The organism is Ferranicluibacter rubi (assembly GCF_011603255.1).
Lineage (GTDB): Bacteria > Pseudomonadota > Alphaproteobacteria > Rhizobiales > Rhizobiaceae > Ferranicluibacter > Ferranicluibacter rubi.
The window spans coordinates 106,610-221,687 of record NZ_JAANCM010000004.1; the positions used below are offsets into that span (position 1 = coordinate 106,610).

General features: G+C 64.0%; 104 protein-coding genes, 1 tRNA gene and 2 riboswitches (2 of these 107 cut by a window edge). Of the genes, 55 read left to right on the top strand and 50 right to left on the bottom strand.

Annotated features, from left to right (window positions below; genetic code table 11):
- A protein-coding gene (gene hemA / locus G8E10_RS09695; protein ID WP_132448658.1) for a 5-aminolevulinate synthase crosses the window boundary here: on the bottom strand, positions 1-197 show its start. It extends 1,018 nt beyond the left edge of the window; 197 of the gene's 1,215 nt are visible here — the first part of the coding sequence; the start codon lies at positions 195-197; its stop codon lies beyond the left edge, outside the window.
- A 418-nt stretch (positions 198-615) separates the two neighbouring features.
- Between hemA and G8E10_RS09700 the strand changes: the two genes are divergently transcribed.
- The 6 genes from G8E10_RS09700 (at position 616) to G8E10_RS09725 (ending at position 11,273) form a co-directional block, all read left to right on the top strand.
- The gene (locus G8E10_RS09700) at positions 616-873 is read left to right on the top strand and encodes a YMGG-like glycine zipper-containing protein (RefSeq protein WP_110729940.1); all 258 of its coding nucleotides are present in this window, start codon (positions 616-618) and stop codon (positions 871-873) included.
- 247 nt (positions 874-1,120) lie between these two features.
- Positions 1,121-3,040, top strand: coding sequence for an autotransporter assembly complex protein TamA (locus G8E10_RS09705; RefSeq protein ID WP_167128352.1), 1,920 nt, complete (start codon positions 1,121-1,123; stop codon positions 3,038-3,040).
- A 124-nt stretch (positions 3,041-3,164) separates the two neighbouring features.
- The gene (locus G8E10_RS09710) at positions 3,165-8,876 is read left to right on the top strand and encodes a translocation/assembly module TamB domain-containing protein (RefSeq protein WP_167128355.1); all 5,712 of its coding nucleotides are present in this window, start codon (positions 3,165-3,167) and stop codon (positions 8,874-8,876) included.
- Between the two features lie 188 nt (positions 8,877-9,064).
- Complete coding sequence (gene rocF / locus G8E10_RS09715; RefSeq protein WP_132448661.1) at positions 9,065-9,988, top strand: arginase; 924 nt, start codon at positions 9,065-9,067, stop codon at positions 9,986-9,988.
- Positions 9,989-10,083: 95 nt separating this feature from the next.
- Positions 10,084-10,563 (top strand): chemotaxis protein CheW, encoded by a 480-nt coding sequence (locus G8E10_RS09720; protein WP_062477976.1) that lies wholly within the window; start codon positions 10,084-10,086, stop codon positions 10,561-10,563.
- 134 nt (positions 10,564-10,697) lie between these two features.
- On the top strand, positions 10,698-11,273 hold the full coding sequence (locus G8E10_RS09725) for a dual specificity protein phosphatase family protein (RefSeq protein ID WP_167128358.1): 576 nt from the start codon (positions 10,698-10,700) through the stop codon (positions 11,271-11,273).
- Between the two features lie 17 nt (positions 11,274-11,290).
- Here the strand turns inward: G8E10_RS09725 and G8E10_RS09730 are convergent, their stop codons facing one another.
- Together G8E10_RS09730 and mprF are read right to left on the bottom strand one after the other, a co-directional pair.
- A complete protein-coding gene (locus G8E10_RS09730) occupies positions 11,291-12,661 on the bottom strand; it encodes a virulence factor family protein (protein WP_167128362.1) in 1,371 nt (456 codons plus the stop codon).
- Positions 12,658-15,294, bottom strand: a complete 2,637-nt coding sequence (mprF, locus tag G8E10_RS09735) for a bifunctional lysylphosphatidylglycerol flippase/synthetase MprF (RefSeq protein ID WP_167128365.1) — start codon at positions 15,292-15,294, stop codon at positions 12,658-12,660. Before mprF ends, G8E10_RS09730 begins: the two co-directional genes overlap by 4 nt.
- Before the next feature lie 236 nt (positions 15,295-15,530).
- Between mprF and G8E10_RS09740 the strand changes: the two genes are divergently transcribed.
- The 11 genes from G8E10_RS09740 to G8E10_RS09790 all read left to right on the top strand — a co-directional run bounded on the left by G8E10_RS09740 (position 15,531) and on the right by G8E10_RS09790 (position 28,313).
- On the top strand, positions 15,531-16,400 hold the full coding sequence (locus tag G8E10_RS09740) for a potassium channel family protein (protein WP_167128368.1): 870 nt from the start codon (positions 15,531-15,533) through the stop codon (positions 16,398-16,400).
- A 180-nt stretch (positions 16,401-16,580) separates the two neighbouring features.
- A complete protein-coding gene (locus G8E10_RS09745; protein WP_110729932.1) occupies positions 16,581-16,778 on the top strand; it encodes a hypothetical protein in 198 nt (65 codons plus the stop codon).
- Between the two features lie 132 nt (positions 16,779-16,910).
- Entirely contained in the window at positions 16,911-17,912 is a 1,002-nt protein-coding gene (locus G8E10_RS09750; RefSeq protein ID WP_167128370.1) for a DUF6030 family protein, read from the top strand.
- Positions 17,913-18,188: 276 nt separating this feature from the next.
- A complete protein-coding gene (locus G8E10_RS09755; protein WP_281517498.1) occupies positions 18,189-18,956 on the top strand; it encodes a sugar transferase in 768 nt (255 codons plus the stop codon).
- Between the two features lie 119 nt (positions 18,957-19,075).
- Entirely contained in the window at positions 19,076-19,969 is an 894-nt protein-coding gene (locus G8E10_RS09760; RefSeq protein WP_110729930.1) for a LysR family transcriptional regulator, read from the top strand.
- Between the two features lie 160 nt (positions 19,970-20,129).
- Positions 20,130-20,609 carry a formate dehydrogenase subunit gamma gene (locus G8E10_RS09765; RefSeq protein WP_167128373.1) on the top strand — a complete coding sequence of 160 codons (480 nt, stop codon included), beginning with the start codon at positions 20,130-20,132 and terminating at the stop codon, positions 20,607-20,609.
- Positions 20,606-22,174, top strand: a complete 1,569-nt coding sequence (locus G8E10_RS09770; protein WP_167128376.1) for a formate dehydrogenase beta subunit — start codon at positions 20,606-20,608, stop codon at positions 22,172-22,174. The genes G8E10_RS09765 and G8E10_RS09770 overlap by 4 nt, the downstream gene beginning before the upstream one ends.
- A gap of 222 nt (positions 22,175-22,396) precedes the next feature.
- Positions 22,397-25,276 carry a formate dehydrogenase subunit alpha gene (fdhF, locus tag G8E10_RS09775; RefSeq protein ID WP_167128379.1) on the top strand — a complete coding sequence of 960 codons (2,880 nt, stop codon included), beginning with the start codon at positions 22,397-22,399 and terminating at the stop codon, positions 25,274-25,276.
- Positions 25,277-25,334: 58 nt separating this feature from the next.
- Complete coding sequence (gene fdhD / locus G8E10_RS09780) at positions 25,335-26,177, top strand: formate dehydrogenase accessory sulfurtransferase FdhD (RefSeq protein WP_167128382.1); 843 nt, start codon at positions 25,335-25,337, stop codon at positions 26,175-26,177.
- Positions 26,167-26,550, top strand: coding sequence for a formate dehydrogenase subunit delta (locus tag G8E10_RS09785; protein WP_167128385.1), 384 nt, complete (start codon positions 26,167-26,169; stop codon positions 26,548-26,550). The genes fdhD and G8E10_RS09785 overlap by 11 nt, the downstream gene beginning before the upstream one ends.
- Positions 26,551-26,660: 110 nt before the next feature.
- Positions 26,661-28,313, top strand: a complete 1,653-nt coding sequence (locus G8E10_RS09790) for an OFA family MFS transporter (protein WP_167128387.1) — start codon at positions 26,661-26,663, stop codon at positions 28,311-28,313.
- Positions 28,314-28,378: 65 nt separating this feature from the next.
- Here the strand turns inward: G8E10_RS09790 and G8E10_RS09795 are convergent, their stop codons facing one another.
- Positions 28,379-28,681 carry a YggT family protein gene (locus G8E10_RS09795; protein WP_092930705.1) on the bottom strand — a complete coding sequence of 101 codons (303 nt, stop codon included), beginning with the start codon at positions 28,679-28,681 and terminating at the stop codon, positions 28,379-28,381.
- Between the two features lie 260 nt (positions 28,682-28,941).
- On the opposite strand from G8E10_RS09795, the gene G8E10_RS09800 reads away from it, so the two are divergent.
- Positions 28,942-30,183, top strand: coding sequence for an MFS transporter (locus G8E10_RS09800; RefSeq protein WP_167128390.1), 1,242 nt, complete (start codon positions 28,942-28,944; stop codon positions 30,181-30,183).
- 31 nt (positions 30,184-30,214) lie between these two features.
- Here the strand turns inward: G8E10_RS09800 and G8E10_RS09805 are convergent, their stop codons facing one another.
- The 5 genes from G8E10_RS09805 to hemC all read right to left on the bottom strand — a co-directional run bounded on the left by G8E10_RS09805 (position 30,215) and on the right by hemC (position 35,614).
- Positions 30,215-30,691 (bottom strand): tellurite resistance TerB family protein, encoded by a 477-nt coding sequence (locus tag G8E10_RS09805; protein WP_092989507.1) that lies wholly within the window; start codon positions 30,689-30,691, stop codon positions 30,215-30,217.
- A gap of 123 nt (positions 30,692-30,814) precedes the next feature.
- Entirely contained in the window at positions 30,815-32,545 is a 1,731-nt protein-coding gene (locus G8E10_RS09810) for a heme biosynthesis protein HemY (protein WP_167128393.1), read from the bottom strand.
- 11 nt (positions 32,546-32,556) lie between these two features.
- A complete protein-coding gene (locus G8E10_RS09815; protein ID WP_167128396.1) occupies positions 32,557-33,891 on the bottom strand; it encodes a COG4223 family protein in 1,335 nt (444 codons plus the stop codon).
- A gap of 87 nt (positions 33,892-33,978) precedes the next feature.
- Entirely contained in the window at positions 33,979-34,680 is a 702-nt protein-coding gene (locus tag G8E10_RS09820) for a uroporphyrinogen-III synthase (protein WP_167128399.1), read from the bottom strand.
- A gap of 4 nt (positions 34,681-34,684) precedes the next feature.
- Complete coding sequence (gene hemC / locus G8E10_RS09825) at positions 34,685-35,614, bottom strand: hydroxymethylbilane synthase (protein ID WP_110807781.1); 930 nt, start codon at positions 35,612-35,614, stop codon at positions 34,685-34,687.
- Between the two features lie 75 nt (positions 35,615-35,689).
- Between hemC and tsaD the strand changes: the two genes are divergently transcribed.
- The 5 genes from tsaD to G8E10_RS09850 are packed head-to-tail and all read left to right on the top strand — an operon-like array spanning position 35,690 to position 39,199.
- Entirely contained in the window at positions 35,690-36,784 is a 1,095-nt protein-coding gene (gene tsaD / locus G8E10_RS09830; RefSeq protein WP_167128402.1) for a tRNA (adenosine(37)-N6)-threonylcarbamoyltransferase complex transferase subunit TsaD, read from the top strand.
- Complete coding sequence (locus G8E10_RS09835) at positions 36,781-37,785, top strand: NAD(P)H-dependent glycerol-3-phosphate dehydrogenase (RefSeq protein WP_167128405.1); 1,005 nt, start codon at positions 36,781-36,783, stop codon at positions 37,783-37,785. The genes tsaD and G8E10_RS09835 overlap by 4 nt, the downstream gene beginning before the upstream one ends.
- Before the next feature lie 18 nt (positions 37,786-37,803).
- The gene (locus tag G8E10_RS09840) at positions 37,804-38,094 is read left to right on the top strand and encodes a YciI-like protein (protein ID WP_110800994.1); all 291 of its coding nucleotides are present in this window, start codon (positions 37,804-37,806) and stop codon (positions 38,092-38,094) included.
- A 6-nt stretch (positions 38,095-38,100) separates the two neighbouring features.
- On the top strand, positions 38,101-38,544 hold the full coding sequence (locus tag G8E10_RS09845; protein WP_167128408.1) for an EVE domain-containing protein: 444 nt from the start codon (positions 38,101-38,103) through the stop codon (positions 38,542-38,544).
- Positions 38,545-38,554: 10 nt separating this feature from the next.
- A complete protein-coding gene (locus G8E10_RS09850; protein ID WP_167128411.1) occupies positions 38,555-39,199 on the top strand; it encodes a 50S ribosomal protein L11 methyltransferase in 645 nt (214 codons plus the stop codon).
- A gap of 30 nt (positions 39,200-39,229) precedes the next feature.
- On the opposite strand, the gene G8E10_RS09855 is transcribed toward G8E10_RS09850, so the two are convergent.
- A complete protein-coding gene (locus G8E10_RS09855; protein ID WP_167128414.1) occupies positions 39,230-39,745 on the bottom strand; it encodes a hypothetical protein in 516 nt (171 codons plus the stop codon).
- Between the two features lie 301 nt (positions 39,746-40,046).
- Between G8E10_RS09855 and sdhC the strand changes: the two genes are divergently transcribed.
- The 15 genes from sdhC to lpdA all read left to right on the top strand — a co-directional run bounded on the left by sdhC (position 40,047) and on the right by lpdA (position 56,540).
- Positions 40,047-40,439 (top strand): succinate dehydrogenase, cytochrome b556 subunit, encoded by a 393-nt coding sequence (sdhC, locus tag G8E10_RS09860; RefSeq protein WP_110800998.1) that lies wholly within the window; start codon positions 40,047-40,049, stop codon positions 40,437-40,439.
- Between the two features lie 11 nt (positions 40,440-40,450).
- Positions 40,451-40,831: a succinate dehydrogenase, hydrophobic membrane anchor protein gene (gene sdhD, locus G8E10_RS09865; protein WP_110735417.1), complete on the top strand. Its 381-nt coding sequence runs from the start codon at positions 40,451-40,453 to the stop codon at positions 40,829-40,831.
- Positions 40,832-40,835: 4 nt separating this feature from the next.
- Complete coding sequence (sdhA, locus tag G8E10_RS09870) at positions 40,836-42,698, top strand: succinate dehydrogenase flavoprotein subunit (protein WP_167128416.1); 1,863 nt, start codon at positions 40,836-40,838, stop codon at positions 42,696-42,698.
- 26 nt (positions 42,699-42,724) lie between these two features.
- Complete coding sequence (locus tag G8E10_RS09875) at positions 42,725-43,504, top strand: succinate dehydrogenase iron-sulfur subunit (RefSeq protein WP_110729908.1); 780 nt, start codon at positions 42,725-42,727, stop codon at positions 43,502-43,504.
- A gap of 160 nt (positions 43,505-43,664) precedes the next feature.
- The gene (locus tag G8E10_RS09880; RefSeq protein ID WP_110801187.1) at positions 43,665-44,213 is read left to right on the top strand and encodes a protease inhibitor Inh/omp19 family protein; all 549 of its coding nucleotides are present in this window, start codon (positions 43,665-43,667) and stop codon (positions 44,211-44,213) included.
- A 79-nt stretch (positions 44,214-44,292) separates the two neighbouring features.
- Positions 44,293-45,447 (top strand): cell division protein ZapE, encoded by a 1,155-nt coding sequence (gene zapE / locus G8E10_RS09885; RefSeq protein ID WP_167128419.1) that lies wholly within the window; start codon positions 44,293-44,295, stop codon positions 45,445-45,447.
- A gap of 188 nt (positions 45,448-45,635) precedes the next feature.
- Positions 45,636-46,598, top strand: a complete 963-nt coding sequence (mdh, locus tag G8E10_RS09890) for a malate dehydrogenase (protein WP_132664739.1) — start codon at positions 45,636-45,638, stop codon at positions 46,596-46,598.
- A 31-nt stretch (positions 46,599-46,629) separates the two neighbouring features.
- A complete protein-coding gene (sucC, locus tag G8E10_RS09895) occupies positions 46,630-47,826 on the top strand; it encodes an ADP-forming succinate--CoA ligase subunit beta (protein ID WP_110729904.1) in 1,197 nt (398 codons plus the stop codon).
- A gap of 4 nt (positions 47,827-47,830) precedes the next feature.
- A complete protein-coding gene (locus tag G8E10_RS09900; protein ID WP_110729903.1) occupies positions 47,831-48,208 on the top strand; it encodes a hypothetical protein in 378 nt (125 codons plus the stop codon).
- 3 nt (positions 48,209-48,211) lie between these two features.
- Entirely contained in the window at positions 48,212-49,114 is a 903-nt protein-coding gene (gene sucD, locus G8E10_RS09905) for a succinate--CoA ligase subunit alpha (RefSeq protein WP_132448682.1), read from the top strand.
- Positions 49,115-49,335: 221 nt separating this feature from the next.
- Positions 49,336-52,332: a 2-oxoglutarate dehydrogenase E1 component gene (locus G8E10_RS09910; protein WP_110735427.1), complete on the top strand. Its 2,997-nt coding sequence runs from the start codon at positions 49,336-49,338 to the stop codon at positions 52,330-52,332.
- Between the two features lie 239 nt (positions 52,333-52,571).
- Positions 52,572-53,816, top strand: coding sequence for a 2-oxoglutarate dehydrogenase complex dihydrolipoyllysine-residue succinyltransferase (gene odhB, locus G8E10_RS09915; protein WP_167128422.1), 1,245 nt, complete (start codon positions 52,572-52,574; stop codon positions 53,814-53,816).
- Between the two features lie 61 nt (positions 53,817-53,877).
- On the top strand, positions 53,878-54,291 hold the full coding sequence (locus tag G8E10_RS09920; RefSeq protein ID WP_167128425.1) for an MAPEG family protein: 414 nt from the start codon (positions 53,878-53,880) through the stop codon (positions 54,289-54,291).
- Positions 54,292-54,384: 93 nt separating this feature from the next.
- Positions 54,385-55,035, top strand: a complete 651-nt coding sequence (locus tag G8E10_RS09925) for a LysE family transporter (protein WP_167128827.1) — start codon at positions 54,385-54,387, stop codon at positions 55,033-55,035.
- A gap of 101 nt (positions 55,036-55,136) precedes the next feature.
- Positions 55,137-56,540 carry a dihydrolipoyl dehydrogenase gene (gene lpdA, locus G8E10_RS09930; protein ID WP_167128428.1) on the top strand — a complete coding sequence of 468 codons (1,404 nt, stop codon included), beginning with the start codon at positions 55,137-55,139 and terminating at the stop codon, positions 56,538-56,540.
- A 96-nt stretch (positions 56,541-56,636) separates the two neighbouring features.
- On the opposite strand, the gene G8E10_RS09935 is transcribed toward lpdA, so the two are convergent.
- Both G8E10_RS09935 and G8E10_RS09940 read right to left on the bottom strand, forming a co-directional pair.
- Positions 56,637-58,118 carry an NAD-dependent succinate-semialdehyde dehydrogenase gene (locus G8E10_RS09935; RefSeq protein WP_167128431.1) on the bottom strand — a complete coding sequence of 494 codons (1,482 nt, stop codon included), beginning with the start codon at positions 58,116-58,118 and terminating at the stop codon, positions 56,637-56,639.
- Positions 58,119-58,120: 2 nt separating this feature from the next.
- On the bottom strand, positions 58,121-59,401 hold the full coding sequence (locus G8E10_RS09940) for a 4-aminobutyrate--2-oxoglutarate transaminase (RefSeq protein WP_167128434.1): 1,281 nt from the start codon (positions 59,399-59,401) through the stop codon (positions 58,121-58,123).
- A 125-nt stretch (positions 59,402-59,526) separates the two neighbouring features.
- Here G8E10_RS09940 and G8E10_RS09945 point away from each other — a divergent pair, with 125 nt between their 5' ends.
- On the top strand, positions 59,527-60,351 hold the full coding sequence (locus tag G8E10_RS09945; RefSeq protein ID WP_167128437.1) for a MerR family transcriptional regulator: 825 nt from the start codon (positions 59,527-59,529) through the stop codon (positions 60,349-60,351).
- Here G8E10_RS09945 and G8E10_RS09950 read toward each other — a convergent pair whose 3' ends face one another.
- Positions 60,352-60,903, bottom strand: coding sequence for a L,D-transpeptidase family protein (locus G8E10_RS09950; RefSeq protein ID WP_167128440.1), 552 nt, complete (start codon positions 60,901-60,903; stop codon positions 60,352-60,354). It lies immediately after the preceding gene.
- Positions 60,904-61,167: 264 nt separating this feature from the next.
- Between G8E10_RS09950 and G8E10_RS09955 the strand changes: the two genes are divergently transcribed.
- Both G8E10_RS09955 and G8E10_RS09960 read left to right on the top strand, forming a co-directional pair.
- Positions 61,168-61,851, top strand: coding sequence for a response regulator transcription factor (locus G8E10_RS09955; protein ID WP_110729894.1), 684 nt, complete (start codon positions 61,168-61,170; stop codon positions 61,849-61,851).
- Between the two features lie 54 nt (positions 61,852-61,905).
- Complete coding sequence (locus tag G8E10_RS09960) at positions 61,906-62,361, top strand: cyclic nucleotide-binding domain-containing protein (RefSeq protein ID WP_110729893.1); 456 nt, start codon at positions 61,906-61,908, stop codon at positions 62,359-62,361.
- A 13-nt stretch (positions 62,362-62,374) separates the two neighbouring features.
- On the opposite strand, the gene G8E10_RS09965 is transcribed toward G8E10_RS09960, so the two are convergent.
- The 7 genes from G8E10_RS09965 to tesB form a co-directional block, all read right to left on the bottom strand.
- The gene (locus G8E10_RS09965) at positions 62,375-63,181 is read right to left on the bottom strand and encodes an exodeoxyribonuclease III (protein ID WP_110801011.1); all 807 of its coding nucleotides are present in this window, start codon (positions 63,179-63,181) and stop codon (positions 62,375-62,377) included.
- Positions 63,182-63,293: 112 nt separating this feature from the next.
- Complete coding sequence (locus tag G8E10_RS09970) at positions 63,294-63,956, bottom strand: outer membrane lipoprotein carrier protein LolA (RefSeq protein WP_110729891.1); 663 nt, start codon at positions 63,954-63,956, stop codon at positions 63,294-63,296.
- 169 nt (positions 63,957-64,125) lie between these two features.
- On the bottom strand, positions 64,126-66,753 hold the full coding sequence (locus tag G8E10_RS09975) for an FtsK/SpoIIIE family DNA translocase (protein ID WP_167128443.1): 2,628 nt from the start codon (positions 66,751-66,753) through the stop codon (positions 64,126-64,128).
- Between the two features lie 175 nt (positions 66,754-66,928).
- The gene (locus G8E10_RS09980) at positions 66,929-67,261 is read right to left on the bottom strand and encodes a hypothetical protein (protein WP_110729889.1); all 333 of its coding nucleotides are present in this window, start codon (positions 67,259-67,261) and stop codon (positions 66,929-66,931) included.
- A gap of 228 nt (positions 67,262-67,489) precedes the next feature.
- Positions 67,490-68,857 carry an ammonium transporter gene (locus tag G8E10_RS09985; protein ID WP_167128446.1) on the bottom strand — a complete coding sequence of 456 codons (1,368 nt, stop codon included), beginning with the start codon at positions 68,855-68,857 and terminating at the stop codon, positions 67,490-67,492.
- 30 nt (positions 68,858-68,887) lie between these two features.
- Positions 68,888-69,238: a P-II family nitrogen regulator gene (locus G8E10_RS09990; protein WP_018328583.1), complete on the bottom strand. Its 351-nt coding sequence runs from the start codon at positions 69,236-69,238 to the stop codon at positions 68,888-68,890.
- Between the two features lie 225 nt (positions 69,239-69,463).
- A complete protein-coding gene (gene tesB, locus G8E10_RS09995) occupies positions 69,464-70,348 on the bottom strand; it encodes an acyl-CoA thioesterase II (protein WP_167128449.1) in 885 nt (294 codons plus the stop codon).
- A gap of 78 nt (positions 70,349-70,426) precedes the next feature.
- Between tesB and G8E10_RS10000 the strand changes: the two genes are divergently transcribed.
- The gene (locus G8E10_RS10000; protein ID WP_167128452.1) at positions 70,427-71,638 is read left to right on the top strand and encodes a ubiquinone biosynthesis hydroxylase; all 1,212 of its coding nucleotides are present in this window, start codon (positions 70,427-70,429) and stop codon (positions 71,636-71,638) included.
- Between the two features lie 40 nt (positions 71,639-71,678).
- On the opposite strand, the gene G8E10_RS10005 is transcribed toward G8E10_RS10000, so the two are convergent.
- The 4 genes from G8E10_RS10005 to G8E10_RS10020 all read right to left on the bottom strand — a co-directional run bounded on the left by G8E10_RS10005 (position 71,679) and on the right by G8E10_RS10020 (position 74,297).
- A complete protein-coding gene (locus G8E10_RS10005) occupies positions 71,679-71,867 on the bottom strand; it encodes a Trm112 family protein (RefSeq protein WP_110801016.1) in 189 nt (62 codons plus the stop codon).
- An 8-nt stretch (positions 71,868-71,875) separates the two neighbouring features.
- Complete coding sequence (locus tag G8E10_RS10010) at positions 71,876-72,541, bottom strand: LON peptidase substrate-binding domain-containing protein (protein ID WP_110729886.1); 666 nt, start codon at positions 72,539-72,541, stop codon at positions 71,876-71,878.
- A gap of 162 nt (positions 72,542-72,703) precedes the next feature.
- Positions 72,704-73,702 carry a thioredoxin gene (gene trxA / locus G8E10_RS10015; protein ID WP_167128455.1) on the bottom strand — a complete coding sequence of 333 codons (999 nt, stop codon included), beginning with the start codon at positions 73,700-73,702 and terminating at the stop codon, positions 72,704-72,706.
- An 85-nt stretch (positions 73,703-73,787) separates the two neighbouring features.
- A complete protein-coding gene (locus G8E10_RS10020) occupies positions 73,788-74,297 on the bottom strand; it encodes a prolyl-tRNA synthetase associated domain-containing protein (RefSeq protein ID WP_167128458.1) in 510 nt (169 codons plus the stop codon).
- A 301-nt stretch (positions 74,298-74,598) separates the two neighbouring features.
- Between G8E10_RS10020 and G8E10_RS10025 the strand changes: the two genes are divergently transcribed.
- Positions 74,599-74,673: transfer RNA gene (locus tag G8E10_RS10025), tRNA-Gly, on the top strand.
- 39 nt (positions 74,674-74,712) lie between these two features.
- Here the strand turns inward: G8E10_RS10025 and G8E10_RS10030 are convergent.
- The 6 genes from G8E10_RS10030 to G8E10_RS10055 all read right to left on the bottom strand — a co-directional run bounded on the left by G8E10_RS10030 (position 74,713) and on the right by G8E10_RS10055 (position 80,681).
- A complete protein-coding gene (locus tag G8E10_RS10030; protein ID WP_343289715.1) occupies positions 74,713-75,150 on the bottom strand; it encodes a PIN-like domain-containing protein in 438 nt (145 codons plus the stop codon).
- Positions 75,129-75,821, bottom strand: a complete 693-nt coding sequence (locus G8E10_RS10035; RefSeq protein ID WP_167128465.1) for a hypothetical protein — start codon at positions 75,819-75,821, stop codon at positions 75,129-75,131. The genes G8E10_RS10030 and G8E10_RS10035 overlap by 22 nt, the downstream gene beginning before the upstream one ends.
- A gap of 126 nt (positions 75,822-75,947) precedes the next feature.
- Positions 75,948-76,952 (bottom strand): aldose epimerase family protein, encoded by a 1,005-nt coding sequence (locus G8E10_RS10040; RefSeq protein WP_167128830.1) that lies wholly within the window; start codon positions 76,950-76,952, stop codon positions 75,948-75,950.
- A 131-nt stretch (positions 76,953-77,083) separates the two neighbouring features.
- Positions 77,084-78,007 (bottom strand): homoserine O-acetyltransferase MetA, encoded by a 924-nt coding sequence (metA, locus tag G8E10_RS10045; RefSeq protein WP_167128468.1) that lies wholly within the window; start codon positions 78,005-78,007, stop codon positions 77,084-77,086.
- Between the two features lie 49 nt (positions 78,008-78,056).
- Positions 78,057-78,134: riboswitch (SAM riboswitch) on the bottom strand.
- A gap of 58 nt (positions 78,135-78,192) precedes the next feature.
- A complete protein-coding gene (locus G8E10_RS10050; RefSeq protein WP_132664759.1) occupies positions 78,193-80,028 on the bottom strand; it encodes an ABC-F family ATP-binding cassette domain-containing protein in 1,836 nt (611 codons plus the stop codon).
- Positions 80,029-80,030: 2 nt separating this feature from the next.
- Entirely contained in the window at positions 80,031-80,681 is a 651-nt protein-coding gene (locus G8E10_RS10055) for a thiamine diphosphokinase (RefSeq protein WP_132448700.1), read from the bottom strand.
- Positions 80,682-80,827: 146 nt separating this feature from the next.
- Positions 80,828-80,957: riboswitch (TPP riboswitch) on the top strand.
- 94 nt (positions 80,958-81,051) lie between these two features.
- Here G8E10_RS10055 and thiB point away from each other — a divergent pair.
- The 4 genes from thiB to G8E10_RS10075 all read left to right on the top strand — a co-directional run bounded on the left by thiB (position 81,052) and on the right by G8E10_RS10075 (position 86,210).
- Positions 81,052-82,020 (top strand): thiamine ABC transporter substrate binding subunit, encoded by a 969-nt coding sequence (gene thiB / locus G8E10_RS10060; RefSeq protein WP_245507196.1) that lies wholly within the window; start codon positions 81,052-81,054, stop codon positions 82,018-82,020.
- A gap of 7 nt (positions 82,021-82,027) precedes the next feature.
- Positions 82,028-83,680, top strand: a complete 1,653-nt coding sequence (thiP, locus tag G8E10_RS10065; RefSeq protein ID WP_132664762.1) for a thiamine/thiamine pyrophosphate ABC transporter permease ThiP — start codon at positions 82,028-82,030, stop codon at positions 83,678-83,680.
- Positions 83,677-84,426 carry a thiamine ABC transporter ATP-binding protein gene (thiQ, locus tag G8E10_RS10070; RefSeq protein ID WP_132664763.1) on the top strand — a complete coding sequence of 250 codons (750 nt, stop codon included), beginning with the start codon at positions 83,677-83,679 and terminating at the stop codon, positions 84,424-84,426. Before thiP ends, thiQ begins: the two co-directional genes overlap by 4 nt.
- Before the next feature lie 263 nt (positions 84,427-84,689).
- Positions 84,690-86,210: a M48 family metalloprotease gene (locus G8E10_RS10075; protein WP_245292319.1), complete on the top strand. Its 1,521-nt coding sequence runs from the start codon at positions 84,690-84,692 to the stop codon at positions 86,208-86,210.
- Positions 86,211-86,286: 76 nt separating this feature from the next.
- Here the strand turns inward: G8E10_RS10075 and G8E10_RS10080 are convergent, their stop codons facing one another.
- Positions 86,287-87,153 (bottom strand): RNA polymerase factor sigma-32, encoded by an 867-nt coding sequence (locus G8E10_RS10080; protein WP_092930798.1) that lies wholly within the window; start codon positions 87,151-87,153, stop codon positions 86,287-86,289.
- 457 nt (positions 87,154-87,610) lie between these two features.
- Between G8E10_RS10080 and G8E10_RS10085 the strand changes: the two genes are divergently transcribed.
- Together G8E10_RS10085 and ppa are read left to right on the top strand one after the other, a co-directional pair.
- Positions 87,611-88,117: a GNAT family N-acetyltransferase gene (locus G8E10_RS10085; protein WP_110801023.1), complete on the top strand. Its 507-nt coding sequence runs from the start codon at positions 87,611-87,613 to the stop codon at positions 88,115-88,117.
- 152 nt (positions 88,118-88,269) lie between these two features.
- Complete coding sequence (gene ppa, locus G8E10_RS10090) at positions 88,270-88,803, top strand: inorganic diphosphatase (RefSeq protein ID WP_092930802.1); 534 nt, start codon at positions 88,270-88,272, stop codon at positions 88,801-88,803.
- 97 nt (positions 88,804-88,900) lie between these two features.
- Here the strand turns inward: ppa and G8E10_RS10095 are convergent, their stop codons facing one another.
- Positions 88,901-89,332: an Lrp/AsnC family transcriptional regulator gene (locus G8E10_RS10095; protein ID WP_167128471.1), complete on the bottom strand. Its 432-nt coding sequence runs from the start codon at positions 89,330-89,332 to the stop codon at positions 88,901-88,903.
- An 89-nt stretch (positions 89,333-89,421) separates the two neighbouring features.
- Here G8E10_RS10095 and G8E10_RS10100 point away from each other — a divergent pair, with 89 nt between their 5' ends.
- Positions 89,422-90,552, top strand: a complete 1,131-nt coding sequence (locus tag G8E10_RS10100) for a saccharopine dehydrogenase family protein (RefSeq protein WP_343289716.1) — start codon at positions 89,422-89,424, stop codon at positions 90,550-90,552.
- Positions 90,553-90,567: 15 nt separating this feature from the next.
- Here G8E10_RS10100 and G8E10_RS10105 read toward each other — a convergent pair whose 3' ends face one another.
- From G8E10_RS10105 to G8E10_RS10145, 9 genes are all read right to left on the bottom strand, one after another.
- Positions 90,568-91,995 carry a mannose-1-phosphate guanylyltransferase/mannose-6-phosphate isomerase gene (locus G8E10_RS10105; RefSeq protein WP_167128476.1) on the bottom strand — a complete coding sequence of 476 codons (1,428 nt, stop codon included), beginning with the start codon at positions 91,993-91,995 and terminating at the stop codon, positions 90,568-90,570.
- Positions 91,996-92,234: 239 nt separating this feature from the next.
- A complete protein-coding gene (locus G8E10_RS10110; protein ID WP_132664767.1) occupies positions 92,235-92,639 on the bottom strand; it encodes a F0F1 ATP synthase subunit epsilon in 405 nt (134 codons plus the stop codon).
- 100 nt (positions 92,640-92,739) lie between these two features.
- Positions 92,740-94,200 carry a F0F1 ATP synthase subunit beta gene (gene atpD, locus G8E10_RS10115; protein WP_110729873.1) on the bottom strand — a complete coding sequence of 487 codons (1,461 nt, stop codon included), beginning with the start codon at positions 94,198-94,200 and terminating at the stop codon, positions 92,740-92,742.
- Between the two features lie 23 nt (positions 94,201-94,223).
- Positions 94,224-95,105 carry a F0F1 ATP synthase subunit gamma gene (locus G8E10_RS10120; RefSeq protein ID WP_110729872.1) on the bottom strand — a complete coding sequence of 294 codons (882 nt, stop codon included), beginning with the start codon at positions 95,103-95,105 and terminating at the stop codon, positions 94,224-94,226.
- A 49-nt stretch (positions 95,106-95,154) separates the two neighbouring features.
- Entirely contained in the window at positions 95,155-96,684 is a 1,530-nt protein-coding gene (gene atpA / locus G8E10_RS10125; protein ID WP_110729871.1) for a F0F1 ATP synthase subunit alpha, read from the bottom strand.
- The gene (locus tag G8E10_RS10130) at positions 96,684-97,244 is read right to left on the bottom strand and encodes a F0F1 ATP synthase subunit delta (protein WP_110735712.1); all 561 of its coding nucleotides are present in this window, start codon (positions 97,242-97,244) and stop codon (positions 96,684-96,686) included. The genes atpA and G8E10_RS10130 overlap by 1 nt, the downstream gene beginning before the upstream one ends.
- 255 nt (positions 97,245-97,499) lie before the next feature.
- A complete protein-coding gene (locus tag G8E10_RS10135) occupies positions 97,500-97,886 on the bottom strand; it encodes an AGROH133_08824 family phage infection protein (protein ID WP_167128479.1) in 387 nt (128 codons plus the stop codon).
- A gap of 97 nt (positions 97,887-97,983) precedes the next feature.
- Positions 97,984-100,200 (bottom strand): primosomal protein N', encoded by a 2,217-nt coding sequence (locus tag G8E10_RS10140; RefSeq protein WP_167128482.1) that lies wholly within the window; start codon positions 100,198-100,200, stop codon positions 97,984-97,986.
- A gap of 61 nt (positions 100,201-100,261) precedes the next feature.
- Entirely contained in the window at positions 100,262-101,230 is a 969-nt protein-coding gene (locus G8E10_RS10145; RefSeq protein WP_167128484.1) for a GNAT family N-acetyltransferase, read from the bottom strand.
- 139 nt (positions 101,231-101,369) lie between these two features.
- On the opposite strand from G8E10_RS10145, the gene G8E10_RS10150 reads away from it, so the two are divergent.
- Positions 101,370-102,305: a tyrosine recombinase XerC gene (locus G8E10_RS10150; RefSeq protein ID WP_167128487.1), complete on the top strand. Its 936-nt coding sequence runs from the start codon at positions 101,370-101,372 to the stop codon at positions 102,303-102,305.
- Between the two features lie 93 nt (positions 102,306-102,398).
- A complete protein-coding gene (locus tag G8E10_RS10155) occupies positions 102,399-103,493 on the top strand; it encodes a TraB/GumN family protein (RefSeq protein WP_132448714.1) in 1,095 nt (364 codons plus the stop codon).
- 84 nt (positions 103,494-103,577) lie between these two features.
- On the opposite strand, the gene leuC is transcribed toward G8E10_RS10155, so the two are convergent.
- A complete protein-coding gene (gene leuC, locus G8E10_RS10160; RefSeq protein ID WP_167128490.1) occupies positions 103,578-104,987 on the bottom strand; it encodes a 3-isopropylmalate dehydratase large subunit in 1,410 nt (469 codons plus the stop codon).
- A 387-nt stretch (positions 104,988-105,374) separates the two neighbouring features.
- On the opposite strand from leuC, the gene G8E10_RS10165 reads away from it, so the two are divergent.
- Positions 105,375-107,276 (top strand): CASTOR/POLLUX-related putative ion channel, encoded by a 1,902-nt coding sequence (locus G8E10_RS10165; RefSeq protein ID WP_167128493.1) that lies wholly within the window; start codon positions 105,375-105,377, stop codon positions 107,274-107,276.
- Between the two features lie 37 nt (positions 107,277-107,313).
- On the opposite strand, the gene G8E10_RS10170 is transcribed toward G8E10_RS10165, so the two are convergent.
- Positions 107,314-108,195, bottom strand: a complete 882-nt coding sequence (locus G8E10_RS10170; protein WP_110801031.1) for an amino acid ABC transporter permease — start codon at positions 108,193-108,195, stop codon at positions 107,314-107,316.
- Positions 108,196-108,225: 30 nt separating this feature from the next.
- Positions 108,226-109,023, bottom strand: coding sequence for a transporter substrate-binding domain-containing protein (locus tag G8E10_RS10175; RefSeq protein WP_110801032.1), 798 nt, complete (start codon positions 109,021-109,023; stop codon positions 108,226-108,228).
- 307 nt (positions 109,024-109,330) lie between these two features.
- Here G8E10_RS10175 and G8E10_RS10180 point away from each other — a divergent pair, with 307 nt between their 5' ends.
- Positions 109,331-109,840, top strand: a complete 510-nt coding sequence (locus G8E10_RS10180; protein WP_167128496.1) for a nuclear transport factor 2 family protein — start codon at positions 109,331-109,333, stop codon at positions 109,838-109,840.
- Between the two features lie 82 nt (positions 109,841-109,922).
- On the opposite strand, the gene rplS is transcribed toward G8E10_RS10180, so the two are convergent.
- Positions 109,923-110,486, bottom strand: a complete 564-nt coding sequence (rplS, locus tag G8E10_RS10185; RefSeq protein WP_092930834.1) for a 50S ribosomal protein L19 — start codon at positions 110,484-110,486, stop codon at positions 109,923-109,925.
- Between the two features lie 359 nt (positions 110,487-110,845).
- Between rplS and G8E10_RS10190 the strand changes: the two genes are divergently transcribed.
- On the top strand, positions 110,846-111,592 hold the full coding sequence (locus tag G8E10_RS10190) for a sulfite exporter TauE/SafE family protein (protein ID WP_167128499.1): 747 nt from the start codon (positions 110,846-110,848) through the stop codon (positions 111,590-111,592).
- Here the strand turns inward: G8E10_RS10190 and trmD are convergent.
- The 5 genes from trmD to ffh all read right to left on the bottom strand — a co-directional run.
- Complete coding sequence (gene trmD, locus G8E10_RS10195; RefSeq protein WP_132712784.1) at positions 111,574-112,266, bottom strand: tRNA (guanosine(37)-N1)-methyltransferase TrmD; 693 nt, start codon at positions 112,264-112,266, stop codon at positions 111,574-111,576. The genes G8E10_RS10190 and trmD overlap by 19 nt on opposite strands.
- An 8-nt stretch (positions 112,267-112,274) precedes the next feature.
- Positions 112,275-112,841, bottom strand: coding sequence for a ribosome maturation factor RimM (rimM, locus tag G8E10_RS10200; protein ID WP_110729860.1), 567 nt, complete (start codon positions 112,839-112,841; stop codon positions 112,275-112,277).
- A gap of 107 nt (positions 112,842-112,948) precedes the next feature.
- A complete protein-coding gene (gene rpsP, locus G8E10_RS10205) occupies positions 112,949-113,311 on the bottom strand; it encodes a 30S ribosomal protein S16 (RefSeq protein ID WP_110729859.1) in 363 nt (120 codons plus the stop codon).
- A 62-nt stretch (positions 113,312-113,373) separates the two neighbouring features.
- Positions 113,374-113,679, bottom strand: coding sequence for a chorismate mutase (locus G8E10_RS10210; protein ID WP_110801034.1), 306 nt, complete (start codon positions 113,677-113,679; stop codon positions 113,374-113,376).
- Between the two features lie 7 nt (positions 113,680-113,686).
- On the bottom strand, positions 113,687-115,078 hold the 3' portion of the coding sequence (gene ffh / locus G8E10_RS10215) for a signal recognition particle protein (RefSeq protein WP_132664781.1). Its footprint extends 183 nt past the window's final position; only the last 1,392 of its 1,575 coding nucleotides appear in the window; its start codon lies beyond the right edge, outside the window — the gene reads right to left on this strand; its stop codon occupies positions 113,687-113,689.

The following is a 115,078-nucleotide window of genomic DNA, read 5'->3' on the forward strand; positions in this document are numbered from 1 at the left end:
TCGATCACCTTAGGGTGCTGGCCCATGCCCAGATAGTCGTTGGAGCACCAGACGGTGACGTCCTTGACGCCATCCGCCGTATGCCGGCGGGCCTTGGGAAACTGTCCACGCTGGCGTTCCAGATCGGCGAAGACGCGATAACGGCCTTCCTCGTGAAGACCGTCCAGTTCCGACCTGAAGAATTGCTCGAAGTTCATGCGTGTCTCCAGACCCTTGGCGTCTTTTTAAGTGAACCATCCCGGTGGCCGGCCGGCACGCGCCCTCATGGCTTGCGCGGCATCGGGCCCATTGTTTTGAATGGTTCCAGATTATCCTGAAGATTTCATTCCACCCTCCTCCGGATCAAGTCAAGACCGGGGCCGAAAACAGACCTGTGACACGATATCGCGACCCTCCAACGTTAAAACGCCGGCAGGGCTCAAAGTCGTCTTCAGCTTTTGTTCATCATAACTGTCGTCCATTCCGTTAGGGACGTTTTTTATGGCTCCGGATTGGACTTTCGGAAGGTCGCATTTAACTTCTCGCATTAAGGTTCGGGAAAAGGCAGGCGTCTGCTGTTTCAAGGCACAGCAGGGGCCTGACGGCTGACGTCAGGTCCCATCAGGAGAGATCACTATGAAGAAAGCCATTGTGCTGGCGGTTCTCGCCATGACGGTTGCGAGCTGCAGCCAGACGGAAAAGGGCGCCGGCATCGGCGCCGTCTCGGGCGCGGTCATCGGCGGCGCCGTCACCGGCAATGTTCGCGGCGCGGCCGTGGGTGCGGCCATCGGCGGCGTCTCCGGCGCGGTCATCGGCAATGTCTCGGAACAGCCGGGCCAGTGCTACTACCGCGATCGCAACGGCAGCCGTTATATCGACGATTGCCCGCGCTGATTGCGTCGGAAAGGCTCTTTTGCCGAAGGGCATGACATCGGGAAGCCCCGCTTCGGCGGGGCTTCTGTTTCTGTAACGTCACACTAACGACTGTTTCTGACGTCACGAGGCGCCGGAGACTTCATACGTCTCACGAGGATGTGTAGTGTCGCGGAACATCGCAAACGTGCAAACGTTGAAAGAGTCGGCATCGCTTTCCGTGGGCGATCGCTACAGGACTGTCAGTCGACACGGGATGCGGAATCGAATGCGTTTGCCGACTGTCAGTCCCGCGTATCGTAAAGCCGGCCTTGCCTTGAGCGTCGCCGCCCTGGCCCTTTGTGGCCCAGCCTCCGTGCAGGATGCCGCAGCGTTCAAGCTGTTCGGCATCAACTTTTTCGGTAAGGACAAAGACGAGGAGACCGCCGAGGTCATCGATCCCGTCACCTATACCGTGACCCTGAACGAGGGCACGGATGACGACGAGCTGAAGAGTGCGCTTTCCGGCAGTTCGCGCCTGGTTCAGGACAGGGACAAGCCCGTTTCCGGCAATCTCGGCCTCGCCATCAAGGCCCGCGACGACCGCGACAGGCTGCTGGCAGCGCTTTACGAAAAGGCCCGCTACGGCGGCACCGTGCAGGTCATGGTCGCCGGCAAGCCGATCGAAAGCCTGCCGCCGGACCCGGTCTTTCCGGCCGGAGCGCCTGTGCCGGTCACCATCACGGTCGATCCCGGTCCCGTTTTCACCTTTGGCAATATTCTTCTGGAAAGCGATGCAGGCGGGCGTGACGCGAAGGCCTACGATCTCCAGCCGGGCAACCGCGCCGACTCGACCCTGATCATCAAGGCCGGCGAGAAGATCGTCGAAGACCTGAAGAAGGACGGGCGGCCGCTCGCCACCCTGAAGGGACGCACCGCCGTCGCCGATCACAAGACCAACACTGTGGATGTCACGATCGGTGCCGAAGGCGGCCCGGTCGCGCCCTTCGGTCCTGTGGCCATCAAGGGTGCGCGCACGGTCAATCCCGATTTCGTCGCCAACTATTCGCGCCTCAACACCGGCCGGCAATATTCGCCGGAGGAAATGCGCAAGGCTTCCGAACGCCTGCGCCAGCTCGGCGTTTTCTCCAGCATCACCATCCGCGAGGCCGAGCAGCTGGCACCGGATGGCTCGCTGCCGCTGACCATCGAGGTGTCCGAAGGCAAGCACCGCTACTTCGGCGCGGGCGCCAAGTTCTCCTCGACGGATGGCTTCGGCGTTCAGGGGTATTGGGGACACCGCAACCTTTTCGGCGAGGCGGAATCGCTGCGCATCGAAGGCTCGATCGACCGGTTGGGCGAGACCAAGGAGATCACCGATCTCGACTATACCGCCGGTATCCTCTTCACCAAGCCCGGCGTCTTCGATCCCTACTCAACCCTGACCGCCAGCGTGAAAGCATCGCTGATGGATCCGGATGCCTACAAGGCGCAGGTGGTGACCGGCGCAGTCGGCCTCGCCTATGAGCTGACGGAGGCCGACACGGTGTCGATCGGCGCGGAACTCGCCTGGAACAACATCGAGGATGCGTTCGGCGAGCGCCGCTATCTCACGCCCTCGATCCCGCTCGATTACGTCCGCGATGCCCGCGACGACAAGCTCAACCCAACCGAAGGCTATCGTGCGACATTGAGCGTCAAGCCAAGCTACGACATTTACGGCGAGACGTTCTTCTCGACGTTCGAAGGCTCGGCCACCGGCTATCTCGGCTTTGGCGAAGACAACAAATATGTGCTGGCCGGGCGCCTCGGCGCGGGCGTCATCGCGGCCGATGGCGGGCTCGACGATATTCCCGCGACACGACGCTTCTTTCTGGGTGGCGGCGGCACAGTGCGCGGCTTCTCCTACCAGGAAATCAGCCCGCGCAATGCGGACGACGATCTTCTCGGCGGCCGCTCCTACGTCAATGCCAATGTCGAGGCCCGCATCGGCGTCACGAAGACGATCAGCGTCGTGCCCTTCATCGATGCCGCCACCGTCTCGGCAAAGACCGTCCCGGATTTCTCCGACGTCAAGATCGGCGCCGGCATCGGCGTGCGCTACCTGACGGCGGTCGGCCCCATACGCGTGGATTTTGCCGTGCCGCTGAGCCCCTATGACGGGGGAACGCGCTACGGCATCTATGCCGGGATCGGCCAGACGTTCTGAGCAGCCAGTGGCGGCTGTCTCACGGCAAACTGCCGTTTCAATGACATGATCGCAACCTACGGGTTGCCAATATGATGACGACCTATGGGTCAGGACGAGACGCCGGCCTGGCATGGAGCAGACGATGACACGGATTTTCTCGATCGCCTTGCGCGGCTTCGCCATTCTTCTCGGCCTTGTCGTCGTGCTTGCGCTGGCCTTCGTGCTGTTTGCAGGCTTCACGGCGCCCGGCGCCCGCATGGTTGCCAGCCTGATCGAGAAATATGCCTCGACGCCGGACCAGATCGTGCAGATCAACGATCCGAGCGCGCTTCTCACCGGCAGTTTCAAGGCCGGCTCCATCGCACTCTATGACAGCAAGGGCGCCTACGCCGAAATCCGCGAGCTGAAGCTCGACTGGACCCCTACGGCGCTGTTCTCCAAGCGATTCGACGCTGCCAACCTCTCCGCCGGCTATATCCGCATCGACCGCCTGCCCATTCCCTCGCAACAGACGGAAGAGGTTCGCTCCAGCTTCGCGCTGCCGCTCGACGTGAAGATCGACCGCTTCGATCTTAAGGAAGTGGTCATCGGCAAGGCGATCGCCGGCGAGGATCAGGTTCTGAACGCGGGTGGCACCGTTAACGCCACGAATTCCAGCATCGCCGCGACGATAGCCGTCGCCCAGCGCGACCGGCCCGATGCGAAAGCGCTTGCCGATATCGTCTACGACCCCGCCGCCAATGCACTGAAGCTCGAAGCCAGCGTGGACGAGCCGAAAGGTGGCATGCTCGCTCGCGCGCTGCGCTTGCCCAACGAGCCTGCGATCACCGTCCGTCTGACCGGCGACGGCCCGCTTTCGCGCTGGAACGGAACCGCAAGCGCGGCTCTAGACGGCCAGGAAGTCCTCAAGCTCGATGGTGCCCATACGCTGGCGCCGGACGGCTACCGGACGCTGTCGCTCAACGGCGGCGGCACCTTCGCCGCCCTGATGCCGGAAACCCTGCGCCCGCTGTTCGAGGGCACCACCGCGATCGACATTGCCGCGGCTCTGCAGGACGGCACCGCGATCCGCATCGATCGCGGTCGCATCTCCACGGCCGCAATCGATGTCAACGCGAGCGGTACGCTCAGCACGATCGGCAGCAACGACCTCAAGGTGACGCTTGCCGGCGTCGATGGTCCGGCTCCGGTGCGCCTGCCCCTCGCCGGCGGAACGGCGGAGTTCGCCGTCACCTCGGCGGATCTCGCCCTCGTCGGCGATGCCCGCTCCGCCGTGCTCGATCTGAATGCTGCGCTCGACCGGGCGGTGCTGCCGCAGGGCACCATCGAGAATGCCGCCCTGAAGGCCCATAGCGATGCCTTCAACATGACGGATCGCAGCGGCGCCGTCATTGTTTCGCTGACCGCCGGCGCGACCAGGCTCGCCAATGCCGATCTCGACCGGCTCATCCGCGGCCCCCTGACGATCGACGGCCGCCTCGACGTGACCCCGGACGCCATCGCCTTCAACCCGCTGACGATCGACACCGCAGCCATCGACGGCACGCTCACCGGCAGCTACGGCCTGACCACCGGCGTGCTCGCGACCGATCTTCGCCTGACCGCGCCCGCAGAAGCATTGCCGCCGGCTGTCGCCAGCCGTACCGGCGGTCCCGTCTCGCTCGATGGGCGCATCGAAACGGGGGCCGATGGTGCTCTGTCGCTCTCCGGCCTGTCGCTGAAGGCTCCGGCGCTCGACGCCACCGGCAATCTCGCCCTCCAGTCAGGAAGCCTCACCGGACGTATTGAGGCCGTGGTCCCGGATATCGGTGCCTTCGCCGCCAATGCGAGCGGCCGCGCCACCCTTACCGCCGACATCTCCGGCCCCTTGAGCGCGCTCGGCATCAAGGCGGAAGCCAGGACCGATCAGGCAACCATCGCCGGGAAAAGCGTCACCGGCCTCACGGTCGTTGCCGACACCACGCTGCGCGGCGGCCTGCCGGTCGGCAAGCTTACCGCCAATGGCGCGGTCGATGGTCAGGCCGTCACGGCAACGGCGGATCTGACATCCGAGAACGGTGCGCTCGCCATACCCGCGCTCGAAGCGACGGTCGCCGAGAACCGGATCACCGGCGCCCTCACCTTCACGCCCGATTTTCAGCCGAACGGAACGCTGAACTTCGCACTACCAAATGTCGGCGCGCTCGCATCCCTGGCTGGCCAGACGGCCGCGGGCGACCTCTCCGGCAAGGCAGATATCGTCAGCCGCGACGGCAAGACGTCCGTGGCGATCGATGCGACCGGCAGCGGCCTGTCGCGCGGCGACCTCTCGATCGTTCAGCCACGTGCGCAGGTCACTATCACCGATCTCAAGAACCTCACCGTCGAGGGCAAGATCACGGCGGATTCTCTCGGCCAGGGCACCAATCGCGCCACCGGCGCGACGATCACCCTGAACAAGCTGGGTGCGGACACAAACATCGCGCTCGACGGCACCTTCGACAATGCGCCGCTATCGCTGAAGGGCTCCGTGACCACGGAGAGTGGCACGCCATCCTTCACCATCCAGTCGCTGAACGCCGCACCCCGCGGCATCCCGCTCGAATTGTCCGATCCGAAGACACTGGCGCTCGACCAGGGCGGCGTCCGCCTCGACAATTTCGCCATCCAGCTTCCCGGCGGCACGGCAAGCGTCACCGGCCTCGTTGGACAAACACTGGATGTCACCGTTGCCGTTCGCGGCAACCCGGCCGTCGAATACGCCCAGCCGATCGAAGGGGGCGAGGCCCGCGTGGCCATTACGACAGCCGACATCGTCGCCCGCGGCCCTATGACCGGCGCCGTCATCGACGTAAAGGGCCAGCTGGCCTATGTCGCCGTGCCGCAGGGCCGGCTCGAAACGGTCGGCGTCGTCGCCCATAGTGACAGCTTCGACATCACCGGCCGGCAGGGAGCGATCCGCGCCACCGTCGATGCCGGTGCAACGCGCTTCGTCAATGCCGATCTCGGCCGCCTCCTGCCCGCGCCGCTGAAGCTCGATGCGACCATCAGCGTTGCCCCGGATGCCGTCGGCTTCGACCCGGTCACCATCGACAGCGCCGGTCTCGACGGTGCCGTCAACGGCCGGTTCCAGATGAGCGATAACAGCCTGCGCGCCGCACTCCGCCTCAGCGCGCCGCCGACCTCTCTCCCCGCCGCTCTCGCTTCAAGGTTCGACACCAACCTCGCGCTGTCGGCAAACGTCACCCGGGACACCGCCGGTGCCCTCAACGTCACCAACATCGCCGTGGATTCCGGCACCATCACCGCCAACGGCTCGCTGTCGCTGATCGACGGACAGCTGACGGCGGCGACCGCCGGTACGCTTCCCGACCTCGGCAAGGTGCTCGCCGACGCCAAGGGCAACGCCCGCTTCACGCTGGACGCCACCGGCGCCATCGAGCGTCCGCTGGTCAAGGCCGAGATCCGCTCCAGCGGCGCGACGCTTGCAGGGAGAACGCTGAGCGACCTCGTGGCCGCGGCCACGGTGACGGCCGATCCCGCAAACCCGCAGGCCGCGATCACCGCCACCGGCGCGCTCGGCGGCCAAGCCATCGACATCCGCACCCGACTTGAAACGACGAACGGCCGCATCCGCATTCCGGAACTTGCCGCCCGGATCGGCGACAACCGGCTCGACGGCAGCATCGACCTGACCGAAGCCTACGAGCCAAACGGCACCATCACCTTCAACCTGCCGGATGTCGGCCTGATTGCCGCCATGGCCGGCGAGCGCGCCTCGGGCGACCTTGCGGGCTCGGCCACCATTGCCAGCACAGGCGGCAAGACCTCGCTGGCGCTGAAGGCATCCGGCTCGGGTATCAAGCGCGGCGATCTCGTCATCACCCGCCCTGAGGCGGACATCACCGTGGACGATCTGAAGGCGCTCGCCATCCGCGGCACCGCCAAGGTAGAGACGATCGCCCAAGGGGCAAACCGCGTTTCCAACCTCGACCTCGCCTTCGACCAGAAACAGGCCGGTCTCACCGATGTCCGCCTCGACGCTGTTTACGACAATGCACCGCTCGTCTTCCGCGGCGCCATCGAAACGGCGGCGGCCCGCACGACCGTCAGGCTTTCAACGCTATCGGCCGCACCGCGCCAGATCGCGCTGAAGCTCGCCGCACCCTCCACCATCATCATCGAGAACGGCACGGTTCGCGTCTCCGACCTCCGCATCGGTGCATCCGGCGGCACGCTGGCCGTCACCGGTACGGCGGGTGATACGCTCGACCTCAGCGTGCGCCTCGACCGGCTGCCCGCCCGGCTGATCAATGCGGTCGCCCCGACGCTCGGCGCCGACGGCACGATCGATGGCTCGATCGTCGCCAAGGGCACCGCTGCCGCCCCCGATGTCACCTACGACCTGCGCTGGGCCAATGCCACGGTCGCGCAGGCAAAGTCGGCCGGCGTCGGCGCGCTCACCATCACGGCGAAGGGCGGCTTTGCCGACAACACCGTCACGCTCGACACCGACATTCGTGGCGGCGGCGGGCTTTCCTTCAACGGCGGCGGGAAGCTCGGCATTGCCGGCAACCGGCCGATCGACATGCGGTTCAACGGCGACCTTCCCTTCGCGCTGCTCGGCCCGATCCTCGCGCAGAACGGCTTCGTCCTGACCGGGACCGCAAAGGTCGATGCGGCAATTTCCGGTGCCGTCTCCGCCCCCATCGTCAACGGCTCGGTCACCACCTCCGGTGCCCGCCTGCTCGACGCCCGCCGCAACCTCGCCATTAACGGCCTGACCGCAAATGTGATTCTCGCCGGACAGCAGGCGCGGATCGAGCGGCTGACGGGCATGCTCTCCACCGGCGGCACGCTCGCCGTCACCGGCACGATCGGCATCGAGCCCGGCTCGGGCTTCCCGGCCAATCTCGACATCCGCCTGGCAAAGGCGACCTATGTCGATGGCAGCCTGCTGACGGCGAACCTCGACGGCACGCTGAAGCTGACCGGCCCCCTCACCGGCTCACCGATCCTCAGCGGGCGCGTCGCTATTCCCAAGGCGTCCATCACCATCCCCGAAAAGCTCCCGGCATCTCTGTCGGAGATCAACATCAAACACCGCAACGCCCCCGCCGACGTGCGCCGCATGCAGGCGCTGGTCCAGAAGGACGCAGGCGACGGCACGCGGGAGAAGAGCAGCGGCATCGGCTTCGACATGACGGTCGCGGCCTCCCGCATCTTCGTGCGCGGCCGCGGCGTCGATGCCGAGCTTGGCGGCGATCTCGTGATCCGCGGCACCGCGGCGAACCCGGCCGTCACCGGCGGCTTCCAGATGCGCCGCGGCCGGCTGGAGATCCTCGGCAAGCGGATCACCTTCACCGACGGCACCATCACCTTCGGCGGCAACCTCATTCCGGCGCTCGACCTCGATGCCACATCGACGGCAGGCTCGACCACCGTCACGGTCAATGTCGCGGGCCTTGCCAACAGCCCCAACGTCACCTTCAGCTCCTCCCCGGCCCTGCCGCAGGATGAAATCCTCGCCCAGCTGATCTTCAACCGGTCGCTCTCGAACCTCTCGGCCGTGCAGATCGCGCAGCTGGCAAGCGCCGTGGCGCAGCTGGCCGGCGGACCCGGCGGCTCGCTGTTCGATGGCTTGCGCAACAAGCTCGGCGTCGATGACCTCGACGTATCCACGGACGATGGGGGCGGCGCCATGTTCCGGGCCGGCCGCTACATCAACGACCGCACCTATCTCGAACTGCAGCAGAGTGCCGAAGACGGTGCCAAGGCTGTCATCAATCTCGATGTCGGCCGCGGCGTGAAGCTGCGCGGCGAAGCAGGCTCGGAGGGCGGCGGCGCCGGCGTCTTCTACGAGAAGGAATACTGACGCTTCGCCGTCATCGATGCGTCCGCAGCCCGTGCTCGGCGCTGCGGACGGTCGCCCTGCGCAATCTGATGGATGACCCTTTGCAATTTGCCGGAACGGACACGCAAATTTACCCATCTTGCATCTTCCGGCGAGATCGCTGCCGGTGCACAGTCCGCGCCGAGACGTTTGGCTGAGGGAAGACGCATATGGTTTCGATTGGGTTGATTGGCGTACCGCTGGAGGAAGGCTCCGGCCGCCGAGGCTGCAGCATGGGGCCGACCGCGCTCAGGATCGCCGGCATCGACCGCGTCATGGCCGATCTCGGCTTCGATGTCACCGACCACGGAGACCTTCGCCCCGAGCCGGTAGACAATCTTGGACGTCATTCCGGCGCCAAACATCTGCCGATCGTCGCCGGCTACACCCGCGCACTGGAGGCTGTGACCTACGACACCGCGTCGAAGGGCGCCGTGCCGGTCATTCTGGGCGGCGACCATGCGCTCTCCATGGGTAGCGTTTCGGGCATGGCCCGCTATGCCGCCGAGAGCAAGCGCCCGCTCTTCGTGCTGTGGCTCGATGCCCATGCCGATTTCAACACGCCGGAAACCTCGCCCTCGGGCAATATGCACGGCATGCCCGTCGCCTTCTTCTGCGGTCATGCCGAGTTTGCCGAGATCCTGCCGCCCGGACGTCCCCTCGTCGATCCGAAGCGCGTCTACCAGGTCGGCATCCGCTCCGTCGACGAGACCGAGCGGCAGGAGATCAACCGCCACGGCGTCAACGTCTACGACATGCGCGCGCTCGACGAAATGGGCGTCGCCGCCATCGTCAAGGAGATCCTGAAGGCCGTGGAGCGCGAGGACGGACTGCTGCATGTCAGCCTCGACGTCGATTTCCTCGAGCCCGATATCGCGCCCGGCGTCGGCACCACCGTTCCCGGGGGCGCGACCTTCCGCGAGGCGCATCTGGTCATGGAAATGCTCTGCGACAGCGGCCGCGTGTCCTCGCTCGATCTCGTGGAACTCAATCCCTTCCTCGACGACCGGGGCAAGAGCGCCCGCGTCATGGTGGAGCTCGCCGCAAGCCTTTTCGGCCGCCGCATTCTCGATCGACCGACCCGCAGCGGCTGAAACAGTCTCGCGAACATGAAAAGCTCTTTTAACCATTCATGCTGTATCCTGCAGTCTGAAAATCCGTCGTGATTTCGAATGCGGGGACAAGAGACATGAGCAACGCACTGACAATGGCCGGTTTTGGCGGCGAAACGCTGGAAATCATTGCATTCCGGCTTCATGACCAGGAATTCTGCGTCAAGACGACCACGATCCGCGAAATCCGCGGCTGGGCGCCCTCGACGCCGATCCCGCATTCTCCGCCGGAAGTCATCGGCGTAATGAACCTGCGCGGCACGGTCATCCCGATCATCGATCTGGCCCACAAGCTCGGTATGAAATCGACCGTCGCCAACGAGCGCAGCGCCATCGTGGTTGCCGAAGTGCATTCCATGGTCGTCGGCCTCGTGGTCGATCGTGTCTCCGACATCCTGACCGTCCAGGGCAGCCAGGTCCAGCCGGTTCCGGAAGTCACCACCTCCTTCGACAAGGCCTATGCCGAAGGCATCATCGCCAACGAAAACGGCATGATCTGCTTCCTCAACCTTGCCCGCATGTTCAAGGAACGCGACGTCGAGGAAATGGCAGCCTGACGCTGCCGGGGGAGGAAATGGCAGCCTGACGGTCATTCGACAGCAATATTAAATAAAGCTGTTACACGCCTCTGGGAAAACCGGACGGCGGCGCGAGACACCCTCGCGCCCACCCGATCCGGAGACCCTGGCGTATGTGGACCCGTAAGAAATCATCGCTGGCAGCCCTGCTATGGACCGCCTTTCTGCCCGCCACGCTGATGGCGGGCGTGCATTTCGGCAGCCTGCTGCTCACCGACAATTTCCATGAAGTCGTTCCCGGCCAGCTCTACCGCTCGGCCCAGCCGTCGGGCGCGGATCTCTCCGACTATAAGAGCCGCTACGGCATCCGCACCGTCATCAACCTGAGAGGCCGGAGCGACGGCGCCTGGTACCGTGACGAGGTCGAGGCGGCCGCGCGCGAAGGCCTCGTGCATATCGACTTCCCCATGTCCGCCTCCCGCGCTTTGACGACGGAGAAGAGCCGGAAGCTGATCGCGATCCTGCGCGACGCTCCCAAGCCCATTCTGGTCCACTGCAAGTCGGGTGCCGACCGCACCGGCCTTGCCAGCGTCATCTATTCGAGCCAGATCGCCGGCAGGGACGAGGAAACGGCGGAGCGGCAACTGTCCATCGCCTTTGGTCACATCGCCATCCCGTTCCTCTCCTCCGCGTTCGCCATGGACGAAAGCTGGGAAAGCCTCGAAGCGGCGCTTGGCATGCCGGGATAGGCCGGCCCACCGAGAGATTATGGCGCAGACTTGCCCAGACGCTTGTCGTAACCGTCGAGGATATGCTTGACCAAGGCCGGGTAGTCCTCGTCGAAATGATGGCCGCCCTCGATCGGGATCACCTCGACCCCGGTGCTCTTCAGCGTCGGGCAGACATCGTCCTCCTCGTCGGTGCCGTAGACGCATTGCACAAGAGCGGGATTGATGGACTTCAGGTCGTCGGCCGGATCGCCGTTGCCATCGGACGCGGCGGCTCCGAGCCAGCCGAGAACGGAAATCTTGTAGTCCACCTGATGCGACACGGCGAGAAGCGAGATCTGCGAGACGCGCGCGCGGTCGGCCGCCGGCAGGAGATTGTAGGTCCGCGGCAGCACGTCGGCACCGAAGGAATAGCCGATCAGCAGCACGCGCTTGACGTTCCAGCGCTTGGTATAGAGCCCGATGATGCGCGACAGATCGTTCGCGACCTCCTGCGGCGCGCGCTCGGCCCAGAAATAGCGCAGCGAATCGATACCCACGACCGGCATGCCCTGTTGCTGCAGGACATCGCCGACCTCCTTGTCGATATCGCGCCAGCCGCCATCGCCCGAGATCACGATGGCCATCGTATCGCGCGTCGGCTTGGCGTCGAGCACGGTCAGCGGCAGGCCGAGCGGGTTGTCGTCACCGCCGCCGTTTTCCACCAGACCGGACAGCGTGTCGGAAAAATCCTGCCAGATGTCGCCATCGCTGTTCTGAACGTCGATGTCGTCATGCTTGGCCTTCAGCGTTTCGACATGAGTCTTGCCATCGGCGGGCGCCGCCGGGCCGAGGAGAACCGTCACCGGGTCGGGCAGCGGCCCATCGGTCAGTCCGTATTCCATCCGGTCGCCCACGGTGCGCTTGTCGGCGGGCGTGCAAAGCTCGCGGGTCAGCGCGATACCGGCATCCGGATCGGCGGCGAGTGTATGGCCGAGGGTCGCCGCCGGCGTCTGTGCCGCGATCGCCAGAGCCATGGCACCGCCCGCGCCGACACCGGCGACGATCGGTAGGTTATAATCGGAATTGTCGAGGGAACGCTGGACCTGCTGGCTGAGCGCCTCGATATCGGAAACCGTATAGACGCAGTCGCCATCGTCCTTGGCAAGCGAAGCAAGGTAGGACGGCAGGTCGATCCCGATCACCAGCGCGCCCTCGCCCGTCATCCGCGATGCCACGCCATCTTCCTTCGCGCCCCAGCCAGCCGCGTCAGACAGCAGCACCACGGCGGCCTTCACCTCGCCCGAGGGCTTCAGGATGCGCGGAGCAGGGATCATGCCGGTGTCGAAACCGGATGCATCTTGGGCAAAGGCAGCGCAAGGCACCGTCGCCAGCAGGCTCAAAACCGTCAACGTCTTCAACAGTCTCATTTCTTCACGAGCCCTTTCACGCCGCCACCGATCAGGAACGTGGCGTCCATCAGCGCGAGGACCGGACTGATCCCCCCACCAGCTGCCATATAACGAGGCTCCCATCGGGGATGGAACTTCGTCTTGAAGGCCTTGAGGCCCTTGAAGTTGTAGAAGCGCTCGCCGTGCTCGAAAACGGTCCGGCCGACCTTGTCCCAGACCGGCGAGGACCGCCGCTCCGAAAGACCGGCGAGCGGCGCCATGCCGAGGTTGAAACGCTTGAAGCCACGATCGCGCAGATATTCCATGACCGAGACGAACAGGAAATCCATCGAGCCCTTGGGGGCCTCCGGCGAAAACCGCATCAGGTCCACGGAGCCCTCCTCGAGCGTATCGGTCACGAGAATGTTGGCGAAGGCGACGATCTTGCCCTCGACTTTCAGAACCGCGACCGGCTGGCGGCTGAGATAGTCGCGGGAAAAGGCGCCGAGCGAAAATCCCTTCTCCTTGGCTTCGTGATGCGCAAGCCACGTATCCGAGACCGCCTGGAGATCGTCGAGGATCGCAGGCACATCGGCAGCGTCGATCAATTCGAACTCCAACCCGTCGCGCTGCCCGCGGCTCACCGTTTGGCGCAGCGTCGCCCACTTTCCACCCTTCAGGGTGAAATTCGTGAGGTCCATCGTGGCGATTTCGCCGAGACGAAAGGCGCGCAGCCCGGCATCCGCATAGTAGGACAGCCCGGCCGGCGACACTTGGTAGAAGACCGGGCGGCACCCGACGGCCCGCGCGCTTTCGACGAACTGCCAGATCAGGTCGGCCCAGGCGTCGCGCGGCCCCACCGGATCGAACAGCGCGATCCAGGAGCGCGCCTGCCGGCCATACATGATGAAGGCCCTGTTATCGGGCGAGAACATCAGGCTCTTGTCGCCCATCAGCACGAGGTTGGCGTCGGACATGCCCTGCTGCGCGATGATCGCCATGGCCCTGTCGAGATCGTCGGGAGACGGCGTTTCGATCGTTCCGCGCGCCGGCCGCATCAGGCTCCAGAAGGCGACGGCGCCGGAAAAGAGCACGAGACCGAGCACGGCGCGCAGGCCACGCGGCGCTTCGGCCGAGAGTTCGAACTCCCACCAGAGCCGGTTGGAATATTCGACGTCGCGATAGACGAACAGGAGCACGGCCACGGCAAACAGGCAGAGCGCACCCATGGCCGTCAGCCACGGCACCGTCAGCGCGGTGCTGGTCATGGTCGCCGGCCGCGTGAACACACGGCGGCTGATGAGCAGGCTGATGATGAAGAAGGCGAGAAGCCCCGCCTCGAACAGGGCGACCGCCTTGACCAGCGAAAGGAGAAGGGCTGCGAGCGCCAGCCCGAGTGCTGCCCACCACGCCCCGTCGAGCCGCCGCGCAAGGCCGCGTGCCGCGATCAACAGAGCAAGCCCGAGCACGCTTGCAAGAAAATGCGCGCCCTCGATGACCGGCAGCGGCACGTAATCCGACAGGAAGGCAAGGTTTTCATCCGGCGTCGGGGTCACGCTCGAGAAGACCAGCATGGCCGCGAGCACGAGCGCGAGCGCCGAAAGCAGCAGTGGCGTCAGCCGCCCGGCAACCCGCCGCAGGCTGGAGCCGACGGGCTTGCGCGCCAGCGTGCGCACTTCGGCGATGACGACGAACAGCACGGCAAGGATCAGCGGCACGACATGATAGATCAGGCGGTAAAGAACCAGCGCGCCGAGAACCGTATCGACGCTTGCCGTCTGCCCGAGAGCTGCGACGATGACCGTCTCGAACACGCCGAGACCCGCTGGAACATGGCTGAGCACGCCCAGACCCACCGCCACCGAATAGATGGCCAGAAACGCCGGCCAGCCGATCGTCCCTTCCGGCAGAAGCACGTAGAGCACCGAGGCGGAGGCCGCGAGATCGAGAACGGTGACGAGGAACTGGCGCGATGCCGTCCGCGAATCCGGCAGGCGCACCGAGATGCGGCTGAAGACGAGCGGCTGCCCGTCGCGGCCCGCCACCATCAGCGCGACGATGGCCGTCAGCACGAGGATGGCGACGATCCGCAGGCCCGATGCCGACAGCCAGGTGAGCGGCGCGACTTCCGGCGCGATGGCGAGAAGGCTGAGCGAGCCAACGGCGGCAAGGCCGAGGCCGAAGGCGAGCGTGACGAAGGCGATGACCCCGCCGATCTCCTCCGGCTTCAGGCCGAGCCGCGAATAGGCGCGATAGCGGATCGCCCCGCCGCTCAACGGCCCGAAACCCGCTGTATTGCCGACCGCATAGGCCGCAAAGGCCGTCAGTGCGACATCGTTATACGGCAGGCGATGCTTGACGTAGGAGAGCGCGCTGACGTCGTAGAACGTCAGGGCGAAGAAGCTCAGGCCCGTGAACACCAGCGCCAGCGCGATCGCGGTCCAACTCGTGCTATCGAGCGCGCCCATCACGTCCTCATAGCGGACTTCCGACGTCAGGTGCACGATGGCGATGACGACGATGGCCGCGACGAGCAGAATGGCGCCGCCGGCCGCAAACCGGCTGATGCCGCCGAAGCGGGCAAGGATGTCGCGGGGTACGTCAGGCTCCACACCTGTCGCAGGTGCGTCGGCAGAAGCAGGGGTCGAAGGCGTCGTATCGGGAAGGGTCATGGAACCACAATGCGTCTGGTGAATGCCGGAAAGGCTCTATATCGCCGAGCCGGGCTGCTTGACAGTGAACTTCCTGTAACGTTCGGCCGATTGCAAACTGCGCGAGGAGAGGCCGAAGTCAAGGTCGTCTCTGGCTTTCATCAGCAATTCCGGCAATACGAGGGCAGACGCGGATACGAGCTCTCTTGAAGAGGGGCCGGACCCGGCTATCTCTCGACGCAGTTCAGGCGGGCAGAATGACGAACAGCACGAGCGGCAGCATAGACGGCAAGGCGGAGAAGACAGATTTCCTTCAGGACGTTGCGGGCGCGGCCGGGCTCCAGGGTGCAAAGGAGACGGACCAACCGCAGGGCCTGCGCGCCACGCTGAGGCGGCTCTACTACGGCACGGATGGTCAGGCCGTCGGTTTTCAGGTGACGATCGGCATCGTCGATCTCGCCGTCATCCTTTTCTTTCTGGCTGGCCCCTATCTTACGCGCCATGGCATCTATCTGGCCATCGACTATGCGATCGCAGCACTCATCGCCTTCGAGCTGACGGCACGGGCGCTGATCGCCAACAAGGCATGGCGCTTTCTCGTCCGGCCGATGACGCTGGTCGATATCGTCATTCTCGCCACGCTACTCTTTCCCGAAACGTTCTCGAACTTCGCCTTTCTCCGGGCCCTGCGCATCTGGTCCTTCAGCCAGAGCCGCGTCTTCGGCATTCTGGTCCACCGGGCCGGCTGCCGTGAATATCAGGAGGTTATCGGCGCCTGCATCAATTTCGTGACGTTCCTCTTCCTCGTCACGGGCTTCGTCTACACGGCGTTCTTCGCAACGGAATCCGGCATTACCGGCTTCGTCGATGCCCTCTACTTCACGGTGGCGACCATCACCACCACAGGCTTCGGCGACATCACTTTACCCGGCACGCTCGGCAAGCTGACCTCCATCGTAACGATGATCTTCGGCATTTCGCTGTTCGTGCGGCTGGCGCAGGCCATCGTCCGGCCGAACAAGGTGCGCTTCTCCTGCCCGCAATGCGGCCTGAACCGGCACGATGCCGATGCCGTCCACTGCAAGGCCTGCGGCCATATCCTGAATATTCCCGACGAAGGCCTCTGATCGCCTCGAAAAGACCAGCACTCTCCAGACCCGCACAAGCATCGACAGGCTTGATGGAGGCCGGATGTTTCCGGGTGTCGCAGACCTTTGCGCCGCCCGGACGCATTGTGCCGATCTGGCACACACTTGTCCTAGGCAAGCATGCCGGCTCCTGTTACATTTCGATATGCGGAAACACTCATGACGGAAACGATCCTGCTGGCACTCTACACGCTCGTGGCGCTGTTCTTTCTTGAGACGACGTTTCGCGAAGGCGAGATGGCGCAGGTCAAGGGCTGGGACATCCTGCGGGTCGCGGGCCTGCTCTATTGTATGATCTGGCCGCTGATGGTCCTGCACGTCACCATTCTAGCCTATCGCGACCGGCACGCCCGCTGACGGAGCTGTCGGGTTGCGCGACCGGCGCCGAGGTTCGAATCCGACGGTTCGCGCCATCGCCATACTGGACTCCCTGTCGAGACAGGCTCATAGGGCAGGCGAGCGACGATCAGACGGAGACGATGACCCGGCATGACGAGAGTGGAGAAAGGCCGTTCGGGACGTGTATTCTTTGCCATTGCCGTTCTCGTCGTCTTCACGGCGATCGTCGGTACGGTTCTGGGTGCAAACGACCTGCGCAACCTCAATCTGTTCCTGGTACATTTCGGCTATCCGCCCGTAAGGCTGGAGCAACTCTTCCCCTCTGACGCACCGGCCCTGCAGCCCGCCCCCGGTCTCGTCATACCGGCCGTGCGCATCGTCAAGGGTATCCGCCTGCCGGCACCCACCATTCAGGTTCCCCGCTATGCCCGCGCCAATCTGGATGGAATCCCGACCACGTTCGTTCGGGCTATCCGCATGGATCCGCGCAGGCTTTGCGACGCGCTGCGCACGAATGGCTTCCCCGAGATCACCTGGACGGCCGGCGCGGTGGACGGGCGCGGGTCCGAATGCTCGTCCTTCCTGTCGATCGGAAAAGGCGTGAAGGCGGGCACTACACCTGCCACGGCTCCACCGATCGAAACCCTTGAACTGCGGACAGGCGAAGACGTCGATCCGGACAACGAGCCCCTGGTCGAGGCCCCGCCAGACGAGCCCCCGCCACCACAGCAGTCCTCCGTCTTCGTGCTGCTGAAGGGCGATCTCAAGGGTCGCGTGCTCTCTTTCCGCGTGAAATTCAACATCGAGATCGAGGCGGACCGCGCGGCCGTGATCGCGGCCGGCAGCCGTGCGGTGGAGTCCTTTCTCGCGCAGGTACACTGGCAGGACGATGGCGACATGCTCCGCCAGATCGCCGCGTTGCAGGAGTTCGACAGGGACGACTTCGGCAGCCACATCCTGTTCAGGCGGGAAATGGGCGATCTGCCGCGATACAACTTCCTCGCCCGCCAGAGCGACAAGCCCCGTCGCAAGATCAGCGACGCGTTCTTCGATCCCTTTGCCTGGTTGCCGCTGAGCGATGCCGGTCTTTCGCTCTGGATGCCGAAAAACGCGCTCCACAGCTTCAAGCTCCCGCCATTTCCCGGCAAGTAACCGCATACGCGGGACAGGCACAGCGCATAACATTAGAATTTTAGGATTAACCAATAGACAAGGCTTTTGAGATGCCTGGTTGCCAAAAACCCGCGTCTTTAATAAATCGTTAAATGCAAATATTGATCGGCCGAATACTTCTAGGAGGCCGAGTTTAAAGGGCACATTGGTGTATCAATACGGCACAAATTTGTGTCGTTTCATCGAGACCGTGTGCTTCTTACCCATTCATCACGTCACATCGACGACATTGCTTTAGTTGCGGGGAAATAGCCGATGAGCATCCATCCCATACTGCAGATGATAGGCCGTCCTGAGGCAGACGTCGCTGGACAGAATGCCGGCACGCGTTCGCCCATGCTGGAGGCCCTGCTGGCCGATACCGTGCTGGCAAACGACAATGTCCCGACACTTGTCGCTCGCACACGTCCTCATGCACCGGTCCAGTTCGCCCTCAAGCGGGCGATGGACGTCGGGGGGGCTTTTGCCGGACTGATCGTTCTCGCCCCGATCCTTCTGCTGATCGCCATCATGATCCGCCTGGAGAGCAAGGGCCCCGTCTTCTTCCGCCAGCTGCGCACGGGCCGAAACGAAGTGCCTTTCGAGATCCTGAAATTCCGCTCGATGTATGTCGAGCAATGCGATCATGCCGGCGTGAGGCTGACGGTCGATGGCGACCCCCGTGTGACCCGCATGGGCCGGTTCCTGCGCAAGACCAGCCTCGACGAGATCCCGCAGCTCTGGAACGTCGTCGTCGGGCATATGTCGCTCGTCGGACCCCGCCCGCATGTGCCCGACATGGTCGCTGGCGGCATGAACTACGCAGACCTCGTACGTGGCTATGAGAACCGCCATCTGGTTCGGCCGGGATTGACGGGTCTTGCCCAGTCCCGCGGCCTTCGCGGCCCGACGACGGACAGCGACACGGCCATCCGCCGCATCCTGAGCGATGTCGAATACATCAGGACCTTCTCCATCCTTCTCGACATCCGCATCCTCGTTCGCACCATCATCAACGAACTCCGGGGCGGCACGGGCTCCTGATCTCGGAGCCCTGCCCATCGAACCGGACGGTTGGGGGACAGGATACCCGACCGGCCGTTGCCCAAACGATCGGGCCATCAGTTGCCCAGATGGCCGGGAAAGCGCATGATACCGCTTGCATGATCGACAAGCTCGAATTCTTCATAGCTCTCGCACAGGAGCGGCACTTCGGCCGCGCCGCCGAGCAATGCGGCATTACTCAGCCCACCCTGTCCGCCGCCATCCGCCAGCTTGAAGACAACCTCGGCGTCATGCTCGTCAATCGCGGCTCCCGGTTCCAGGGGCTGACGCCTGAAGGCCAGCGCGTGCTGGAATGGGCCCGCCGCATCGTCGGCGATGCCCGCACGATGCGACAGGAGATGCGGGCGGCGAAGAAGGGTCTCGTCGGCCATATCCGTCTCGCAGCCGTTCCGACCACGCTCGCGATGGTGCCGCGGCTGACCGCGCCCTTCCAGGAAAAACATCCCGACGTCACCTTCTCCGTCCTGTCGACCACGTCCTCGAAAATGCTGGGTCTTCTGGAAAATCTCGAGATCGACGCGGGCCTCACCTATCTCGACAACGAGCCGGTGGGACGCGTGACCAGCGTGCCCCTGTCGGTGGAGCGCTACCATCTCGTCACGGCCTCCGGCACGCCGCTGTCCGACCGGGCATCGGTAACCTGGGCGGAAGCCAGCAGCATTCGGCTTTGTCTATTGACCAACGACATGCAGAACCGCCGCATCATCAACCAACACTTCAGCGCGGCAGGCGTTCAGGCCCGCCCGACGCTCGAATCCAACTCGATGATCGTGCTTTTCTCCCACATCCGCACCGGCCAGTGGGCGAGCATCATGCCTTACAACGTCGCGAAATCCTTCGGCTTTCACGATGACATCCATGTGATCCCGATCGAAGAGCCGGATGCCGGCCACCTCGTCGGTCTTGTGGCGACGCACCGCGAACCCTATACGCCACTGGTCTCGGCCCTCCTGCACGAGGCGCGCAAGCTCGCAGAACAGCAAGGCGTTTGATAGAAATCTTCTATCGCTCCACGGTTCTTGCCCCTTGCCCGCAGAATTTATCTCTGAGACCTTCGATAGCCGACGCTAGGTTTCGTGTTTTCGGACACGCCCCGCTTGGAGGAGGCCGGTGCAACAGCCGGCGCGTCGCAGAGAGACTTGGAGGAACCCGGTGGATCGACACCTTGTCAGCAGCGACATCGCAACGAGCGTCGCCGAGATCATTTCCGATCTGAAGCATCTGGAAGGCCCGCTGCTGCCAATCCTGCATGCCGTTCAGGATACGTTCGGGCATATCCCGAATGAAGCCGTTCCGATGATCGCCTTGGGGCTCAACCTCTCGCGCGCCGAAGTTCACGGCGTCGTTACCTTCTATCACGACTACCGCAGCCATCCTGCCGGCCGGCATGTGCTCAAACTCTGTCGCGCCGAAGCGTGCCAGGCCATGGGCGGCGACCGTCTGGGTGACCGGGCAAAAAGGCGCCTCGGCATCGATTTCCACCAGACGTCCGCGGACGGCTCGGTGACGCTGGAGCCGGTCTTCTGTCTCGGGCTCTGTTCCACCGCACCCGCCGCCATGCTGGACGGCGCGGTGCACGGACGGTTGGATGCACACGGGCTCGACACGCTTCTGGCGGAGGTGGGCGCATGACCCGCATCTTCATCCCCCGCGATGCCGCAGCCCTTGCCGTCGGTGCCGACCGCGTTGCAGCGCGCCTCGCACAGGAAGCGGCAGCCCGCGGGCTCGATCTCACCATCGTCCGCACCGGCTCGCGCGGCCTGCACTGGCTGGAGCCGCTGGTGGAAGTGGAGACACCGTCAGGCCGCGTGGCCTACGGTCCCGTTACACCGGCCGATGTCGTCCCCCTGCTCGGCGCCGGCATCCTCGACGGCGATACATCTGAAAGCGACAACCATCCACTCTTCCTCGGACCGACCGAGGAGATCCCATTCCTCAAAAACCAGACCCGCCTCACCTTCGCGCGCTGCGGCGTCATCGATCCGCTGTCGCTCGACGACTACCGCGCCCATGGTGGGCTTGCCGGTCTCACCAAAGCGGTCGCGATGACCCCTGCGGCGATCGTCGAAGCCGTCACCCTCTCCGGCCTGCGCGGCCGCGGCGGCGCGGGCTTCCCGACCGGCATCAAGTGGAAGACCGTTCTCGACTGTCCGGACGCACGGAAATACATCGTCTGCAACGCCGACGAAGGCGACAGCGGCACCTTTGCCGACCGGATGATCATGGAAGGCGATCCCTTCGTCGTCATCGAGGGCATGGCGATCGCGGGGCTCGCGACGGGTGCCACCAAGGGCTTCGTCTACATCCGCTCGGAATATCCCCATGCCATCGACACGATGACGAGAGCCGTCGGCATCGCCCGGCGCGCCGGCATGCTCGGAACCTCGGTTCTCGGGCAGGGTAGCAGCTTCGATATCGAGATCCGCACCGGCGCCGGCGCCTATGTCTGCGGCGAGGAAACCGCGCTCCTGAATTCGCTGGAAGGCAAGCGCGGCGTTGTGCGCGCCAAGCCGCCGCTGCCGGCGCACAAAGGCCTGTTCGGCCAGCCGACCGTCATCAACAACGTCATCTCGCTCGCCTCGGTGCCGGTCATCCTCGACAAAGGCCCCGAACATTACCGCGACTTCGGCATGGGCCGCTCCCGCGGCACGATCCCCATCCAGATCGCGGGCAACGCCCGGCATACCGGCCTTTACGAGGTCGCCTTCGGCCTCACCCTCGGCGAGATCGTCGATACCGTGGCCGGCGGCACCGCCACGGGACGCCCCGTCAAGGCGGTGCAGGTGGGCGGCCCCCTCGGCGCCTATTTCCCGCGCGCTTTGTTCGACACGCCCTTCGACTACGAGGCCTTCGCGGCCGCCGGCGGCCTCATTGGCCACGCGGGCATCACCGTCTTCGACGACACCGCGGACATGCTGAAACAGGCCCGTTTCGCCATGGAATTCTGCGCCGTGGAAAGCTGCGGCAAATGCACCCCCTGCCGCATCGGCTCGACGCGCGGCGTGGAGGTCGTCGACCGCATCGGCCGCGGCATTGAGCCCGAGAAGAACCTCGCGCTGCTGACCGACCTCTGCAACACCATGAAGTTCGGCTCCCTCTGCGCGCTGGGCGGCTTCACGCCCTATCCGGTCATGAGCGCGGTCACGCATTTCCCGGACGATTTCGTTGCGGCACCGGTTGTGGAGGCTGCGGAATGACGAATGTGTTCAGCACGGCTGTGGCTCGTGGGCAGCCCCTCACCCTAACCCTCTCCCCGCATGCGGGGAGAGGGGACGCGACCTGCTCACCGTTTTCGAACAGGGCAACACCTCGCCACTCGTCCCTTCTCCCCGTCATAACGGGGAGAAGGTGCCGGCAGGCGGATGAGGGGCAACGCAACAGCACCATCAAACCGCACCCGCACCTTTCAGGAGACCCCCATGCTTCTCGTTCCTGAAACCGATTTTGGCACCCCCGCCTCTCATGCGGAAAAGATGATCACCCTCACCATCGACGGCCGTGAGATCACGGTGCCCGAGGGTACCTCCATCATGCGCGCCTCCATGGAGGCCGGCATTCAGGTGCCGAAACTCTGCGCCACCGACATGGTCGATGCCTTCGGCTCCTGCCGGCTCTGTCTGATCGAGATCGACGGGCGTAACGGCACGCCGGCCTCCTGCACCACCCCTGTTGCTCCGGGCCTCGTCGTTCACACCCAAACGGCGCGGCTGAAGGACATCCGCAAGGGCGTGATGGAACTCTATATCTCCGACCACCCGCTCGATTGCCTGACCTGCGCGGCCAATGGCGATTGCGAGTTGCAGGACATGGCAGGTGCCGTCGGCCTGCGCGACGTGCGCTACGGCTACGAGGGCGACAACCACGTGAAGGCCCGTGACAGCGACGGCACCAACGCCCGCTGGATGCCGAAGGACGAATCCAACCCGTACTTCACCTACGACCCGTCCAAATGCATCGTCTGTTCGCGCTGCGTGCGGGCCTGCGAGGAGGTGCAGGGCACGTTCGCGCTAACGATCGAGGGCCGAGGCTTCGACAGCCGCGTCTCGCCCGGCCAGCACGAAGATTTTCTCTCCTCCGAATGCGTCTCCTGTGGCGCCTGCGTCCAGGCCTGTCCCACGGCGACGCTGACCGAGAAGTCGGTGATCGCGATCGGCCAGCCGGAGCATTCGGTCGTCACCACCTGCGCCTATTGCGGCGTCGGCTGTTCGTTCAAGGCGGAGATGCGGGGCGAAGAGCTGGTGCGAATGGTCCCCTGGAAGGACGGACAGGCCAATCGTGGCCACTCCTGCGTCAAGGGCCGCTTCGCCTATGGCTACTCGACGCACAAGGAACGCATCCTCAACCCGATGATCCGCGAGAAGGTGACGGACCCCTGGCGGGAGGTCAGCTGGGAAGAGGCGTTCGCCCACACGGCCGCCGAGTTCCGCCGCATCCAGTACCAGTACGGCCGCGAATCGATCGGCGGCATCACCTCCTCGCGCTGCACCAACGAGGAGACCTACCTCGTCCAGAAGCTGATCCGCGCCGGCTTCGGCAATAACAATGTCGATACCTGCGCCCGCGTCTGCCATTCGCCGACCGGCTACGGCCTCGGCCAGGCCTTCGGCACCTCGGCCGGCACGCAGAATTTCGATTCGGTCGAAAAGACCGATGTCGTCATCGTCATCGGCGCGAACCCCACCGACGGCCATCCCGTCTTCGGCTCGCGGCTGAAGAAGCGGTTGAGGCAGGGCGCCAAGCTGATCGTCATCGATCCTCGCCGCATCGATCTTGTCCGCTCGCCGCATGTGGAGGCTGCCTATCACCTGCCGCTGCGGCCGGGCACCAATGTCGCCGTCGTCACGGCGCTGGCGCATGTCATCGTCACCGAAGGCCTCTGCGACGAGGACTTCATCCGCACCCGTTGCGACTGGTCGGAGTTCGAGGACTGGGCCGGGTTCGTCTCGGAAGAGCGGCATAGCCCGGAAGCGACCGAAGCGCTGACCGGCGTGCCCTCGGAAGCCCTGCGCGGCGCGGCACGCCTGTTTGCCACAGGTGGCAATGGCTCGATCTACTACGGCCTCGGCGTGACCGAGCACAGCCAGGGCTCGACCACCGTCATGGCGATCGCCAATCTGGCTATGGCGACCGGTAATATCGGCCGCCCCGGCGTCGGCGTGAACCCGCTGCGCGGGCAGAACAACGTGCAGGGCTCCTGCGACATGGGCTCTTTCCCGCACGAACTGCCCGGCTATCGCCACGTCTCGGACGATGCGACACGCGACATCTTCGAAAAGCTCTGGGGCGTGACGCTCTCCGACGAGCCGGGCCTGCGCATTCCCAATATGCTGGATGCCGCCGTCGATGGCTCCTTCAAGGGGCTCTACATTCAGGGCGAAGACATTCTCCAGTCCGATCCGGATACCAAACACGTCGCGGCCGGCCTTGCCGCCATGGAATGCGTCGTCGTGCAGGACCTGTTCCTGAACGAGACGGCGAACTACGCCCACGTCTTCCTGCCGGGCTCGACCTTCCTTGAGAAGGACGGAACCTTCACCAATGCCGAGCGCCGCATCAACCGCGTCCGCAAGGTGATGACCCCGCGCAACGGCTATGCCGACTGGGAGGTGACGCAGAATCTCGCCCGCGCCATGGGCCTGACGTGGGATTATACACACCCGTCACAGGTCATGGACGAAATCGCTGCGACCACGCCGAGCTTTGCCAAGGTTTCCTACGCCTATCTGGAGGAAAAGGGCTCGGTGCAGTGGCCCTGCAACGAAAAGGCGCCCGAGGGCTCGCCGATCATGCATGTCGATGGCTTTGTGCGCGGCAAGGGCAAGTTCATCCGCACGGAATATGTGGCGACCGACGAGAAGACCGGCCCGCGCTTCCCGCTGCTTTTGACCACCGGCCGCATTCTCAGCCAGTACAATGTCGGCGCGCAGACGCGGCGCACCGAAAACGTCGTCTGGCACGAGGAGGACCGCCTGGAGATCCACCCGCACGATGCCGAACTGCGCGGCATTCGCGATGGCGACTGGGTGCGATTGGCGAGCCGCTCTGGCGAGACGACGCTGCGTTCGCTGATCACCGACCGCGTTGCGACCGGCGTCGTCTACACCACATTCCACCACCCGACGACACAGGCAAACGTCATCACCACGGACTTCTCCGACTGGGCGACCAACTGCCCGGAATACAAGGTCACCGCCGTGCAGATCTCGCCCTCGAACGGCCCGTCGGAATGGCAGACCGAATATGAGGACCAAGCCCGCCAGTCGCGCCGCATCGCCGCCAAGCTGGAGGCTGCGGAATGAGACCCGCGACGAACTGCAGGGCGGTGGACAGAGCGGGGATCGCACTTAGATGATGCCCATGACCCAATCCACCGCCACGCCCCTCGCCCGCACCGTGCCGCAGCTTTCCCGCCGCAACGGTCGCATCCGCCCGTCCACCCGCATCGTTCCCGAAGAAACGCCCGTCGCCTTCAGCTATGGCGGCTCCACCCATGCGGTGATGATGGCGACGCCCGCCGATTTCGAGGATTTCGCCACCGGCTTCAGCCTGACCGAAGGCATCGTCTCCGATCCCGCCGACATCGAAAGCATCGAGGCCGTGGAGACGCCGGAAGGCTACGACCTGCAGATTACCCTGCGCGACGCGCAACACGAGGCGCTGGTCACCCGCCGCCGGCACATGGCCGGACCCGTCGGCTGCGGTCTCTGCGGCATCGAATCGCTGGAGCAGGCCGTGCGTGAAACACCGTCGGTCTCCGCCTCCAGCCTTAGTCTGACGCCCAACGAGATCGCGCAGGCCGTCGCCATGCTCAACACCCGACAGCCGCTGCATGCCGAGACGCGCGCCGTCCACGGCGCCGGCTTCTACACGCCCGGCGAAGGACTGGTCGCCGTGCGCGAGGATGTCGGCCGGCACAATGCGCTCGACAAACTGGCCGGTGCCGCCGCCCGGCAAGGCTACAAAGGCGCCGAAGGTGCGGTGGTGGTGACGAGCCGGGTTTCGGTCGAGATGGTCCAGAAGACGGCCATACTCGGCAGTCCCTTCATCATCGCCATATCGGCCCCGACGGCGCTGGCCATCCGCACCGCCGAAAAGGCCGGCATGACGCTGGTGGCGCTGGTGCGCGGCGAGGAGTTCGAGGTCTTCACGCACGCCGACCGCATCGTCTACGCCGAGGAGAGGACGAGCCATGTCGCCTGACGCCGCGCAGAACACCCATCCGTCTTCCGAAGACGGCCCGCCGCACGGCACGAACGCGAAGCTCGTGCGCATGGCGAACCAGATCGCCACATTCTTCCGCTCGCAACCGCACGAAGACGGCCCGGCCGGCATCGCCATCCATATCAACAAGTTCTGGGAGCCCCGCATGCGCGGCGCCTTCTTCGCACTCATCGAAAAGGGAGACGCGGGTTTCGATCCCATGGTGATAACAGCAGCCCCGCTGATCAAGCGTCCGCATTCCAAAGAAGACGCCATCGGGCTTGGAGCGGATGCCGAACGCGGCGCCCCCGGCGGCAAAGGCACAGCGGCCGGCGAATCGCTGTCCGAGCCCAACATGCCCGAGACGACATAGACCGCGCACGCGCTTCGGGATCTTGCAGTGTGGAGGCTGCAAATCCTTCGATGCGCGCGTGACGACGCAGACCAACCGCCCGAGGAGGGGCGAAGAGGAGGAGGACGACCATGTCGGCAACGACGGAACCACTCGGCATTCCCGTGTCAGCGGGACTACTCGACCGGGAGCGCATCATCGCCAAGCCCGGCTTCAACCGCTGGCTCGTGCCGCCGGCAGCGCTTGCCATCCATCTCTGCATCGGCATGGCCTATGGCTTCAGCGTCTTCTGGCTGCCGTTGTCGAAGGCGATCGGCATTTCCGCTCCCGCGGCCTGCGCCGATCTCACGCTCGGCTCCGCCCTCTTCACCACCACCTGCGACTGGCGCGTCAGCGATCTCGGCTGGATCTACACCCTCTTCTTCGTGCTTCTCGGCTCATCCGCCGCGATTTGGGGCGGCTGGCTGGAAAAGGTCGGCCCGCGCAAGGCTGCGACCGTTTCCGCTTTCTGCTGGAGCGGCGGCATTCTGATCGCCGCCCTCGGCGTCGCGACGCACCAACTCTGGCTGATGTGGCTCGGCGCCGGCGTCATCGGCGGTATCGGGCTTGGCCTCGGCTATATCTCGCCCGTCTCCACTCTCATCAAATGGTTTCCGGACCGGCGCGGCATGGCGACAGGCATGGCGATCATGGGCTTTGGCGGCGGCGCCATGATCGGCGCACCGCTCGCCAATATCCTGATGACGCATTTCCGCTCCGATACCTCGGTCGGTGTCTGGCAGACCTTCGTCGTCATGGCGCTCGGCTATCTCGTCTTCATGCTCGCCGGCGCCTTCGGCTACCGCATCCCGCCCGCCGGCTGGCGTCCGGAAGGGTGGAGCCCGCCGGCCGCCAAGAGCACGATGATCACGACGCGGCATGTGCATCTGCGCGATGCGCACAAGACGAAGCAGTTCTGGCTGATCTGGGCTGTCCTCTGCCTCAACGTCTCTGCCGGCATCGGCGTCATCGGCATGGCCTCGCCCATGCTGCAGGAAATCTTCGCAGGCTCGCTCATCGGCGCACCGGGTGTCGCCTTCACCGACATGTCAAGAGAGCAACTGGCGGGCGTTGCGGCGATCGCGGCCGGCTTCACCGGGCTTCTCTCGCTGTTCAACATCGGCGGGCGCTTCTTCTGGGCCTCTCTCTCCGACAGAATAGGGCGCAAGAACACCTATTACTGCTTCTTCCTGATCGGCATCGTGCTCTACGCGCTTGCCCCCTGGGCGGCAGGTATTCAGAGCAAGCTATTCTTCGTCGGCATGCTCTGCATCATCCTGTCGATGTATGGCGGCGGCTTCGCCACCATTCCCGCCTACCTCGCCGATATCTTCGGCACGCAGTTCGTGGGCGCCATCCACGGCCGGCTGTTGACGGCCTGGGCGACGGCCGGCATCATCGGCCCGGTCGTGGTCAACTACATCCGCGAGGCGCAGATCGCCGCCGGCCTACCGCGAGATCAGGTCTACAACACCACCATGTACATTCTCGCCGGAATGCTGGCGCTCGGCCTCGTTGCCAATGCCTTCGTGCGGCCGCTGGCCGACAAGTGGTTCATGAAGGATGCGGAGGTCGCAGCGCTTCAGGCAAAGTCCGCCGCCGTAAACGCTGGCCCGTCCGGCTCATTCGGTATCGATCGCGGCGGGCTCGATGCCAAGGCGCTCCTCGCCTGGGCCTGCGTCGGCTTGCCCCTCGCATGGGGCGTCTGGGTCACGGTGAAGGCGAGCCTCGCGCTCTTCGGCTGAACGCGAAAAGCCCTTCGCGCGGGTTTGCGCGAAGGGCTTTCATATCCGACATGACGAAACGTTGATCAGTAGCTCGGTGCGAGCAGGGCCGGAGCGATCGTCGTGTTCAAAAGCTGCTGCAGGAAGAACAGGATGACCAGCACCACCAGCGGCGACAGGTCGACGCCGCCCATGTTCGGCAGGATCCGGCGGATCGGGCGGTAGAGCGGCTCCGTCAGCTGGTAGAGCGAGCGGCCGATCATGCTGATCGCCTGATTGTTCGTATTGATGATGTTGAAGGCATACAGCCAGGAAAAGATCGCCGAGGCGATGATCAGAAACCAGGCGATATTGATGATGAAGTTCAGTGTTGCGATGACGGCGAGCATGCCGGGCCTCCGGTTCCTGGACCGCCGTGCGCCATCGGCGATGGGCGACCGTCGTTCCAACATTCATGGCTGCACAGCATTTTCCCCGCGACCCGATTCCGGGAGCGCGGCATTGTGCAGGTGTTGACTGACATGTAGACACTGGCAGCGAAAGCGGCAACCCTGCGTCGCGCGCGGTGTGGCAACATGTTTAAGACGGCGCAACGGCCGGCGCCCCCAGCGAACGGCCCGATGCAACCAAGGCCGGGAAAGACCAGTTCATGTCCATCGTCGAAACCGGAGACCGCTACGCCGCCTTTCGGCATGTCGGGTACCGCCGCTACTTCTTCGCCCGGTTCCTCGCCTATTTCGCCATCCAGATCGTCAGCGTCTCCGTCGGCTGGCAGATCTACGACCTGACGCGCGATCCGTTCGACCTCGGGCTCATCGGCCTTTTCCAGTTCCTGCCGTCACTGGTGCTGATCCTCGTCACCGGCTCGGTCGCCGACCGCTACAACAGGCGCATGATCATGGGCATCTGCATGGGCGTGAGCACGCTCTGCGCGGCGGCCCTTCTCGCCCTCACCCTCACCGGTACCTTCACCCTCTGGCCGGTCTACACCATCCTCGTCGTCTTCGGCATCGAGCGAGCCTTCCTAGCGCCAGCCTCGCAGTCGCTTGCGCCCAATCTCGTGCCCGAGCGGGATCTGGCCAACGCGATCGCCTGGAATTCCACCTCCTGGCAGACGGCGATGATCGTCGGCCCCGTCGTCGGCGGCCTTATCTATGCGCTGGGGCCGGCCGTTCCCTACAGCGTCGCCGTGCTGTTCTTCGCCGCCAGCGTCGTCATGGTCTATGCCATACCTAAGCCCGCGCAGAAAAACAGCCAGACAGCCCAAAGCTGGCAGGCCATCACCGCCGGTTTTCGCTATATCAAGGCGGAGAAAATCGTGCTCGGCGCGATCTCGCTCGATCTCTTCGCCGTTCTCCTCGGCGGCGCCATCGCGCTCATGCCGGTCTTCGCCCGCGATATCCTCGATCTCGGGCCTTGGGGTCTCGGCCTCCTGCGCGCGGCCCCGGGCGTCGGCGCGGTTGGCATGGCCATGTGGCTCGCCGCCCATCCGATCCGCCATCGCGCCGGCGTGCTGATGTTCGTGGGCGTCGCGCTCTTCGGCCTCGCCACCGTCGTCTTCGGCCTGTCCGCCACGCCGTGGATCTCGATCGTGGCGCTCGTCATCATGGGCGCCTCCGATATGATCTCGGTCTATGTGCGGGAAACGCTGATCACGCTCTGGACGCCGGACGAGCTGCGCGGCCGCGTCAACGCCGTCAACATGGTCTTCGTCGGCGCGTCGAACGAGCTGGGAGAATTCCGGGCCGGCATGATGGCATCCGCCTTCGGCGCGGTCCCGGCCGTCGTCATCGGCGGCGCCGGCACACTGGTCGTGGCTGTCCTCTGGTCCTTGGGCTTCTCGCAGCTCCGCCGGATCGACGCGCTGGATGCGCCCGAGACGAAGCGATAAGACGCTTTGCGGATGACGGAGGGCGAACCCGTCAGTGCTCCGCCGTCTCCACGATGTCGGATTTCGCCGCGGCTTCCTGACGCTTCATGATGCGGTCGCGGCCGGAAACGCCGAGCAGGTCTGCGATCCGCCAGATCACGTGATCTTCCATCTCGCTGCGCTCACCATCGACATAGACGATCTCCCACAGCATGCCGACGAGATCGATCCGCTGCTCTTCGCTGAAGTGCCGCTTGATATCGGAGGTGAAGCGGAAGAAATCGATCGCCTCGCTCTCGGCATCCTCGCCGGCAGCGATCAGCGCATCGAGCGCCGCATCGTCTAGCGTGTAGTGCTCCTTGATCATCGAGCGGACCTTGCGACGCTCGATATCGTCGGCGTGCCCGTCGGCCTCCATCACCTGGATGCAGAGCGCGACGATGGCGATACGCGGATCGCCAGCCTCGATCGGGTTCGGGTGCTCGGCACCGGTGAGACTGTCGATGAAAGTGCGGATACGATCAAACATGGGGTGCGCGGCGCTCACGGGAAGAGGGTCGTTGATGCCGACAGGAAAGACGAGGCTGAAAGCCGGGTCCAGCCCTATTCACGCCGCAAACGCGGAAAGGGGCCCCGCAGGGCCCCCGAACCATCAGAAAAGTTTGAATGTCGTCTTTTCTGCAACTCTATCCGTGCGCACGCCGGGATCATCCGGCGGCCGGCCGAAGAACGGCTCGACCGGCGCTTCCGCAGGCTTCGCCGCAGAGGTGGGACCAGAGACTGGCTGAGCCGGAACCTTGGCTGCCACCGCACCCTCGTCCTTCTTGACCGGCTCCTTGCGCGTCGCCTCTTCAGGTTGCGTGACAACGACGGAACGCGCCGGCTCAATGGGCTCGTGAACGATGACCGATTCGGTCGGAACGGGAACGGCAATCGCCGCCGTCCGCTCCACCGTCTCAACGGGCGCTTCCGGTACGGTCACGACGGCTTCCGGCTCGATCCGGTCCGGGGCGGCAACAGGTGTCGCAACCGGCGGCAGGCTGCGAATGGCGGCTTCGCCACGGCTGACGCCACCGTCCTCAAGTGGTCCGTCGATGGTATTGACGGGCATTTTCCACTCGAACGCATCCAGGCGTCCGCTGACCGGCGAAACCGGCAGCCACTCCTGCGACACGACGCCGTCGGCAATCCAGGCCGCATCGCGCGGGCTCTTCAGCGCCTGGTTCATCCAGTGACGGATACGTCCGTCGTCGCCGGTATCGGCTTCCTCGATATCGGCGAGCAGCAGGAAGACGCTTTCGGTCGGCGCGATACGGGCGGCCGCTTCCGCCATGGAGCGAGCCAGCGCCAGTTCGCGGGCTTCCAGCGCGCTTTCCGCAACCGCCATCAGCGAGATGGCATTGTTCGGCTTCCACGCCTCCAGCTTGCGGGCACGCTTCAGCCGATCGACGGCCGAATCGCCACTCCGCGCCCTAACATAGGCCTTGGCGACCTCGGGATGCGGCGCCTGCTTCCACAGCTTTTCAAGAACGGAGGCAGCTTTCCGCAGGTTGTCTTCGCGAAACAGCGCTTTAGCGGCGATCAGGCCGGCCGGCACGAGGGTAGCGTCGAGCTTGAGCGCCGCCAGCGCATCGTCGCGTGCGGCCTTCGGGTCTGCATCGAGCTTTTCGCGCGCACGGGCGGTCAAAAGTACCGCCTTCTTGCGGTCGGCTTCCTTGCGGTCGATGACATGGCTGGTGCGGCTCTGGTCGAGCAGATGTACGGCCTCGTCCCAGCGGCCCGCCTGGCTGCGCTCGTCGAGCGTTGCTAAGGTCGCCCAGGCGAGATGCGGCGCCTTGTCGGCGGCGCGCTCGGCATATTGACGGGCCGCTTCATTGGCGCCCAGGCGCTTGGCTTCGAGATAGAGCCCGCGCAGGCCGAGCTCGCGCGTTTCCGGGTCTTCGGCCATCCGCTCGAATTTCCGCCGGGCATCGTCATGCTTGCCCTCGATCAGCGCCGTCTGCGCTTCGAGAAGATGGATCAGTGGTTCCTGATCGGCCGACAACAGCCCGCGCGTGCGCGCCGTCATCTTGCGCGCGAGGATTGCATCGCCGGCACCGGCTGCAATCAGCCCGGTCGAGAGCGCCTGATAGCCGCGGTCGCGCTTGCGAACACGGAAATACCGGGCGATCGAGTGTGGCGAGAACCAGATGACGCGGACAAGCCAGACCACGAGCAGAATGGCCGCGATGAGCGCGACGAGAAGCGTGGCGCCGACCATCAGGCTGGTCTCGATGCGCTGGCCCATCCAGATCAGCGAGAGTTCGCCCGGCCGATCGGCAAGCCATGAGAAGCCTGCGCCGAGCGCAAGGACGATCAGGAAGAAGATGAGAATACGGATCAAATCGGCTCTCCTCAGCCCTGTTTGGCGGGTATGGAGCCTGAAGCGGCTCCGGCCACGGCGGCGTCGATCAGGCCTTCGACCTTGATGCGTTCATCGAGCTTCGTGCGGAATTCAGCTCCGGCATCCTTGGCAGGCTGCGGCAGGCCATCCCATTCGAGACTCGCGCCCTTCAGGTCGCCGTTCGTCAGACGATCTTCGATCCGGGCGACGACGGCTTCCGGGCCCGTGCCCTCGACGCTGCCGACGGGGCGAACGCGCACGGCGGAAGCGGCGCTATCCACCAAGCGCGAGAAGATGCCCTGATTCGGGTCGGCCCCACGAATGGCCGCGAGCATCGCATCGGCCGTATCGGGGAAGGTGCGCGTCAGGTCTGCGCGCGACGAGACGCCGCGCGGCGCGACGTCGGCCAGACCGGCGATGGCGGGATCATCCGGCGAAATGCTCTTGAGAGCGTCGAGCTCGGCCAGAAACGGCCCACCCCTGTCGATCGACGTCTTCAGCGCCGTCACAGCGATGGCGCGGGCAAGCTGGACATCGCTTGCCGGCTCCTCAAGCTTCTTCTCCGCTTCCTCGATGCGTGTCGAAAGCTCAGACGTCGCCGTCTCAGCCGCTCGGCTCTGGTCGGCGAGACCGGATTTCACGGTTGCAAGCTCTTGCGTCAGGCTCTCGATCTGCGCCTTCAGAGTGTCGGCACCGGACGCCTCGCCGGTCGCACCGACGCTCTGCTCGACTGCGGCGAGCCGCTGCTCCAGCCCCTCGCCACCGGATGAACCTGCTGCCGAAACCTGTGCCTTCAATGCATCGACCTCGGCGCCGAGATCGCGTCCCGAATCGGCAGTCCCGGACGATGAAGGGCCGATCGAGGGTACGATCCCGGCATATTGCAGCACGCCGGCACCGGCGAGGGCTATCAGGCCACCAAGAATGCCGGCCGCCAGTGCACCGGAGCGCGATGGGCTTGCAGCCTGCGAAGAATGGGTCGGCTGCGTCGGCGGAACGGAGGCCGCATCAGGGCGCGCTGAGGATGCAGGCTCCTCGGCAAAAACCGCAGCAGCCGCTTCGGCGCGCGCCTCATCTTCGGCTTCGGTCTGCCGGCTCTTTTCGTGAAACGTCTCGGTCGGGGCCTCGCCACCGGCGTGAATGCTCTCGGCAGGATCACGCGCGGCAAAGGCGATCTCTGCGTCTCTCACGACCGCGTCATCGGACGAGACCGGCTCCGCCGTATCTCGGCGAGCGTCCACGTCCTCCGGGCGCGTCGCATCCGACGCATCCGGCGTGGCATGCAGATCGATCGTTAGCGGCTCCTGATCGGGCTTGGTGCGGCGCGGCGGGTTCTCCGGATCCATGCTCTCTTCTCTATGCGTGAGGTCAACAGCATAAACCTAGACACCGACCCCGGCGAGGGAAAGGCCCCACCGGTCGATTTGCGCGATTCAGGCGTCGATGAGAGCGAGCAATGCATCCTCGTCCGGGCGCACCGCGATCTCCACATGGCGACATCCGGGCGGTACGGCGTCGGCAATCCGGGGGCCGAGACAGAGGATCCGCACGCTGTCGGCCAGCATCGCCGGGGCGATCTCGGAAAAGAACTGTCGGGCCGCTTCTCGCGAGTAGAACAGCACCGCTTCCGGGTGAAAAGCCTTTACGCGCGCGGAAAACTCGCCCGGCGCCCGCACGACCGGCCGCATGCGATAGACGAGACGAACCTGCAGCGGCACGCCGGCAACCGTCATGCGCGTTTCCAGCTCCGGCAACCGCGGCGTGCCTGCGAGATAGAGAAGAATGCCCGTTTGCGTGCCGCGATCACGCAGGATCAATTCCGCGAGGCCCGTCGCATCGCCGGGACCGACCCGCACGTGGGAAAAGCCCAGATCAACCGCCGCCTCCGCCGTCGCAGCCCCCACGCAGTAGACAGGCAGGGATGTAAGCGAAGACAGCGCGTCCGGGGAATGGCGCAATGCCCGAAACGCCTCGGCGCTGGTGGCGACAACGCCCGATGTGGCAAGCGCCGTCGCCCGGATCGGCAGATGCTCCGCTTCGCTCAGCGGCAGGAGCAGCGTTTCATGGCCGGCAAGCGCCAGCCGTCGGAGCGTGTTGTCCGCTGTGGTTTCCGGGCGCGTGACGAGGACGCGCACGCGCTCAAACCCAGCTTGAGAAGAAGCCGGGCGCTGCATCGGCCCGAATGTCTTCGCCCGCCTGCGTCCCGATCTTTACCGCATCGACCGCCCGCCCCTCGGCGAAAACCCGGTGATGCTGCGTCCCGTCCGGCGTCAGGATCATCCCGGAGAACGAGATCTGCTCCCCGTCGGAAATCGCATAGCCGGCTATAGGCGTGCGACAGGATCCGTCGAGCGTATTGAGAAAAGCCCGCTCGCAGGTCACGGCCTCGTGCGTTCTCGGATCGTCAATGGCTGAGAGGAGATCGTTGATGGCAGTGTCGCCGATGCGGCTTTCCACAGCGATGGCACCCTGCGCGGGTGCCGGCGGAAAATAGGTGGGATCGAGGATCTCGGTGGCGACGCCTTCCAGATTCAGCCGCTTCAGCCCGGCAAGCGCGAGCAGCGTGCCATCCACCTGGCCCTCGGCCAACTTGCGCAGCCGGGTCTCCACGAGACCGCGATAGACGATGACGTTGATATCGGGCCGCAGCCTGCGGATCAGCGCCTGCCGACGCAGCGAAGCCGAGCCGACCGTCGCCCCTTCCGGCAGGGCAAGGAGCGTCGGCGCGGTACCGCCGATGAAGGCATCGCGGGCATCCTCGCGTGGCAGGAAGGCGGAGAGGAACAGACCGTCCGGCAGGCGCGTCGCCATGTCCTTTGCCGAATGAACGGCGAAATCGAGCGTGCCCGCCAGAAGCTGGTCTTCCAGCTCCTGGGTGAAGAGGCCCTTGCCGCCGATTTCGGACAGTGCGCGATCGGTGATCCGGTCGCCCGCCGTCGACAGCGGGACGATCTCGAACATCTCCTCCGGCAGGCCATGCGCCAGCATCAGCCGGTCGCGCGTCTCATGGGCCTGAGCCAGCGCCAGCCGGCTGCCGCGCGTGCCGATCCGGAAAGGTTTCGTTTGCATCCGCTACGATCCGTTGTTACCGGAGGTCCGTGTATCCCCCTTTATTCCCGACCGCAATCTTCGAGTAACCCGCCCATGAACCGGCCCCTGCGTATTCTCGGCATCGAGACGAGCTGCGACGAAACCGCCGCTTCCGTCGTGCTGCGCGAAACGGACGGACGCGGTGAAATCCTTTCAGACGTAGTGCTGAGCCAACTCGAAGAGCACAGCGCCTACGGCGGCGTGGTGCCGGAAATTGCGGCCCGCGCGCATGTCGAGGCACTGGATACGCTGATTGCCGAAGCGCTCGCCCGCGCGCAAATGTCGCTGTCGCAGGTCGATGCGATCGCCGCAACGAGCGGTCCGGGCCTCATCGGCGGACTGATCGTCGGCCTCATGACCGGCAAGGCGATGGCGCGCGCCGCGGGCAAGCCGCTCTATGCCATCAACCATCTCGAAGGCCATGCGCTGACCGCGCGCCTGACGCACGGTCTCGCGTTCCCCTATCTGATGCTGCTGGTATCCGGCGGCCATACCCAGCTGGTGCTGGTGCGCGGCATCGGCGACTACGAGCGCTGGGGCACGACCATCGACGATGCGCTGGGCGAGGCCTTCGACAAGACGGCAAAGCTTCTGGGCCTGCCCTATCCCGGCGGCCCGGCAGTGGAACGCGCCGCCCGCAGCGGCAATCCCGAACGCTTCACCTTTCCCCGCCCGCTCGTCGGCGAAGCCCGGCTGGACTTCTCCTTTTCGGGCCTGAAGACCGCGGTGCGGCAAGCGGCGCAAGCAATCGCTCCGGTCGGCGAGCAGGATATCGCCGACATCTGCGCCTCCTTCCAGCATGCGGTGTCACGCACGCTGAAGGACCGGATCGGCCGCGGCCTCCAGCGCTTCCGCGAAACCTACCCGGATGTCGGCAGGCCCTCGCTCGTCGTTGCCGGCGGCGTTGCCGCCAACCAGGCCCTGCGCGTGACGCTCGACAGCCTCTGCGACAAGAACGGCTTCGATTTCGTCGCGCCGCCGCTCCACCTCTGCACCGACAATGCTGCCATGATCGCCTGGGCAGGCGCCGAACGCATCGCCGCAGGCCTGCCCGCCGACGATCTCTCCGTTTCGCCCCGCGCGCGCTGGCCACTCGACGGGAACGCCGAAACCCTGCTCGGCTTCGGCAAGCGGGGCGCCAAGGCATGAGCGAGGCGAACACTCCCGCGACCGACAAGGTTGCCGTCGTCGGCGCCGGCGCCTTCGGAACAGCGCTTGCTACCGTCATCGCCCGCACCGGCCGATCAGAGGTGACCCTCATCGCCCGCAAAAGGGACGTCGCCGACGCGATCCTCTCCCGCCGCCGGCACGAGGACGCACTGCCCGGCATCGATCTGGCCGAAAGCCTTCTCGCCACCGCAGACCCGGCCTCTGTTTCCACCGCCGGCATCGTTCTCTTCGCCATGCCGTCGCAGGCGCAGCGCGAGGCCGCGCAAGCGCTCCGGCCGTATCTCGCGCCCGGCGCCGACATCGTTATCTGTGCCAAGGGGCTGGAACGCGGCACCGGCCGGCTGCTGACGGACGTCGTCGCCGAGGAACTGCGCGACCTCGAGGTTTCCGTCCTCTCCGGCCCCGGCTTTGCCGCCGATATCGCCACCGGCCTGCCGACCGCCATGGTCATCGCATCCGCTTCTGCGGAGCGCGCCGCACGGCTCGCAACCGCCCTGTCCGGCCCCACCTTCCGCCTCTACCCCTCCGCAGATCGAACGGGTGTACAACTCGGCGGCGCACTGAAGAACGTGCTGGCCATCGCCTGCGGCATCGTCGAGGGCGCAGGCCTTGGCGAATCCGCCCGCGCCGCCATGATCGCCCGCGGCCTTGCCGAACTCTCGCGCTACGTCGCGGCCTGCGGCGGCCGGGGCGACACGGTTCGCGGCCTCTCCGGGCTCGGCGATCTCGTTCTCACCGCCACCAGCCACCAGTCGCGCAACCTGCGCTATGGCATCGCGCTTGGTCGCGAGCGCCGCGCGGCCCAGCCGACCGTCGATCTCGTCGAAGGCGCGCTTGCAGCTTCTGTCGCGGCCGCGGAGGCCCGACGCCTCGGCCTCGACATGCCGCTGACCTTCGCCGTCGCCGCCATGATCGACGGGACCATCGACGTGGAAACGGCACTCGAACAGCTCATGTCCCGCCCCATCACTCAAGAATAGCTTCGGAAAGGCACGACCATGCTCTTTGCAGCCCTTTGCACCGACAACCACGGCGCACTCCAGATCCGCCTCGACACGCGGCCGACCCACGTCGCCTATCTCGACGACCTGAATGCCCGCGGTATCCTGAAAGTCGCTGGCCCCTTCCTGGGCGACGACGGCAAGCCGAACGGCAGCCTCGTCATCATCGAGGCGGAAACGAAGGAAGCGGCGACCGCGATCTTCGCAGAAGACCCCTACGCCAAGGCCGGCCTTTTCGCCTCCGTCGAGGTCAAGGCCTGGAACTGGGTCTTCAACAAGCCGGAGTGACGTGCGATGGCCTACTGGCTCTGGAAATCCGAACCGTTCAAATGGTCCTGGGCCATGCAGAAGGATGCCGGCGAAGCCGGCACCGAATGGACCGGCGTGCGCAACTATCTCGCCCGCAACAACATGCGGGCCATGAAGATCGGCGACAAGGGCTTCTTCTACCACTCCAACGAAGGTCTTGAGATCGTGGGTATCGCCGAGGTCTGTGCCCTCTCGCATCCGGACTCGACGGCAGAGGGCGACGCCCGCTGGGACTGCGTCGACATCCGCGCCGTCAGCGACATGCCGAAGCCCGTTACGCTGAAAGACGTGAAGGCCAGCGAGCGGCTGAAGGACATGCAGCTCGTCACCTCCATGCGCCTGTCCGTTCAGGCCGTGACGGAAGAAGAATGGCGCGAAGTCTGCCGCATGGGCGGCCTCGACCATCCGCCGGAATCGCCCCCCGCGTGAAGACCCCCGCGTGAAGACGGACCCCGAACGCTTCATCCGCGAGAACACGAGCGTCCTCGCTCCCCCGCATGTTCCCGAGGTGCGGCTGTTTCTGGCGAGCGAGGCGCACGACCTCTGGCTGAAGACGGAAGACGAACTCGACGCCATCGGCCTGCCGCCGCCCTTCTGGGCCTTTGCCTGGGCCGGGGGACAGGGCCTTGCCCGCTATGTGCTCGATCACCCGGAGATCGTCGAGGGCCGCACAATCGTCGATTTTGCCTCCGGCTCCGGGCTGGTGGCGATCGCCGCCATAAAGGCCGGCGCGGCATCGGTCCTGGCATTGGATACCGATCCTTGGACGGGAACCGCGATCGCGCTCAATGCGCAGCTGAACGATGTTGTCATCATGCACGAGAACGCGGATCGGATCGGCCAGCCCATCGCATACGACGTCTTCCTTGCCGGTGACGTCTTCTACGACAAGGCCTTTACCGACAGGTTGATACCCTGGTTCGAGGATCTGGTTGCAAGCGGCATCGAGGTCATCGTCGGTGATCCCGGCCGCGCCTATTGTCCCCGCGACCGCATGGAGCCGCTTGCGACCTATGAAGTTCCGGTAACGCGGGCACTCGAAGACAGCGAGGTCAAGAAGACCACCGTCTGGCGGTTCCGCTAGATCGCCACGAACCGGCTCGGCATTGCCGCCTCAGCGCCCGCGAATGACGCAGACACCCGCCTCGAAGCTGCAGGCGGTGTCGTTGCGGCGAGCCGCACCGCGATCGACCGTGATGACCCGGCTGCGTGTTTCCGGCGCGACATACCGTTCGACGGCGCCGTAGCCGATATCCTCGTCGTAGTTCGTGATGCTAAAATAACTGCCGGCGCCGCTGCGATACCAGCCATTCGCATTGCCGGAATATCGCCCGGACCCGACGATGACGGCGGCTGGGGCGCGCCAGCTGCGGCGATATCCCGTCGCATCCTCCCGCACACGATATCGGCGCTCGCCATCGAAAGTGCCGCGCACGACGCGATAATCCGGCACCGCTTGCCGATCGCCCTGAAGGCGTACGCCGGATCTCTGTTCGCGCTGGTCCTGCTGCGCGGGATCGTACAGTCCGCGATATCCCTCGTCCCTCGCTTCGGCATGTCCGAACGCCGACAAGACAAGGGCAAACGCGACCGCGACCGCGACCGATCGCAGGGAAATGTCCCGAACCATGATGAACCTCCGACGGATCTTAACAAAACGTTAAGAGCAATCTGGAGCAGGTCGCCGTGAAAGTCAGGCGGTTGCATTGGATTTCGCTGGATATGCTTAATCGTTAAAATGCCGTTTAACGGTCGTTCCGATAAACCTCCGTCTCTAATCGATTAATTTTCTTTCGCACCGCAAACAGGCTTGTGAAGACCCCTGCCGAAGATTAAAGCTCGCCACAACTGAATGCTGCGCAATCCCTGCGCAAACCGGATATAAAAAGTCTAGTTTTTGGACGATTGACCGGTCGTTCCGTGAGGTTCAGATGACGAATGTCACCAAAAGCCGGCCGCTTTCGCCGCATCTTCAAATCTACAAACTCATTCCGACCATGCTCATGTCGATTGTGCACCGCATCACCGGCGCGGCACTCTACTTCGGCACGGTTCTGGTCGCATGGTGGTTGATCGCAGCGGCCAGCGGCCCGGCCTATTACGATTGGGCCAGCTGGTTCTTCGGCACCATCATCGGCCAGGTCATCCTGTTCGGCTACACCTGGGCATTGATCCACCACATGTTCGGCGGCCTGCGCCACTTCATGTGGGATATGGGCTATGGTTACGAGAAGGAATTCTCGACCAAGCTCGCCATCGCCAGTGCCATCGGCTCCATCACTGTGACGCTCCTTCTTTGGATCGTCGGCTTTATCGTTCGCTGAGGGCTCCGATCATGGATATGCGCACACCACTCGGCAAGGTCCGCGGTCTCGGTTCGGCCAAGGAAGGCACGGACCACTTCTGGCGCCAGCGCCTGACGGCCGTCGCCAACGTGCCCCTTCTGATCTTCTTCGTCGTCTTCATCATGACCTATGCCGGCGCGCCGCATGCAGACGTGGTCGCAGCGCTCGCCAATCCGTTCGTCGCGGTGGTCATGGCCCTTGTTGTCATCTCTGCCCTGACCCACATGCGGATCGGCATGCAGGTGATCGTCGAGGACTACGTTCACGCCGAAGGCATCAAGATCGTCCTTCTCATGCTCAATACATTCTTCGCGATCGCGGTTGGCGGGCTCTGTCTTTTCGCCATCCTGAAGCTCGCCTTTGCAGGATAAAACCATGGCATCGACCGAAGCACCGTCCGTCAACGGCCCGACTTCCATCAACGGTAAGGCCTACCAGTATGTCGACCATTCCTACGACGTCATCGTCGTAGGCGCTGGCGGCGCCGGATTGCGCGCCACGCTCGGCATGGCCGAGCAGGGTTTCAAGACGGCCTGCATCACCAAGGTCTTCCCGACACGTTCCCATACGGTCGCAGCCCAGGGCGGCATCGCCGCCTCGCTGCAGAACATGACGCCGGACAGCTGGCAGTGGCACCTGTATGACACCGTCAAGGGCTCCGACTGGCTCGGCGACGTCGATGCCATGCAGTATCTCGCCATGGAAGCGCCAAAGGCGGTCTATGAGCTCGAGCATTACGGCGTGCCCTTCTCGCGCAATGCCGAAGGCAAGATCTACCAGCGCCCGTTCGGCGGCCACATGCAGAATTACGGCGAAGGCCCACCGGTGCAGCGCACCTGTGCTGCGGCCGACCGGACCGGCCACGCCATTCTGCACACGCTCTACGGCCAGTCGCTGAAGCACAATGCCGAATTCTTCATCGAGTATTTCGCGCTCGACCTGATCATGTCGGACGACGGCAGCCGCTGCACCGGCGTCGTCGCCTGGTGCCTGGATGACGGCACGATCCACCGCTTCTCGGCCAAGATGGTCGTGCTGGCGACCGGCGGCTATGGTCGCGCCTATTTCTCCGCCACCTCGGCCCACACCTGCACGGGCGATGGCGGCGGCATGATCGCGCGCGCCGGCCTGCCGCTGCAGGACATGGAGTTCGTTCAGTTCCACCCGACCGGCATCTATGGTGCCGGCTGCCTGATCACCGAGGGTGCACGCGGCGAAGGCGGTTACCTCGTCAACTCTGAAGGCGAGCGCTTCATGGAGCGCTATGCACCGTCTGCCAAGGACCTTGCCTCGCGCGACGTCGTCTCGCGCTGCATGACGCTGGAAATTCGCGAAGGCCGCGGCGTCGGCAAGGCGAAGGACCACATCTTCCTGCATCTCGACCATCTCGATCCCGCCGTTCTCAACGAGCGCCTGCCGGGGATTTCCGAGAGCGCCAAGATCTTTGCCGGCGTCGATGTGACGCGCGAGCCGATCCCGGTCCTGCCGACCGTGCACTACAACATGGGCGGCATTCCCACCAATTACTGGGGCGAAGTGCTGAATGCCGACGGCAAAAATCCGGAACGCATCATCCCCGGCCTGATGGCCGTCGGTGAAGCCGGCTGCGCTTCGGTGCACGGCGCGAACCGCCTCGGCTCCAACTCGCTGATCGATCTCGTGGTCTTCGGCCGCGCCGCCGCCATTCGCGCCGGCGAGGTCATCGACCGCGCGAGCCCGATCCCGGCGCTGAACACCGCCGCCTGCGACAAGATCGTCGGCCGTCTCGACACGCTGCGCTATGCCAGCGGGGGAACACCGACGTCGGTTCTGCGCGAAAAGATGCAGCGCACGATGCAGGAAGACGCCGCCGTGTTCCGCACGCAGGAATCGCTCGAAAACGGCTGTAAGCGCATGAGCGCCATCTGGTCGGAAATGTCGGACATCAAGGTCACCGACCGCTCGATGATCTGGAACTCGGACCTGGTGGAAACGCTGGAACTCGAAAACCTGATGGCCAACGCCATCACCACGGTCGTCGGCGCGGAAGCCCGCAAGGAAAGCCGCGGCAGCCACGCACGCGAGGACTACACCTCCGGTCCGTTCGCCGGCCGCGACGACGTCAACTGGCGTAAGCACACGCTGGCCTGGGTCAATGAGGCCGGCGACGTCAAGCTCGACTATCGCCCGGTTCACACCGAATTGCTCGCGGAAGGCATCGATCCCTACAAGATCGAGCCCAAAGCGCGTGTCTACTGACGGAAGCCCGGTCAAGGAAAACAGATATGGTTGAACTTGCACTTCCCAAGAACTCGCAGATGACCGAGGGCAAGGTGTGGCCGAAGCCCGCCGGCGCGACGAACACCCGCGAATTCCGCGTCTATCGCTGGAGCCCCGACGACGGCAAGAACCCGTCGATCGACACCTTCTTCATCGATGTCGACGATTGCGGCCCGATGGTTCTCGATGCCCTGCTCTACATCAAGAACAAGATCGACCCGACGCTGACGCTGCGCCGCTCCTGTCGCGAGGGGATCTGCGGATCCTGCGCCATGAACATCGACGGCACCAACACGCTAGCTTGCACCAAGGGCATGGACGACGTGAAGGGCACGGTAAAGGTCTATCCCCTGCCGCATATGCCCGTGGTCAAAGACCTCGTGCCGGACCTCACCAACTTCTACGCCCAGCACCGCTCGATCGAGCCCTGGCTGAAGACGGTTTCGCCGGCTCCCGCCAAGGAGTGGAAGCAGAGCCATGACGATCGCGCCAAGCTCGACGGTCTCTACGAGTGCATTCTCTGCGCCTGCTGCTCGGCATCCTGCCCGAGCTACTGGTGGAACGGCGATCGCTATCTCGGCCCGGCCGTCCTGCTTCAGGCCTATCGCTGGCTGATCGACAGCCGCGACGAAGCCAAGGGCGAGCGTCTGGACAATCTGGAAGATCCCTTCCGCCTCTATCGCTGCCACACCATCATGAATTGCGCTCAGACCTGTCCCAAGGGCCTCAACCCGGCCAAGGCGATCGGCGAGATCAAGAAGATGATGGTCGAACGCCGCGTCTAGAAGGCGATTTTACGAGAGGAAACGCGGATCGGCGTTTCCTGTACGCCACAGGGCTGTAGGAAAGGACGTTTTTCAACAGCCTTAAAGGTCGATTAACCTTAATCCGGCCTATATCTGTCTCGAACGTTCATTTTTCATACGAGACGACCGGGAGTTCGAAATGCGGGCATATCATGTTGCGGCGGGTCTGGTGGCGGTGCTGGCCCTTTCGGGATGCCAGCGCACGTCGGTGGGCGCTTTCGATCAGCGTGACATGGGTGGGCCTGCCCCCCTGCAGGCGCAGCCCGTTCCCTCCGTTTCCGGCGGCGCCCTGCCGCCTCCGACGAGCGGCGACACCTCCCAATTTCCGGCAGCGCCCGTCAACCAGACGGCGGCCCTCGGCGGCGCGCAGGTTCCCCCCGGGGCTTCGGCAGCACCCGCAGCCTCGCTGGACGTCACCAAGGAATCCATGGTCGGCAACTGGCGCGTCGCCAATGGCGGCAGCTCCTGCGATATGTTCCTGACGCTGACCAATCTCGGCTCCGGCTCGCGCGGCGGAACCCGCGGTTGCGCCGGTGAGCTGACGCAGATGGGCTCCTGGGAAGTGGCCGGCAAGCAGGTCGTCCTCAAGGACCGCAGCGGCAACGCGCTCGCCCGTCTCTACAAGACGGCTGATTCCCGCTACGACGGCCAAACCAATGGCGGCCAGCCCGTCAGCCTGAGCCGCTGATCCCCGAGCGATCGAAGCCGAGATCTACAGCGCCGGGCCCTTGCCGGGCTTCTTCTTCTGATGGCCAGGAAGGCTGCGCGTGCCAAACGCCGAGAACACCATCTCCAGACGCCTCGAGGTCCGCATCGCCAGCGGCGACATGCGCCGCGATCCGGCCCAGCTTGCCATTGCCACCCGCCTCGACCGCCTGTCCACAGACCTGGCCGCCAGCCGCGCCAACCGCAAGTCGAATGCGCTCGGCTGGCTCTTCGCCTCGAAGCGAGACCAGCGCCCGCCGATCAAGGGTCTCTACCTCTATGGCGGCGTCGGGCGCGGCAAGACAATGCTCATGGATCTTTTCTTCGAGACCGTACCGATCAAGCGCAAGCGGCGGGCGCATTTCCATGAATTCATGGCCGAGGTACAGGACCGCATCTTCAAGCACCGCCAGAAGCTGAAGAACGGCGAGACGAAGGACGCGGACCCGATGCCGCCCGTCGCCGCCGATATCTATGCGGAAGCCCGCCTTCTCTGCTTCGACGAGTTTTCGGTGACCGACATCGCCGATGCGATGATCCTGTCGCGCCTGTTCGGGGAACTGTTCAAGCGCGGCTGCGTCCTCGTCGCCACCTCCAATGTCGAGCCGGGCGATCTCTATCGCGACGGCCTCAACCGCTCGCTCTTCCTGCCCTTCGTTGATCTCCTGCGTGCTCACGCCGACGTCGTGCCACTCGACACGCAGACGGATTATCGCCTGGAGAAGACCAGCGGCCTGCCCGTCTGGTCCTCTCCGCTCGACGATGCAGCCCGTCAGGCAATCGACACCTCTTGGGCGAAGGCAACGGCGGGCCTCACGCCCGCCCCCGCCGATCTCACCTTCAAGGGCCGCACGATCCACGTTCCATCCGCGGCCGGTGACTGCGCACGCTTCTCCTTTGCGGATCTTTGCGCCCGTCCGCTCGGTGCGACCGACTATCTCACCATCCTGTCGCATTACCGTGTCATCTTCATCGACAACATCCCGTTGCTCGACCCCGAGCGGCGAAACGAAACCAAGCGTTTCATCATGCTGGTAGATACGATCTATGACCAGGGCGCGCGCCTGTTCGCATCGGCCGCAGCGCGCCCGGAGAACCTCCTGACCGTCAAGCGCGGCACGGAAGGCTTCGAGTTCGACCGGACGGTTTCCCGCCTGATCGAACTGCAAAGCAGCGAATATGCCGGTGCGCATGCTGCAAATGCGAAGAATTCGTGACTGAATATCTTACGTTTACGTAAGAAAATATTGATCTAAACGATTGAAAAACCTCACTCCAAAAGTATCGGTTGATATTTTTGGAGGAGACGACTAGTGCTTTCGCCCGTGAGGTTGGGTGCCGCCCGGAAAAGCGGAGACGTGTCGCTGCAGACCTTGCCAGATTTGATCTCAAAGGAAGCACTTTCATGGCGCGCAACAAGATCGCACTTATCGGTTCCGGAATGATTGGCGGCACGCTGGCACATTTGGCCGGCCTCAAGGAACTGGGCGACATCGTTCTCTTCGACATCGCCGACGGCGTGCCCCAGGGCAAGGGCCTCGACATCGCGCAGTCCTCGCCCGTGGAAGGCTTCAATGCCAACCTGACCGGCGCCAGCGACTATGCAGCGATCGAAGGCGCCGACGTCTGCATCGTTACCGCCGGCGTTGCCCGCAAGCCCGGCATGAGCCGCGACGATCTGCTCGGCATCAACCTCAAGGTCATGGAACAGGTCGGCGCCGGCATCAAGAAATACGCCCCCAACGCCTTCGTCATCTGCATCACCAACCCGCTCGACGCAATGGTCTGGGCACTGCAGAAGTTCTCGGGCCTTCCCAGGAACATGGTCGTCGGCATGGCTGGTGTTCTCGATAGTTCGCGCTTCCGCCTGTTCCTCAGCCAGGAATTCAACGTGTCCGTCCAGGACGTCACCGCCTTCGTTCTCGGCGGCCATGGCGACACGATGGTTCCGCTCGCGCGCTACTCCACGGTCGGCGGCATTCCGCTGACGGACCTCGTCAAGATGGGCTGGGTGACCAAGGAGCGTCTCGAAGAGATCATCCAGCGCACCCGTGACGGCGGCGCCGAAATCGTCGGCTTGCTCAAGACCGGCTCGGCCTATTACGCTCCGGCTGCCTCCGCCATCGAGATGGCCGAATCCTTCCTCAAGGACAAGAAGCGCGTTCTGCCTTGCGCGGCCTATCTTTCCGGCCAGTACGGCGTCAACGACATGTATGTCGGCGTTCCCACCATCATCGGTGCCGGTGGCATCGAACGCATCATCGAAGTCGAGTTTACCAAGGCCGAACAGGAAGCCTTCGACAAGTCCGTGGCGGCCGTTGCCGGTCTTTGCGAAGCTTGCGTCGGCATCGCCCCGAGCCTGAAGTAATCTTTTCCGACATCAGACAGGAATATGTCCCATGAACATTCATGAATACCAGGCCAAGGCTCTCCTGAAGAGCTTTGGCGCACCGGTTGCCGAAGGTGTCGCGATCTTCTCGGCCGACGAGGCTGAAGCTGCGGCGAAGTCGCTTCCGGGCCCGCTTTACGTCGTCAAGAGCCAGATCCACGCTGGCGGCCGCGGCAAGGGCAAATTCAAGGAACTCGGCGCTGACGCCAAGGGCGGCGTGCGCCTGGCCAAGACCATCGAGGAAGCCGTTTCCCATTCGAAGGAAATGCTCGGCAACACGCTCGTCACCAAGCAGACCGGCGACGCCGGCAAGCAGGTGAACCGCCTCTACATCGAGGACGGCGCCGACATCGACCGCGAACTCTACCTCTCCATCCTCGTGGACCGCGCCGTCGGCCAGGTCTCCTTCGTGGTCTCCACGGAAGGCGGCATGGACATCGAAACCGTCGCGCACGACACGCCGGAAAAGATCATCAACGTCGCGATCGACCCGGTCGCCGGCGTGACGGCTGAGAACCTCGACGCCCTCACCTCCGCACTGAAGCTCGAAGGCGAAGCCAAGGCCGACGGCGAGCGTCTCTTCCCGATCCTCTACAAGGCCTTCGTCGAGAAGGACATGAGCCTGCTCGAGGTCAACCCGCTGATCGTCATGACCAACGGCCGCCTGCGCGTCCTCGACGCCAAGATGTCCTTCGACGGCAACGCACTGTTCCGCCACGAAGACGTCGTCGCGCTGCGTGACAAGACCGAGGAAGACGCCAAGGAAATCGAGGCGTCCAAGTACGACCTCGCTTATGTCGCCCTCGACGGCAACATCGGCTGCATGGTCAACGGTGCCGGCCTTGCCATGGCCACCATGGACATCATCAAGCTCTACGGCGCCGAGCCCGCGAACTTCCTCGACGTCGGTGGCGGTGCCACCAAGGAGAAGGTCACCGCGGCCTTCAAGATCATCACCGCCGATCCGGCCGTGAAGGGGATCCTGGTCAACATCTTCGGCGGCATCATGAAGTGCGACGTCATTGCCGAAGGCGTGATTGCAGCCGTGAAGGATGTCGGCCTCACCGTGCCGCTCGTCGTGCGCCTCGAAGGCACGAACGTCGACCTCGGCAAGAAGATCATCAACGAGAGTGGCCTCAACGTCATCTCGGCCGACGATCTCGACGACGCCGCCCAGAAGATCGTTGCTGCCGTGAAGGGTGCCTGAACAGATGAGTGATGCAAAAAAGACGGTCAATCGCCAGTCCTTCGGACCGAACGAAACCGACATCAACCTGTGCTACTTCGTCTGCTGGGACACCACACCGGACCTCGACGACGAGGCTGCCGATCGCTGGGCGCATTTCACGCATGACGAAGATGCCGTCGAGTTCTTCAAGCTGAAGTCGAAGGACGATACGCTGTACGTCTGGAAGGGCGAACTGGGCATTTCGGCGGCCGACAAGCAGTTCGACTGGTTCCACACCCACTGGTCGAAGAACCTCAACAGCCATCTTGGTGAGAAGTCGATAGCCGGCAAGGGTTACCGCTGGTCCAACGACGCCTTCGAAGAATTTGATTCCCTCGAATTCGAGGAAGAGGAAAACTGATCCATGTCCATTCTCATCAATAAAGATACCAAGATCCTCGTCCAGGGTCTGACGGGCAAGACCGGCACGTTCCACACCGAACAGGCGCTCGCCTATCACGGTACGCAGATGGTCGGCGGCATCAACCCGAAGAAGGGTGGCGAGACCTGGGAAGGCTCCAAGGGCGAAAAGCTGCCGATCTTCGCCACGGTTGCCGAAGGCAAGGAACAGACCGGCGCCGACGCGTCCGTCATCTACGTTCCCCCGGCCGGCGCTGCTGCCGCCATCATCGAGGCGATCGAAGCGGAAATCCCGCTGATCGTCTGCATCACCGAAGGCATTCCGGTTGCCGACATGGTCAAGGTCAAGGCGCGTCTCGATGCGTCGAAGTCCCGTCTGATCGGCCCGAACTGCCCCGGCGTCATGACGCCGAACGAGTGCAAGATCGGCATCATGCCGGGCAACATCTTCAAGAAGGGCTCCGTCGGCGTCCTCTCGCGTTCGGGCACGCTCACCTATGAAGCCGTGTTCCAGACGACCAACGAAGGCCTCGGCCAGACCACGGCCGTCGGCATCGGCGGCGACCCGGTCAAGGGCACCGAATTCATCGACGTGCTCGAAATGTTCCTGGCCGACGACGAGACCAAGTCGATCATCATGATCGGTGAAATCGGCGGCTCCGCCGAAGAAGAAGCCGCGCAGTTCCTGATGGACGAAGCCAAGCGTGGCCGCAAGAAGCCGATGGTCGGCTTCATCGCCGGCCGCACGGCACCTCCCGGCCGCACCATGGGCCATGCAGGCGCCGTGATCTCCGGCGGCAAGGGTGGCGCAGAAGACAAGATCGCCGCCATGGAACAGGCCGGCATCCGCGTTTCGCCCTCCCCGGCCCGCCTCGGCAAGACGCTGGTGGACGTCCTCAAGGGCTGATGCAACGTTTAAGGGACGGCCGGCCATTGGCGCCGGCCGTCCCTTGCCCCATCTAAGATGAAAGGCAGTCAAAGCCTCGCGCTGTGGTCCTGCCAAACAAATGACACGCATACGGCCGTATTGGATGGCCGTCGCAAAGTCGGCCCGGGATGGCGCATCGCATGTCCCCAAGGCCGCATCCAACAAGTCAGGAGGCGGACGGACAGGTCCGCGATAAAACCATGGCAAGGCAAGAGGCCAACGAGCAATTTCAACTGACGTCCTTTCTGGACGGCGCCAATGCGAGCTACATCGAGCAGCTCCACGCGCGCTATGAGGCGGACCCGTCGTCCGTCTCGGGCGAGTGGCAGTCCTTTTTCAAGGCGCTGGCCGACAATCCCGAAGACGTCGTGAAGGCCGCCAAGGGCGCCTCGTGGAAGAAGCCGAACTGGCCGCTGACGCCGCGCGACGACCTGACGTCGGCGCTCGACGGCGACTGGGGCACAGTCGAGAAGGTCATCGAGAAGAAGGTGCAGGCGAAGGCCGAAGCCAAGGCGGAAGCGACCGGCGTTGCCGCCACCCCCGCCGACATTCACCAGGCGACCCGCGACAGCATCCGCGCCATCATGCTCATCCGCGCCTATCGCATGCGCGGCCACCTGCATGCCAAGCTTGATCCGCTGCAGATCGCAGCCCCGGTCGAGGACTATCACGAACTGTCCCCGTCCAATTACGGCTTCGAAGCCGCCGACATGGACCGCAAGATCTTCCTCGATAACGTGCTGGGGCTCGAATATGCCTCGATGCGCGAAATCGTCGACATTCTGGAGCGGACCTACTGCTCGACGCTCGGCGTCGAGTTCATGCACATTTCCGATCCCGAGATCAAAGGCTGGATCCAGGAGCGCATCGAAGGCCCCGCAAAGGGCGTGGAGTTCACGCCGGAAGGCAAGAAGGCGATCCTTTCCAAGCTGATCGAGGCCGAAGGCTTCGAGCAGTTCATCGACGTGAAGTACAAGGGCACCAAGCGCTTCGGCCTCGACGGCGGCGAATCGCTCATTCCGGCGCTCGAACAGATCATCAAGCGCGGCGGCCAGGACGGGATGAAGGAAATCATCCTCGGCATGGCCCACCGTGGCCGCCTCAACGTTCTGACCAACGTCATGGGCAAGCCGCACCGCGCCGTGTTCCACGAGTTCAAGGGCGGCTCGGCCGCGCCTGACGACGTGGAAGGCTCCGGCGACGTGAAGTACCACCTCGGCGCCTCGTCGGACCGTGAGTTCGACGGCAACAAGGTTCACCTGTCGCTGACGGCCAACCCCTCGCACCTCGAAATCGTCAACCCCGTGGTCATGGGCAAGGCGCGCGCCAAGCAGGACCAGATGGCGACCACCTTCGAAGGCGACGTGATCCCGCTGAAGGAACGCTCCAAGGTCCTGCCGCTGCTGCTGCATGGCGATGCGGCCTTTGCAGGTCAGGGCGTCACCGCCGAAATCCTCGGTCTCTCCGGCCTGCGCGGCCACCGCGTCGGCGGCACGCTGCACTTCATCATCAACAACCAGATCGGCTTCACCACCAATCCGGCCTTCTCGCGCTCGTCGCCCTATCCGTCCGACGTCGCCAAGATGATCGAAGCGCCGATCTTCCACGTCAACGGCGACGATCCGGAAGCGGTGACCTATGCCGCCAAGATCGCCATCGAATTCCGGATGAAGTTCCACAAGCCGGTCGTGATCGACATGTTCTGCTACCGCCGCTTCGGCCATAACGAAGGCGACGAACCGTCCTTCACGCAGCCGAAGATGTACAAGGTCATCCGCGGCCACAAGACGGTCGTGCAGATCTATGGCGAACGCCTGATCGCCGAAGGCCTGATCACCGAAGGCGAACTGGAGAAGATGAAGGCCGACTGGCGCGCCCGTCTCGAACAGGAGTTCGAAGCCGGCCAGTCCTACAAGCCCAACAAGGCCGACTGGCTGGATGGTGCATGGTCGGGCCTGCGCACCGCCGACAATCAGGACGAACAGCGCCGCGGCAAGACCTCGGTGCCGATGAAGTCGCTGAAGGAAATCGGCCGCAAGCTCTCGGAAGTTCCGGAAGGCTTCAACGTCCATAAGACGATCCAGCGCTTCATGGACAACCGCGGCAACATGATCCAGACGGGCGAAGGCATCGACTGGGCGATGGCGGAGGCGCTGGCCTTCGGATCGCTCGTCGTCGAAGGCACGAAGATCCGCCTGTCGGGCCAGGATTGCGAGCGCGGCACGTTTTCGCAGCGCCACACCGTGCTCTACGATCAGCAGACCGAAGAGCGCTATATCCCGCTCGCCAATCTTGCGCCTACCCAGGCGCGCTACGAGGTCATCAACTCGATGCTGTCGGAAGAAGCCGTCCTCGGCTTCGAATACGGCTATTCGCTCGCTCGTCCGAATGCGCTGACGCTGTGGGAAGCCCAGTTCGGCGACTTCGCCAACGGTGCGCAGGTCGTCTTCGACCAGTTCATCTCCTCGGGCGAACGCAAGTGGCTGCGCATGTCGGGCCTCGTCTGCCTGCTGCCGCACGGCTATGAGGGCCAGGGTCCGGAGCACTCCTCCGCCCGCCTCGAGCGCTGGCTGCAGATGTGCGCGGAAGACAACATGCAGGTCGTCAACGTCACGACGCCGGCAAACTACTTCCACGTGCTGCGCCGCCAGATGAAGCGCGACTTCCGCAAGCCGCTGATCATCATGACGCCGAAGTCTCTGCTGCGTCACAAGCGCGCCATTTCCAGCCTGTCGGAAATGGCCGGGGAGACCTCGTTCCACCGCCTGCTGTGGGACGATGCGGAGGTCATCAAGGACGGCCCGATCAAGCTCCAGAAGGATGCGAAGATCCGCCGTGTCGTGCTCTGCTCGGGCAAGGTCTATTACGACCTGCTGGAAGAGCGCGAAAAGCGCGGCATCGACGACATCTACCTTCTGCGCCTGGAACAGCTCTATCCGTTCCCGGCCAAGGCGCTGATCAACGAGCTCAGCCGCTTCCGCAATGCGGAGATGGTCTGGTGCCAGGAAGAGCCCAAGAACATGGGGTCGTGGTCGTTCATCGATCCCTATCTCGAATGGGTTCTGGCGCACATCGATGCCAAGTACCAGCGGGTGCGCTACACCGGCCGCCCGGCCGCAGCCTCGCCGGCAACAGGCCTGATGTCGAAGCATCTGGCCCAGCTTGCCGCCTTCCTCGAAGACGCGCTCGGAGGCTGACGCGTCGATATGGGCATCCTCTCCACCACGCCAGTCTGGATCGGACGGACCGCTGCATCGGCAGCGGTTCTCACCCGTCTGGCGGCGTGGCTGGACTGTCAGCCCGATACCGGTCTGCCTCATGGCCGGTCCCGTGGGCGGAACGCCGTTCCGCCGCGGTCTGCTTCCCCCCTTCTTCCCTTTTCAGGCGCGACTGACCGGTCCGGCAGCAACGCCCGCAACATCAGGACGTTTTAACAATGGCAACCGAAATCCGCGTGCCCACCCTGGGTGAATCCGTCAGCGAAGCCACGATCGGCACCTGGTTCAAGAAGGTCGGCGATACTGTGAACGCCGACGAGCCGCTGCTCGAACTCGAAACCGACAAGGTCACCATCGAAGTCCCCGCGCCGTCTTCCGGCACGCTGTCGGAAATCGTTGCCAAGGAAGGCGAAACCGTCGGCCTCGGCGCGCTCCTCGGCCAGATCGCAGAAGGTGCGGGCGCGAGCGCCCCCGCTGCCAAGCCTGCCGAAGCCGCGGCTCCTGCACCGGCCGCGGAAAAGCCTGCCGCCGAAGCGCCGGCTGCGTCGTCCGCCCCCTCCTCCTCCATGCCGCCCGCTCCCGCTGCCGCCAAGATGCTGGCCGAGAACAATGTACAGGCTGCCGACGTCGATGGCTCCGGCAAGCGTGGCCAGGTCCTGAAGGGCGACGTGATCGCCGCCGTCAACCGCGGCCTTCAGGCACCGGCAGCGCCTGCCGAACAGGCGAAGGCCCCGGCACGCGGCCCCTCGAACGCGGCCGACGCACCACGCGAAGAGCGTGTGAAGATGACGCGTCTGCGCCAGACCATCGCCAAGCGCCTCAAGGACGCCCAGAATACCGCCGCCATGCTGACCACCTACAACGAGGTGGACATGAAGGCTGTCATGGACCTGCGCACCAAGTACAAGGACGTCTTCGAGAAGAAGCACGGCGTGAAGCTCGGCTTCATGGGCTTCTTCACCAAGGCCGTGACGCACGCACTGAAGGAACTGCCGGCCGTCAACGCCGAGATCGACGGCACGGATCTGGTCTACAAGAACTTCTGCCACGTCGGCATGGCCGTCGGCACGGACAAGGGCCTCGTCGTGCCCGTTATCCGCGATGCGGACCAGATGTCGATCGCCCAGATCGAGAAGGAACTCGGCCGCCTCGCCAAGGCTGCCCGTGACGGCTCGCTCTCGATGGCCGACATGCAGGGCGGCACCTTCACCATCACCAATGGCGGCGTCTACGGCTCGCTGATGTCCTCGCCGATCCTCAATGCCCCGCAGTCCGGCATTCTCGGCATGCACAAGATCCAGGATCGTCCGGTCGTCGTCGGCGGCCAGATCGTCATCCGCCCGATGATGTATCTCGCGCTCTCTTACGATCACCGCATCGTCGACGGCAAGGAAGCCGTGACCTTCCTCGTCCGCGTCAAGGAAAGCCTCGAAGATCCGGAACGCCTCGTTCTCGATCTCTAAGACTCGGATCATGAGGCCTGCCCGCAAGGGCGGGCCTTTCGCCTGACCGAAAGATGCCTGCATGGAACCGACCGTGATTGCCACCTCGCCCTTTCCAGCGCTCGTCGCCTGGAGCGCGGTGCTGCTCGTCTTCCAGATCTGCCTGCATAGCACGCTGGTGACCCGCGAACTCGGGTCCGGCTGGAATGCAGGCCCGCGCGACGACAACGAGCAGCCGAGAGACGTGCTTGCGGGCCGGGCTGGCCGGGCGTCGAAGAACCTTCGGGAAACCTATCCGGCCTTCGTCGGCCTAGCTCTCGGTCTCGCCATCGCCGGCGACCCCTCGGGCTGGGGTCTCATCGGTGCCTGGATCTGGTTTGCCTGCCGCATCGTCTACATCCCGCTCTACCTCGCGGGCATCCCCTATATCAGGTCCCTCGTCTGGCTCGGCGCTCTTTCCGGCCTCGGCCTGATGGGCCTCGCTCTGGTCTTCTGAGGACGCTATCGTTCCGGGCGGCCTGGGTTGCCCGAACCTTTTTCCCTGCCCGAAGCTGCAGGCACCGACCGGAGACGCATGATGGAACTGTCCGTGCATCCCTATCTCTTCGAACTCGCCTCGTTGATGGCGATCTTCGCCTTCGCGATCGTCTCGCCCGGCGCCGATCTCGCCATGGTCATGCGGCAATCCATCCTGCACGGACGCCGCTCGGCGATCCTCACCTCCTTCGGCGTCGGCACATCGCTGATGGTCCACGTCACCTATACGATCCTCGGTCTCGGTCTCGTCATCTCGCAGTCGATCACCCTGTTCAACATCGTCAAATGGTGCGGCGTCGCCTACCTGCTCTACATTGGCATCAAGGCTCTGAAGGCAAAGCCGGCGGACACGCCCGATGCGGCTGCAATGGCAGCGCCGGAGCCTGCCGCCCGCGGCCCGCAATCCGCCTTCAAGGCCTTCGGTCTCGGCTTTGCCGCCAATGCGCTGAACCCGAAGCCCGTCTTCTTTTTCCTGTCGATCTTCTCGACGGTGGTCAGCACGCAGACGCCGGTCGCGGTCAAGTTCGGTTATGGCCTCGTCATGGCGAGTTGCCTCATCCTGTGGTTCGTGGCCGTCAGCCTGTTCATGACGACACCCGCCATGCGCGCCCGCTTCGCCCGCATCAGCCACTGGATCGACCGCGCCAGCGGCATGGTTTTCATCGCGCTCGGCCTGAAACTCGCAACCGAGAAGGCAGCCTGAACCCATCGGCTCCTCTCGACACGTACATCCGGTAGCCGCTGAGCGGCCGCCACGGTCAACATCGGCAGCCGGGACAGGCTGCGCACGGAAGGACAGTATCCATGGCTTATGACGTCGTTATCATCGGAACCGGCCCCGGCGGCTACGTCGCCGCCGTCAAGGCAGCCCAGCTCGGCCTGAAGGTCGCCGTCGTCGAAAAGCGTGCCACCTATGGGGGCACCTGCCTCAACATCGGCTGCATTCCCTCCAAGGCGCTGCTGCACGCCTCCGAGATGTTCCACGCCGCCGGGCACCTGGACAGCCTCGGCATCGAGGTCGAAGCCCCGCGCCTCAACCTGCCGAAGATGATGGAACACAAGGACGCGACGGTAAAGTCGAACGTCGAAGGCGTCGCCTTCCTGTTCAAGAAGAACAAGATCGACGCCATCCAGGGCACCGGCCGCATCGCCGGTGCTGGCAAGGTCGTCGTCACCAATGACGCCGGCGAAGAGCAGACGATCGAGACCAAGAACATCGTCATCGCCACCGGCTCCGACGTCGCCGGCATTCCCGGCGTTCCCGTCGAGATCGACGAAACGGTCATCGTCTCCTCCACCGGCGGCATCGCGCTCGAAAAAATGCCCGGCACCATGGTCGTGGTCGGCGGCGGCGTGATCGGGCTTGAGCTCGGCTCGGTCTGGGCACGCCTCGGCGCACAGGTCACCGTGGTCGAATATCTCGATAACATCCTCGGCGGCATGGATGGCGAAGTCTCCAAGCAGTTCCACCGCATCCTCGCCAAGCAGGGCATCACCTTCAACCTTGGCGCCAAGGTCACCGGCGTCGCGCGCGAGGGCGACGGCGCGACCGTGACCTTCGAACCCGTCAAGGGTGGCGAGGCGCAGACGATTTCGGCCGACGTGGTTCTCGTGGCAACCGGCCGCAAGCCCTACACGGCCGGTCTCGGCCTCGAGGAAGCGGGCGTCGCGCTCGACAATCGCGGCCGCGTCGAGATCGACGGCCACTTCAAGACGAATGTCGAAGGCATCTACGCCATCGGCGACGTCGTGCGCGGCCCGATGCTCGCCCACAAGGCGGAAGACGAAGGCGTGGCGCTGGCCGAAATTCTTGCGGGCCAGGCGGGCCACGTGAATTACGATGTCATCCCCGGCGTCGTCTACACCCAGCCGGAAGTCGCCTCCGTCGGCAAGACCGAGGAAGAGCTGAAGAGCGCTGGCATCGCCTACAAGGTCGGCAAGTTCCCCTTCACCGCCAACGGCCGCGCGCGCGCCATGCAGGCCGTCGATGGCTTCGTGAAGATCCTCGCCGACAAGGAAACCGACCGCGTTCTCGGCGGCCACATCATCGGCTTCGGCGCCGGCGAGATGATCCACGAGATCGCCGTCCTCATGGAATTCGGCGGCTCCTCCGAAGACCTCGGCCGCACCTGCCACGCCCACCCCACCATGTCGGAAGCCGTCAAGGAAGCAGCGCTGGCGACCTTCTTCAAGCCGATCCACATGTAAGGAATGTGCGACCGGTCTCGGCCGGAAGTGTCCTTTCCAAATGCAAAAAGCGGGCGTCGTCAGGCGCCCGCTTTTTGCATTCAAGGTCCGATACGCTCAGACGCTCAGGCAGAGATACTTCACCTCGATATAGTCCTCGATCCCGTATTTCGAGCCTTCCCGGCCTTGGCCGGACTGCTTGATACCGCCGAAGGGGGCGACTTCGGTGGAAATCAGGCCGGTGTTGATGCCGACCATGCCGTATTCCAGTTCTTCCGCCACGCGGAAGATCCGGGATATATCGCGGGCATAAAAGTAAGCGGCCAGCCCGAATTCCGTGTCGTTGGCCATGGCGATGACATCCTCTTCCGTCTCGAACCGGAAGAGCGGCGCGACGGGGCCAAAGGTCTCCTCGCGGGCGAGTTTCATGTCCGGTGTGACGTCGGTGAGGATCGTTGGCTGGAAGAACAACGCGCCCTTGTCCGTGTCCCGCGCACCGCCGACGGCGATGAAGGCTCCCTTGGAGACCGCGTCGGCGATGTGATCCTCGACCTTGGCCAGCGCCTTTTCCGAGATCAGCGGGCCGGCACTGACATCCGGCTCGAACCCGCCACCAACCTTGATGGCCCGCACCTTGGCGGCAAGCTTTTCGGCAAAGGCGTCGTAGACGCTGGCCTGCACATAGAGCCGGTTGGCGCAGACGCAGGTCTGCCCGTTGTTCCGGTATTTCGACACCATCGCGCCTTCGACCGCCGCATCGAGATCGGCATCCTCGAAGACGATGAAGGGCGCGTTGCCCCCCAGCTCCAGCCCGAGCTTCATCACCTGCCCCGCCGACTGCCGGAACAGGATCTTGCCGACATTCGTCGATCCGGTGAACGTCAGCTTGCGCACCTTGTCGCTCTCGCACATCTCCAGCCCGACGGATGCCGAATCGGTCGACAGGATGACGCTGAAGAGCCCTGAGGGAAGGCCCGCCCGCTCGGCAAGGATCGCGAGTGCCAAGGCCGACAGCGGCGTCTCGGCGGCAGGCTTCGACACGATAGCGCAGCCAGCGGCCAGCGCCGGCGCGACTTTTCGGGCAAGCATCGCGTTCGGGAAATTCCAAGGCGTGATGGCCGCGACGACACCGATCGGATGCTTGACGACGATGATACGCTTGTCCGGCTGGTGGCCGGGGATCGTGTCGCCATAAACGCGCTTGGCCTCTTCACCGAACCACTCGACATAGGACGCGCCGTAGAGCACCTCGCCCTTCGCCTCGGCCAGCGGCTTGCCCATCTCGGTCGTGAGGATGATGGCGAGGTCGTCAGCATTGGCGACCAGAAGATCGTATAGCCGGCGCAGGATCTGCGCGCGGTCCTTGCCGGTCTTCCGGGCCCAGGCCTTCTGCGCCTTGTGAGCGGCGGCAATGGCCTGCGCCGTCTCGGTGCGCCCCATGTCGGGAAGCGTGGCGACATGGACGCCGGTTGCCGGGTCGCGCACGTCGAACGTCTTGCCGTCGGCAGAAGCCACCACCCAATCGGCGCCGATCAGCGCCTTGTCGGTCGCAAGGCTCGGGTCTTTCAGCTTGGCGAGAAGGTCCGGTGATAGGCTCATTGTCAGTCTCCCTTGACGCAATCGCGCAGCGTATCTTCGAGGATATCGAGCGCTTCGGTGAAGATATGATCCTGGATGGTGATCGGCGAGAGAAAACGGATGACATTTCCATAAACACCGCAGGTGAGCAGGATCAGCCCCTTCTCCAGCGCCCGCAGCCGGACCCTGTTCGTGAAATCGGCATCCGGCGTCGCGGTGCCCGGCACGTTGAACTCCACGGCATTCATGAAGCCCGGTCCCCGGATATCGACAATCTGCGGCACGAAATCCTTGAACGACTGCAGCCGCTGCTTCAGCCGCGCACCCAACTGTTCGGCGCGGGCGCAAAGATCCTCGTCGGCGATGACGTCAAGCACGGCGAGGCCCGCCGCGATGCCGATCGGGTTACCGCCATAGGTGCCGCCGAGGCCACCCGGACCCGGTGCGTCCATGATGTCGGCGCGCCCGGTGACGGCCGCGATCGGAAATCCGCCGCCCAGCCCCTTGGCCATGGTCGTAATATCGGCAACGACCGGATAATGCTCCATGGCAAACATGCGCCCGGTGCGGGCAAAGCCGGTCTGCACCTCGTCGGCGATCAGCAGGATACCATGCCGGTCGGCAATCTCGCGCAGTGCGATCATCAGCGCCTTCGGCACCTCGTAGAAGCCGCCTTCGCCCTGCACCGGCTCGATGATGAAGGCCGCGACCCGTGCCGGGTCCACATCCGCCTTGAACAGCCGGTCGAGCACGGCCAGCGACGCCTCCACCGTCATACCATGCAGCTCGGCGGGAAAGGGAACGTGGAACACGTCCGGCATCATGGCGCCGAAGCCCGCCTTGTAGGGCGCCACCTTGCCGGTCAGCGCCATACCCATGAACGTCCGGCCGTGAAAGCCGCCGGAGAACGCGATGACGGCGGAACGCTTCGTTGCCGCCCGGGCGATCTTCACGGCATTCTCGACAGCTTCGGCACCTGTGGTCGCGAAAACCGTCTTCTTCTCGAAATCGCCGGGCACCAGCGCATTCAGCCGTTCGGCGAGACGCACATAATTCTCGTAGGGCACGACCTGATGGCAGGTGTGGGTAAAGCGATCGAGCTGGTCCTTGACCGCGGCGATGACGCGCGGGTGCCGGTGACCGGTGTTGACGACGGCGATACCGGCCGCGAAATCGATGTAGCGCTTCCCCTCGATGTCCCAGATCTCCGCATTCTCCGCCCGCTCGGCATAGACCTGCGTGGTCACACCCACGCCGCGCGATATGGCAGCGCCGCGACGTTCGGCGACTTCGAGATTCAACATGGCATCATCCCCTCTGGCAACAGGCGCCCGCGCGCCTAAAGAAATTACCTATATTTTTTCTGTAGAGTTTGCAATCCCGTTTCCACGGGCTATGAGAGGCCTCACGCGCACTTAGGCCTACGGATATGGACGACATTCGCTTCAAGATCACGGAAGCCGCCCGCATGGCCGGCGTGTCCGCCTCGACGCTGCGTCTCTGGGAAAGTCAGGGGCTGATCGAGCCCCTGCGATCCGCGACAGGCCAGCGCCTCTTCGACCAGACGCTCATGGACCGGCTGAAGACCATCGGCTGGCTGCGCACGGAGAAGGGCCTCAACCCGGCCGCCATCCGCGAGGTCCTGAAGGATGAGGGCGAGACGGCCGCTCCGATGGAGACACAGACCGCACCGGACGAGGGCGACGCAGCGCTCGCCATCGGCCCGAAGATCCGCCATCTCCGCCGCCAGGCCGGGCGAACGCTGCAGAGCGTCGCGGACGAGACCGGCATTGCCCTGTCCCTCCTCTCCTCCTTCGAGCGGATCTCCCAAGGACTATCCCTGCCGGCGCTCCACGCGCTGGCGGCCTGCTTCGGGACGACGCTGGCGGTCCTCTCCGGCCAGGAAGGTGGCGATCACCGACAATCACTCGTGCGCGCCGGTCAATGGACCGCCTGGCCCGCGACCGCCTCCGGCGTCAGCATCCAGCCTTTGGCGGAAGGTCGGCACCAGATGGAGTGCCACCGCTTCGTCCTCGCCCCCGGTGCCTCCAGCGAGGGCGCCTACCTGCATGACGGCGAGGAATTTCTCCATGTCCTCCAGGGGAGAATGCAGATCGTACTCGACGGCGACCAGTTCTTCGATCTGACGGCCGGCGACAGCTTCTACTTCGAGAGCACCCGCTTCCACGCCTGGCGCAACCTGCACGAGGCCGAGACCGTGCTGATCTGGATCAACACGCCCGCAACCTTCTGATCAGCCGAGCACCTTCACGAGGGTACCCTTGCGCGCGAAGGCGAGGATGCGCCGCATGGCGGGCAGGCTGACGGCGATGCAGCCTTCCGTCGGCTGGTAGCCGGGGCGGATGAGATGGAAGAAGATCGCCGATCCCCCATTGCGGCGGCGAACGCGCATGTTCCAGTCCATCACCAGACAGACATCGTAGAGCCCATCGCTCCGCATCATCGTCTCGTGACGACCGGCAAAGGGGGCAGAGACCGGCCGGTTGTAGCACGCGTGATCCGGCGCATCGCACCAGAGCATGTCGCCCCGCGTTCGCTTCAGGAAAAGGCGTGTGGCCGGCGGCACGGTGCGGTCGGCCCTGACATAGCCATCGATCAGCGGCATGGCCGCAATCGGCGTCGCACCATCGCCCTCGCGCTTGCGCGCTGTCATGCCACCACGCCCGATCGCCGCCTGCTCCGTCCGTCCGGCAAACGATACCAGCGCCCGGCAGCGGTTCCCCGGTGCCGCTCTCACCGTGATCGTGCCAGGGGATGGACGCGGTTTCGGGGGAATCTTGCGCATGAGGCTCACAGGAAAGTGCATGGGTCGTGATGGTGCAGTGCCATCATGCCATGTTAGCAAGGTTTCGTCAGCGAAGGGACGCCATGCTTGCCATAGAATATGGTTTTCGCTGATAGCCCTCTCGCGAAGGGAACGCCGGGATGACCGATTTCCGGCGTGAAGCGGGCCTCCTCGGCCTGCAGAGTGCCGGCTTGGCTTGCCCGAGTGCTTGCCAAGTCCGATGCGAGAGCTAATTTACGTCAGACGCCTAGGAGGAAGTCCAACATGTCATCCCGCACCATTCTGCTCGTCGACGATGATGACGTGTTGCGCCAGACGCTGGTCGAGCAGCTGTCGCTCTACGAGGAATTCGTCATTCTGCAGGAGGCGACGGCCAGCAAGGGCGTACAGGCGGCGCGAACCGCAACGGTTTCGCTGCTGATCATGGATGTCGGCCTGCCGGACATGGATGGCCGCGAGGCCGTGAAGCTCCTGCGCAAGGGCGGCTTCAAGGCGCCGATCATCATGCTCACCGGCCACGACACCGATTCCGACACGATCCTCGGGCTGGAAGCCGGCGCCAACGACTATGTCACCAAGCCGTTCCGCTTCGCCGTCCTGCTGGCCCGCATCCGCGCCCAGCTGCGCCAGCACGAGCAGAGCGAGGACGCGACCTTCACCGTCGGCCCCTATACGTTCAAGCCCAGCCAGAAGCTGCTGACGCTCGAAAACGGGCAGAAGATCCGCCTGACGGAAAAGGAAGCGGCCATCATCCGCTATCTCTACCGCGCCGACCAGAAGGTGGTGACGCGCGATGTGTTGCTGGAGGAAGTCTGGGGCTACAATTCCGGCGTCACCACGCACACGCTGGAGACCCACGTCTATCGTCTCCGCCAGAAAATCGAGCGCGACCCTTCCAATGCCGAGATTTTGGTGACAGAAAATGGCGGCTACAAGATCGTCCCATAAGGCCGGCTGACGATCGGCCGTCCGCGTGCGGACGGCAACGGATCGGAGAGCCCCTTGGCGCTGAACGACGATATCGCCCTTCTCTCCATCGTGCCGCTGTTTGCGGATATCGATGACGAAAAGCTTCGCCTCGTCGCATTCGGCGCCGAACGCCGCCGGCTGGTGCGTGGCCAGCAGCTGTTTCGCGAAGGTGCGCCTGCCGATTGCGCCTATGCGGTCGCCGCCGGACGCCTGGCGCTGACCCGGGCGACGGCGAGCGGCGGCATCGAGACCATCGCCAATGTCGGCCGCGGCACGCTCCTTTCCGAACTCGCAATGATCTCACTGGTGGAGCGCAAGTTCACCGCGACGGCCGAGGTCGAGACCGAGGTCATCCGCATCACCCGGCCGCTCTTCCACCGCATGCTGGAGGAGTATCCCGACGTCGCCGCCCTCGTCGACAAGCGCATCCGCGACAATCTCAACGCCATGATCCGCCGCGTCGGCAAGCTCGCTCCGCGCTTTCTCTGATCCGCCGTTTCCCTCAGAGGTCGAAGGTCGCAATCACAGGCACGTGGTCGGACGGACGCTCCCAGCCGCGGGCTTCCTTGATGATATCGACCTGCCGCAGATGCGCGGAGAGATCGGCGGACGACCAGATATGGTCGAGGCGACGGCCGCGGTCGGCAGCTTCCCAGTCCTTGGCGCGATAGCTCCACCAAGTATAGAGCTTTTCCGGCGAGGGCGTGTGCTGGCGCATCAGGTCCACCCAGGCGCCGCCCGTCATGATGGCGGTCAGCCCTTCGGTCTCGATCGGCGTATGGCTGACGATCTTCAGAAGCTGCTTGTGAGACCAGACATCGTGTTCGAGCGGCGCGACGTTGAGATCGCCGACGAGGATCGAGGACACGCCGGCGTCCGCCTCCGCATGCAGCAGCTTCATCTCCTCGAGGAAATCGAGCTTGTGGCCGAACTTCTTGTTGATGGTCCGGTCCGGCTCGTCACCCCCGGCCGGCACATAGAAATTGTGCAGGCGGATGCGCTTGAGCCCATGCGTGAAGACCACAGAGAGATGCCGCGCATCGCCGACGCCGCAATAGTCCCGCCGGTCCACGAGTTCCGTCAGCGGCAGCCGCGAGAGCGTGGCGACGCCGTGATAGCCCTTCTGCCCGTGCATCGCCATGTGTCCATAGCCCAGCGCCTCGAAAGCCTTCACCGGGAAGAGATCGTTCGGGCACTTGGTCTCCTGCAGGCAGAGAATGTCGGGCTGAAACCGCACGAGGAAATCCGACACCAGCGGCATACGCAGACGAACGGAATTGATGTTCCAGGTTGCGATCGACAAAGTCATGATGTGCCTTCCGGAATGCGAAAAAGGTCCCGCGGGAACGGGACCTTCAACCAGTCCCATCCGGGACCTTTAATCCATTTTAAGCGCGCGCGACAAGCACGACGGCAGATGCCTACTTGCGGATCTCGTCGTAAGGGATCCGGAAGACGGCATCGTCCATCGGCATGCCGGTCTTCACGTTGAAGATCATCACGGACGTATCCTTCTTCTGCGGATCGGTGATCGTCCACTGGCGAAGGTCGTAGGTCTTCGGATCGAACATCATGGTGATGGTGCTGTCGCCGAAGATCGAGCGGTCGCCGAGCACGATCGTGATCAGGTCCGTCTCTTCCTTCACGTCGCGCACGGTCTTGCCCGAGAGGTCGATGGAATTGGACAGAAGCAGGTTCAGCGGCGTCTTCGACAAGGGATAGAGATCCCAGGTCTTGAGCTTCTGGTTGCCGATGACGACCGACTTGCCGTCGGCAATGACGCGCATCGGCGACGGCGCCTCATAGTTAAAGCGGATGCGCCCCGGACGGCTGATGAAAAACTTGCCGCCCGTCTGCTCGCCGCGCGGGCCGAACTGGACGAACTCGCCGCTCATCGTCTTCACCGATGCGAAGTGATCGGCGATCTTCTGCGCCGTACCGGTCGACTGCGCCGCGGCCGGGTCGAGCGGAAGCCCGATGGTCGCCAGCACGCCGAAAACCGCCACGCCTGCCACGAAGGTGCGCCGCGACAGGAGCGACCGATCCGCCTGTCCAGTCCTGTCGGTCGTTCGTGTCTCTGTCATGGGAAACTCCTGTTGAATCACTGCGTGATGTGGCGCGCAACTGCGGCACCTTCAAGACCTCGCGGGACAAGACCTAACCGAGACAAGACGTGCAGGCCAGCCGCGAGCCTCGTCACCACCGCATGGGGCGGAGATGTCGGCCTCGCCCAAAGGCCAGGACCGGTCGCCGTCAGCGTCCGGTGATCTCGTCTTCCGTCGGCACGAGGATCTCGCGCTTGCCGGCATGGTTGGCCGCGCCGATGATGCCTTCCTTTTCCATGCGCTCGATCAGCGAGGCCGCCCGGTTGTAGCCGATGCCGAGACGGCGCTGGACATAGGAGGTCGAGGCCTTGCCGTCCCGCAGGACGATCGCCACGGCCTGGTCGTAAGGATCGTCGGACTCCGCCAGGTTGCCGGTGCCGGCCGGTCCGCCCCCACTGCCGCCCTCGTCGTCCTCGCCATCGTCCTCAGTGATCGCATCGAGATAGTCCGGCGATCCTTGCGTCTTCAGGTAGGAGACGATCTGCTCGACCTCGTTGTCCGAAACGAAGGGCCCATGGACACGCTGGATGCGCCCGCCGCCGGCCATGTAGAGCATGTCGCCCTGCCCCAGCAGCTGTTCGGCGCCCTGCTCGCCGAGAATGGTGCGGCTGTCGATCTTCGACGTCACCTGGAAGGAAATGCGGGTCGGGAAGTTCGCCTTGATCGTGCCGGTGATGACATCGACGGACGGACGCTGCGTTGCCATGATCACATGGATGCCGGCGGCACGCGCCATCTGGGCCAGCCGCTGCACGGCCCCTTCGATGTCCTTGCCGGCCACCATCATGAGGTCGGCCATCTCGTCGATGATCACGACGATATAGGGCATCGGCTGCAGATCGAACTCTTCCGTCTCGTAGGTCGCCTCGCCGGTCTGGCGATCGAAGCCGGTCTGCACCGTGCGGCTGATCGCCTCGCCCTTCTCCAGCGCCTGCTCGACGCGGGAGTTGAAGCCGTCGATATTGCGAACGCCGATCTTCGACATCTTCTTGTAGCGCTCTTCCATCTCGCGCACCGTCCATTTCAGCGCCACGACGGCCTTCTTCGGATCGGTTACCACGGGCGAGAGCAGGTGCGGGATGCCGTCATAGACGGAGAGTTCGAGCATCTTCGGGTCGATCATGATCAGCCGGCACTGGTCCGGCGTCATGCGGTAGAGAATGGACAGGATCATCGTGTTGATCGCAACCGACTTGCCCGAGCCGGTGGTACCGGCGACGAGCAGATGCGGCATCTTGGCGATATCGGTGATGACAGGCTCGCCGCCGATCGTCTTGCCGAGCGCCATGGCGAGCTTCGCCTTGCTGCCTTCGAAGTCTCTGGAACCAATCAATTCGCGCAGGTAGACCGTCTCGCGGCGCTGGTTCGGCAGCTCGATACCGATAGCGTTGCGTCCCGGCACGACGGCGACGCGGGCGGCGATTGCACTCATCGAGCGGGCGATATCGTCGGCAAGGCCGATGACGCGGGAGGACTTGATGCCCGGTGCCGGCTCCAGTTCGTAGAGCGTGACGACGGGTCCCGGACGGACATGGATGATCTCACCCTTGACGCCGAAGTCTTCGAGCACGCCTTCCAGCATACGGGCGTTCTGCTCCAGCGCATCCGCCGAGAGCGTCGCATCGCGCACGACGTTCTTCGGCTCGCTCAGGAACTCGAGCGGCGGCAGGGTAAAGGTACCGTCCCCATTGCCGCGCCGCTCGAACGCCGTTTCCGGAGCGCGCGGCCGCGGCTGTGCGGCAACGACGCGGCTGGGAACGGGCGCGCGCCGGGGAGCGGGAGCCGAATGCATGTCGTCATCGCCGGAGAGAAGGCCCGACGGCAGCATATCCGCGTCGTCCGCATCGTCCTCGTCTTCCGAATCATCCGTATCGAAGCCGGGATCGCGGCGCGGCGTGGCAGGACCATCGAGCGAAGGCTCGACCCGCACGGCGGACTTGCGCCGCACCGGCTCGTTCAGCGTGCCGAACTCGTCGTCGTTGAAATCATAAGGCTCGTCGAAATCCCGCTCTGCTGCCGGCGCGCGGCGGGCAAGACCGAAGAGGCGGCGGAAACGGGCCTGTGTCGTATAGCGCATATGCGTGAAGGCGCCGGCGAGGAACATGACGAACCCGCCGCCCGTCTCGTCGTCCTCGATCTCCTCGCGCACGGTCTTCGCCTTGCTGGGCGTGACGACCGGCACTTCCTCCTCGTCGGGATCGGCAACGCCGAAAAGGCCGGCGGCATAAACGAGGAAGACGGTTGCGGGAATGGCGATGATCGAGCCGAGCACGGTGGCGAAGGTGCCGGTCGGATACTCCCCGGTAATCAGCGCCGGCAGGCGCAGGATCATGTCGCCGAACACGCCGCCGAGACCGTTCGGCAAAGGCCAGGTGACGGGTGCCGGCACGCAAGACAGCGCCGCAGCGGCGAGAACCGAGCCGACGAACCAGCAGGCGCCGCGCTTGATGATCTTGTCGAACGGCTTGTTGCCGATGAGAACCAGCGCCCAGGCCAGCACGGGCAGCAGCGCCACGACGCTGCCGATCCCGAAGAACTGCATCATCCCGTCGGCAAAGGCCGCGCCGCCCGTGCCGAGGATGTTGGTCGGCGGGTTGGCCGTGGCATAGGAAAAGCTGGGGTCAGCGACGTTCCAGGTGGAAAGGGCGGCAACCGCCGCCATCAGCAGCGCAAACAGCGTGTAACCGGCAAGCGCCACCGACTGGCGCCACACGAATGCCGACAGCACGAACCTGCCGGACCGGGTGTCGAATGCCGCCTGATTGCTTCTTGCCATGGAAAAATCTGCCTGTCCTGATCGCCGAAGCGCCCCGATCGTCCGAAACGCCCCGATCGTCTGAAAGAAAAGGCGCCCCAGCCCGCAGGGTAGGCAGAGAGGGTTAAAGGTCCATTAACCATGCCCGCCTGAATGGCACGGGCCGGCCAAAATCGACGTGTGACCCGTCCTGACCCTACAGGACCGCCTGATCGCCGATGCCGAGCGCCCGCTGCGCATCCCGCACCCGCTCCGGCGCATCCGCCAGCTTGTAGCCAGCCTCAACGAGCCGCGTCGTGTGGATCTTGTTGTAGATGAACGCCCAGATGATGCCGACGATGAACCAGCCGAGACCGACGCCGATGAAGCCGGCGATCATGCCCACGACGATCATGCCGAGCCCGAGCCCCACATCGCCTCGCAGCAGCGCCGGAATGCCGCCGAAGAAGAGACTGGTCCAGCTGAAGCCGTAATATCCGATCTTCGTGATGCCGGTGGCGGGATGTTGCAGGCGGATCGCAGTGGCCATGATGCCCTCTTTTAGAAAAACCGGAAGTTGAAAATATTTCCCCGCGAAGTCAATCGGCAACGCGCATGCCGTGGGGAAAATCGCGGACGCCGAAAGCCTGCCGGAGAACAGAGGACCCGCCAAGGAACCGCCAGAACGGGAAAAGCCCGGCAGATGACTGCCGGGCTTGACGAACCTGCGCCTGAGGCGGGTTGGAGACCGGCTTTCGGCCGATCTCCCGCGAAGCGCTTACGAGTGGTAGGCAGCTTCGCCATGGCTTGCGAGGTCGAGACCTTCGCGCTCGGCTTCCACCGGTACGCGCAGGCCGACGATGACGTCCACGAGCTTGTAGAGGATCGCCGAACCGATGCCGCACCAGATGATGGTGATGCCGACGGCCTTGATCTGCGTGACGACCTGAGCACCCATGGTGATGCCTTCGGCATAGCCGATGCCGCCCAGCGAGGCGCTGGCGAAGACGCCGGTTGCGATGGCGCCGAAGATGCCGCCGACGCAGTGAACGCCGAAGACGTCAGCCGTGTCGTCGTAACCGAACTTGTTCTTCACGACCGAGACGAAGAAGTAGCAAAGCGGCGAGACCACGAGGCCGAGAACGATGGCACCCATGGGGCCGACGATGCCGGCAGCCGGGGTGACGGCAACGAGGCCGGCAACCATGCCCGAAGCGCCGCCGAGCATGGAGGCCTTGCCGCGGGTGAAGGTTTCCACGATCGACCAGGAAACGATGGCAGCTGCCGTCGCGACGAAGGTGTTGACCGTTGCGAGCATTGCGCCGCCGGACGCTTCGAGGTTGGAACCGGCGTTGAAGCCGAACCAGCCGACCCAGAGCATGGATGCACCGACCATCGTCAGAGTCATCGAATGCGGGGCCATCATGTCCTTGCCGAAGCCGGTGCGCTTGCCGACCATAATGGCGCCGAGGAGACCGGCAACACCAGCATTGATGTGCACGACCGTGCCGCCTGCGAAGTCAAGCGCGCCCATCTTGAAGAGGAGGCCGTTGGCATCCCAGACCATATGTGCGACCGGGAAGTACACGAACGTGACCCAGAGGGCGCAGAACAGGACGGCAGCCGAGAACTTGATGCGTTCGGCAAACGCGCCGACGATGAGGGCGGGCGTGATGGCCGCGAACGTCATCTGGAAGACCACGAAGATGTATTCGGGAATGACGACGCCGGCGGAGAAGGTCGCCGCCGTGGAGTCCTTGGTTACGCCCGAAAGGAACATCTTGGCGGTGCCGCCCCAGTAGGCGCTCTCGGATCCGCCGAAGGCGAAGGAGTAGCCATAGGTGACCCAGATGAGCATGACGGTGGCGCCGATGACGGTGCACTGCATGAGAACCGACAGCATGTTCTTGGTGCGCACCAGGCCGCCGTAGAACAGGGCGAGGCCGGGGATGAGCATGAAGAGGACCAGGATGGTCGAGACGAACATGAAGGCGGTGTCGCCCTTGTCCGGAACGGGCAGAGCAGCTGCCGTTTCGGCAACGGCCGGCACCGCGGTGTCCTGGGCAAATGCGACAACCGGCGCCAGGAAGGCGGCCGTTGCGGCACCGAAGCGCCCGAGGGTTGTCGAGAATGTGTGAGATGTCATGTGAAGAAAGCTCCCTCTAACAGCCGTTGCTTACAGCGCTTCTGAATCGGTTTCGCCGGTACGAATGCGCACCGCATGGTCAATGGAGTAGACGAAGATCTTGCCGTCGCCGATCTGGCCGGTCTTGGCGGAAGACGCGATCGCTTCGACGGCCTTGTCCACGATCTCGGAGGCGACGGCGATTTCGATCTTGAGCTTCGGCAGGAAGCTGACGGCGTATTCGGTGCCGCGGTAGATTTCAGTATGCCCCTTCTGGCGGCCGTAGCCCTTCACTTCCGTAACGGTCAGGCCCTGGATTCCGACGGCGGTGAGCGCTTCACGAACCTCATCGAGCTTGAACGGCTTGATAATGGCCATCACAATTTTCATCTGGTTTCCCATCCTTGTTCATCTGCGGCTCACGTGCCGTCTTTGCATGCCGATGAGCCTTGTTTCCCCAACGACCGCTCAGTTCTATTCAAAGCGCGTGCCAGTTCCGCGTCAGTGCGAAAAATAGATGAAAAGTCACCAAATCACCGCATTCGCCGACGAGACGCCGATGAAACGTTAAATATTCGCCAGATTTTCAGGCTAAAAATTGCGCAAATTTAAAAATTTGCTGAATAATTAGTCATTTGCCTTTTTCCGAATCAGTCCTTCCTGAGCGACGGATGCGATCAGGTTTCCGGAGCGATCGAACAGGCTGCCGCGGTTCATGCCGCGCGCGCCACTCGTGCTGGGGCTGTCCTGCGTATAGAGCAGCCAGTCGTCGAGCTTCACCGGACGGTGGAACCACATGGCGTGGTCGAGGCTCGCTACCTGCAGGCTGCGGTCGAAGATCGAGGTGCCGTGGGCGCGCAGCGATGTGTCGAGCAACGTCATGTCGGAGAGATAGGCGAGCACCGCCGCCTGCAGCGGCCGGTCGTCCGGCACGGCCCCGGTCGCCTTGACCCAGACATGCTGGACCGGCTCCTGCCGCTCGCGCGAGAAATAGTGCTTCAGCGATACCGGGCGGATTTCGATCGGCCGCGGCTGCTCCCAGTATCGCCGGATCGCCTCCGGCGCGTTCGCCAGAAACATCGCCTTCATCTCGGCTTCGCCCATCAGCTCTTCCGGCTGCGCGACCGTTGGCGGCGACACCTGATGGTCGAGCCCCTCTTCCTCCACCTGAAAGGAAGCCGACAGCGCGAAGATCGCCGCGCCATGCTGGATCGCCACCACGCGCCGCGTGGTGAAGCTGCCGCCATCGCGGATCCGGTCGACCTCGTAGATGATCGGCACGGCGGGATCGCCCGGCCGCATGAAATAGGCGTGAAGCGAATGCACGAAGCGATCCGCAGTCACCGTGCGCTGCGCGGCTACCAGCGCCTGCCCGATCACCTGCCCGCCGAACACCCTCTGCCAGCCGACCTGCGGCGACACGCCGCGGAAGAGATTTTCCTCCAGCTTCTCCAAGTCAAGCGTCTGGAGGAGCACATCCATGGCAGTTTCGGTTGGGGCATCATTGGACATTGCGCGGTCTCCGGCGGTAGGAAGCATGAGGTCGATGATCTATATAGTGCGCAAGCACAAGAGCGAAGGACGAGACGGATGATCGATCTATTGGTGGCAGGCGGCGGATATGTCGGGCTTTCGCTGGCGGTCGCCGTCAAGACGGCAGCGCCGCACCTCTCGGTGACGCTGATCGACGGCGCACCGGACGGCGCCTGGCGCGGCGACGAGCGGGCGTCCGCTATTGCAGCCGCCGCTTCCTCCATGCTCGACGTCCTGAGGATCTGGCAGACGATCGCGCCGGAAGCCGAGCCGATCCGCCGCATGGTCATCACGGATTCCAAGACTGCCGATCCCGTCCGCCCTGTCTTCCTCACCTTCGAGGGCGACCCGGATGCGGATCGCCCCTTCGCCCATATGGTCCCGAACGTCGCGCTCGTCGGCGCGCTGCGCGACAAGGCGGCAAGCCTCGGCATCGACATCCGCCCCTCGACGACCGCAAGCGGCTTCACCGCAGACGAACACGCCGTTCGGCTGAAGCTTGCCGATGGCGGCGAAATCGAGGCCCGCCTGCTCGTCGCCTGCGACGGCGTGCGCTCGAAGCTGCGCGATGCTGCCGGCATCAAGACCGTGAATTTCGATTATGGGCAGTCCGGCATCGTCACCACGGTCGAGCACGAGCGGCCGCATGACGGCACCGCCGAGGAGCACTTCCTGCCGGCCGGCCCGTTCGCCACCTTGCCTCTGCGCGGCAACCGCTCGTCGCTCGTCTGGACCGAGCGGACGGAGGACGCGAACCGCCTCATCGACAGCGACGACCTCGTCTTCGAGGCCGAACTGGAACGCCGCTTCGGCTACAAGCTCGGCGCCTTGAAGGTGGTCGGCGGACGCCGCGCCTTTCCGCTCGGGCTGACGCTCGCGCGCGCCTTCGTCGCCAATCGCTTCGCGCTGGCCGGCGATTCGGCCCATGGCATCCACCCCATTTCCGGGCAGGGCCTCAATCTCGGGTTCAAGGATGTGGCGGCATTGGCCGAAACCATCGTCGATGCCGATCGGCTCGGGCTCGACATCGGCTCGCTCGCCGTCCTCGAGCGCTACCAGACCTGGCGCCGCTTCGACACGGTCCGCATGGGGGTGACGACGGATGTGCTGAACCGCCTGTTTTCCAACGACATTATGCCCGTGCGCATGCTGCGCGACCTCGGCCTCGGCATCGTGGATCGCCTGACCCCGCTCAAATCCTTCTTCATCCGCCAAGCGGGAGCCGCCGCAAGCAGCGATCCAAAGCTCCTGACGGGCAAGGCTATCTGAAAGACCGGCCGGGCATGTTTGATTTGCCGCACCGGGACCATCAGTCCTCGATCTTGCGGGCCTCGGAAATCAGCATGATGGGAATGCCGTCGCGGATGGGATAGGCGAGCCGCGCCTTCTCCGAGACGAGTTCGTTTTCCGCAGCGCTATAGCTCAGCCGCCCTTTGGTCAGCGGGCAGACGAGAAGCTCGAGCAGCTTCGGGTCGACGCGGCGGGTTCTCTCGTCCACAGCAGGGCCTATTGCAGCATGGTTTCGATGTCGCCGAAGGTCTTCGCCAGCACGATCTCGGTGATCGCGATCAGCGTGTCGGCCCGCGTCTTCAGGTCCGGCGCTTCCAGCAGCGCCTGCTTTTCGGCCGGGCCGTAGGGCAGCATCATCGCCATGGAGTTGACCAGCGTCGTGTTGCCGGCGCGCTCCACGCTCTCCCAGTCGGCTTCCAGCTTGTTGGTGTCGAGATAGGCCTTGAAGGCGGCCAGCAGCGCTTCGCGATCCACCTGCGCTTCGTCTTCGGATTCCGTGAGATCGCCGGCAAACGGCGTTATCTTGAAAGTCCGATACCCCTTGACCGGGTGCATCTCGTCGAACAGGCGGAAACGGCAGATGCCGGTCAGCGAGGTAATGTAGCGCCCGTCCTCCATCTCGGCAAACGACGTGATGCGGCCGACGCAGCCAACCTGACACAGCGCCTGGCTATTCTCGCTGTGATCGGTCAGCGAGGGCTGCACCATGCCGATCAGGCGGTTGCCGCAGAGCGCGTCGTCGAACATGGCGAGGTAGCGCGGCTCGAAGATGTTGAGCGGCAGCTGCGAGCCCGGCAGCAGCAGAACGCCGGTCAGCGGAAACACCGGAATGACGTCCGGAATATCCCTCGGCTTCAGGTAACGTGCATTTCCGACCTGCATCTCAGGCAAACTCCGCCGTATCTCGGGCAACGGACCGATCATCGGCCCGTCCGCCTCGCATTATGGGATGACATGGTGCGCTTGCCGGAAATCTCAAGCGGGAAACATGGCTGGGAGATGCGGCATGTCGAACCGGAGGAAACGGCTCCGGCGCGAAAAAGTTCACGAGAACAGGATGGCCGACATCTTGCGGCGTGCCGACAGCGTTGCCGGATCGGCAGGTCCCCAAACCTCGAAGAAGGCAACCAGCGCCCGGCGGGCGCCATCGTCGTCAAACGCGCGGTCGCGCCGCATGATCGTCAGCAGATGCTCGGCCGCCGTCTGTCGGTCGCCCTCCACATTGCGGATCTTGGCAAGGTTCAGCCGGGCGGCATGATCGTCGGGATCGGCAAGAAGGGCAGCTTCCAGCGCCTTAGGGTCGCCCAGCTTGCGCGCTTCGTCGATCTGATCGAGCCGCTTGAGAAGGGCGGAGACCTGCGGATCGGCCTTCTGCTCGTCGGAAAGCTCCGACAGGATCTCGCGCGCCTGATCGAGCGCGTCCGATGCAATCATCACCTCGACAAGCCCGGCGCGCGCCGGCAGGCTTTCCGGCTCGACCTGAAGCACGGAGGCGAAGATGCCGCCGGCATTCTGCAGGTCGCCGGCGTCCAGCAGCTGCTTCGCTTCGGCAAGCGCCGCTTCGATCTCTGCTGCCTGATCGTCGATCATGGGACCTGCGATTTTCTCGATAAAGGCCCGGATCTGGCTTTCCGGAACGGCACCCATGAAACCATCCGCCGGACGACCGTCAACGAAGGCGACAACGGCGGGAATGGACTGGATGCCGAGCTGGCCGGCGATCGAAGGGTGATCGTCGATGTTCATCTTGACGAGCTTCACGCGCCCGCCCGCTTCCGTCACCACCTTCTCGATGATCGGCGTCAGCTGCTTGCACGGGCCGCACCAGGGCGCCCAGAAATCGACCAGCACCGGCAGGCCACGGGAGGCCTCCAGCACGTCGCGGGCAAAGGTGGCCGTCGTCGTGTCGGAGATCAATGGACCGCTCGTTGCGGGCGCAACGGCGGCAGGCGATGGCGACGCCGTTGCGGGCGCGCCGCCATAGGTGGCCGTCGCGCTCATCTGGCTGCCGTAGGAACCGGAATAGGGATTGTTGCCGCTCATCGAATGCTCCTTGCAGGGACCATGCGCAGCCCCGATCCTCGTCCTTACCGGATGTGCTCCGGCCATTGCCCTCAAAGATCGTATGTCAGGCCGTGACTTTCAAGACAAGCGGCACATGCCCCATCGCCTCGGCAAAGCGGATCAGGTCCTTCGACGCCAGCGATGTCGTGGCGTCGTTCGTCAGCGGATGGCAGTTGACGATCTCCTCGCGCATCAGGTCCGCATCCAGCACCAGCGTGACGGCTTGGGCATGGTCATTGATGACGCCGAGCGCGGTCACGGCACCGGGAATGACGCCTAGATATTCCATCAGCTTCTCCGGCTTGCCGAAGGAGACCTTGCTCGCGGCACCGATCAGCGTGTGCACGGTCTTCAGATCGACCGTCGCATGCTCCTCCACCGTCAAGAGGAAGTAATTGTCCTTCTTATCCTTCACGAACAGGTTCTTCGTATGCCCGCCGGGAATCTCGTCGCGGAGCGATACCGATTCGGCCACGGTGAACACCGGTGCATGCCGCTTCGTCTGGTGGGCGATCCCGAGATCGTCGAGAAAGCGGAAAAGATCCTCTGCCGTCTTCGGCTGCACGTCCGTCATGTCTTGGGCTCCTGTCTCTGCTCCTCCATGTGATTACGAAGCGCAGACACGAGACGCAATCGCTGAGACACGTCTGCAAGGTCTTCCGTCGCAATACCGCGACGCCCGGCGCATCCGGCCGGTAAAAAATCATCAGGAAAAATCATGTAAATTCAATTATTTAGAAGAACTTTCGGCAAATTTTTTCCACGCCCGTCATTTCCCTGTTGCATTTCCAAATCGGCTGAGCGATATAGCGCCCGTCGCCAACGAAAACGGCGACGCCACGGTCCACCGACTACCCCCGGACCTTGGTTGATGAGCGGGTGTAGCTCAGGGGTAGAGCACAACCTTGCCAAGGTTGGGGTCGAGCGTTCGAATCGCTTCACCCGCTCCATTTTCTCTCTTGAGAGTATTCTGCTATGCTAGAGCGAAGCTAAAGAGGCAGTGCCCTAAGCTTTGTACTTTTTCCTATCGGAATTTCATGCATTGACGGAGCCGATAGGATCTGGGTGATCTGCTCGATGTCAGGCCATCGACTGATGAGCAGAGCTGCATTCATGTGCATTGGGTTTTTTTGGTAGGCTGGCGCCAGTATGAAGCCATGGAGGCCCGAGGAACGAAGCGCCACACGTTCCGGCGGATTCCTCAAGATACGCCCGTCTCCGGAAATAAAAATCCAAGTATCTTGTGCTGAGCGTAATAACTCAATCCAGTCAACGTCGGGTGCACTTCTGCCTCTAGCGAGTCCGGGAACATCTTTGATGTGGAAGGCCGAGTGACCGTAGTGACTTATAAAGCCATGCAGAGTTGATGCGAGAACTGGCGCGGTGCAGTTATCGAAAAAGACCTTCACGCCGCGTCCCGCTGCCACAACGCGCTTTCGAACTCTATAGCGCGCTTAACTGAACTCCGCTCTACCGCATAAGACAATGCCGCAACGGCAGTACCTTCCTGTCTGCCCGCCGCTGCAAGAACAGCAGTTGGAACGCTTGATACTGAATCGATCGGTTGACCAAAAGATCGCGCTGGATCGACAACGACCTTTGATTTTCGGCCTGATGGCCACCAGAGCTTAGGGTCTCCATTCTCCGTGAAATCAACTGTTTTCAGAATTGGATCAATCACGCTCTGAAATTCATACTGCTTTCGGAAGAGATTTAGCAGCCGCTCACTTTTCTGCCCCTCCTCATCCGTTGAAATGATGCTCAGGAATATCTCTCGGCCATCGGTGCGAAAGCGATTGCTTGATAAAGGATGGTCTTTTCCAAGTTCCTCTTTAGCGATCTTAATAGCTGAACGAACCTTGATCGCGGAAACACCTTCACGAATAAGCACGTCGGCGACACGAGCCTCCATAAGATCCTTGAAACCGAGATAAAGCCGTTCGTCTCCAAAGTGGACCGATGGATCCCATAATGGGCGATACACGACGCCTTTGACGACGTGCCCCAGAAGCCATCGAGAGATTTTTGTCGGGGAGACGCGAAGAAGTCTTCCCGCCTCTGCAGGAGTATACAAACCAACGCCGATGAGATTTTCCATGAGCGGCTCCCAGAGACATTAGAGTCAGTTTATGAGATCAGTGTCAACGGAGACTAAGCAGATGGTCTTGTACCGCTCAGCCTTCGCTGCCCCGAGGCACAGTATGCTTGCCACCAATATGACGTTTCAGCTCTTCGAGAAGATATAGTCCGTTTCCTGGCGCAGCGTCTCGCCGGGGCGCAGGATGGCGTTCGGGAAGCCCGCGTGGTTGACGGCGTCGGGCCAGATCTGGGTTTCCAGGCAGAAGCCTGCAAACGGCCCGTAGGTGCGGCCTTCGAGACCGGGAACGGGCGTGTTCAGCTTGAAGCCGGAATAGAACTGAACGCCGGGCTCCGTCGTGCGGACCTCGAGCGCGACACCCGAATCGATGCTGCGGACAAGGGCCGCGGACCGCTTGGGGCCGCGCTCCGGCGAGAGGCAGAAATTATGGTCGTAGAGCACCTTCTCGCCCTCCGTCTGCCGGCGCATAGACGACATTTGGCGCAGATCGAACACCGTGCCCTCGACCGGGGCGATCTCGCCGGTCGGTATCTGCTGCTCGTTCGTCGGCAGGTAGTGATCGGCGGCGATCATGATGTCGTGGCCGAGCGTGTCGGCACGCCCATCGAGGTTGAAATAGGTGTGCTGGCAGAGATTGGCGATCGTCGGGGTGTCCGTCGTCGCCGTATAGGTGACGCTGAGGCAGCCATGGCCGGAAAGCCGGTAGGTTGCATTGATCTCGCAGGTGCCGGGATAGCCGGCGCGACCTGCGGGATCGACGATCTTCAGCGAAACAGAATCCTCGGTGACATCCACGATGGTCCAGAGACGCTTGGCAATACCGTCGCTGCCGCCATGGAGATGCGTCACGCCCTTCTCGTTGAGTTCGAGCTGGAAGTCCTCTCCGTCGATCGTGAAGCGCCCGTTGCCGATCCGGTTGGCCGAACGACCGGGCGTCGCACCGAAATAGGAGGAGTGGGCCGGATAATCGTCGAACGCCTCGAAGCCCAGCACCAGCGGTGCCGCATGGCCCTCCAGGCGTAGATCCTGAATGACCGCGCCCCAGGATATGACCTTCGCCGTCAGACCGCCACCGCGGATCGTCACGCGGTGCACGGGCTCGCCCGTCTTCAGGTGGCCGAAAATTTCCATGGCTGTGCTGCTGGTCAAAATATGGTCCTCGCTCTTGTCCGGTCGCAGCGCCACAGGCACCGCCGACCTCATCGTCTCCCCGCGTCGATCGCGGAATCTTCAGCGCGCGCCTTTACCCGCGCGCGCAAACCTCAGCGCCCCTTGCCGATCTCCGCCAGCTCATAGGGCGTCGTCTGGTAGATATCGTTGATCCAGTTGCCGAACAGCAGATGCGCATGGCTGCGCCAGCGGTTCTGCGGCGGCAGGTCCGGATCGTTGTGGGGGAAATAATTGTACGGCATCTTGATCGGCACGCCGGCATTCACGTCGCGGAAATACTCGTCCGACAAGGACGTCGAATCATATTCCACATGGTTGAAGACATAGAGACGGTTGCCGGCCTTCTCGTGAACGAAGCAGACGCCCATCTCGTCGGATTCCATCAGGATCTCCAGCCCCGACACCGTCTCGATGTCGCCGCGCCGCACCTCGGTCCAGCGGGATACGGGGATCTGGAAATCGTCGGAGAAGCCGCTGAGATAGACCGAGGACGGATTGAGATTGTGGTGTGTGTAGACGCCGAACGCCTTCTCCCGCAGCGCATGCTTCGGCACGCCATGGAAATGATAGATCGCCGCCATCGCGCCCCAGCAGATATTGAGCGTGGAATGAACATGGGTATGCGTCCACTCGAAGACCTGCTGCATCTCTTCCCAATAGGTCACCTCCTCGAAGGGCAACAGCTCCACCGGCGCACCGGTGATGATCAGCCCGTCGAAATGCCGCTCGCGAACATCCTCGAACGTCTCGTAGAAGGCGAGCAGGTGATCCTCGGACGTGTTCTTCGCCTTGTGGCTGCCAAGGCGGATCAGCGTGAACTCCACCTGCAGGGGGGAAGCGCCGACGAGGCGCGCCATCTGCACCTCGGTCTTGATCTTGTTCGGCATGAGGTTGAGAAGCCCGATCTGCAGCGGCCGGATATCCTGACGGATGGCAGCCGTTTCGGTCATCACCCGCACACCCTCGGAGACGAGGGTTTCAAAGGCGGGCAGCGTATCGGGTATCTTGATGGGCATCGGCTTCACTCGGAATAACGACACCGGCCGAAATGGAGGGTAGCGGGCGAAACATCGTCCCACGGCCCTTTAGCGACTTGTTTAACGTGGCTGCAAGCCGGCCGGCCAAATCACCACGCCGCAAGTCATAGACCCGATGCCCCCACGAATCAAGGATGACGCGAATCAGGGACGCTGTGGGGTCTTTACCCCTCCAGCTCCTCGCGCAGCATTTCCAGCTCCAGCCATTCGCCCTCCATCGTTTCGATGGAGGCGCGCAGCTTTTCGAGTTCCGCGGCAAGCGCTGCAAAACGGGCCGGGTTCTTGGTGAAGAGCTTGGGGTCGGCCATCTCGGCCTCGCGCTTCGCGATCTCGCTTTGCGCCTTCTCCATCTCCTTCGGCAGGTTCTCCAGCGCGAACTTCTGCTTGAAGGAGAGCTTTCCCTTGGCCGCTTTCCCGGTGCCACCGGCACCGGAGGTCGAAGCAGCGCCGGTCTGGCGGGCCTTCTCCGCCTTCTCGGCGCGCTTGCGCTCGTCGGCCACGCCCTTGCGCTGCACCATCATGTCGGAATAGCCACCGGCATATTCGATCCAGCGCCCATCCGGGGCTTCCGGATCGGCCGGTGCGATGGTGGAGGTCACCGTGCGGTCGAGGAAGTCGCGGTCGTGGCTGACGAGGATGACGGTGCCGGCAAAGCCTGCGACGATCTCCTGCAAGAGGTCGAGCGTCTCGATGTCGAGGTCGTTCGTCGGTTCGTCGAGGATCAGCAGGTTCGTCGGGCGCGACAGGATGCGCGCCAGCATCAGCCGAGCCCGCTCGCCACCGGAGAGGTTCTTGATCGGCGTGCGCGCCTGCTCCGGCTGGAACAGAAACTCCTTCATGTAGCCGGTCACATGCCGCTGCTCGCCATTGACGAGCAGGGTCTCGCCGCGGCCGTCGGTCAGGTAGTTGGCCAGCGTATCCTCAAGGTTCAGATCCTCGCGCTTCTGGTCGAGCGTGGCGATCTCCAGATTGGTGCCGAGCTTCACCTTGCCCTCGTCAGGCTTCATCTGGCCGGTCAGCATTTTCAAAAGCGTCGTCTTGCCGGCGCCATTCGGGCCGACGAGACCGATGCAGTCGCCCCGGTGCACCCGGATGGAAAAGGGTGCAACGATGATGCGCTCGCCATAGGCCTTGGTGATCTTCTCCGCCTCGATCACCAGCTTGCCGGATTCCTGCGCATCGGACACGTTGGCCTGTACCGAACCCTGCGGCCCCTTGTGGCCGCGATAGTTGGAGCGCAGATCCTGCAGCGCGCCGAGGCGGCGCATGTTGCGCTTGCGCCGGGCGGTCACGCCATAGCGCAGCCAGTGCTCTTCCCGCTCGATCTGCTTGCCGAGCTTGTGCTGTTCCAGCTCTTCCTGCTCCAGCACCTGGTCCCGCCACGCTTCGAACTGGCCAAAGCCCCGGTCGAGCCGTCGCGATGTGCCGCGATCGAGCCAGACGGTCGCGGTCGAGACCTTCTCCAGAAAGCGACGGTCGTGCGAGATGAGGATGAGGGCGCTGCGCGTCTTCTGCAGCTCGCCTTCCAGCCATTCTATGGTCGGAAGATCGAGATGGTTGGTTGGCTCGTCGAGCATCAGGATGTCGGGCTCGGGCGCCAGTACCCGGGCAAGGGCCGCGCGCCGCGCCTCGCCGCCGGAGAGATCGTTCGGGTTCTCCTCGCCGCTCAAGCCCAGATGCGACAGGAGATAGGTCACACGATAGGGATCGTCGCCCGGCCCGAGGCCCGCCTCGGCATAGGCCTGCACGGTGGTGTAGGCCCCGAAATCCGGCGCCTGCTCCAGGTAGCGCACGGTCGATGACGGATGCCGAAACACCTCGCCCGACTGCGGCTCGATCAGCCCGGCGGCGATCTTCAGCAGCGTCGATTTGCCGGAGCCGTTGCGGCCGACGAGGCAGATCCGGTCGCCCGGCTCCACCTGCAGCGCCGCACCGTTCAAAAGCGGCGTGCCACCGAAGGTCAGCACGATATCGTCGAGTTTCAGAATGGGCGGCGCCATGGTCAGGCTCCTGTCATGTCGAGGGGGCGGGCGAGAAGCATCGCGCGGCCCGTGCCAAGCGTCAGCTGCACGGGTCCTTCCGCCACATTGGAAAGGGTGCGCGACGACCCGAAGGGCACCGCGAAACGGGCGAGCGAATAGCGCGCACCCGCAATGGAGAGATCGCTCAGCGCATCGAAACCGAGCACGGAAAAGAGGCAGCCTTTCGGCAGGTCGATCTGCGTGACGCCGGGAAGCAGCGGCACCGCCTCTTCCTCGCCCGAGGTCAGGAGCACGTCGAGCCCGGTCTCGGCAAGGTGCAGGCCGTGCAGCAGGTGCTGAAAGGCATGGTCGCTGCGCTCGCCGCCGAGCGCCCCAGCGAGAATGAGCCGCGTTGCGCCGCGCATCCGCGCCGCAGCGACCGCAATCTCGCCATCGGTCTCGTTCTTGGCCGGCGGATAGGGCTCGCGCCGCACGTCCGGCCAAGCCGCGATCAGTGCATCCGGTGTCGAGTCGAAATCGCCGACCCAGAGCTCCGGCGTCAGCCCGATGGCGCTCGCATGCCGCATGCCGCCATCGGCCGCGATGACGCGCGTGCCGGCCAGCTGCGACGCCAGCCGGTCGGTCATCGTCAGCGGCCCGCCGAGCAGGATGGTGAATGCGGTTGCGGTCATCGCGCTGCCATAGCGCGAAGCCGTCCCGGAGGCAAAGGTCAAAGGACGCAAAAGCCCTAAAGATGCGGGAGGGCACGGGCGTTGGCACGCCGCGCATCCTGCAACCTTGGATCTTGCCAACAGGCGGGACCGCGTCTAGATCTTTGCGTGCTCTAACGGGGTGCCTTTCTAACGCGACGATCCTTCGTCGCGGGAAGATGGGCTGAGAGGCTGAAAAGCCAACCCGCGGAACCTGATCCGGCTAGCACCGGCGGAGGGATTAGACGGCTCGCAAGCGCTACTCCCCTTGAAACACGTATTTTTAAAGGAGGCGCGCATGCGCGGCACATGGCTTTTCACCACCACGACCACTCTGCTTTTCACCGCCGGCATGATGTTCACCGGGGTACAAGCCGCCGAGAAGAAGGTGCTGACCGTCTACACCTATGAGAGCTTCACCAGCGAATGGGGCCCCGGCCCGAAGGTCGCCGAAAGCTTCGAGAAGACCTGCGACTGCACGCTGACCTATGTCAGCGTCGCCGATGGCGTGGAGTTGCTTACGCGGCTGAAGCTCGAAGGCCCGGCCTCCAAGGCGGATGTCGTCGTCGGCCTCGACACAAACCTCGTCACTGAGGCCAAGGCCACCGGCTTCTTTGCCCCGCATGGCCTCGACACCTCGGCGCTGAAGGTTCCCGGCGGCTTTTCGGACGATAGCTTCGTACCCTATGATTACGGCCATTTCGCCTTCGTCTACGACACGCAGACGCTGAAGACCCCGCCGAAAAGCCTCAAGGAACTGGTCGAGGGCGGGGGTAAGGAAAAGATCGTTATCGAGGATCCCCGCACATCGACGCCGGGCCTCGGCCTGCTTCTGTGGGTAAAGTCGGTCTATGGCGACCAGTCCAGCGAAGCCTGGAGCAAGCTGAAGGATCGCATCCTCACCGTCACGCCCGGCTGGTCGGAAGCCTATGGCCTCTTTACCAAGGGCGAAGCGCCCATGGTTCTGTCCTACACGACCTCGCCCGCCTATCACATGGTCGCCGAAAGCAGCGATCGCTATCAGGCGGCAGAATTTGCCGAGGGGCACTATATCCAGATCGAGGTGGCCGGCATGACGAAGGCTGCACGCGACCCCGATCTCGCCAAGGCCTTCCTCGCCTTCCTCAACGGCCCGGAAGCGCAGACGATCCTGCCCACGACCAACTGGATGATGCCGGTGGCGACCACCAGCGAACCGCTGCCGGAGGCTTTCGGAAAGCTGGTCCAGCCAAAGACGACCTTCCTGATGAACCCCGAGGAGGTCGCCAAGAACCGCAAGGCCTGGATCGACGAATGGCTGGCCGCCATGAGCCGGAACTGATCGTCCCATGCCCGCCGGTCGCGATCGCCGCCTGACGCGGACACTCGGCGTAGCGGGCATCGTCGGCATCGCGCTGTTCGTCGGCGCCGCCATCCTCGCTCTCGCGCTGGCCGCGACCGGCGAGGCGGCGGGCACGAGGGATACCAGCGGTGTCTTCGACGCCCCTGTCTTTGACGCCTATGTCTGGCGCGTCGCCCGCTTCACTTTGATCCAGGCGGGCCTCTCCACGCTCCTGTCGGTCGCCTTTGCCATCCCCGTGGCCTTGGCGCTCGCCCGGCGCCGAAGCTTTATCGGCCGGATCTGGATCATCAGGCTGATGGCGCTGCCGCTCGGCCTGCCCGCGCTGGTCGCAGCCCTCGGCATCGTCGGCATCTGGGGGCGGCAGGGCGTCGTCAACGATCTGTTCGCCCTGCTCGATCTTGACCGTCCTGTCGCGATCTACGGTCTCGCCGGCATTCTCGTCGCGCATGTCTTCTTCAACATGCCGCTCGCCGTCAGACTGCTGCTGTCGGGGCTCGACCGCATTCCCGGCGAATACTGGCTTGTCTCCGCCAATCTCGGAATATCCAGTTTTTCGCTCTTCCGCTTCATCGAGTGGCCGGTCATCCGCGGCCTGCTGTCGGGCATTGCCGGCCTTATCTTCATGCTGTGCGCCACCAGTTTCACGCTGGTGCTGACGCTCGGCGGCGGCCCGGCGGCGAGCACGCTGGAAGTCGCGATCTATCAGGCCCTGCGGTTCGACTTCGATCCCCCACGTGCCATCGCGCTCTCGGCGCTGCAGATCATGGTGACGGCCGTGCTCCTTCTGGCCCTTCGCTGGCTGACCCCGCCCGCAACCGAGGGCTTCACGACCGGCCGGCCGGTGCGCCGCTTCGATGGCCGGTCTCGCACCGCCATCCTCGCCGATATCCTTGTCATCGCGCTCGCCGCCCTCTTCGTCGCAACGCCGCTCGCCTCCGTCCTCGTCTCGGGCCTTGCCTCCGACCTCGCCAAATTGGCATTGGACGCCCAGGTCCACCGGGCGCTCGCGACCAGCCTCGGCATCGCCGCGGCGTCGGCGGCTCTTTCGGTTGCGCTGGCCACCGCCATGCTGACCACGCGCCAGATCCTGCTGTCGCCACGCCGGCCGGGCCGTTTCGCGCATGTCTTTTCCGGCAGCGTCGCCGCCGGTACGTCGCTGGTCCTCCTCGTCCCGCCGGTCGTCATCGGGGCGGGATGGTTTCTGCTGCTTCGCCCGCTCGGCGATGTCGCCCGCTTCGCGCCGGTCGTCATCACCCTTATCAACACGCTGATGGCACTGCCCTTCGTCACCCGCGTGCTGGCACCGGCCATCGCAACACACGCCGCCCGCACCGGACGCCTGACGACGAGCCTCGGCATTTCCGGCTGGTCCCGCATCGTGCTCGTCGACGGGCCGGGCCTGCGCCGCCCCTTGTTGATGGCCCTGTCCTTCGCCGCCGCCCTGTCGCTGGGCGATCTCGGCGCGGTCGCATTGTTCGGATCGCAGGACATGGTCACCCTGCCCTACCTGCTCTACAGCCGCGTGGGCAGCTACCGTACCACGGATGCCGCCGGCCTCGCTCTGCTTCTCGGCATCGTCTGCGTCGCCCTCACCATCCTCGGAACCGCACGCGAAAGCCTGAGGGAGCGCACATCATGACTACGACAGACCCGACGATCGCCGTCCGTCTTGAAAACGTCGCGGTCCGCTTCCCCGGTCATCCCGCCCCGCGAACGCTCCTCTTCGATGCCGCGATCGAAAGCGGCAGGATCACCGCGATCACCGGCGCTTCCGGCTCCGGCAAATCCACCCTGCTCAACCTCGTCGCCGGTTTCGAGACACCGGACGCAGGCCGCGTCAGCATTCTGGGCGAGGACGCGACCCCGATCCCGCCGGCGCTCCGTCCGGTCTCGGTCATCTTCCAAGAGCACAATCTCTTCGCCCATCTCAACGTCGCAACCAATGTCGGCCTCGGCATCAGCCCCGCCCTGAAGCTTGACGGGGAGGATCGGGAGCGGATCGAGCGGGCGCTGCGGGATGTCGGGCTTGCGGGCTTTGCTCGGCGCCTGCCGCCGACGCTGTCGGGCGGCGAACGGCAGCGGGTGGCGCTTGCCCGCGCTCTCGTGCGGCATCGCCCGATCCTTCTGCTCGACGAGCCCTTTGCCGCGCTGGACCCCGGACTGCGACAGGAAATGGGGGATCTGCTGGCGGCATTGCAGGAGAAGGAAGCCAGCACGATCCTTCTCGTCACGCACCACGCCGATGACGTGCGCCGCCTCGCCGATCGCGTGCTGTTCCTCGACGACGGCAAGGTCGCCCTCCACGAAGAGGCCGACGCGTTCCTTCGCCGGACCGAACCGGCAGCGGTCGCCCGCTTCCTCGGAGCACGCTCACCCGCCCCGTGAACCGCCTTGATACCGCATGCCACAATTTGACCGTCCGCCTGTGGCACCCGCGGTGGGGCGGACCGGTACGGAAGAGAGCGGCAGCTTTTTTCCGCAAACTGCCAGGCTTTGCGGAATTATGCAGTAGGCATGAGCGGCACGAATAGGCTAGATCGGGCTCTGGGAAACGGGGCGATTGCACGTATCTCAGGATGTGGGGTGGCTCTGCCGGAACTGCCGTAAGAGCGTTCGGCACGCCGCCGGACGCGAACATGGGCTGAGGCATGACGGTGAACGAGCGGAACGAGCGGAACGGCGGGCATCTGTCGGCCCGTGGCATTGCAAGCACCCTGCGCGCGTCCGTCGCCGGCCTCGCTCTGCTGGCGCTCGCCGGTTGTCAGAGCGCCATCGAGCAGAGCTACGAGCCGAGCGTCTCCCCCTCCGCCACGCCGCAGATCGTCGACGAAGTCCAGAAGAACGATCCCCGCGCGCAGATGGGCGCCCGCGAACATCCGCGAATCGTCGCGAGCTACGGCGGCGAATACAAGGACGAGAAGACGGAACGGCTGGTCGCCCGCATCACCGGCGCGCTGACGGCCGTATCCGAGAACCCCAACCAGTCCTATCGCATCACGCTGCTGAACTCGCCCGCGATCAACGCCTTCGCTTTGCCCGGCGGCTATCTCTACGTCACGCGCGGCCTGCTGGCGCTCGCCGACGATGCCTCCGAGGTCGCCGCCGTGCTCTCGCACGAAATGGCGCATGTCACCGCCAATCACGGCATCCAGCGCCAGCAGCGCGAGGAAGCTGAAGTCATTGCCAGCCGCGTCGTCTCGGAGGTTCTCTCGAGCGACCTCGCCGGCAAGCAGGCGCTCGCCCGCGGCAAGCTGCGGCTCGCCGCCTTCTCGCGAAATCAGGAACTTCAGGCCGACGTGATCGGCGTGCGCATGCTGGGCGAAGCGGGCTACGACCCCTATGCCGCGGCACGCTTTCTCGATGCCATGGCCGCCTATAGCCGGTTCTCCTCCGTCGATCCGGACACCGACCAGAGCATGGACTTCCTGTCGAGCCACCCGAACGCGCCGCAGCGCGTTGAACTCGCCCGTCGCCATGCGCGCGCCTTCGGCCCCGAGGGCACGACGGGCGACCGTGGCCGCGACTATTTTCTCGATGGCATCGACGGCCTGCTCTATGGCGACAGCCCGCAGGAGGGCTATGTCCGCGGACAAACGTTCCTGCATGGCAAGCTCGGCATTCGCTTCGACGTGCCGGCAGGCTTCCAGATCGACAACAAGGCGGAAGCGGTGCTCGCCACCGGCCCCGGCGAGATCGCTATCCGCTTCGATGGCGTGGCCGACACCCAGCGTCGCAGCCTGACCGACTATATCGCGAGCGGCTGGGTGACCGGCCTGCAGCCCGAAACGATCCACGCCATCACCATCAACGGTCTGGAAGCCGCGACCGCGCGCGCCTCCGCCGAGCGCTGGGATTTCGACGTGACGGTGCTGCGCATCGATACCCAGATCTACCGGTTCCTCACAGCCGTGCCCAAGGGCATGCCGTCGCTGGAGCCGACGGCCGACGTTCTGCGCAAATCCTTCCGTCGCATGAGCCCGCAGGAGGCCGCAGCCCTGAAGCCGCTCCGCATCCGCGTGATCACAGTCGGTCCCGGAGATACGCTCGCGACCTTGTCCGCCCGCATGATGGGCACCGACCGCAAGCTCGATCTCTTTCGCCTGATCAACGCCCTGCAGATCACCTCGACCATCAAGCCCGGCGACCGCATCAAGATCATCTCGGAGTAGACCAATCTCCAAGGCAGACACGAAAAAGCCCGCCGGTGTGGCGGGCTTTTTCGTGTGCGTCTGTCGTTGACCGACCTCAGTGCGCCGTCAGCGCCAGCTCGGGAGCCTGTGCAACGAGAGCCACCTTCAGCTTTTCCAGAGCACGCGTCTCGATCTGGCGGACGCGTTCCTTGGAAATTCCGAGATCGGCGCCGAGTTCTTCGAGCGTCGCGCTGTCTTCCGAGAGGCGGCGGGCGCGGATGATCTTCATTTCGCGATCATTCAGCTGCTCCAGCGCGTGGCCGAGCCAGTTCTTGCGACGTTCCTGATCGATCATGTCGGTGACCTGCTCGTCCGGAAGGGGGGCAGCACAGGCCAGAAGGTCAAGGCGTTCGCCGCTGTCGGCATCACCCGAAGAGATGGGAGCCTGCAACGAGGAGTCGCTGCCGGAGAGGCGGGCATCCATCGTCTGCACGTCCGCAAGGCTGACACCGAGGGCCGAGGCGATTTCTTCATGCACCGCACGAGCCGTCAGCTGGCTGTTGCCCTGGGCAAGCTTGGCACGCAGGCGCCGCAGATTGAAGAAGAGCGCCTTCTGGGCCGAAGAGGTCCCGCCGCGGACGATCGACCAGTTGCGCAGGACGTAATCCTGCATGGAGGCGCGGATCCACCATGTCGCGTAGGTCGAGAAGCGAACATCGCGGCTGGGCTCGAAACGGGCGGCCGCTTCCAGAAGACCGATATGGCCCTCCTGGACCAGATCGCTCATCGGCAGGCCGAAGTGCCGGAACTTCGCGGCCATGGAGATGACGAGACGCATATGCGCCATGGCGATCTTGTTGCGCGCGTCCTGATCCTGATTGTCCTTCCAGGCCTGCGCCAGAAGCTGCTCCTCGCCCCGCTCCAGATACGGAGCCGCCATGGCAATCTTGATCATGCGCCTGTCTGCAGAAAGATTTTTCATCGGCTACTCCATGACGGGCACGCGACCGTGCCTCCGGGCTTGAGCTTCGGGAGACGGTATTGCGAGGGTGAAAGACTTGACCTGCAATCGAGACGCCCTAATTCTGTTGTATGAGACGACGCCAAGCGGATGGACATCGGTTCGATCTGGGCCCAACCGGGCGCTTGGCCAGTCGATCGGACGTTTCATAACGCCTGCTTTTCACAAAAGTTCCGCCCGCCAACGCTGATGTGCCGCGTCGAAGCTAATTTGTGAGCGCGCACCGGAAATCGGGGCAACGGACACCCCTCGTGAACTGCTCCTCTCGCCTTTGACAGGTCATCATCCTAAGCAATGCTTCTGTGTGCGGCGCGAATTCGCGCTTGCCGATCTCGTTAAAATACCGTTAATTTCGTCTCTGCCGGGCATGATGCCACGGTGTGACGAAGATGGGACGGACAGGGTCGACACGCGCAATATGAAGACATTGTCCATCGAAGTGCGCCCCGGCCTGCCGAGAGACGCCGCCGAAATCTCGCAGGTTCACCGTCTTTCCTGGCTGCACACCTATTCCGGCCTGATCCCCCATCGCCCGCTGAACGAGATGGTCGATCGCCGCAATGCGAACTGGTGGCGCAAGGCAACCGGCGGACCCTCCACGCTTCTCATCATCGAAGTCGCCGGCGTCATTGCCGGCTATGCAACGCTCGGTCTGTCCCGTTCCCGCGCTTTGCCGCAGGAAGGCGAGGTCTACGAGATCTATTTCCGCCCGGAATATCAGGGCATCGGCCTTGGCCGCATCCTCTTCGGCGAGGCGAGCAGCCTCTTGAAATCGCTCGGCTGCCGCGGCCTCGTCGTCTGGTGCCTGGAGGACAGCGCGCAGGCCGATCGCTTCTTCCGCAATGCCGGCGGCCGCGACGCCTGCGAAGGCATGGAGGATTTCGGCGGAAAGAGCTTGAAGAAGATCGGCTACGTCTGGAGCTGACGCGCACTGCCGACAAAGCTCTAAAATCGATAAAAGGGTCGCTCTTTAACCTCTTTGCCTACAAATGAACGCTTCAGACCGCCGCTGATATTGCACAACGGCAGGTTTGGCTTTATCGGACGTCAGTCCCACTTCAGGAGCATGGAGGCTTCATGCGTATTGACGCAATCTCGATCGGAAAGAACCCCCCGGAAGACATCAATGTCATCGTGGAGGTTCCCGTTGGCGGCCATCCGATCAAGTACGAGATGGACAAGGAAGCCGGCACGCTCGTCGTCGACCGCTTTCTCTACACGCCCATGACCTATCCGGGCAATTACGGCTTCGTACCGCATACGCTGTCCGACGATGGCGACCCGATCGACGTCCTGATCGCCAGCACGCGACCGCTCGTCCCCGGCTGTGTCATCAACGTCCGCCCGATCGGCGTGATGATGATGGAAGACAATTCCGGCAAGGATGAAAAGATCATCGCCGTGCCGAGCGCGCACCTGACCAAGCGTTACGACAAGGTCAAGGAATATACCGACCTGCCGGAAATCACGCTGCAGCAGATCGAGCACTTCTTCGAACACTACAAGGATCTGGAGCCCGGCAAGTGGGTCAAGATCTTCGGCTGGAAGGACGCGACCGTCGCCCGCCAACTGATCGTCGAAGCGATCGAGCGCGCAAAGACCGTCAAGTAAGGTCTGCCGTATCGACATTTCGAAAGCCGCGTCCTGCACGGGACGCGGCTTTTTTCATGCGGGATTTCAGGCTGCAGCCGGAAGCCACGATATCGTGTCAGCGACTGATCCGCGTCGAGAGCACGATCGACGACAAGGTCTTCTCCACCCCCTCGATCGTCCCGATCCGGTCGATCACGAGGTCGAGCGCGCTGATCGACGCCGCCTCGACGATGGCGATCAGGTCGAAGCTGCCGCTGACAGAATAGACGATGCGCACCGCCTGCATCGCTTCCAGATCGCGCGTCACCCGTGGCAACGCCCTAGCCGCAAGCGTGATGAGGATATGCGCCCGCACCAGCCCGCGCTCGTAGTCGCTGGAGAGGCGCACACCATAGCCGGTGATCACCCCGTCCCGCTCCAGCCGCTCCAGCCGTGCCTGCACGGTGGTCCGCGAGAGCCCGAGCTTTCGCGCCAGCACGGCCGTCGGCATGCGCGCATTCTCGCTGAGCAGCGCGAGAAGGCTGCGGTCGCTGTCGGTGATGCTCATATCGACCAATCCCCTCGGCGAAATGCCGAATGTGATGCGTTCTTTTGCACGGATCGGCGCTTCTGGACAACACCGCCCCGGTGCATGCTGTGCGGAAATTCGAGAAGGGGAACAGCATGAAGACCATCATCGTCATCGGAGCCGGCAAGATCGGCGCCACCATCGCACATCTGCTCGCGACCTCCGGCGACTATGCCGTCATCGTGGCCGACCGGAGCGAGGAGCAGTTGACGCGGCTCGGAACGCATCCCGCGCTGTCGGTCAGAACCGTCGATATCGCCGACGCCACCGCGATGGACGCCTTGCTGACGGGCGCCTTCGCCGTCCTCAGTGCCGCACCCTTCCACCTCACGGTCGAAATCGCCGCGTCCGCAGCACGCTGCGGTGTCCACTATCTGGATCTCACGGAAGACGTCGAATCCACGCGCCAGGTCAAGAGGCTGGCGGAGGAGGCGACGAGTGCCTTCATTCCGCAATGCGGCCTTGCACCGGGCTTCATCTCTATCGTTGCGCAGGATCTCGCCGCCCGCTTCGACACGCTCGACAGCGTGCGCATGCGCGTCGGCGCCCTGCCGCAATACCCATCCAACGCGCTCAACTACAACCTGACCTGGAGCACGGACGGTGTCATCAACGAATATATCGAGCCCTGCGAAGCCATCGTCGAGGGGCGCCTGACGGCGGTGCCGGCGCTGGAGGAGCGCGAGGAATTCTCGCTCGATGGCGTCACCTACGAGGCGTTCAACACCTCGGGCGGTCTCGGCACGCTCTGCGAGACCCTCGCCGGGCGCGTGCGGACGCTGAACTACCGCACAATCCGCTATCCCGGCCATGCCGCGATCATGAAGGCGCTTCTCAACGATCTCGGTCTGCGCCACCGCCGGGAGGTACTGAAGGACATTCTGGAGAACGCGCTGCCGGCAACCACCCAGGATGTGGTCATCGTCTTCGTCACCGTGTCCGGCCATCGCGACGGGCGGCTCGTTCAAGAGACCTATGCGAACAAGATTTATAGTGGCGTCGTTGCCGGCCGCATGATGAGCGCGATCCAGATCACGACGGCCGCCAGCATCTGCGCCGTGCTCGACATGCTCGCAGCCGGCGACCTGCCCGCCTCGGGGTTTATCCGCCAGGAAGACATCGCCCTCGACGCCTTCCTCGCAAACCGCTTCGGCCGCCACTATGCCGACAGCCGCTTCACCGAGAAGCTTGCAGGCTAAATTGCCAGGCCGGCCTCAGAGCCGGCCGAACTCGTCGTCCAGGCGAACCGTATCGTCGTCGGAGAGATAGGACCCCGTCTGGACCTCGATGAGCTCCAGCGGGATCTTGCCCGGGTTGGCAAGCCGATGGGTGACGCCCTGCGGTACATAGATGGACTCGTTTTCGTTGAGAAGCCGCGTCTCGTCGCCCAGCGTCACCTCCGCCGTCCCTTTCACCACCACCCAGTGCTCCGAGCGGTGGAAGTGCTTCTGCAGCGAGATCTTGCGCCCGGGTGCGATCGACAACCGCTTGACCTCGAATCTCTCGCCGCTGAGCACCGAGGAGACCGAGCCCCATGGCTTGTAAGAGGTCGGATGAACCTCCGTCAGGCTGCGGGTCGCCTCCGAGCGTGCGAGTGCCTTGACGATCTGGCCAACGTTCTGGCTGTCGGCAAGACGGCCGACATATACCGCATCCTCGCTGGCAATGACGGCGATATCGTCAAGGCCATGGACGGACACATGAATGTCGCGCGAGAGAACCAGCGAATTGCGGGTATCCGAAACACTGGCCTTCTGGCCAACGACGTTGCCAGCCGCATCCTTCTCGCCAACGGCCCAGACCGAGTCCCAGCTGCCGAGATCCGACCAGGGGAAAGACGAGGGAACGACGGCCGCATGGGCCGTGCGTTCGAACACCGCGTAATCGACCGAAATATCCGGCGCCTGCGAAAAGGCCTCCGCATCCAGCCGCTCGAAATCCAGATCGCGTCGCGAAGCATCGACGGCCGCGCGCGCGCTGGCGTGCACCTCTGGTGCGAACTTTGCGAGATCGGCGAGGAAAAGGCGGATCGGCAGCATGAACATGCCGGAATTCCAGAGATAGCGGCCCGTTGCCAGCAGCGCCTCGGCCTTCTCCCGGTCCGGCTTCTCGACAAATCGCGCAACCGTCCGGGCACCCCCGGCAAGCTCCTCACCCGTCTCGATATAGCCATAGCCCGTTGCCGGCTCGGTCGGTGTAATGCCGAAGGTAACCAGCATGCCAGCCGCCGCCGTATTGCGCGCAAGCCGGATGCAATCGTTATAGGTCTCGTTCGCATCGATTTCGTGGTCGGAAGCCAGCACCTGAATGATGGCTTCGTCGCCATGGTCGCGGGCCACGACGAAGGCTGCAGCCGCCAGTGCCGGCGCCGTGTTGCGCGCAACCGGCTCCAAGAGGATCGAGGACAGACGCGCGCCGACGGCCTGCGCCTGTTCCGCGACGATGAAGCGGAACTCGGCATTGGTCACGATAACGGCGGGCTCGTAAATCTCCGGATCCGAGACGCGCTGCAACGTCTTCTGGAACAGCGAGTGCTCGCTGAGGAACTGCAGGAACTGCTTCGGGGCGGTCGAGCGGGACAGCGGCCACAGCCGCGTTCCCTTGCCGCCGGCCATGATCACCGGGACGATCTTTGCAGCCATTACCATGTCCTTCCCTGCCTCCGCGGCATTGAGCTTGCGTGCAAGCATTGTCGCAACCCGTTGGATGCCTGCTCGCTCGAGCGCGTTCGACAAGCGCTAACGGAGGTATAAATTGCTGTTAAAACGGATGTCCATCGTCCGTCTGCCTAAGGTGACAGACAGGCGTAACATATGCCCATTCCCGATGGCCGGAATAGGGACATAAAAAAACCGGCCGAAGCCGGTTTTCGTCGTCTCGGTCAGCCCGAGACCGTCTCGTTGAGCTGCGTGAGCTCGGAGAGGAAGTTTTCGATCTTCGTGCGGTGCTCGTCGCCGTGATGCGGCTGGTCGAGTTCGGCACGGGCCGCCTCGATCCGGCGCTCTACGAGCGCGACATCGAATTCGCTGACCGGCACGGCCGACTCGGCAAGAACGGTGCAGCCGGTCGGCAGGATGTCGGCGAAGCCGCCGAACACGACATAGCGGTTCGTCTCGCCGCTCGCCGTTTTCACGGTGATGACGCCCGGCTTGATCGTCGTCATGGTCGGTGCGTGATTGGCCATGATGGTCATCTCGCCTTCCGTTGCCGGAATGACGACTTCGCTGACCTGCTCGGAAAGCAGCAGACGCTCCGGGGAAACGAGCTCGAGTTTGAAATCAGCCATATCAATTCAGCGAATAGCGAATAGCGAACAGGTTGAGAAAACCATCCCGCAAATATTCACCTATCCCTATTCGCTACTCCCTATTCGCTATTCGCTTCGATTAAGCGGCTTCAGCAGCCAGGCGCTTGGCCTTTTCAACGGCTTCGTCCATCGAGCCGACCATGTAGAAGGCGGCTTCCGGGAGATGGTCATATTCGCCGTTGACGAGGCCCTTGAAGCCCTTGATCGTGTCTTCGAGAGCGACCAGCTTGCCCGGCGCACCGGTGAAGACTTCGGCCACGAAGAACGGCTGCGACAGGAAGCGCTCGATCTTGCGGGCGCGGGCGACCGACAGCTTGTCGTCTTCCGACAGTTCGTCCATGCCCAGGATGGCGATGATGTCCTGAAGCGACTTGTAGCGCTGCAAAGTCGTCTGCACCTTACGGGCAACTTCATAATGCTCTTCGCCGACAACCATCGGGTCGAGCATGCGCGAGGTCGAGTCGAGCGGATCCACGGCCGGGTAGATGCCCTTTTCGGCGATCGAGCGCGACAGAACCGTCGTTGCGTCCAGGTGGGCGAACGAGGTTGCAGGCGCCGGGTCGGTCAAGTCGTCGGCGGGAACGTAGATGGCCTGAACCGAGGTGATCGAACCCTTGGTCGTGGTCGTGATGCGTTCCTGCATCTGGCCCATGTCCGTTGCGAGCGTCGGCTGATAGCCAACGGCCGACGGGATACGGCCAAGCAGAGCGGACACTTCGGAACCGGCCTGCGTGAAGCGGAAGATGTTGTCCACGAAGAACAGAACGTCCTGACCTTCGTCGCGGAACTGTTCGGCGATGGTCAGACCCGTCAGAGCCACGCGAGCGCGTGCGCCCGGCGGTTCGTTCATCTGGCCGTAGACGAGCGCGGCCTTCGAGCCTTCGCCGCCGCCATGCTTGTTCACGCCCGACTCGATCATTTCGTGATAGAGGTCGTTACCTTCGCGCGTGCGCTCGCCGACACCGGCAAACACCGAGTAACCGCCATGCGCCTTGGCGACGTTGTTGATCAATTCCATGATCAGAACCGTCTTCCCCACGCCGGCGCCGCCGAACAGGCCGATCTTGCCGCCACGAGCGTAAGGCGCGAGCAGATCGACGACCTTGATGCCGGTGACGAGGATCTGTGCTTCCGTCGACTGCTCGACATAGGACGGCGCTTCCTGGTGAATGGAGCGCTTGCCCGACGTGATCAGCGGACCGGCTTCGTCGACCGGCTCGCCGATGACGTTCATGATGCGGCCGAGCGTTTCCAGACCGACGGGAACCGTGATCGGGGCGCCGGTGTCCGACACCTTCTGGCCACGGACGAGACCTTCGGTCGAGTCCATCGCGATGGTGCGAACGGCGTTTTCGCCGAGGTGCTGGGCCACTTCGAGAACCAGGCGCGAACCGTTATTATCGGTTTCGAGCGCGTTCAGGATCGAAGGCAGCTGGCCTTCTTCGAAAGCAACGTCGACGACAGCGCCGATAACCTGCGTGACGCGGCCGACGGCAGCGGTCGTCGCTGCGATGTAGTTCGGGGTCGCTGTATCAGCCATGTTCTTACCCTCTTGTCCTAACCTTAGAGCGCTTCCGCGCCCGAAATGATCTCGATGAGTTCCTTGGTGATCTGAGCCTGGCGCTGGCGGTTGTAGCTCAGCGTCAGCTTGTTGATCATCTCACCGGCATTGCGCGTGGCATTGTCCATCGCGCTCATCTTCGCGCCCATTTCGCCCGCGACGTTCTCGAGCAGTGCCCGGAACACCTGGACCGAAATATTGCGCGGAATGAGGTCGCTCAGGATCTCGCCCGCATCCGGCTCGTATTCGTAGATAGCAGCAGAACCGGTATCAGCCGATGCTGCTGCGGGCACGGCGGCAGGGATGAGCTGCAGCGCCGTCGGAACCTGGCTGATCACCGACTTGAATTCGGAGTAGAACAGGGTGCAGACGTCGAACTCGCCCTTTTCAAACAGGCCGATGACCTTCTTGCCGATCTGATCGGCATTCTCGAAGCCGATCTTCTTGACCTCGCGCAGATCGACGCGGTCGATGATCAGCGACGCGAATTCGCGGCGAAGGATGTCGTAGCCCTTCTTGCCGACGCAGATGATCTTGACCGTCTTGCCGTCGGCCAGCAGCTTGCGGATGTGATCGCGCGCAAAACGCGCGATCTGGCTGTTGAAGCCCCCGCAAAGACCACGTTCCGCCGTGCAGACGACCAGGAGATGCGTCTTGTCGCGACCGGTGCCCGTCATCAGCAGGGGCGCGCTATCGTCCGTGCCGACCGCCTGAGCGATGTTCGACAGGACGATGCTCATCCGCTGCGAGTACGGCCGGGCGGCCTCGGCCGCCTCCTGCGCACGCCGAAGCTTCGCCGCGGCGACCATTTTCATCGCCCTGGTGATCTTCTGCGTCGCCTTGACGGAGGCGATCCGGTTCTTCAGATCCTTAAGAGAAGGCATCCAGTATCCGTCCTAGGTAGCGTCTGCGGGTGCGTCTTTGAGCAGACGATCAGGAAAAGGTCTTCGCGAAAGCGTCGATAGCCGCCTTCAGCTTCGCCTTGGTGTCGTCCGAAATCGCCTTTTCGGTGCGGATCGTGTCGAGCACGCCCTTACCTTCGGAGCGCATGTAGGATAGCAGACCCTGCTCGAAAGGACCGACCTTGTTGACGGCGATCTTGTCGAGGTAGCCGTTAACGCCGGCAAAGATCACCGCAACCTGTTCTTCCGTCTTCAGCGGCGAGAACTGCGGCTGCTTCAGAAGTTCGGTCAGGCGCGCACCGCGGTTCAGCAGGCGCTGCGTCGAGGCATCGAGGTCCGAGCCGAACTGTGCGAAGGCCGCCATTTCGCGGTACTGCGCAAGCTCACCCTTGATCGAACCGGCAACCTGCTTCATCGCCTTGACCTGCGCGGCGGAGCCGACGCGCGAGACCGAGAGGCCGACATTCACGGCCGGGCGGATGCCCTGGTAGAACAGGTCGGTTTCGAGGAAGATCTGGCCGTCGGTGATCGAGATCACGTTGGTCGGAATGAACGCCGAAACGTCGTTGCCCTGCGTTTCGATGACGGGGAGAGCGGTCAGCGAACCGGCGCCCTTTTCGTCCGAAAGCTTGGCAGCGCGCTCGAGAAGGCGCGAATGCAGATAGAACACGTCGCCCGGATAGGCTTCGCGGCCCGGCGGACGGCGCAGCAGCAGCGACATCTGGCGGTAGGAAACGGCCTGCTTGGACAGATCGTCATAGCCGATCAGCGCGTGCATGCCGTTGTCGCGGAAGTATTCGCCCATCGCGCAGCCGGCGAACGGTGCGAGATACTGCATCGGAGCCGGGTCGGAGGCCGTAGCGGCAACGATGATCGAGTACTGCAGGGCGCCGCGCTCTTCGAGCACCTTGACGAACTGCGCAACGGTCGAGCGCTTCTGGCCGATGGCGACGTAGACGCAGAAAAGCTTTTCGCTTTCCGGGCCGCTGTCGTGAATGGCCTTCTGGTTCAGGATCGCGTCGAGAATGATCGCGGTCTTGCCGGTCTGGCGGTCGCCGATGACGAGCTCGCGCTGGCCGCGGCCGACGGGGATGAGGGCATCGATGGCCTTGAGGCCGGTCGACATCGGCTCATGCACCGACTTGCGCGGAATGATGCCAGGAGCCTTCACGTCGACGCGCGAGCGGCGCGTTGCGTTGATCGGGCCCTTGCCGTCGATCGGGTTGCCGAGAGCATCGACCACGCGGCCGAGCAGCTCGGGACCGACCGGAACGTCCACGATGGCGCCGGTCCGCTTGACGGTGTCGCCTTCCTTGATGGCCCGGTCCGAGCCGAAGATGACGACGCCGACATTGTCGGCTTCGAGGTTGAGCGCCATGCCGCGCACGCCGCCGGGAAACTCGACCATTTCGCCCGCCTGGACGTTGTCGAGACCGTAAACGCGGGCGATGCCGTCACCGACGGACAGAACCTGGCCGACTTCGGAGACCTCAGCCTCTTGGCCGAAGTTTTTGATCTGATCTTTGAGAATTGCGGAAATTTCCGCGGCGCGGATATCCATCAGCCGACCTCTTTCAGTGCAAGCTTAAGGCTCGAGAGCTTTGTGCGAAGGGAAGTGTCAATTTGGCGGGACCCGACCTTGACGATCAAACCACCGAGAATAGACGGATCGACGGTGACGTTGATCGCCACCTCTTTGCCGGTGACGCCCTTGAGCGCCGCCTTCAATTCAGTCTGCTGCTGATCGCTCAGCGCATGAGCCGAGGTGACCTCGGCAGAAACTTCGCCACGATGGCGGGCGGCCGTCTCGCGGTACGACCGGACGATGCCCGGGACGGCGAAGAGACGGCGGTTGCGGGCGACGACCTTGAGGAAGTTGCCCACGAGACCGGTGAGACCGGCTTTTTCGGCAATCGCGGAGATCGCCTTGAACTGGTCTTCAGCCGAAAAGACCGGGCTGAGGATGAGGCGCTTGAGATCGGCGCTGTCGTCGATCATCGCCTGAAAACGATCGAGATCGGCCTGCACGTTTTCGACCGAGCCGGCTTCCTGCGCCAGATCGAAAAGCGACGACGCGTATCTTTCTGCAACACCGGAAATATGGTCGGACGTTTTTGCCACGAGCGCGCTTCTCTTGCTATGATCCAAGAGCGATCTTCGGACGAACCGAAAACCGAACACATTGAATTTGTTGCTATATCCTCAAGGACATCCTGGCCTGACAGGCCCGGCTCCCCCACGAAGTCGCGGTTCGTCTAGCATAGGAAAATTGGACTCGCAACACGCGAGGGGAGCGATTGCACGAACCTTGGGCCAAATTCTGCCCAAAAGCGGGAGTGTGATGGCCTCGGCGAGGTGTAAAGCGGGGTCTCGACCTTACAGGAAGCCGAAAACATAGGCCAATGGCAGGATGGCCAGCACCATTTGCACGAGAACAAAGAGCCAGTTCACGAGCGTGTTACCTTGATCCGACAGCATCGACAGGATGCGCCCGAAAGCGGCGAGTGCGAAGGCCGAGCCGAGCGCGAGATAGACCATGGGCTGGGCGAGCACGATCGCGGCGAGGCCGAGACCGAGCGGAAAGCCGCCGAGCGTCGAGCGCGCCTCGGCATAGCCGCCGCGCCGGCCTTCCCGCAGCGAAAGCCCCACGGCCCGGAACGAGAGGCCCGGTGCGAAGAGGAAGAACAGCCCCATGACGCAGGTCGCCACGGCGCTGAGGAAGGCGAGGAACTCGCCGGTCTCGGTCGGTATATACAGATCCATCGCCGCGATCCCATGCGCCTGTCATCGTCCGGCATAGTGCCGACTTTGCGAAGATTTAGAGCAAGTGGGCGCGGAAGGGAATCGCTCTCGACCAGCCTCAGAGGAAACTTTGCGGATCGATATCGAGCTGGACCGATACCGAACCGCGCACTTTGGGTCCGGCCGCGATCATGGCCCGCATGAAGGCCTGCATGTCGCTGTTGCGCCGGCCGTGGACGAGAAGCCGGAACCGATGGCGTCCGCGAACGACTGCCAGCGCCGCTTCGGCAGGTCCGAGCACGGTGATGCCGGAAACCTGGGGTGCGGCCTGACGAAGGCCGCGCGCATGCGTCTCCGCGTCAGTCCGCGTGTCGGCGGAGACAATGACGGAGGCAAGCCGCCCGAACGGCGGCAGCACCGCCCGCTCGCGTTCGCCGATCTCGCGCTCGTAAAACGCCTCGGCATCGCCGGAGACGATCGCCTGCATCACCGGATGCTGCGGCTGGTAGGTCTGCAACAGCCCGCGGCTCTTCAGCCCCGTTCGCCCGGCGCGCCCCGTCACCTGGCTCAAGAGCTGGAACGTCCTCTCGGCCGCCCGGGGGTCGCCATTGGCCAGTCCGATATCCGCGTCCACGATGCCGACGCAGGTCATCATTGGAAAATTATGGCCTTTCGCGACGAGCTGCGTGCCCACGACGATATCGGCCTCCCCCTTGGCGATAGCCTCGAGTTCCAGCCGCAGGCGCTTCACGCCCATCAGGTCGGAGGACAGCACGATGGTACGCGCTTGCGGAAAATGCCGATCCACCTCCTCGGCGATCCGCTCCACGCCGGGCCCGCAGGCGACGAGATGATCGAACGTGCCGCATTCCGGGCAGGCCTCCGGCGTGCGCTCGGCATAACCGCAATGATGGCACTGGATCTGGTTGCGGAACCGGTGTTCGACAAGCCAGCTCGAACAGTTGGGGCACTGGAAGCGATGTCCGCAGACGCGGCAGAGCGTCAGCGGCGCATAGCCTCGCCGGTTGAGGAAGAGCAGCGCCTGCTCGCCCTTCTCCACCGCCTTACCGATGGCCGAAAGCAGCACCGGCGACAGGAAGCCGCCGCGCTCCGGCGGGTGCCGGCGCATATCGATCAGGCCGAGATCCGGCATGGCGGCGGCCCCGAAGCGGGTGCGCAGATGGATGGGCCGGTAGCGCCCGACCTCGCCATTGACCCGGCTTTCCACCGATGGCGTCGCCGAGACCAGCACGACAGGAAAATCGCCGAGCCTTGCCCGCACCACCGCCATGTCGCGCGCATTGTAGAACACGCGGTCTTCCTGCTTGTAGGCGGGGTCGTGCTCTTCATCGACGATGATGAGGCCGAGATCCTCGAACGGCAGGAACAACGCCGAACGCGCACCGGCCACCACCCGCACGCCGCCTTCGGTCACCTGCCGCCACACCTTTTCGCGGGTGCGGGGCGCGAGATCCGAATGCCATTCCGCAGGCTTTGCGCCGAAGCGCTTCTCGAATCGATCGAGGAAGGCGGCCGTCAGAGCGATTTCCGGCAGGAGGATCAGCACCTGCCGGCCCTGCCGCAAGGTTTCGGCGATGGCCTCGAAATAGACCTCCGTTTTGCCGGACCCCGTCACGCCGTCGATCAGCGAGACGGAGAATGTCTTTTGCGCCGCCGACGCGATCAGCGTATCCGCCGCCTCGCGCTGGATCTCCTCCAGCTCGGTCACGGCATAGTCCGCGTCGGGCGCGGCCACCACGGGCGGCGGCGGCATGAAGGCGGTCTCGAACACGCCTTGGGACCGCAGGCCTTCCACCACGCTGGTCGAGACGCCGGCGGCATGCGCAAGGCCCGAGCGCGTCCAGAAGAGACCGTCGGCCGCCGTTTCCACCACACGCGTCCGCGCCGGCGTCATCCGGTCCGGGCGCCGGTCGGTCAGCCGCAGCCCCTCCACCATCGGCTCGGGATCGAACGCCGCAGGCACGCGCAGCGCCATGCGCGCCACCAGCCCGGGCGGCGACAGCGTGTAGGCGGCGACCCAGTCGAGAAAAGCGCGCATATCCTGTGATAGCGGCGGGCAATCGAAGACCTGTGTAATGGATTTCAGCTTCTTCGGATCGACGGCCGGCCCGTCGGTCGTATCCCAGACGACGCCCGCGACCTGTCGCGGCCCGAGCGGCACCTGCACGATCGAACCCGGCTGGATCGCCATGCCGTCCGGCACCCGATAGGAATAGGCCTTGTCCGCGGGCATGGGCACCAGAACCGGCACGACCCTGCCCGGCGCCTCGGGGCAAGCCTTGTCCCCGAACAGATCAATCGAATCGCCCGTCATCGCGGCGGACATTGCTCCCGTGGGCGCCGAAAGGAAAGAGGCCGCCGTTCAGCGCCCGTTTTCAGATCTCGGCCGGGGCGGTTAGCCGGCCTGCGATGGTCGGGCTATCGACGGCAGCCTTTACAGGCTTCAGGGGCTGGAACACGGCATCACCGTCGCGCGCCAGATCCGTCACCGTATGCCGCTCCAGCGCGCGGGTCACCTCGGCCGTATCCCCGTCCAGTGCGTCGGGCGGAATGAGATGGCCGACGGTCATGTCGAAGACGTTGCCCTTCTTGTTGAGCAGCTCGTGGAACACCGTCATGTCGCGCAGCTCGGTCGACCATTTCGCCAGCCAGTAGAACAGGCCGGAATTGCGGGCCTGCATATGCACCGGCAGGATGGCGAGGTTGTGCTTGCGGGCGAAGCCGACGACGGAGGTCTTCCAGGGGCGCTCGTTCAGCCGCCCGTCCGCCCAGTAGGCGATACGGCCCGAGGGAAACAGCACAGTGGCCTTTCCCTCGGCGATCGCGCGGTTCGTCACCTGCAGCGTCTCGCGCGCCTTCAGCTTGCTTTTGTGCTCGTCGCGCCATTCCACCGGGATGACCATCTCCACGAACCGCGGATTGACGCGGATCGCATCCCGGTTGGCAAAGAACATCATGTCCGGCCGGCGTGCCTTCAACAGGTCGAACACCGCGACACCGTCGGCAATGCCGGTTGGGTGGTTGCTGACGAGCAGGAACCCGCCGTTGCGCGGAATCCGTTCTTCATGCGCCACACGAATGTCGAGCGATAGCGTGTCGCTGAGATACTGGAAGGCCTGGAAACCCGGCAGGTTGGCGACGCCGTTCGCAAATTCCAGCGCCTTGCGGTAGTTCAGCAGCGTGTAGAGCGCCGGCCGCATGACGGGCCAGAGCGGGTGGTGGACGATGCGCTGTCCGCGCTCGGCGATCAGCGTATCCACGATATGGCCGGGCTGCCCCTGGGAGACGAGCGACACCGCTTCCGCGAACTGAGAGAAACCGCCTGCCGAGCCCTGTCTGGTCATTGTCGTCCCGCCGCCGCATCTCGCTCACCTATGGCAAATGAATATGATTGAGCGATGACGGATTCCAAGAGGACGTTAGCAATTCGGCAAGAGGTGTGCGCCCAGACTTGATGTTTCCTCGGCAGGCAAGGGCTTCGACATGAATGCGTTTCTGGTGATCGGCGATGCCGTGCTGATGGCTGAGCGAGAAGCGTGGCTGAAGGCGCTGTCGAACGAGCGGCGGCTGTCAGACAAGACGGTCGAGGCCTATGAGCGCGATACGCGCCAGTTCCTCGCCTTCCTCACGGGCCACCTCGCCGGCCCTCCAAAACTGTCGGACATCAAGGCGCTGCGGCCGGGCGACCTGCGCGGTTTCCTCGCCACCCGCCGACGCGATGGCGCGGGTGCCCGCACGCTCGGACGCGGGCTTGCCGGGCTGCGGTCCTTCCTGCGCCATCTGGAGCGCAAGGGGCTGGTCAACGCGGCCGGCGCCGGCGCGATTCGATCCCCCAAGCAGCCAAAATCCCTGCCGAAGCCGCTGACCGATCGGGATGCGCTGGCCGTAGTCGCAAGCGATGCCCAACTGAGCGAGGAGCCCTGGATCGCCACCCGCAACGAGGCCGTGCTGACGCTGCTCTATGGCTGCGGCCTGCGCATTTCCGAAGCGCTCGGCCTGACCGCCGACGATGTCGCGGGGACTCCGCGCGCGCTGCGCGTCACCGGCAAGGGCGGCAAGACCCGCATCGTGCCGCTGATCGCGCCTGCGCTCGATGCCGTGCACCGCTATCTCGCGCTCTGCCCCTATGCGGCTGAGGGCAACGACCTGATCTTCCGCGGTGCGAAAGGCGGCGTCCTGCAGCCGGCGATCATCCAGCGCGAGATGCAGCGCCTGCGCGGGGCGCTGGGCCTGCCCGATACGGCGACGCCCCATGCCCTGCGGCACTCCTTCGCAACGCATCTGCTGGCCGGCGGCGGCGATCTGCGCACCATTCAGGAACTGCTCGGCCATGCCAGCCTGTCGAGCACCCAGATCTATACCGGCGTCGATTCCGCCCGCCTGCTGGATATCTACGATCGCGCCCATCCACGCGCGTGAGACAAAGCCAAAACGGCATTAACCATGCACCTTAATCCGCTCGTGACGTCTCCGCCGCTAGGGTGACGGGAACCGTGAAGGAAAGGACGACCCGTGCCCGCGACGACCCCGACGAGACGCCCCCTTCCGACACATCTTGCCCGCTCCCTTGTCGACAACCTCGTCTCCCTCGCGGCACTCCTCCCCGTCATCCTTCTCGCAGCACTCGTCGCCGCCTTTTTCAGCATCGGCCGCGCCCAGGCGCAAGAGATCGCCTGCAACGGTGTGAACCTGCTCGAAAGCTGGGAAAAGTCCGACCCGGGCAGCGTCAAGAGCGTCGAGGCCGAAGCCGCGCTCGTGGTCAACGGGACGGGCAAGTTCTGGAAGATCGAGAAGCCGGGCATTCCCGCTTCCTACCTTCTGGGAACCATGCACGTCACCGACCCGCGCGTGCTCGCCATGCCGGAGGGTGCGCCCGAGGCCTTCGCAGGTGCCGCGACGGTCATCGTCGAATCGGACGAGGTCCTCGACGAGAAGAAGGCCCAGATAGCGCTGTTTTCGGACCCGAGCCTCACCATGTTCACCGATGGCAGCACGATCGAAAGCTATCTCGATGCAGACCAGAAGGCGATCCTGACCGAAGGCCTGAAAGCCCGCGGCCTGCCCCTGCCAGCCGTCGCCCGCATGAAGCCGTGGATGATCGCAAGCTTCGTCTCTCTGCCGCCTTGCGAACTGAGCCGGAAAGCCGGCGGGGCCCTCTTTCTCGACCAGAAGCTGGCGCGGGACGCCGTATCGCAGGGAAAGACCCTCAAGGGTCTGGAGACCATCGTCGAGCAGATCCGCGCGCTCGACGACCTGCCGATCGCCTTTCACATTTCGTCGCTGGTGGACATGCTCAAACTCGGAACGGCCGTCGAGGATGCCATGGAGACCACCACGGACCTGTATCTCGAAGGCCGGATCGCCACCATCATGCCCATGCTGAAGGCCGCCTCGCACATCATCGGAGGCGGCGACATGGAACAGCAATCCGTCGCCTTCGAGCAGCGCATCGTCACCGATCGCAACCATGTCATGGCGACGCGTGCCCGTCCGAGCCTCGATGCCGGCAACGTCTTCATGGCGGTCGGCGCCCTGCACCTGCCGGGCCCGGAAGGCGTGGTCGAGCTTCTCCGCAAGGACGGCTTCACGCTCACCGTCATGCCCTGAACCCCCTGTCGGACGAACGAAAGCGCCGCCTCCGGAAACCGGAAGCGGCGCTTGTCTATGCTTGAGACTGGTAGACGACCCGGCTTACTGCCAGGTGCGGATATCGACGAAGTGACCTTCCACTGCCGCCGCAGCCGCCATGGCCGGGGAAACCAGGTGCGTGCGGCCCTTGAAGCCCTGACGGCCTTCGAAGTTGCGGTTGGAGGTGGAAGCGCAACGCTCGCCCGGCTTCAGCCGGTCGTCGTTCATGGCCAGGCACATGGAGCAGCCCGGTTCGCGCCAGTCGAAACCGGCCGCCTTGAAGATGACGTCGAGGCCTTCGGCTTCCGCCTGTTCCTTGACGAGGCCGGAACCGGGCACGATCATTGCGGAGACGGTCGACGCCACCGTCCGGCCTTCGACGACCTTGGCGACTTCGCGCAGGTCCTCGATACGGCCATTGGTGCAGGAGCCGATGAACACGCGATCGACCGCGATGTCGGTGATCTTCGTGCCCGGCTTCAGGCCCATGTAGTCGAGCGCACGCCACTTGGAGACGCGCTTGTTCTCGTCCTGGATCTCATCCGGATTGGGAACCACGCCCTGAACCGAGATGACGTCTTCCGGCGACGAGCCCCAGGAGACGATCGGCGGCAGCTCGGCAGCGTTCAGCACGACGACGCGGTCGAAATGCGCGCCTTCCTCGGTGTTCAGCGTCTTCCAGTAGGCAATCGCCTGCTCCAGCGCTTCGCCCTGCGGAGAGCGCGGCTTGCCCTTGATGTATTCGAAGGTCTTCTCGTCCGGCGCGATGAGGCCGGCGCGGGCGCCGCCTTCGATCGTCATGTTGCAGATCGTCATGCGGCCTTCCATCGACAGCGCGCGGATGGCTTCGCCCGCAAACTCGATGACGTGACCCGTGCCACCGGCCGTGCCGATTTCGCCGATGATCGCGAGGATGATGTCCTTCGCCGTCACGCCGTCGGGCAGCTGCCCATCGACGCGCACCAGCATGTTCTTCGCCTTCTTCTGGATCAGCGTCTGGGTCGCGAGCACGTGCTCGACCTCGGACGTGCCGATGCCGTGCGCCAGCGCGCCGAAGGCGCCGTGCGTGGAGGTGTGGCTGTCACCGCAGACGATGGTCATGCCTGGCAGGGTGAAGCCCTGCTCCGGCCCGACGATGTGGACGATGCCCTGGCGCTTGTCGGAGGCCGAGTAATATTCGACGCCGAAATCGGCCGCGTTCTGGGCGAGCGCCTCCACCTGAATGCGGCTTTCCTCGTTCTTGATGCCGAGATGGCGATCCGGCGAGGTCGGCACGTTGTGATCGACGACGGCGAGCGTCTTCTGCGGAGCGCGCACCTGACGGTTCGTCAGACGCAGGCCTTCGAACGCCTGGGGGCTCGTCACTTCATGGACGAGGTGGCGGTCGATATAGAGAAGACAGGTGCCGTCATCCTGCTGATCGACGACGTGGTCGTCCCAGATCTTGTCGTAGAGGGTCCGTGGTGCGCTCATGGCGTGTCATCCATTGGAAAGAAGAAATCGGAAAAATCCGGCTGGCCACCGGCGGGATCAGGCTTCAAAAGCCGGGGCACGAGCCCCTCAAGATCTATCGAAGTCGGCTGTTGAGCGCCCCGGAGACGCGCGCATAAAAACGTGCTGGCAGGCGCTTGTGATCCTGCAGCACGACGACATTCTGCGCGCGACATCCGAACTTGGATTCCATGACGCCTCAAATAGCAGTTTCCAAGCAAGACTGCAAGTTTCGCCCGGGCGCAACCGACGCTCCGCAACGCGGCGATCTTTACGGTATTGAACGATTCTCTCATGCTTCGCTTGCCAACCGGCCGAAAGTTTGAGACGCCGGAGACGTCCGTCATCAGGCGGACCTGGGGGGACATCATGACACGACCGATCACGTGGCGGGACCGCGCGCGCTATCAATTCGACAAGAGCATGGCGGCCGGGCCGATCGCGCTGATCGGCTGGCTGGCGGTCATCTCGCTGATCGTCATCGTGCTCGCCGGACTGCTGCTGGCCATCAGCGGCATCGCGCAGGATGGCGGCGAGCCCGTGTCCTTTATCGAAGGCGCGTGGGAATCGCTGATGCGCACGATGGATGCGGGCGCCATGGGCGGCGATGTCGGCTGGAGCTTCCGCGGCATCTCGCTGGCCGTCACCGTCGCCGGCATCTTCGTCTTCTCCGCGCTGATCGGCGTGCTCTCCTCCGGTCTCGACGAGAAGCTGGACGAGCTTCGCAAGGGGCGCTCCCATGTGCTGGAGAAGGACCACACGATCATCTTCAACTGGTCGCCGTCGATCTTCGACGTGATCTCCGAACTCGTCATCGCCAACCGCAGCCGTCGGCGTCCACGCATCGTCATCATGGCGGGCAAGGACAAGGTGGAGATGGAGGACGAGATCGCCGACAAGATCCCCGATCTCGGCAACACCCGCATCATCTGCCGCAGCGGCGACCCGACCGATCTGCACGACATCAACATCGTCAATCCCCAGGCCTCCCGCGCCATCGTGGTCCTGTCGCCGGAGGGCGACTATGCCGATTCGCAGGTCATCAAGACGATCCTCGCGCTCGTGAACGACCCGTCACGCCGCCCGGAGCGCTACCGCATCGCCGCGGAGATCCGCAATGCCGCCAATGCCGAGGTCGCGCGCATCGTCGGCGGCAGCGAATTGCAGCTGGTCCTGGCCGACGAGCTCATTTCCCGCATCGTCGTCAGCTCCAGCCGCCAGTCCGGCCTCAGCGGCGTTTATACCGAGCTGCTCGATTTCGACGGTTCGGAGATCTACGCGCTCGAACAGCCCGACCTTGTGGGCAAATCCTTCGGCGCCGCCGTCATGGCCTACGACACCTCCACCCTGATCGGCATCGGCACCACCGACGGAAAGGTGCATCTGAACCCGGCGCGGGACCATGTGATCGCCGCGGGCGAGCGTGCCATCCTGATTGCCGAGGACGACGACACCATCCGCCTGCGCACGGGCGACTTCACCGTCGATCGCGAGGTCATCCGCCCGCGCCCAAAGGTCACGCGCCGGGCGGAAACCACGCTTCTGCTCGGCTGGAACCGCCGGGGGCCCATCATCACCCAGGAGCTGTCACGCTACGTCGCGCCCGGCTCCCGCCTGATGATCGCCGCCGACACGCCGGAGCTTCTCGACGAGGTCGCGGCCATGCCGTATCTGAAGGAGAACCTGTCGGTAGAGTGCCGTGTGATCGACACCAGCAACCGCGCAGCCCTCGATGCGCTCGATGTGCCCGCCTTCGATCATGTGCTGGTGCTCGGCTATAGCGACCACCTGGCCGCACAGCCGGCCGATACGGCGACGCTCGTGACGCTGCTGCAGCTGCGCAAGATCGCGGAGGCCGCAAACACCCATATCGGCATCGTCAGCGAGATGATCGACGTGCGCAACCGCGATCTCGCCGCTGTCACCCGCGCCGACGATTTCGTCGTCAGCAACAAGCTCGTCAGCCTCATGCTGGCGCAGGCCTCGGAAAACGAGCTGATGGCGGATATCTTCGACGAGCTTCTCGACGAGGACGGCTCGGAAATCTACATGCGCGCCGTCACCGACTACATCGCCATCGACCACCCGGTGAACTTCTACACGATCACGCTGGCCGCCCTGATGCGTGGCGAAGTGGCGCTCGGCTACAGCAAAGTGGGCGCGGCCGTGCGCGACGAGAGGGGTCTTGGCGGTGTCGTGGTCAATCCCGCCAAGGGAGAGGCGGTGCAGTACGAGGCCGGGGACAAGTTGATCATTCTCGCGCGCGACTGATACCAGCGCTCGCGCGCGACGGATACCCAGCCGGCCCTTACCCGCGATGCCCGCGTCGCAGGCGCTTCTCCAGCCCGCGCAGCGCCAGCGACAGGCCGATGGTCAGAAGAAGATAGATATAGGCGACGATCGAGTAGGTCTCGAAGAAGCGGAAGGAGCCGGCGGCATAGACCTTGCCCATCTGGGTGATGTCCTGCACGCCGAGCACGGAGACGAGCGACGAGTCCTTGATCATCGCGATAAAATCATTGCCGAGCGGCGGCAGGATGGTGCGGATGGCCTGGGGAAAGACCACGAGCCGGAACCGCTGGAACCGGTTGAGCCCCAGCGCCTCCGCCGCCTCCACCTGGCCCCGATCCACCGACTGAATACCCGCGCGAAAAACCTCGGCGATGAAGGCGGAATAGCCGATGGTGAGCGCGATGATCGCCCGCCACATCAGGGACAGGTCGCGCACCAGCATCGGCTCCATCGCGCCGGCGGAGATCAGCGGCGTCAGGGCGAGATTGATCAACCAAACGAGCCCCGGCGTGCCGACGAAGGCGATGTAGAACAGCAGCACGAGCACAGGAATGCCGCGGATCACCTCCGTGTAGAACCGGGCGACCTGACGCAGCACCGGACTGCGCGACAGCGCCATCAGCGCCACGCCGAGCCCCAGGAGCGTGGCAAGGGCGAAACCGACGATGGTGACGAAGATCGTCACGCCGATGCCGGCGGCAACCACGGTGAAAACGCGGGAATAGAGATCGTTGACGGCGATGAGAATGGCGAGACCGACGGCGATCGCACCCAGCACGATCAGCCACCAGGGCAGCTCCCGCGCGGCGGCACCCCTGCCAGCCTGCGGGCGGTCATGGGGAAGGGGTGCTTCGCTCGGAGAGGATTGCGACGACGGATCTAATGGACGAAGCGGCATGGCGGGCTGCGTGTCCGATCAGCCGCTGCCTTACTCGCCCATCTTGAAATCGACGAACCACTTGCGGTTCAGCGTTTCCAGCGTGCCATCGGCCTTCAACGCCGCAATGGCCGCATTCACGGGCGCGACGAGCTTGGAGCCCTTGGGGAAGATGAAGCCGAAATCCTCGGTGCCGAGGGGCCCGCCGATCAGCTTCAGCCCGCCATCGGACGTATCCACATAGCCCTTGCCGGCCGTACCGTCCGTCAGCACCACATCGACGTCGCCGGCCTTCAGCGCCTGCACCGTCGCACCGAACGTCTCGAACAGCTTTACGCGCGGGTTCTGCTCGTTGCCATCCAGCACTTCGTAGATGGCGGTATAGAACGGCGTCGTTCCCGGCTGGGCGCCAACGAGACCCTCGGAGAGCGCGGCGAAGGACTTGCCGTCCGTAAACCGGCTCTCATCGCCGCGCACCAGCATGAACTGTTCGGAGCGCATATAGGGATCGGAGAAGTCCACCTTCTCCTTGCGCTCTTCCTTGATGGTAATCCCGGTCATGCCCATGTCGTACTGCCCGTCGGAAACGGACTGGATCATCGCATCCCAGCTGGTATTGCGATAGGTCACCTTGGCGTTCAGCCGCTTGGCGATCTCTCCCACCGCATCATACTCCCAGCCCGCGGCCTGGCCGGTTTTCGGGTCGATGAACTGCAGCGGCGGATAGGCATTCTCCGTCACCACGACGATCTCGCGTCCGCCGAGATCGGGAAGATCGGCCGCAACGGCGTTCATCGGCAGAAGAGCAAGAACGGTCAGACCGGCGAGAACATGGCGGCGGGAAAACATGAGGCAGGCTCCTGGCGTGTGACGCGCGAGACTGTCACGAAACTTGCCCGAACGGCAAGAGCCGAGCGTATGGTAAGGGCGTTTCGACGGCGTAACCAGTGCGCAAGCGGAGGAGGAAATGGATCGCCGTTCCCGCGTCTTCCGCAAAACGGTTGCCGTCCAGGCGACGTCCGACCTGTCATGGTTCTGTTTTCAGCCCTATCGGCGAAAAACCTGCCTCCTTTCCCATCCCCCGGCTTGTCCCTACAATTTTTCGGCAAGGGCCACGATGCTCACTCGACGAACGGTCTTTTGGAAGGAATACGTCATGAAACACACACTCGCACCCGCTCTCCTCGCCATCTCGCTCTCGCTCGGATCGCTTCTGACGGCAGTCCCATCGCAGGCGCAGGAAGCCGTGGTGGCTGTGCCCGATGCGGAAGCGCTGTTCACCAGCCCGGATCCTCAGTTGAACGCCAACAAGCAGGTTGCCCTCGGCATCGTCAGGGACCTGCTGGAAGCCAACCACTGGGACAAGGCCGACCAGTACCTGACGGAACGCTATCTCCAGCACAATCCGAATGCAGCGTCGGGTCGCGCCGGCGTCGTCGCCTATTTCACACAGGTTCTGAAGCGCGAACCCTCGCCGATCCCCGAGAAGATGAAGACGCCGATCGCCTTCGTCACGGCGGAAGGCGATCTCGTCACCGTCGGCTATGTGCGCGAGGTCAAGGACGAAAAGGACCCGTCGAAGAACTACACCACCACATGGTTCGACACATGGCGCATCAAGGACGGCAAGGCCGACGAGCACTGGGACCCGGCAACGAAGGACTGAGCCGGTTTATCCCGCTTCCCGAACATGAAAAAGCCGCCGGTTCGCACCGGCGGCTTTTTCGAATGGGAATGATCCGAAGATCTTATTCTGCGGACTTTGCGTCTTCGGCAGCCTTTGCAGCGGCGGCTTCTTCAGCGGCCTTGGCGGCGGCTGCCTCAGCGGCTGCGGCTTCTGCTGCTGCCTTTTCGGCGGCGAGCGCCTGGGCTGCTGCGACCTTTTCAGCTTCCAGACGGGCCTTTTCCTCGGCAGCCGACTGGCGCGCCGTGTCGTTCAGCTTGCGGGCGCGCGTGCCGGTGTTCTCGACGATACGGGCCGACTTGCCGCGACGATCGCGCAGGTAGTAGAGCTTGGCGCGACGGACCTTACCGCGGCGAACGATTTCGACGCTTTCGACCATCGGCGAGTAGACCGGGAATACGCGCTCGACGCCTTCGCCGTAGGAGATCTTGCGAACGGTGAAGCTCTCGTTGATGCCGCCACCCGAACGGGCGATGCAGACGCCTTCATAGGCCTGCACGCGGGTACGGGTCCCTTCCGTCACGCGTACGTTGACGCGGAGCGTGTCGCCTGCCGAAAATTCCGGGAGGGTACGCTTGGCTTCGATCTTGGCGGCCTGTTCGGCTTCCAGCTGCTGGATGATGTTCATCGGTTTAACCATGCTTTCTTCTTAAACAGTCAGAGCGCCAGTGTGTCTTTCGGCTATGCCTCTGGACAGGTCTCTTCCGGTGAAGAGCGACGGCGGGTACACCATTCTTTGTTGACGGTCGCGGGCAGGAACCCGAGCCGGTGCGGCCTATACACCGGGAGCACCGATTTGTCACCCCTCCACCCGAGGGATTCTGACGGAAGCATCTGGGCTTTCGAAGCGAAGAAGGCGTGTGTCTCTGGATTCGCAAGATGCAACATCGCCACGACATGCCAGAGGTCTTCGAAGCGGATGTCCGTCCTTGTGTTTATGCGCAGGCGCTATACCACGAAAAGCCGCCCTTTCTCGATGAGTCGCCGATGCCCGTCACAACCGCCGTTCTTCTCTTTCTCGCCGGCTTCCTGTCGAGCGCCGTCAATGCGGTGGCCGGTGGCGGCACGTTTCTCACCTTCGGCGCGATGACGCTGGCCGGCCTTCCGCCGATCGTCGCTAATGCGACATCGTCCATCGTCCAGTTTCCCGGCTACATCACTTCGGCGCTCGCCTATCGCCGCGAGCTGATGGCCGACCGGCGGATGGCGGTCATGCTCGGGCTTCTCTCGGCCGTCGGCGGCCTCATCGGTGCGGGCATCCTCCTGATGCTGTCCAATCCGTCGTTCCGCTCGCTCGTGCCGTGGCTGCTCCTCGGCGCAACGGCGATCTTTGCGGCCGGACCGCTGCTTCGCCCGAAATCGCGGGAGGCGGGTGCGCCGCTCGGTGTCCTCGGCCTTCTCGGACAGTTCGCGACCTCGGTCTATGGCGGCTTCTTCGGGGCCGGCATGGGCATCATGATGCTGGCCGTGCTGGGACTGACGGCCGGCGGCGGCTATCACCGGATCAATGCGCTCAAGAACCTACTGGCCGTCGTCATCGCCGCCATCGCCGTGGTGGTCTTCACCTTCGGCGGGGTCGTCTCCTGGCTGGAGGCTGCGGTGATGATCCCGGGCGGGGCGCTAGGCGGCTACAGCGGCGTCTGGCTTGCCCGGCGTATTCCGCAGGCCGTCATCCGCGCCTTCGTCGTCGCGGTTGGCCTACTGCTTGCCTTTTATTATTTCGTGACGGGCTGAGACAGCAGATCGGGCCGGCGCTCGCGCGTCAGCCGCTCGGCCTCCGCCCGCCGCCAGCGCTCGATGGCGCTGTGATTGCCGGAGGTCAGCACGGCGGGGATCTCCCGTTCCTCGAACACCTGCGGCCGCGTATAGTGCGGATGCTCCAGAAGCCCGCCCTCGAAACTCTCATGCACGCCCGAAAGCGCATTGCCCATGACGCCCGGCAGGATGCGCACGACGGCATCGAGCAGTGTCAGCGCCGCTGGCTCCCCGCCCGAGAGAATGTAGTCGCCGATGGAGACCTCCTCCAGCGCACGCGCATCGATGATCCGCTGATCGACGCCCTCGAACCGGCCGCAGACGATCACCGCCCCCGGACCTGCCGCGATCTCGCGCACCCGCGCTTGGCTCAGCGGCCGTCCCCGCGGGCTCATCAGCAGCCGTGGCCGTTCGTCGTCACCCGAAACATGGTCGATGGCGCGCCCGAGAATGTCCGCCCGCAGCACCATGCCCGCCCCGCCGCCGGCCGGCGTGTCGTCCACCGTGCGGTGCTTGTCCTCGGCAAAGTCGCGGATCTGCACGGCGTCGAGCGACCATTGCCCACGCTCCAGCGCTCTGCCGGCCAGCGAATGGCCGAGATGCCCCGGAAACATCTCCGGATAGAGCGTGAGGATGGTGGCCCGGAACGCCATGGCGGCGCTCATTCGCCGGAGGTGTCGGGATCGAACGGCCCGGCCGGGTCGTCCTTGTCGTCGACGAGACCGGCCGCCACCGGATCGACCAGCATCGTGCCGCCTTCGAGATCGATTTCGAGCACCGAGAACTCGGAAAAGGGAATGAGAACCGGGCGGCGGCCGGGGCCTTTCAGCTCCAGCAGGTCGCCGGCACCGAAATCGAACACGCCGGTGACGACGCCGTAGCTCTTGCCCTCGGCGTCCTTCGCCTCCAGGCCTTCGAGATCGGCATAGAAGAATTCGTCCTCGTCGAGATCGTCGTCCGGCAGGTTTTCCCGCTCGATGAACAGGTCCAGCCCGTTCAGCGCCTCGGCCGCCGTTCGGTCGTTGATGCCGCGGAAGCGGACGACCACGACGTTCTTGCTCTCGCGCAGTTCCAGCACCTCGAAGACGCGCCCGTCCTCGCTGTGAAGATGGCCGTAATCGCCAAGCGCCGTCGGCTCCTCGGCAAAGCTTTTCACGCGGACTTCGCCGCGCAACCCTTGCGCGCCACCGATCGTGCCCATCAGGACGGGGTTTTTCAGCTTGCTCATGGAAGAACCGTTCTTGAGATCATTCGTCGGAAAGATTGGGCGACCCCATAAACGAAAACGGGCGGCATGAAAATGCCGCCCGTTCCCGAAGATGCGTAAAGGGTCGATTACTCGGCAGCAGCGGCAGCGGCGTCGTCGGCCTTCTGCTTGGCTTCGGCGGCGCGCTCGGTCGCCTTCTTGCCGGGCTTGCCCTTGGTCGGGTTGCTGCGGGCTTCGCGCGTGACGATGCCGGCTTCGCTGAGGAAGCGCAGGACGCGGTCCGTCGGCAGGGCGCCGTGGTCGAGCCAATGCTGGATGCGCTCGTTGTTCAGTTCGACGCGCTTGGCATCGTCCTTGGCAAGCATCGGGTTCCAGGAACCGACCTTTTCGAGGAAGCGGCCGTCGCGGGGCGAACGGGCGTCGGCGATGACGACCTGGTAGAACGGACGCTTCTTGGAACCGCCGCGGGCGAGACGAATTTTCAGTGCCATGTCAATAACTCCTTGAATGTTGGCGTGCCGCGGATGCGGCCTGAGGGGGTATGGAGAGACCGTCAATCCTTCAGATCGGCGGCGATGTCTTCGTGATGCCGGATAACTTCCTTGATGATGAAGTTCAGGAACGTCTCGGCGAAATCCGGATCCAGATGAGCGTCCTTTGCCAGGCGGCGCAGGCGTTCGATCTGGTATTCTTCGCGCGCCGGGTCGGCCGGCGGCAAATCGTGGAGGGCTTTGAGAACGCCCACGGCCTTCGTACAGCGGAAGCGCTCGGCCAGCATATGCACCAGCGCCGCATCGATATTGTCGATCGACTGGCGGTAGCCGGAAAGCTCTTCGCGGATGGAAGGGTCGATGCTCATGCGGGCCTCACTTCTTCTTCGGCAGGCCGGGAAGGCCCGGGAAGCCGCCGCCGAGGCCGGGCAGCTTCCCGCCCATGCCGGGGAGACCGCCCATACCTCCAGGCATGCCCTTGCCGAGGCCGGCCGCTTCCGCCTGCTTCTGCAGGGCTTCCAGCTGCTTGGGGTCGAGGCTCGACAGGTCGGGCATGCCGCCCATTCCGCCACCCATTCCCCCGGCCATGCCACCAAGACCCATCTTGCCGGCAAGGCCGCCCATCATCTGCTTCATCATGCCGCCGCCCTTCTTGCCGCCCATGGCCTTCATCATGTCGGCCATCTGACGGTGCATCTTGAGCAGCTTGTTGATGTCGGAGGCATCCGTACCGGAGCCGCTCGCGATGCGCTTCTTGCGGGAATGCTTGAGAAGATCGGGATTGGCGCGCTCGGCCTTGGTCATGGACGAGATGATGGCCATCTGGCGCTTGAACATGCGATCGTCGAGACCGGCCGCCGCCATCTTGTCCTTCATACCGGACATGCCGGGCATCATGCCCATGATGCCGCCCATGCCGCCCATCTTCTGCATCTGGGAAAGCTGGTCGGCGAGATCGTTGAGGTCGAACTTGCCCGACTTCATCTTGGCGGCCATGGCCGCAGCCTTCTCGGCATCGATATTCTCGGCGGCCTTTTCGACCAGCGAAACGATGTCACCCATGCCGAGGATACGGTCGGCAACGCGGCGCGGATGGAACTCGTCGAGCTCCGACATCTTCTCGCCGACGCCGATCAGCTTGATCGGCTTGCCGGTGACGGCGCGCATGGAAAGCGCCGCACCGCCACGGCCGTCGCCATCCATGCGGGTCAGCACGAGGCCGGTGATACCGACGCGTTCGTCGAAGTTGCGCGCGAGATTGACGGCGTCCTGACCGGTCAGCGCATCGGCGACCAGCAGGATTTCATGCGGGTTCGAGCGCCGCTTGATCTCGGCCATCTCCATCATCAGCGGCTCGTCGATATGCGTACGGCCGGCGGTGTCGAGGATGACGACGTCATGACCACCGAGCTTCGCCGCCTGCACGGCGCGCGCGGCAATATCGGTCGGCGACTGCCCGGCGATGACCGGCAGCGTGTCGATGCCCGCCTGGACACCGAGCTGGCGCAGCTGCTCCTGGGCTGCCGGCCGGCGCGTGTCGAGCGAGGCCATCAGGACCTTCTTCTTGTCGCGCGTGTTCAGTCGGTGGGCGATCTTGCCCGAGGTCGTGGTCTTGCCCGAGCCCTGGAGGCCGACCATCATGATGACGACGGGGGCGGGCGCATTGAGATCGATGGAGACGCCGGTGGCGCCCAGCATCTCGACCAACTCGTCATGGACGATCTTGACGACCATCTGCCCGGGCTTGATCGATTTCAGAACGTTCGC

Excerpts from the sequence above, each read along its gene's own strand:
- G8E10_RS09700 (WP_110729940.1), top strand. The coding sequence starts at position 616 with ATGAAGAAAGCCATTGTGCTGGCGGTTCTCGCCATGACGGTTGCGAGC.
- G8E10_RS09705 (WP_167128352.1), top strand. The coding sequence starts at position 1,121 with ATGCGTTTGCCGACTGTCAGTCCCGCGTATCGTAAAGCCGGCCTTGCC.
- G8E10_RS09710 (WP_167128355.1), top strand. The coding sequence starts at position 3,165 with ATGACACGGATTTTCTCGATCGCCTTGCGCGGCTTCGCCATTCTTCTC.
- rocF (WP_132448661.1), top strand. The coding sequence starts at position 9,065 with ATGGTTTCGATTGGGTTGATTGGCGTACCGCTGGAGGAAGGCTCCGGC.
- G8E10_RS09720 (WP_062477976.1), top strand. The coding sequence starts at position 10,084 with ATGAGCAACGCACTGACAATGGCCGGTTTTGGCGGCGAAACGCTGGAA.
- G8E10_RS09725 (WP_167128358.1), top strand. The coding sequence starts at position 10,698 with ATGTGGACCCGTAAGAAATCATCGCTGGCAGCCCTGCTATGGACCGCC.
- G8E10_RS09730 (WP_167128362.1), bottom strand. The coding sequence starts at position 12,661 with ATGAGACTGTTGAAGACGTTGACGGTTTTGAGCCTGCTGGCGACGGTG.
- mprF (WP_167128365.1), bottom strand. The coding sequence starts at position 15,294 with ATGACCCTTCCCGATACGACGCCTTCGACCCCTGCTTCTGCCGACGCA.
- G8E10_RS09740 (WP_167128368.1), top strand. The coding sequence starts at position 15,531 with ATGACGAACAGCACGAGCGGCAGCATAGACGGCAAGGCGGAGAAGACA.
- G8E10_RS09745 (WP_110729932.1), top strand. The coding sequence starts at position 16,581 with ATGACGGAAACGATCCTGCTGGCACTCTACACGCTCGTGGCGCTGTTC.
- G8E10_RS09750 (WP_167128370.1), top strand. The coding sequence starts at position 16,911 with ATGACGAGAGTGGAGAAAGGCCGTTCGGGACGTGTATTCTTTGCCATT.
- G8E10_RS09755 (WP_281517498.1), top strand. The coding sequence starts at position 18,189 with ATGAGCATCCATCCCATACTGCAGATGATAGGCCGTCCTGAGGCAGAC.
- G8E10_RS09760 (WP_110729930.1), top strand. The coding sequence starts at position 19,076 with ATGATCGACAAGCTCGAATTCTTCATAGCTCTCGCACAGGAGCGGCAC.
- G8E10_RS09770 (WP_167128376.1), top strand. The coding sequence starts at position 20,606 with ATGACCCGCATCTTCATCCCCCGCGATGCCGCAGCCCTTGCCGTCGGT.
- fdhF (WP_167128379.1), top strand. The coding sequence starts at position 22,397 with ATGCTTCTCGTTCCTGAAACCGATTTTGGCACCCCCGCCTCTCATGCG.
- fdhD (WP_167128382.1), top strand. The coding sequence starts at position 25,335 with ATGACCCAATCCACCGCCACGCCCCTCGCCCGCACCGTGCCGCAGCTT.
- G8E10_RS09785 (WP_167128385.1), top strand. The coding sequence starts at position 26,167 with ATGTCGCCTGACGCCGCGCAGAACACCCATCCGTCTTCCGAAGACGGC.
- G8E10_RS09790 (WP_167128387.1), top strand. The coding sequence starts at position 26,661 with ATGTCGGCAACGACGGAACCACTCGGCATTCCCGTGTCAGCGGGACTA.
- G8E10_RS09795 (WP_092930705.1), bottom strand. The coding sequence starts at position 28,681 with ATGCTCGCCGTCATCGCAACACTGAACTTCATCATCAATATCGCCTGG.
- G8E10_RS09800 (WP_167128390.1), top strand. The coding sequence starts at position 28,942 with ATGTCCATCGTCGAAACCGGAGACCGCTACGCCGCCTTTCGGCATGTC.
- G8E10_RS09805 (WP_092989507.1), bottom strand. The coding sequence starts at position 30,691 with ATGTTTGATCGTATCCGCACTTTCATCGACAGTCTCACCGGTGCCGAG.
- G8E10_RS09815 (WP_167128396.1), bottom strand. The coding sequence starts at position 33,891 with ATGGATCCGGAGAACCCGCCGCGCCGCACCAAGCCCGATCAGGAGCCG.
- hemC (WP_110807781.1), bottom strand. The coding sequence starts at position 35,614 with ATGCAAACGAAACCTTTCCGGATCGGCACGCGCGGCAGCCGGCTGGCG.
- tsaD (WP_167128402.1), top strand. The coding sequence starts at position 35,690 with ATGAACCGGCCCCTGCGTATTCTCGGCATCGAGACGAGCTGCGACGAA.
- G8E10_RS09835 (WP_167128405.1), top strand. The coding sequence starts at position 36,781 with ATGAGCGAGGCGAACACTCCCGCGACCGACAAGGTTGCCGTCGTCGGC.
- G8E10_RS09840 (WP_110800994.1), top strand. The coding sequence starts at position 37,804 with ATGCTCTTTGCAGCCCTTTGCACCGACAACCACGGCGCACTCCAGATC.
- G8E10_RS09845 (WP_167128408.1), top strand. The coding sequence starts at position 38,101 with ATGGCCTACTGGCTCTGGAAATCCGAACCGTTCAAATGGTCCTGGGCC.
- G8E10_RS09855 (WP_167128414.1), bottom strand. The coding sequence starts at position 39,745 with ATGGTTCGGGACATTTCCCTGCGATCGGTCGCGGTCGCGGTCGCGTTT.
- sdhC (WP_110800998.1), top strand. The coding sequence starts at position 40,047 with ATGACGAATGTCACCAAAAGCCGGCCGCTTTCGCCGCATCTTCAAATC.
- sdhD (WP_110735417.1), top strand. The coding sequence starts at position 40,451 with ATGGATATGCGCACACCACTCGGCAAGGTCCGCGGTCTCGGTTCGGCC.
- sdhA (WP_167128416.1), top strand. The coding sequence starts at position 40,836 with ATGGCATCGACCGAAGCACCGTCCGTCAACGGCCCGACTTCCATCAAC.
- G8E10_RS09875 (WP_110729908.1), top strand. The coding sequence starts at position 42,725 with ATGGTTGAACTTGCACTTCCCAAGAACTCGCAGATGACCGAGGGCAAG.
- G8E10_RS09880 (WP_110801187.1), top strand. The coding sequence starts at position 43,665 with ATGCGGGCATATCATGTTGCGGCGGGTCTGGTGGCGGTGCTGGCCCTT.
- mdh (WP_132664739.1), top strand. The coding sequence starts at position 45,636 with ATGGCGCGCAACAAGATCGCACTTATCGGTTCCGGAATGATTGGCGGC.
- sucC (WP_110729904.1), top strand. The coding sequence starts at position 46,630 with ATGAACATTCATGAATACCAGGCCAAGGCTCTCCTGAAGAGCTTTGGC.
- G8E10_RS09900 (WP_110729903.1), top strand. The coding sequence starts at position 47,831 with ATGAGTGATGCAAAAAAGACGGTCAATCGCCAGTCCTTCGGACCGAAC.
- sucD (WP_132448682.1), top strand. The coding sequence starts at position 48,212 with ATGTCCATTCTCATCAATAAAGATACCAAGATCCTCGTCCAGGGTCTG.
- G8E10_RS09910 (WP_110735427.1), top strand. The coding sequence starts at position 49,336 with ATGGCAAGGCAAGAGGCCAACGAGCAATTTCAACTGACGTCCTTTCTG.
- odhB (WP_167128422.1), top strand. The coding sequence starts at position 52,572 with ATGGCAACCGAAATCCGCGTGCCCACCCTGGGTGAATCCGTCAGCGAA.
- G8E10_RS09920 (WP_167128425.1), top strand. The coding sequence starts at position 53,878 with ATGGAACCGACCGTGATTGCCACCTCGCCCTTTCCAGCGCTCGTCGCC.
- lpdA (WP_167128428.1), top strand. The coding sequence starts at position 55,137 with ATGGCTTATGACGTCGTTATCATCGGAACCGGCCCCGGCGGCTACGTC.
- G8E10_RS09935 (WP_167128431.1), bottom strand. The coding sequence starts at position 58,118 with ATGAGCCTATCACCGGACCTTCTCGCCAAGCTGAAAGACCCGAGCCTT.
- G8E10_RS09940 (WP_167128434.1), bottom strand. The coding sequence starts at position 59,401 with ATGTTGAATCTCGAAGTCGCCGAACGTCGCGGCGCTGCCATATCGCGC.
- G8E10_RS09945 (WP_167128437.1), top strand. The coding sequence starts at position 59,527 with ATGGACGACATTCGCTTCAAGATCACGGAAGCCGCCCGCATGGCCGGC.
- G8E10_RS09950 (WP_167128440.1), bottom strand. The coding sequence starts at position 60,903 with ATGCGCAAGATTCCCCCGAAACCGCGTCCATCCCCTGGCACGATCACG.
- G8E10_RS09955 (WP_110729894.1), top strand. The coding sequence starts at position 61,168 with ATGTCATCCCGCACCATTCTGCTCGTCGACGATGATGACGTGTTGCGC.
- G8E10_RS09965 (WP_110801011.1), bottom strand. The coding sequence starts at position 63,181 with ATGACTTTGTCGATCGCAACCTGGAACATCAATTCCGTTCGTCTGCGT.
- G8E10_RS09970 (WP_110729891.1), bottom strand. The coding sequence starts at position 63,956 with ATGACAGAGACACGAACGACCGACAGGACTGGACAGGCGGATCGGTCG.
- G8E10_RS09975 (WP_167128443.1), bottom strand. The coding sequence starts at position 66,753 with ATGGCAAGAAGCAATCAGGCGGCATTCGACACCCGGTCCGGCAGGTTC.
- G8E10_RS09980 (WP_110729889.1), bottom strand. The coding sequence starts at position 67,261 with ATGGCCACTGCGATCCGCCTGCAACATCCCGCCACCGGCATCACGAAG.
- G8E10_RS09985 (WP_167128446.1), bottom strand. The coding sequence starts at position 68,857 with ATGACATCTCACACATTCTCGACAACCCTCGGGCGCTTCGGTGCCGCA.
- G8E10_RS09990 (WP_018328583.1), bottom strand. The coding sequence starts at position 69,238 with ATGGGAAACCAGATGAAAATTGTGATGGCCATTATCAAGCCGTTCAAG.
- tesB (WP_167128449.1), bottom strand. The coding sequence starts at position 70,348 with ATGTCCAATGATGCCCCAACCGAAACTGCCATGGATGTGCTCCTCCAG.
- G8E10_RS10000 (WP_167128452.1), top strand. The coding sequence starts at position 70,427 with ATGATCGATCTATTGGTGGCAGGCGGCGGATATGTCGGGCTTTCGCTG.
- G8E10_RS10010 (WP_110729886.1), bottom strand. The coding sequence starts at position 72,541 with ATGCAGGTCGGAAATGCACGTTACCTGAAGCCGAGGGATATTCCGGAC.
- trxA (WP_167128455.1), bottom strand. The coding sequence starts at position 73,702 with ATGAGCGGCAACAATCCCTATTCCGGTTCCTACGGCAGCCAGATGAGC.
- G8E10_RS10020 (WP_167128458.1), bottom strand. The coding sequence starts at position 74,297 with ATGACGGACGTGCAGCCGAAGACGGCAGAGGATCTTTTCCGCTTTCTC.
- G8E10_RS10035 (WP_167128465.1), bottom strand. The coding sequence starts at position 75,821 with ATGGAAAATCTCATCGGCGTTGGTTTGTATACTCCTGCAGAGGCGGGA.
- G8E10_RS10040 (WP_167128830.1), bottom strand. The coding sequence starts at position 76,952 with ATGGAAATTTTCGGCCACCTGAAGACGGGCGAGCCCGTGCACCGCGTG.
- metA (WP_167128468.1), bottom strand. The coding sequence starts at position 78,007 with ATGCCCATCAAGATACCCGATACGCTGCCCGCCTTTGAAACCCTCGTC.
- G8E10_RS10050 (WP_132664759.1), bottom strand. The coding sequence starts at position 80,028 with ATGGCGCCGCCCATTCTGAAACTCGACGATATCGTGCTGACCTTCGGT.
- G8E10_RS10055 (WP_132448700.1), bottom strand. The coding sequence starts at position 80,681 with ATGACCGCAACCGCATTCACCATCCTGCTCGGCGGGCCGCTGACGATG.
- thiB (WP_245507196.1), top strand. The coding sequence starts at position 81,052 with ATGATGTTCACCGGGGTACAAGCCGCCGAGAAGAAGGTGCTGACCGTC.
- thiP (WP_132664762.1), top strand. The coding sequence starts at position 82,028 with ATGCCCGCCGGTCGCGATCGCCGCCTGACGCGGACACTCGGCGTAGCG.
- thiQ (WP_132664763.1), top strand. The coding sequence starts at position 83,677 with ATGACTACGACAGACCCGACGATCGCCGTCCGTCTTGAAAACGTCGCG.
- G8E10_RS10075 (WP_245292319.1), top strand. The coding sequence starts at position 84,690 with ATGACGGTGAACGAGCGGAACGAGCGGAACGGCGGGCATCTGTCGGCC.
- G8E10_RS10080 (WP_092930798.1), bottom strand. The coding sequence starts at position 87,153 with ATGAAAAATCTTTCTGCAGACAGGCGCATGATCAAGATTGCCATGGCG.
- G8E10_RS10085 (WP_110801023.1), top strand. The coding sequence starts at position 87,611 with ATGAAGACATTGTCCATCGAAGTGCGCCCCGGCCTGCCGAGAGACGCC.
- ppa (WP_092930802.1), top strand. The coding sequence starts at position 88,270 with ATGCGTATTGACGCAATCTCGATCGGAAAGAACCCCCCGGAAGACATC.
- G8E10_RS10095 (WP_167128471.1), bottom strand. The coding sequence starts at position 89,332 with ATGAGCATCACCGACAGCGACCGCAGCCTTCTCGCGCTGCTCAGCGAG.
- G8E10_RS10105 (WP_167128476.1), bottom strand. The coding sequence starts at position 91,995 with ATGGCTGCAAAGATCGTCCCGGTGATCATGGCCGGCGGCAAGGGAACG.
- G8E10_RS10110 (WP_132664767.1), bottom strand. The coding sequence starts at position 92,639 with ATGGCTGATTTCAAACTCGAGCTCGTTTCCCCGGAGCGTCTGCTGCTT.
- atpD (WP_110729873.1), bottom strand. The coding sequence starts at position 94,200 with ATGGCTGATACAGCGACCCCGAACTACATCGCAGCGACGACCGCTGCC.
- G8E10_RS10120 (WP_110729872.1), bottom strand. The coding sequence starts at position 95,105 with ATGCCTTCTCTTAAGGATCTGAAGAACCGGATCGCCTCCGTCAAGGCG.
- atpA (WP_110729871.1), bottom strand. The coding sequence starts at position 96,684 with ATGGATATCCGCGCCGCGGAAATTTCCGCAATTCTCAAAGATCAGATC.
- G8E10_RS10135 (WP_167128479.1), bottom strand. The coding sequence starts at position 97,886 with ATGGATCTGTATATACCGACCGAGACCGGCGAGTTCCTCGCCTTCCTC.
- G8E10_RS10140 (WP_167128482.1), bottom strand. The coding sequence starts at position 100,200 with ATGACGGGCGATTCGATTGATCTGTTCGGGGACAAGGCTTGCCCCGAG.
- G8E10_RS10145 (WP_167128484.1), bottom strand. The coding sequence starts at position 101,230 with ATGACCAGACAGGGCTCGGCAGGCGGTTTCTCTCAGTTCGCGGAAGCG.
- G8E10_RS10150 (WP_167128487.1), top strand. The coding sequence starts at position 101,370 with ATGAATGCGTTTCTGGTGATCGGCGATGCCGTGCTGATGGCTGAGCGA.
- leuC (WP_167128490.1), bottom strand. The coding sequence starts at position 104,987 with ATGAGCGCACCACGGACCCTCTACGACAAGATCTGGGACGACCACGTC.
- G8E10_RS10165 (WP_167128493.1), top strand. The coding sequence starts at position 105,375 with ATGACACGACCGATCACGTGGCGGGACCGCGCGCGCTATCAATTCGAC.
- G8E10_RS10170 (WP_110801031.1), bottom strand. The coding sequence starts at position 108,195 with ATGCCGCTTCGTCCATTAGATCCGTCGTCGCAATCCTCTCCGAGCGAA.
- G8E10_RS10175 (WP_110801032.1), bottom strand. The coding sequence starts at position 109,023 with ATGTTTTCCCGCCGCCATGTTCTCGCCGGTCTGACCGTTCTTGCTCTT.
- G8E10_RS10180 (WP_167128496.1), top strand. The coding sequence starts at position 109,331 with ATGAAACACACACTCGCACCCGCTCTCCTCGCCATCTCGCTCTCGCTC.
- rplS (WP_092930834.1), bottom strand. The coding sequence starts at position 110,486 with ATGAACATCATCCAGCAGCTGGAAGCCGAACAGGCCGCCAAGATCGAA.
- G8E10_RS10190 (WP_167128499.1), top strand. The coding sequence starts at position 110,846 with ATGCCCGTCACAACCGCCGTTCTTCTCTTTCTCGCCGGCTTCCTGTCG.
- trmD (WP_132712784.1), bottom strand. The coding sequence starts at position 112,266 with ATGGCGTTCCGGGCCACCATCCTCACGCTCTATCCGGAGATGTTTCCG.
- rimM (WP_110729860.1), bottom strand. The coding sequence starts at position 112,841 with ATGAGCAAGCTGAAAAACCCCGTCCTGATGGGCACGATCGGTGGCGCG.
- rpsP (WP_110729859.1), bottom strand. The coding sequence starts at position 113,311 with ATGGCACTGAAAATTCGTCTCGCCCGCGGCGGTTCCAAGAAGCGTCCG.
- G8E10_RS10210 (WP_110801034.1), bottom strand. The coding sequence starts at position 113,679 with ATGAGCATCGACCCTTCCATCCGCGAAGAGCTTTCCGGCTACCGCCAG.